Consider the following 88,859-nt stretch of genomic DNA (forward strand, 5'->3'; position numbering starts at 1 on the left):
GTTATACCAATTCGCTTAATTAAGTGGTCTATTTTGAGGCAAGAAAACCTCGTTGATAACAAGGCAAAAATTTCGTTATTTAGTTGTGCTCGGCAATTGCTCCTGCATTGCTCTACCTTCTGCATCCATGCAGTCGTAAATCAGAAATTTTTAACGCGGGTAGCGACAGGTTTAATCCCTCAAAATGACTAAGTATTATTGCGGATTGGTATTATATACCGTGAGGAGCCTTAATGAGAACTGCTGAATTTGATACTGAATTTGTACTACGCCAAGCAATGCATGCTTTTATGCAATATGGCTATGCGAAGACCAGTATGCAAAAATTAAAAGAAGTGACTCACCTTCATCCGGGCTCTATTTACGCGGCTTATGGCAACAAAAAAGGCTTATTCTTAGCCGCTACCGAGCAATATCAAAAAGACAGAAACCAACAATTTACTGACCTTTTTAATGACCAACAATCAATTTTATCGACCCTCAAACATTACTTAACAGTGATTGTTGATGAATGTATTGAAGGTGAAGTTGCCAAGGTGTGCTTACTTACAAAGAGTATTTCTGAGGTTGAAGGCAATGACCCACAAATTTGTACTGTGCTACGTGGTAACCTTAATGCCTACGAGCATGCCCTCGCTGAGCAGCTTCAAAAAGCCCTTGATAACCACGAATTTAAAAGTAGCAAGTCAGCTCAACAGTTGGCGCGCTTTTTAGTGATGGGCATATACGGTATTCGTACCTATGCACTCACAAATCAAGATCCAAAATCTCTGCAACAACTTGCTGACGATCTATTCGCTGCATTAGTAAATTAATTTAGCTATTAACTTTACTTGTCATATTTATTTATCACCTTATGATTAAGGTGTAGCTGTGTATAACTAAAAGAGTGAGCCTATCATGAATAATGCAACTGCTAAACGTGTTGAAACTGAATTTGATACTGTTCTTGCCTTAGGGGCAAAGAAACGACTCGCTTATATGTTTGAAACGGTTCAAGAGTTTAAACAAGTGTGGATCCTCAATGACGAACATGGCTGTGTCATGCTCTCTAACGAAGACGACGACTGTGTACCTGTGTGGCCTAGCCGCGAATTTGCACAAAGCTGGGCAACCGGCGAATGGCAAGACTGCACACCAAAAGCCATTCCTGTAAAAGATTGGTTAAGCCGCTGGACACCTGGCCTTGAGCAAGATGATTTACTCATTGCGGTGTTCCCAACAGATCAAGACGACGGCACCATTTTATTCCCCGACGAGTTTGACTCACAGCTGAGAATGCCAAAGAAACGATTTTAAATATAAGGGAGCCATGTGCTCCCATTTTTTATGCGATTTGTTGTAACCGCAGTGCTGAAATATCTTTTATCGGTGACTTACCAAAAAAGCGAGTGTATTCACGACTAAACTGCGATGGGCTTTCATAACCCACTTTTAAGGCTGCAGAGCCTACATCAATTCGCTCATTCAGCATTAATTGTCTTGCCGCCTGCAAGCGCAGATTTTTTACATATTGCAACGGGCTCATTTTTACTACATCACGAAAATGCAGCCTGAATGTCGAGGGGCTCATGTGTGCATCACGGGCCAAATCATCAATTGAAAATTGACTAGTGTAGTTTTCTTTTAACCAACATAAGGTCTTGGCGATTTTTTGATGGGCTGAGCCAGACATTACAATCTGCCTTAAATAAGGGCTATGCGGACTATTTAACAAGCGCAATATGATTTCTTTTTTAATAAGTGGCGCAAGATTAGCTTTTAAGTGTGGCTCATTGTCGAGTTGAATAAGCCTCAGTAAAGCATCAAGTAAGCCGTTATCAGTATCAACCACCGACATAGCTTGGTGCTTAGGAAACTTGTCTTGCCCTGCAAACTCCATTTCAGCAACAATGTGGCTGATTTCATGAGTATCTAAACGCAAGTAAAGTCCATAAAATGGCTGCTCTTTACTGGCACGAGTAATATGCGACGCAACAGGCACATCGACTGAGGTAACCAGAGATTGGCCGTCAGTGTAATCATAACTATGCTCACCCAGCACAACTCGCTTTGCACCTTGCAAGCTAATGCCCAGTCCTAATTCATACACGCAGGCCATCGGCAATGAGACTTCGCTTCGTCTGAATACCAATAACTCAGGTATAGCTGTTTCAAAACTACCATCTGCAATCGCTATTGCTTTCACTGCTTCTATTAATGCCTGACGCATTTAGATTACCTCACATAAATACTCAATTAAGTGTATCACCGTAATTTAAGGTTAGGACCATTAAAGGTAACAGTTCGTTGTTTTAGGCAAAAATTAAATCATTTATGGCAAGCAGAAACGGCCATTATCGACCATAATGTATTTTCATTTTTTCGATTGCATGCTCTATGCAATCAGCCACTGCTACAAAACCTCAATACATTCAATACCTAAAATCAAAAGAGAAATTATGAGCCATAACAACACGGATTTATTTGTGTTTGTCGCGATCGCTGCTTTGGTCACCGTTCATGACAAGCCTTTGTTAAAACGAGCATGTCAGCACGCATTGAATGATGGCGTTTCAATGCAAGAGTTGTGTGATATTTTACCGCATATTAGTGTGTATTCTGGGGTGCCAAAAGCATTGCTGGCGCTAGAGATTTTAAACTCACTTGATGATATTCAAGGTTCAAATACATTGCTTATCAAGCGCACAGAGCAGCAGCTAAAAACTGCACTCACATTTGGTCAGCTGCCGTTTGGCATAGAGCAGCAGAACAACACTGTATTTGAGCTTGCCTCTTTAGGCGCTTTATTTGCATTAGACGATGCCAGCAGCTTAGTTAGCGAACAACTTAAACGCTGTGTATTACTTGGTTATAGCCGTGACCAACTTGAATTACTAGTGATAGAACTTGCAAGGAAAGTCAGCAGTCACATAGCCATGCGTGCTAAATGTAATCTTGAAAAGCACTTTGCTATGGTGGGGTAAAATTAAGAAATGGCGGTGACGGAGAGATTCGAACTCTCGATACGTTGCCGTATACACACTTTCCAGGCGTGCTCCTTCAGCCACTCGGACACGTCACCTAAGGCGCTAACTAAGATTTTAGCGAGGCGCTATAGTATGAAAACAACCCTACCGACGCAAGGGCTTTTTAAAATAGTGCAGTTAAGTGATTAGTAATCAAACAAAAAAGGCAAGGTGAACACCTTGCCTTTTGTATAAACATTAACGCTGAAGCGATGCTGAGAACTCTAACATACGGTTAAGCGACTTTAATGCGCCTTCGCGTAAGTCCATATCAACAAACACTTCTTTACCTTCAGGGTCTGTCAGTGCTTCTTCAATCGCTTTTAAGCCATTCATTGCCATCCACGGGCAATGTGCACAGCTTTTACAGGTTGCGCCTTCACCTGCTGTTGGTGCTTCAAAGAATTCTTTCTCTGGGCATAACTGCTGCATTTTGTAGAAAATGCCACGGTCAGTCGCAACGATGAACTTTTTGTTGTCCATGGTTTGCGCTGCTTTGATTAGTTGGCTTGTTGAACCAACTGCATCAGCTAAGGCTACAATCTCCGCAGGAGACTCTGGGTGAACCAATACAGCCGCATCTGGGTGTAAGGCTTTCATATCCTTAAGTGCTTTGGTTTTAAACTCGTCATGAACGATACAGGCGCCATTCCACATGATCATGTCTGCACCTGTGTTCTTTTGAATGTAAGAACCTAAGTGTTTATCTGGACCCCAAATGATTTTTTCGCCTTGCTCATCAAGGTGCTCAACGATCTCAAGCGCACATGAAGAAGTCACAATCCAATCTGCACGCGCTTTAACAGCGGTTGATGTATTTGCATACACCACTACCTTGCGATCAGGATGCTGATCACAAAACGCTGAGAATTCTTCAATTGGGCAACCTACGTCTAATGAACAGGTTGCAGCAAGCGTTGGCATAACAACGGTTTTATTTGGCGTAAGGATTTTTGCTGTTTCGCCCATAAAGCGAACACCGGCTACCACAATTACATCTGCGTCGTGCTTAGCGCCAAAACGCGCCATTTCTAGCGAGTCGGCAACACAACCACCTGTTTCTTCAGCAAGTGCTTGAATTTCAGGATCAGTGTAATAATGGGCAACAAGAACGGCGTTCTTATCTTTTAATAATTGTTTGATACGTGCCTTGTACTCAGCTTGCTCGTCTTTTGATAACGGAGCTGGCTTTGGAGGGAAGATATAATCTTCAGGCATAATTTGTTCAGCTAGACTCATTTCTCGACCACTTAGTCCACAGTGCATTCATGGCGCGAATTATACGAGAATATGACGCTAAAGAACAGTATTGCTGTGCGCTGTTAAGATAAATAAAAGATAACTTAGAAAGAAATGATAAATAAGAAATGGTGGGTCATGATGGACTTGAACCATCGACCAATGGATTAAAAGTCCACTGCTCTACCAACTGAGCTAATGACCCGCTCTGAATATTTAGATGCGTAAATCCGCCGATGTGAGATACCATTTTAGAAATGGTGGGTCATGATGGACTTGAACCATCGACCAATGGATTAAAAGTCCACTGCTCTACCAACTGAGCTAATGACCCGCTCTGGATATTAAGATGCGTCAATCCGCCGATATACAATACCATTAAAATGGTGGGTCATGATGGACTTGAACCATCGACCAATGGATTAAAAGTCCACTGCTCTACCAACTGAGCTAATGACCCGCTCTGGTATTAAATGCGTTAATCCGCCGATATAAGACCATTCAAAGAATGGTGGGTCATGATGGACTTGAACCATCGACCAATGGATTAAAAGTCCACTGCTCTACCAACTGAGCTAATGACCCGCTCTGCTGCTTATTAAAAGCTACGTAAATCCGTCGATTTGAATAATACCATAAAATGGTGGGTCATGATGGACTTGAACCATCGACCAATGGATTAAAAGTCCACTGCTCTACCAACTGAGCTAATGACCCGCTCTGGTATTAATTGCGTTAATCCGCCGATATAAGACCATTCGAAGAATGGTGGGTCATGATGGACTTGAACCATCGACCAATGGATTAAAAGTCCACTGCTCTACCAACTGAGCTAATGACCCGCTCTGCTGCTTATTAAAAGCTACGTAAATCCGCCGATATAGAACCATTCAAAGAATGGTGGGTCATGATGGACTTGAACCATCGACCAATGGATTAAAAGTCCACTGCTCTACCAACTGAGCTAATGACCCGCTCTGATGCTTATAAAAGCTATACGTAAATCCGCCGATTAAAGATTACCATTCTAATAGAATGGTGGGTCATGATGGACTTGAACCATCGACCAATGGATTAAAAGTCCACTGCTCTACCAACTGAGCTAATGACCCGCTCTTTTTTCCGCAATTCGGCTGTTGTTACCAATCGCCTGCTGCGGGCGCTTATAATACTTATTTAAATGCTGAGTGCAACAGAAAATATCTCTTTTTTTAAGTTTTTATGTCTAGATGCCTAATTTTAGACCGCTTAAGTCAAAAAGCAGTCTAATCAGGTCAAATCTACATTTGAGACAAACGTTCTGTGGCTAATTTTGCAGCGGTTGTACTTGGGTACTGATTTATTAAATCATTAAAGGTTTTAAGGGCTTGTTCGCCTAAACCTTGATCCGCTAATAAGTTTCCTAATTTTAACATCGCATCAGGGCGCTTGTTAGAATTTGGGTATTCATTCACAACTACTTTAAAGTGCTCAGTCGCACCTGCTGGATCGTTTTGAATTGTTAATAGCTGGCCTAACCAATAATGTGCATTCGATGCATACACTGAATTAGGGTAAGTCGTTAAGAATGTTTGAAACTCAGGAATTGCTTGCTCATAACGTTTATCTTTCATGATTAACGCCACTGCACGCTCATAGGCTTCGTTTTCAGATAAATCTGAACTAATTGCCTGTGATGGACCCACATCCGTATAAGTGTTCGTAGGTTGAGTTTGTGTTGCAGCAGGCTGGCTATACGCTTGGCTGACACGGTTCTCAATCTCTTGATAAAGCTCACGCTGACGCTGAAGTACTTTTTCAAGCTTATAGCTTTGCTCTTCAGTAATACCACGTACTTGGCTTACTTCGTCTTGTAAAATATTAAGCTGCTGCTGAAGCTCAGCTTGCAATAAATTACGTGACTTCATCATGTTTTCTAAAGCGACTAAACGCTTCTCAATGCTCGATTGCGAGCTTGCAGCTTCTGAAACAGGAGCGGGAGCAGCCCATAACTGGGTGCTCCCGCTTAAGATCATTGCTGCCAAAATAATTTTCGGCTTCATAATGACTCTTTATTAGTAAACTAATACTGCGCGACGGTTCTTCGCGAACGCTTCTTCAGTGCGAGACTTAACCATTGGCTTCTCTTCACCATAGCTCACAACTGACATTTGGCTAGCAGAAACACCTAAACTTTGTAGGTATTTTTCTACTGCTTGACCACGGTGCTCACCTAGTGCGATGTTGTACTCAGGTGTACCGCGCTCATCTGCGTGACCTTCGATTAGTACTTTAACTGAAGGGTTTTGTACTAAGAACTCAGCGTGTGCTTGTAAAAGCTCAGCATATTGGCTTTGGATTTTTGCGTTATCAAAACCAAAGTAAATGATTTGCTCTTGACGTAACGCTTCGTATTTTTCACGAAGTGCTTCTTCAGCTTGTTGCTCTGGAGTAAGTGTTGCAACTTCAACAGTATCAGTGTTGTTTGATTGCTCAACCATACCTTGGTTAGATTGGTTTGCAGAACCTTCATCAACACCTGAAGAAGAGCTACACGCCGCTAATGTCATCACTGGCACAGCAATAAGCAGGCCTTTTAAAGTTTTATTAAGTTGCATTTAATTGATTCCTATATTGAGTAAACCAGTAAAATTACTGTAAATAAGGCGACCAAGCTGGTGCCTTTACTTGTCCGTTTAGCACAGGTAAGCGTGCTTTAAAGCGACCGTCCATAGAAACTAACGCCAACACCTGTTTATTATTATGAAGCGTGCTGTAGATAATCATCGAGCCGTTTGGAGCGATACTCGGTGATTCATCTAGGCGAGTTCGTGTTAACACTTGGAACGCGCCTGTAGCTAGCTCTTTCTTAGCAAGATGGTATTGACCGTTGGTACGATTCACCATCACTAATTCTTTCCCGTCTGGAGAAATCGAACCTGCAAGGTTCATATCTCCGTCAAACGTCATGCGTTTTGACCTGCCAGTTTGCAAATTTAACTTATAAATCTGAGCATTACCACCCCTTTCAGACGTAAACACAATATCTTCACCATTAGGGAACCACGATGGTTCAGTATCTATACTACGGTGGTTTGTAAGACGTCTTTCTTTGCGAGTTGCAAGGTCTAAAACATACACTTCTGTTGCACCATTGCGGTCTTTAGAAAGCACTAAAAGTAACTTTTTACCGTCTGGTGAAAACTGTGGTGCACCATTAATACCCGGATGGCTTGTGATTAGCTCACGTTTACCCGTGTATAAGTCTTGGATGTAAATTTGGCTTTGACGATTTTCAAATGTTACATAAGCAAGCTTAGTACCATCAGGTGACCAGGCTGGTGACATTAACGGTTCTTTAGAACGAAGTAACACTTGCTCATTAAAACCATCATAGTCAGCAACAACTAGTTGATAAGGCTTTGGCTCTTCTTCACGTACAATCACATAAGCAATCTTTGTTAAAAACGCACCTTTTTCACCTGTTAATGCTTCATAAACCACATCGCTAATGCGGTGCGCGTAACGGCGAAAGCCATTTTCTGCAATAACACTTTCACGAGCATCTAAGATATGGTCTTGGCTTTTAACAAGTTGGCCATTGCTCATCATTTGAGTTTGGCCACCGGTAATTTGGCCACGGATCACATCGATGAGCTCATACTTTACTAAGTAACGACCACCCGATTGTTGTTCAACTTTACCAACAAGGATTGCTTCAACACCTTTATTTACCCACGCACCGTAATCAACGTCAGTGTCAGCAGCAGGAAGTTGCGGCATCGTGTTCACATCAATTGGCTTAAACTTACCACTGCGCATTAAGTCAGCTGCAATTACTGAACTTAGTTTTTCAGGGATCGTTCCCACACCTTGATATTGAAATGGCACAACCGCTATTGGGCGTGCACCATCAATACCATCGGTGATCACAATTTCTAGTGCAGCACTGGCAATGCCATGAAAGCCCAGTAATACAATAAAACATGCTGTTTTTATCTGGTTAAACATATCATTCCTTTAAAATTGAGGCGCTATAGTTAAATTAATGTTTTTAAGTTGCTCAAATACTTCACGGTCTGGTGATACTGGTAATGTATCTGCCATACGCACTGCGCGCATTGCCGCTTCACATACCAAGGTATCGCCGCCCAGTGATTTTACTTGAGTCACTAAGCCATTGAAACCAAGACGAATATTAAGACGACATTCTTTGCCTTTCATCTTCTCATCTTTTAAGAAGTTTTGCTGAATGCGCGCCATAATTAACGCTTTATATTTTTCAACTTCGCCCACTACTTGTTGCTGGCGCACTTTATTACGTGCAGCCTGCTCAGCAGCTAATTGTTCTTGCAGCATTTGCTCTTGCAATGCTTGCTGACGTTTACGTTCGGCTTCTTCTTCTTTGCGTTTACGTTCAGCTTCTGCTTCCGCCGCTTTACGCTTGCGTTCTTCTTCCGCTTTCTTTAACGCTTCTTCTTCAGCTTTACGTTTTTCAGCGGCCTCTTTAGCAGCGGCTTCGGCTTCTTGCTTTTGCTTTTCTGCTTGCTGCGCTTTAGCACGTTCTTTCTCTTGAATTTCACGTGCTTTTTTCGCTTGTGCTTCTGCTTCTGCTTTTTCTTTCTCTTTTGCGCGGCGCTGCTGTTCTAGCTTTTTAAGACGACGGTCTTCAGCTTCACGTTGCTTACGTGCATCGTTTGCACGGCGCTCAAGGTCACGAATACGTTTTGCTTCGGCTTGTTTTTTTGCTTCTTCTTGCTTTTTAAGCTCGGCAATTTTCTGCTCAACCTTTTGCTGATCAACAGTTACCGCAGCAACCGCTTTTTCAGGTTCCGGCAAAGCAGGATTCAGCGTCACTTCCATCACCTTAGGTGCTGGCATGTGAAAACTCGCTGTTGCTACTAATAAACCAGCTATAGCAAGATGCAAAAGAACTGACTTTACTACTGATGCACCCATACTAGCCTTTCGTCCCCTCAAATGATTCGGTCATAAGACCCACTGAAGGCACACCGGCATTTTTCAAAAAGTCCATAAGCAGCAGCACTTCTTGATAAGAAACACGGCCTGAACCTTTGATCATCACAGGTGTATCGGGATTCTTTTGCAATTGAAGTTTAATCACCGCCGCAACATCCAAGGCTTCCATTGGCGCTTCAGGATCAGTACCAATACTTACATAGTACTTACCCTCAGCATCAATTGATGCAATGATCGGTGGTGTATCTTTAGTATCAACTAAATCCGATTCTTCCATTTTCGGCAAATCTACTTTTACGCCATGAGTAATAAGCGGTGCCGTTGCCATAAATATGATTAGCAGTACCAACATTACATCAATGTAAGGTACTACGTTTATCTCCCCTACAGGGCGACGTTTCTTACGCTGATACATTCGCTTTAGCCTCTATTTGCGCAGCTGCTTGGCGGTGTAAAATATTGGCGAACTCTTCCATGAAGTTAATGTAATTACCTTCAAGCTTTTCTACTTTGTTAGCAAAACGGTTGTAAGCAATTACCGCAGGGATTGCAGCAAATAAACCCATTGCTGTTGCAATCAATGCTTCGGCAATACCCGGTGCAACCATTTGTAAAGTAGCTTGTTTAACTTCACCTAATGCGATAAATGCGTTCATGATACCCCAAACCGTACCAAACAGACCGATATAAGGGCTAATTGAACCCACTGTTGCTAAAAACGATAAACTAGACTCAAGCTTTTCAACTTCACGTGATAACGCAACACGCATTGAACGGTGTGTGCCTTCCATAACAATGCTTGCACTTTGAAATGTATTTTTCTTATGACGTGCAAACTCTTTAAAACCAGCAACGAATAATGCTTCAACACCTGATGCACCACCAGGACGAGCTGATACTTCGTTATATAATTTACTTAGGTCAATACCTGACCAAAATTTTTGCTCAAAACGCTTTGCGCCATTAAGTGCATCAGAAATCGCTTTTTTACGTTGAAAAATAATTGCCCATGACATTACCGACATACCGACTAATGCCAACATTACTAGCTGGACAAGTACACTGGCTTCTAGAATAAGATCTAAAAAGTTAAGCCCTGATCCCACGTTAAACTCCTAAAATAGATTTCTATGTAATTTGTTATATTTTTTACACTTGCATTTATTGACCACAAAGGTGGCCAAAAGTTACATCTAGTGTATCTAGTCAGTTATGAACTGACAACGCTCTTGCTGTGAATTAGCGGCAAATAACGGTAAAAAGCAATTTGCTTAGTTATTTTTTAGCCATATTAGCTTTTATCAACACTTTTATGCATATTTTCACCTTAATAATAAGTCATTACAGTGACACTAAAAAGCAACCAAAACACTCAAAAACACGGCGTTTATTCATAAATAACGCATAAACACCCAAAAGCACTTTTGCAAATCTACTACATAATACTTAAACTAATCCTGAATAAAGATCACAAAATTTATAAAAAGCCTTTTATTCAGTGATTTAAAACATAAACAGACAAAAAGTGAACAAAAAGAAAACAATTTGATTTTTTGCTCACATTAGTTTTTTTTATCTGAAAATAAAATTTTTCTAGTTTGAAGAAAAATCCACCATTGCGTATTATTTACCTATACCGAGCTAGCAACCTCATGAAAGTTTCTTTCATTAAGCTCCGTTTTTAGCAATATGAAGTTTCGTATTGCTCAGGTTTGCTTAAATCTGGATAAAACCTTATTTAAGTAGACCGTAGTTCCCTGGATTACTTCCTTCAACTTGTTGTTTGCCCGCATTCTTATGCGGGCTTTTTTTTGCCTATTCAAACGTCAACGAGAATACCTACCGATAACTTAACAGCATGTGAATTACAGATGTTAAAATGAGACAACAATCCAGTGGTAAGCGGTAAGCGGTAAGCGGTAAGCGGTAAGCGGTAAGCGGTAAAAATCTACATACCCGTTGGATACAAGCAATTTATCTCGATAAAAAACAGCCCTTTCGAGCTGCTTGATACTTATAGCTTAAAGCTTCTAACTAACCGCGGGGTTTTTAGTTATTTCTCTGGCGTTAGCCCAAAGTGTAAATAAGCGATGTCTGAAACAAGTCGTCCACGTGGGGTGCGTTGTATAAAGCCTTGTTGTATTAAAAACGGCTCTATTACATCTTCAATGGTTTCTTTTTCTTCGCCAATCGCAGCCGCGAGGTTATCAAGGCCAACGGGGCCGCCCATAAATTTTTCGATGATAGCAAGCAGGTATTTTCTATCCATGTAGTCAAAACCGCTTTTATCGACATCAATCATATCGAGGGCTTGCTCTGCAACTGTAGCATTCACTTTACCGTCTGATTTCACTTGGGTGTAATCACGAACGCGGCGTAATAAACGGTTCGCTATTCGCGGCGTACCACGTGAGCGCTTAGCGATTTCGGTTGCCCCTTCATCGCACATCGTTAATTCTAAAAAGCGTGCTGAACGGGCAACAATTTTTGATAAGTCTTCAACAGAATAAAACTCTAATCGTTGAACAATACCAAAGCGGTCTCTAAGAGGTGAAGTGAGTGATCCTGCACGCGTTGTCGCGCCTATTAGAGTAAATGGTGGTAAATCGAGCTTTATTGAGCGTGCTGCAGGGCCTTCACCTATCATTATATCCAGCTGATAATCTTCCATCGCAGGATACAAAATCTCTTCGACTTGCGGGCTCAAACGATGTATTTCATCAATAAACAGTACGTCACCTTCTTCAAGATTCGTTAAAAGCGCGGCTAAATCGCCTGCTTTTTCCAGTACTGGCCCCGACGTCGTTTTAATATTAACGTTAAGCTCGTTGGCTACAATGTTTGCAAGTGTAGTTTTACCAAGACCCGGTGGACCAAATATTAATAAGTGATCCAGCGCTTCGCCACGATGGCGAGCTGCCTCAATAAAAATTTCCATTTGCTGCTTAACATGCGGCTGGCCTGTGTAATCGGTTAACAGTTTTGGTCGTATGGCACGATCAACACTGTCTTCGTTACTTTGTTCACTCGCATCTATTAAGCGATCTGCTTCAATCATGGTTTACTCACAACATTGATTTTAGAGCTTCTTTAATTAGAACCTCGGTCGTCATATCTGGTTTGTTCACTGTTTTAACCGCTTTTTGTGCTTGCGGTAGCTTATAGCCTAATGCCACAAGTGCCGATACAGCATCATCGGCAGCATTGTTTGCCACAAGGGTATCATTACTTGATGGCTCAATTACGGCATTATCGCTAAATGGCGTAAATAAGTCATTACCCCAATTTTTAAGCCTGTCTTTCATTTCGAGTACTAAACGCTCAGCCGTTTTTTTACCAACACCCGGCAGTTTAACCAGTGTGGTCGCATCTTCATTATTAACACAACTTACAAATTGCTGCGCCGACATACCCGATAAAATAGCAAGACCAAGTTTTGGCCCTACACCATTGGCTTTTAAAAGCTCTCTAAATAAAGTGCGCTCGGTTTTGTTGTTAAAGCCAAATAATAGCTGGGCATCTTCACGTACCACAAAATGGGTATAAATAATCGCTTGCTCACCCACTGCTGGTAAATCATAAAAGCAAGTCATGGGCATTTGTACTTCGTAGCCTACACCACTTACTTCGATAAGAATTTCTGGTGGCTGCTTTTCAACAAGTAAGCCATTTAATCGACCAATCATATTACTTCCTTAATCGTCCTCTTACGGTTTTGCTCGCACTGCCCGCAAGTTTTATTAAATTTTGTTCTGAGTGTGCATGACAAATAGCGATTGCTAAAGCATCTGCGGCATCGGCTTGAGGGGTACCAGGCAGCTTTAAAATGTTTTTAACCATATGCTGTACTTGGGACTTATCGGCTCCGCCATTACCTACAACGGCCTGCTTAATTTGCCTAGCTGAATATTCATAAACTGGCAGCTCTGCCATTGAAGCACCAACAATCGCTGCACCACGTGCTTGGCCTAGTTTAAGTGCCGAGTCGGGGTTATGCGCCATAAACACTTTTTCGATAGCAAAACTGTCTGGGGAGAATTGCTCTACCAATTGACTGATCCCTTGGTAAATCATTTTTAAGCGTACAGGAAAATCATGATCGGCCAGTTTAATGCAGCCACTGCCTAAATAAGTGAACTTAGCACCTTGGTGAGCAATCACGCCGTACCCTGTTAATCGTGAACCAGGATCAATCCCTAAAATAATCGCCAACTAACTGACCCGTCTATTATCATTATTATCTGCGGTTAATAATGCCAGAGCACTGTATAAATTACCAGTAACCAATTGCAATTCATAAAAAATGCCCGCAATTGCGAGCATTTTATAGTCAACCTTTAAGTAAGACATTTACGCGAGCGAGCGTAATAAGCCTTGGGTATTTTTTCGCATTGTGCGGGCTATCATCAAATAGCCCAAACATGCCACGAATAAGCCACCGACTGCTGGGCCAATCACCCAAATATGAGGGTGGAACTTACCTGCTAAATCGAACATCTGTTTTTGCACTATCAACAGGGCAATATCACTGACAATGGCAGCCACTAAGCCTGCGGTAACGCCTAATAATAAAAACTCATATAAGGTGGCATTTTTAATTAAGCGCCCTTTGGCACCTAAGGTTCGCAAAATAACAATCTCTTGCATTCGCTCGCCTAAACTTGCTTGCACTTGCGAAATAAGCACTAAAGCGCCACAGGCAACCACAATCGCGAGTACAAAGCCAATCGCTAACGATACTTGCTCTATGGTTGAGCGAATTTGTTTAATGAAACTCTCAACATCTATCACGTTAACCGTGGGGTATTGACGCATTAGCTCATTAAACTCTCGTTTTTTCTCTGCTTTTACATTCACTGATGAAATATAAGTAGCAGGAAAACTCGCTAGCACATCAGGGCTTAAAATAATAAAGAAGTTAGGTTTAAGCGTTGTCCAATTAACCTTGCGCACACTGGTAATTTTTGCATCGAATGATTGTGCACCAATTAAGAAGGTAAGCGTATCGCCAATTTTAACATCAAGGCGTTCAAGCATCGACTCTTCGACCGATGCCTCGGCAACAGAGTTTTCACTAAACCATGCACCGTCGATAAGCTCGTTTTGATTAGGTAAGTCTTTACGCCAAGTTAGGTTTAACTCACGGCCAATACCAGAGCGGGCTTCTTCGTCTTTCTTTTCGTTGTCTTCTTGCGATACTTCGCGGGCAACCAACTCACCATTAACGGCATTTACGCGACCACGCACAACCGGATAGAAATCAGACGTGGGCATATCGTTTTGTGCTAAGAAGCTCGTAATAGGCTCTAACTCTTGCTCAGTAATGTTCACTAAAAATGAATTAGGTGCATTTTCAGGAAGCTGAGACTGCCAGTCCGAAATCATGTCGTTCTTAAGTACAATTAAAAACAGTAATAGCTTGATAGCCAAAGCAAAGCTAATTAATTGTACCGCATTCACATTGGCACGCTTTTGAATTGACGCAATCGCCAATGACCAACTATTGCCCGGACTCAAGCCAAGTTTGCGGCCACCACCAAAAATAACCTTTGATAGACCAAATAACACAGCAATTAAAAATGCCGTCGAAAGGAACAAAATTGCACTTATTTTGATGTTATTACTAAATAACCACATCAATAAAAACACAGTAAGTGCCGACATAGCCAAGTGCACTTTACTTACCAATAAACGGTCACCTAAGTTACGGCGAAGTACACGCAGCGGCGGAATATCAAATAAATCGAGTAGCGGTTTAATCGAAAACATTACCGCACAAATCACGCCTGTGCTAATTGCAATGATCCAAGGTTTTGCCGATGCACTAGGCAGTGCTGAACCCATGGTTTGTGCTAAATAATCAGTGGCAATCGCTTGTAAACCATAACCAATCAGTAAACCCACAATCACCGACATTGAACATACAAGGCTTAAGTGCAGTAAATAGATTTTACGGATCATAGCGCGACTTCCGCCAAGCGTTTTCATCATCGCAACTGGGTCGTACTGACGTTCACAATACCGTTTTGCCGATACCGCGATAGCAACAGCAGCTAAAATAATGCCAAGCAAACCTGCTAGCAATAAGTAACTCTCAGCGCGATTTAAACTATTAGAAATTGGTGACTGGCGGTCTTTAACACCATACCAATTTTGGTTTTCTTTCATTTGTGGTTTTAACCACGCATAAAAGGCATCTAAATTGTCTTTGTCGCCAGCATAAAGTTGACGGTAAAATACCCGACTCCCCGGCTGAATTACCTCTGTAACAGCAATGTCTGCTTCATTGATTAAGATCCGCTGGCTGCTTGAAAACACATTAAACGGCGCATCTGGCTCTTCAGCTACAACATGACTAGCCGTAAACGTAGCTGCGCCAAGCTCTACTTTATCGCCCACGTTAATATTCAGCGCATAAAACACCGATTCACTTAACCATACTTCACCACGGCTTGGGATCTCGGTTGTTACTTCTGCTTGGCCAGTCATGCTAGTTTTTACTTTTAACTCACCTTTTAACGGATAGGTGTTTGATACCGCTTTAACCGAACCAAGCTGCATTTCGTCACCTGCAAATAACATGGTGTCGAAGTAGGTTATTTTTGCGGTGCGTAAGTTATCTTGGTTGGCTTTTTCTAAAAACTCGGCAGGTAAAACATGGTTACTTGCTAAAACGCGATCAGCAGCAATAAAAGCACTGCTTTTTTCTTCAATACTTTGGCCAATACGGTCGGTAACCATGGACAGAGTTAAAACAGTGAGAACAGCTAAGGCTATTGCAGCACTGATCACTGTTAATTCGCCACGCTTAAACTCACGTGAAAACAGTTTTAGTGCTAATTTAGCCCACATTCGCTTGCACTCCTTCGCTTTCTTTTACAGTAACTAACTGCCCTGCTTCAATATGTAAAATTTGCTGACACTTTTGTGCAAGCTGCTCATCATGGGTTACTAAAATGAGTGTCGTGCCGTGCTCTTTATTTAGTTCAAATAATAAAGACTCAATTAACTTACCGTTTTTGCTATCAAGGTTCGCTGATGGTTCATCGGCAAATAAGATTTTCGGTGTGCCAATAAATGCACGCGCAATTGCTACACGTTGCTGCTCACCACCAGATAATTGCGACGGGTAATGGCCAACACGATGGCTTAAGCCTACCTTATCAAGTAACTCAAGTGCTTGCTGCTTAGCGTCTTTGCTTCCTGCAAGTTCTGCCGGAAGCATTACATTTTCAAGAGCTGTTAAGCTTTGTACAAGCATAAAAGACTGAAATACAAATCCTACTTTTTCAGCGCGAAGTGCTGCGCGTGCTTCTTCATCTAATTCATGTAATGCGGCTCCGTCTAAATGGATACTACCGCCGGTTGATTGGTCAAGGCCTGCTAATAAACTTAATAAAGTAGACTTACCCGAACCAGAGGTGCCCACCACAGCAACTGAGTCGCCCGACTTGACATTAAAGCTGATGTCACTGAGGATGGTCAGGTCGCCCTCAACCGTGGTGACCGTTTTAGAAAGTCCTTTAACTTGAATGATGTTTAATTGAGAAAGCGCTGACATATGATGCATCCAATCCTACGTTTTATATTCGTTTTACTGTTAGTAATCAAACCACTTACGGCAGCAGCTGACAACACAATTTTAATTCTAGGTGACAGTTTAAGCGCCGCTTACGGACTTAAACAAGAGCAAGGCTGGGTTAAATTGTTACAAGATAAGTACGATGAAAAAGACCAATCTGTATACCTAGTAAACGCCAGTATTAGCGGTGAAACCACAGGCGGTGCCCTAAGACGACTCGACGCGTTACTAAGCGAATTTGAACCCACTCATGTACTCATTGAGCTTGGCGGAAACGATGGTTTACGAGGTTTCCCTATTAAACGCCTGCAAGCTAACTTACGTGATTTAATTGCAAAAAGCCAAAAAATTGGGGCAAAAACCGCCGTAATGGAAGTACAAATTCCCCCAAACTATGGCCCGCGTTATACCAAACTTTTCACCGATAGCTTTAAAACCATTGCCGACGAAACAGATTCTGAACTCATGCCCTTTTTCATGCTTAGCATTGCTGGTCGCCCAGAACTTATGCAAAACGATAACCTGCACCCTAATGCCGATGCTCAACCATTAATACGCAACTTTATGTACAAAACGATCAACGATTGGCTAGATTAACCTCTAGCCCATTGATTTAATGTGGATTACCTGAACAATAAACAAGCAATCGAACTGCGGGGATATTGATTTTTATAAAAAAAGCCGTACTATGGCTTGCAACGTCGGCATATAGCGCAGCTTGGTAGCGCACTGTCATGGGGTGTCAGGGGTCGCAGGTTCAAATCCTGCTATGCCGACCATTTTTCCTTATCCCTATCAAAAACTTACATACTATTCTTAGTTTCTATAAAATCTAAAACGTTAATAACGTTGAAAAGCTATACACTAATTTACCATCAACAGCCTCATGATCTTTAGCTACAAATTGTGCCGTCCAACCTTTTTTATCACTTGATGCTAAACCTGAAGAATTCAACTGACAAAAGAGTTGCTCTAAAAATAATGATTGGTAACTAATTAAGAGATCTTCCAACTCTGATTTACTTTTTGAAACTGGAATTTTTATTTTTGCGTTGTAGATAGCGTTAATGGGTTTTGGTTTATAAGCATTGAATTTAGTATATAAATCAATATTCTGATCGATAAATGAATCGAGTTCATCTCGCTCTGCTTGTTGCAAATGATAAACAAATGCTGAATCACAGCATTCTGTTGCAAAGGATCGCTTATAAGCGTCGTTTACAAAGCGTGAAGAGAAAACAACAGTTCTAGGTTTGTTAGTTTGACTTTGAATATCAAAATCATTGAGTTCTAGAATTCGATGAACTCTCCATATCCCTGAACCATAGCTTCTGACCCAGTCTCCGACCTTCATATTATCGCCCATACTTTCCTTGATGCCTAACGCAGTGATAAACGGAACAAAATAGCAGGCTACAATTTAGAGCGTACACGGCCTGATGTTTTCTGTTCGATTTAATTACCTTGTTAAGGTTATAAAGCACCTTTTTTGATTGAGTGTGCTTCAAGTTCTTTTGCTATTAAATCTCGATCTATATCTTTCGGTAATAAAAATGTAATTTCACTATCATCCGTAAACTTAAAACTATGCCGTCAACAATAAACGTATACGAAGATATCAGCTCCCAAGGTATCGAAGTTATATTATCTGCTTTGATTCTAATAATACCTTTGGGGCCGGAATCAATTTTAACTGGTGACAGCCACCTGATCGTATACATGCCCCAAGCTAAAATGAAACCTCCTGCAGGCGCAATCCAAATTGTTTTAACCAGATGATTGATAAAGTCATCTTTAGTCAACAGACTTACAACTGCCAAAAAAACGAAAAACAACGTCCAAATGAGGCAGCTGATTAACACCCCTTTTGAAATGAGGCTATATCTTTCTTGATTTTGGATTGATTTAACCCAAGGTTCAGTCCACTTCATTGTCTGATTGTAACCCTAACGCCACATAGAGGGCGGATAAAGCTTGGCTAAAATTATCGACGAAGGAGCGCAAGCCAAGCGTTTTGCGTCCTTTTCATAATTACTTAATTAGGTTTTGCTTAGCGCATTTCCGTAATTTATACCAAGTAAGACTTTGTTAACTGTATCTTGAAACGAGCCACCGAAATATAATTGCTCATCTGGATCTGTAAAGATATAAAAGTTATTAAATTCATCAACAACTATTTGCATGTGATCTCGATGAGCTGCGGCAACAGAGAAGAGGCTATTTATGTTAGTCCAATATTTATCAAACTCTTTGCCTAAATCAAAAGTTTTAGAGTAAAAACAAATTTCACTCGCTGAAAAGTCTCGACCTGGAGCGACTTCACCTACGGTTAGACCTCCGTATTCTTTTAGAACTCTTATTGCGTTTTTGTATGCTGGCTTAAATAAATCCAAAACATTAGTTTGTACTTTTACATTTCTTCCTTCATACCAACCAGAGTCGTCAAACAATTTCTGAATATATTGCTCGGTGTCCATTAAAAACCTAACATGTTTATAGCGAGCAAATCGAGTGTTTTTCTACCACAGTATCGCTCGCTTTTCTGAATGACTCATTTGTAACAAACTTCTTAAGTAATTGCCAATACTACTAAAATGCAGGAGCTTTAGCTTTTTCTTAGGACAAGAACGAGCTATAGGATCGTTTTCCTGACTATAAAAGCTATATTCTTTGACGAAATAGAAAAGCAATTGTGAACAGACGAAGGACGGCTCTATAAAAGAAAGGCCTTGGTAACACCCAGTTAGGGGCTGATTAATGTTTGGCTAAAATGCAAAGGTAGCGAAATCGAACCAAGCTTTAGCAGTCCCATGCTTAAACAGCTTGTTAGGTTTTCTTATACACATAGAACCTAAATATCATTGCTTGGGACAATGCAGTCAGCGCAAATAATACAGAATCCTGACTTTGAACAAAATACAACGTTAAGCTTACTAGAATACTAACTACCATATAGATCTTGAAGGAAGCATTTGCATATTTACAAATTACCCAATGAACAGGAAAGCCGACACATAGCCACCCGACCAACGATACAAGTAAATAGACACCTAGAAAAAGTAAACTTGATACAAATAAGTCAGCAATATCACTAGCGGTTGTAGGTAGTGAAGCCATAACCGAAGTTATTACGATTATTCCTAAGGCTACCCATGACAGGCTTTTGATAATTGCGCTATCCCAGTTTCCTAAGTCCACCACTCCTCCATTAAAACATAACAATAAGCTCTGCTGCGTCGTTGCTTGAGTGCCTTGTTATGTGTTAGTTATTCGATTCTCTGCAATTACCATAATAATCGAATTGCATAGGTGAAGCTTCTTTTGATTTTCCATCAATACGGACTAATTCAGCTTTACAGTATGAGTCATAAGCACCTAACTTACCCGACACGTTTATTTCATAATTCTGCTCTGCTTTTGGCTTGAATGAAGCGTAAGTTGTACAATTGCTCATGCCTGCAACAGACATAATCATGAAGGTGTATTTTTTATCAGCAACAAGATTTACGCCATCTGGATTTAATGGCGAAATTAAAGGATTACTGTCATCCAAAATAACTAATTGAGCTGCACTTTCCGCACCAAACGATTTTCCACATGATTCCTCTTCAGAGTGAACATTTACAAATGTAGAGTAACCAAGAAAAGGCGCATTGAAATCATGATTTATTTTTAGTGTCGCTGTAGGCTGGTTTGCTAGAGGAGCTTTATACTTAGGTAAGCCTGCACAACCACTTACAATTAACGGTATTAATAAAAAGCCAACTCTCATAATAAATCCTTTCCTAAAATATTCGGGTAACAGCAACGCTTGCCTAACCGCCGCAAAATAGCAGGCTAAAATTAGCGTCAGCCAAGCTTTTGGCGTCCACCCTTAGTGCGATTGTTATATTGCATTGTAAACCATTGGCTCACAAGGCTTTGGTTTATATTCACAATACCGATATTCAATGGTTACAATTTGAGCGACAGCTTGCTCTTTAGATACTTGAGTAAATAAACCATTCTTTAATACATAAAATAGCTCATTTTTATTAGCTGCTACTTTAAGTTGATTCCATTGACCAGCATCAACCAAGTTTGAATGGTGATTGAAGCGATATTGTATAGTTGCATCTTCGGCTAATGTAATTGAACTGTAGGCTCCAAAATATAGCTTACTATTAATGCCGTTAACTTTTACTTGTTGGTACGCACTCGGTTCTTGGTATGCAACCGGAGATATTAGATATACGATTGTACTTTCGGTACTAGGCAGAATAGGAAATTTATACTCAGCTGATTTGGATTTTAAAATTTCAGCAGGAATTCCAACGCAAGATATTAGTGCCGAAGCGACTAAAATAATGATTAGATTACGCATAGCTCCCCTTGCAATATAACGCTTGCCGTAAACGGCACAAAATAGCAGGCTAAAATTGGCGACGAAGAAGCACAAGCCTGCTGTTTTGCGTCCTTTGGTTTGGGCACTTGTTATGTGTTTTTATTCAGGTTTTAAACCTGACAACTTAACGCTTTCACCTTTTGAAATTGACTTTGCTTGGTCTAAAGTAAACTGAAACCAAAATTCAGTGCGATTCTCATCGAAATAACTAAAGCAAAACTCCACTTCATCAGCGTCAAAGCCACCAACAAACGATGGAGACTGAAACATATCGCTCGACTCTATTTCAAGCCATTGATGAGTTGAGTAGTCTTGGTTAACTATCTCAATACAAATAGATTTTAATTCATCTTCAATTGGTATATCCATCACCGACCTATTAGAGCCAAAGCCCGCATAATGAGCGGATTAAGCTTGCTAAAATTAGCGAGGAATGAGCGCTAGCCAAGCTTTAGACGTCCATTCATTGATGCGTTTTTATGTGCTTTATTTATACCTACATACTTGAGTAGCACTAATTTTATGACTTGCCACTTGGGATGAATCATTCACTGCAAAGCGCAAAAACAAACTGGTATAGCAATTAGGGACTATCTTGCTTTTTAATCTCTCTAATTCGGCTGAATTTGAATCACCACCAAAGTTTTTTTGCATATCATTTTTCATAGCATGAGCATTTAGCCAAACTTCTAAATCAGAATAGTCAGTAGATGCTTGAAGTTGGGCGCCAATTTTTACATTCCACGCGTCTTTCGCCTCTTTGATTGCTTGAATATCAATATTTTGTTGCTCTGAGCATCCGAAAAGAATAATCAACATCAAAAGCAAAGCGACACGCAACGGAAACCTCCTAGCACATAACAATTTTATAGTGCGCTCGTCCCGTATCTTTCTGCCGATGTTACGCGCATGTATAAATAAGTCTATTAGTAACAAATAACTTAAAGCATCGCCAACTCTAATTTTTCTATTAGTACTTAAAGATATTCAGAAAATGCGCTCGTCGTTCATCCTGGGGCAAAAATAAGTTACCCCAAACTCCTTTCAATTATTTATCCATCTGTACTTCAAACTCCTTTCAATTATTTATCCATCTGTACTTCAAACTCCTTAAAAATACTGTTCACATTCACTTTTGCGCCTAGCTTTACGGCGATTAAAAACAGGCCTGCTAGTTTTCTGTGAACGAACAAGGCATCTACCGGTGGTGCGTGCCAATGCTCTGAAGCGGTGCTCATTTTAAGGCCAAGTTCCTTAATGCGTTTTGGTAAGTCGCTATTTGCAAAGTCATACTCACCTTGGTGGCGCAGTGGCTCGCAGGCGAATAGAAATATATCAACGACATTATCTATATTCTTGAGCAAGTCCTTGTTGAAAATAGCCAATGTGCTGCTCTACTGTTGCAATACATGCACTGTATTATTGAGTTTCATTGCCTAATAATCTGAATTTAGTTAAATATTTTCAGTTACTTCAATTACCTGTTTACTTTAGATGTTTGTAGTGGAAATATGGGAACAGCTTAATAAAAATTAATTTTCCAGTAACAAACAATAAACTTAAGCCTTTGACGTACAGCTTATTAAAAGGAGTTATTTTGAAAGTATATTTACTATTTTTTATTGTTTTTCTGTGTGGTTGTAATTCTACTCCCGAGCAAGACTTATCAACAAAACCGCTGCAAACCACAGAAGTACCTAAGTCTCAAAAGATTTATTTCTTTCAACATAAAATTCTCCCCGAATGGACTTTTACAACAGAGGGGAAATTTTATGATGACCTGTTAAAAGGTGACTTGAGTCATTTAAAAACAGTAGCAACAGATATTATCTCGATTGAATATGCAAACGGCATTAGTAGTGAAGTGTTAGAAGACGCTGTGTTAATTAAATTCCCAAAACCAATTGCCATGGCAAACTGTTTTTTTGTTTTAATATTAAAATCTAACGATGGGTTTAAGTTTTATACTTACGAGAAGACAATGAGCTTTGGCGACGATGATCCTGTCATTGGTGTTGTTGGTAGCTGGTCACCCGAAGGTAGCCACGGAAACTTGGGTGGTAGAACATATAGCGAGGCAGCAAAATTTGTCTCTGATGTACTCGAAAATGCACATTTTTAAAAACTTATAATAAAGAAAACTATGGATACTCACTTACCCAAACGCCTTATAATTTCGTTCTCACTTATTCAAAGTATAGTTCTTACGTTGCTTTATCGTAGTGCTGAAAATGAATTTTGGCCCGGAACAAGCCCTGTTTGGTTATTTTCATTAGTAACTTTTTTTATAAGCTTTCCTCTTTTAGTTTCTCTATGTATTACCAAGACAAATTTAAAAGATACAATAAAATTTTTACTGCCATTCTCAATTACTTTATCCCTTTTAGGTGCTTATGTAGGCTTTCAACAAGAACCAAAAGCATTTATAAACAATAGCAATATTATTTCAGTGTTTATTTTTACAGCTTTAATTGCCTGTTTTAAAGTACTTATGTATGTACAACAATACATCGATAATAAGAAATTTAGTTACAGCTCGTTAGTTGAGCTCTCTTGGCAAAACTTCATTGTTTTCTCTTTTAGCTGCCTATTCATTGGAGCACTTTGGGGAATTTTAAATTTAGGTGCTAGTTTATTTGCGGTGCTTGAAATTAATTTTTTCAAGGAGCTTTTAGAAAAAGATTGGTTTGTCATTCCTGTACTTAATATTGCATTTGGCTTTGCGGTCTTCATTTTTAGAAAAATAATACATACCGTCGAAACTGTTTCTACGATGCTACAAACTTTACTTAACTTTATGCTGCCTACGCTTACAGTTATCTCTTTAGGGTTTTTAGTTACCCTGCCTTTTACTGGATTGAGTTCTTTATGGAAAACCGGTTCTGGTAGTTTATTGATTTTGTGGTTACAAGCGCTTACTCTTTTCTGCGTAAATGCGGTATATCAGTACGGATCAGGGCATAAGCCCTATAGTCTACTTATTCACCGCCTTATTTTTATAGGTGTTGCGCTACTACCCATTTACAGTCTAATTTCTGCTTACGGACTTTGGCTTAGAATCGAACAATATGGCTTAACTGTTGATAGATGTTGGGCTATTTTAGTCTGGTCTGTTCTTACTAGCTTCTCCTTTGGTTACTTGATAGGCATTATAAAAAAAAGAGACGCATGGTTAGAAACTCTAGGCTCAGTAAACATTGCAATGGGCTTTATTGTTCTCACTCTTATGCTATTAGTAAACTCCCCTGTTTTAAATTTTCAGCAAATCTCTGCGAATAGCCAAATCGCTCGTTTAGATGAAGGTAAAGTCAATTTCGAAGAGTTTGATTATTATTATTTTGGGTATGCACTAGGTCGTCAGGGCTACTTAAAACTGCAAACACTCATTAATGAATCAAAGACTCTACCTAAAGAGCACATTGCAATTATTGAACGTATGTATATAAATCATAAACTTGCCAACAAAAACAGATCATTTACCAACTTTGAAAGTTTGATAACTTACTGGCCAAGCAAGGAAAGTATACCTGCCGATCTCGTAAAGAGTTTTTACGAAAGAGAAACACAATATGAGTGGTCTATTTATCAAACGAAAGATTATTACTTAATTGCAATAGATTTAGATGATGATACCAAGCCTGAGTTTATTGCAATTGAAGAGAGTAACGAATTAACAAATGCAGATATGTGGGTGATAGAACATGGACAATGGGTTGCAAAATACATGACTACATCTAACTCTGGTAAAGATAACTACATCAAAGAATTAATCAAAAGTGGTCAAATCGAAACGGTTAAACCCAAGTGGAAGAATATAAAGATTGGAAATTTAGAATTAAAATCACCAAACGATTAGTTAAAACCTATTTCAAATTCTTTTAGTTGTACTAGTTCAAAAATAAAAAAGCCGCATAGTTGTATATTAGCTTCCCTATGCGGCTTTGATTAAATTAAAACTCAATAAATCGTTTTAGTGAGTGTTACTGCTTACCAGACATCAACTGTTCCATTAACTGACTAAAGTCGAAGCTAGCCGCTTTTTGTAGTGGTGGATATTTTGATAATGACTGAATATGCTCACCAAGTAAGTGTTGCACAGGCTCATTTAGCCATTGCTTAGCTTGCACTATGTCGGAACGGTCAGTTAAGCCATCAAAGCTTTCAAACGGGTCCATGCGTAAGTTATAGATAATCGGGAACTTTTGTTTTTCGTACTGAGCGTAATAGTTTTCGCTTGTTTCGAAATGAAGTTTCCACTGTTTGTAACGCACAGCTTTAATGCTCGATTCGTAATAATACAGAAAACTATCACGCGCACTCTCGTCCGTTTTACCTAACCAGTAATCTAAGTTGTTTACGCCATCAATCGGTTGCTTGTGTTCTTTAAGCGCTTTTTTCACGATATTTGGTTCACCCGCTGCTGCTGCAAGGGTTGTATAAATATCCATGTGTGACTGAATGCCATTTAATACGGTATTTGCTGGAACTTTACCTGGCCAGCGAACAATCATAGGAACGCGTACACCGCCTTCGTAAGTTGTCATTTTTTCACCGCGGAACGGTGTTGTACCGCCATGTAATCGTGCACTGTGCTCAGGGCCATTATCAGTAGAATAAATCACAATGGTGTTATCTAGGGCACCCATCTCTTCGAGCGCAGCCATTAACTCACCCACTTGTTGATCATGCTCAATCAAGCCACTGCCGTATAAATCATGCTCTGTAGTGTAGTCTGCTGCCAAATAACGGCTTTCATCACTTAAACGCGTGTACATATGCATACGGCTTGGGTTAAACCAAACGAAGAAAGGTTTATCAGCTTTTTGCGCTCGTTTAATAAAGTCTATGCTTGCGTCCATAAACTCTTTATCGACATTTTTCATTCGCTCACGAGAGAGTTGGCCAGTATCTTTAATTTTTTGCTTACCTACTTTACCAAAACGTGGGTCCACTGTTTTGTCATCTACATTTGTGGCGTAAGTATGTAAAACGCCTCGGGTGCCATACTTTTTGAAAAACTCAGGATCTTTTGGGTAATCACGTTGCTCAAACTCTTCTTGAGTATTTAAGTGATATAAATTTCCGAAAAATTCATCAAAGCCATGAACTGTAGGTAGGTGCTCGTTGCGATCACCTAAGTGGTTTTTACCAAATTGTCCTGTTGCATAACCCTGCTCTTTTAAAACCTCAGCAAGCGTATAAGAGCCCGCTTTTAAACCAAGCTCTGCGCCAGGTCGGCCTACCGTTGTCATGCCACTACGAATTGGATATTGACCGGTAATAAGGGCTGCGCGCCCAGCTGTGCAAGATGGCTGCGCATAATGATCGGTAAACATTGCGCCTTCGTGAGCGAGTTTATCGATGTTTGGCGTTTTGTAACCCATGGTACCAAGTCCATAAGCACTAACGTTTTGCCAGCCAACATCGTCGGGGAATATGATTAAAATATTAGGTTTGTCTTTAGCAAAAGCGACCGAGCTTGCTAAATACAAAGCAGCGGATGCTACGGCGAGTAGTTTTTTCATAACAGCAGTCCTTCGTGTATTGTGAGTGAGTACTAATAAAATTTATTGTACGTTTTTCAGTCTACTAAAATTACTGTATACCGCAATTAATTATTATTGCTAGGCATAAAAAAACCGTATTTGCTTACACAAATACGGTTTTTAAACGTTATGAACTTAAATGTTATTTAATAACTTCTAAGCCACCCATGTAAGGGCGTAATACTTCTGGTACAACAATTGAGCCGTCAGCTTGTTGGTAGTTCTCTAAGATTGCTACCAGTGTACGACCAACCGCTAAACCTGAACCATTTAGTGTATGAAGTAGCTCTGGCTTTTTCTCGCCTTGACGACGGAAACGCGCTTGCATACGACGTGCTTGGAAATCAACCATGTTAGAACATGATGAGATTTCACGATAAGTGTTTTGTGCAGGTAACCATACTTCTAAATCGTAAGTTTTTGCTGCACCAAAGCCCATATCACCCGTACATAAAATCACTTTACGGTATGGAAGTTCTAATGCTTGTAAGATTTGCTCAGCGTGACCTGTTAGCTCTTCTAGCGCTTGCATTGAATCTTCTGGTTTTACTAGTTGTACTAATTCAACTTTGTCGAATTGGTGCTGACGAATAAGACCACGTGTATCACGGCCATAGCTACCTGCTTCACTACGGAAACAAGGCGTATGCGCAGTTAAACGAATTGGTAAGTCGCTTTCGTCGTAAATTTCGTCACGAGCACTGTTCGTAAGTGGTACTTCAGCTGTAGGAATTAAGCTAAAACCTGGTTGTTGCTGACCGTCGTCATCCACTAAACCTAAGGTGTGGAATAAGTCACCAGCAAACTTAGGTAATTGACTTGTGCCGTATAAGCTTGCGCTATTAACTAGGTAAGGCACATACATTTCTGTGTAGCCGTTTTGCTCTGTGTGCGTATCAAGCATAAACTGCGTAAGAGCACGGTGCATACGTGCAACTTGACCACGCATAACAGTAAAACGTGCGCCACTGATTTTAACACCCATTTCAAAGTCTAGGCCGTTTACGTCTTGACCAACATCAACGTGATCTTTTACTTCAAAGTCATATGACTTAGGCGTACCCCAGGTTGAAATTTCAACGTTTTGATCTTCGTCTTCACCTACTGGTACTGACTCATCAGGTAAGTTTGGAATAGCAAGTGCAATTTGCTTAAGCTCTTCAAGTACTGCGTCTTGCTCAGCTTTAACGCTGTCTAGTTGATCACCAAGGTTACTTACTGAATCAAGCAGCTGTTGTGCTTTTTCGTGCTCGCCTTTCGCTTTTGCTTGGCCGATAGCTTTGGAACTTGCATTACGCTCGCTTTGAAGTTCTTGCGTTTGTACTTGTAATGTTTTGCGTTTTTCTTCAAGTGCAGTTACCGCTGCAATATCAAGTTCGAAACCGCGTGTTGCTAAACGTGCAGCCGCTTGTTCGATATCTTGACGTAAATATTTAGAATCTAACATGTTTGATTTTTAACCTTTTTGCATTACCAGCTGAAGGCCCAGCCAAGCCATAAATATACACACCACCACGTTTAGGGTGATATTGAGGGCCATTTTAAAAAAGTGACCTTGTTGCAAGAGCAACAACGAATCCATTGAGAATGTTGAAAAGGTGGTCAATGCACCTAAAAAGCCAATACCAATTAAGGTTTTAGCGGGGCTAACAGCGATTATTTCTTTTTCAATCAAGCCGTATAAAATGCCCATTAACAATGAACCAAGAATATTAACTGTCAACGTGCCAAAAGGGAATCCCCTACCGAGCAGTTTTAACATGGTTTCGCTAAGAAAATAGCGTAAACACGCCCCTGAAGCGCCCCCCATTGCAATCATCATATAAAGTTTCAAGCTATTCATAGCGTTTAATATCACTTTGCTCGTTGCGCTGGCTTAAATAGTCCAGCTTTTGTTTTATTTTTTGTTCAAGCCCACGGTCAGTTGGGAAGTAATACTGGCGATCATTAATTGCCTCAGGGAAATACTTTTCGCCAGCAGCAAATGCCCCTTCTTCATTGTGCGCATAACGATATTCAGCGCCATAACCCAAGTCTTTCATTAAGTTGGTTGGCGCATTACGTAAATGCTCAGGCACCGGATAACTCGGCTCATTTTTAGCATCTTGCAGCGCTTGATTAAACGCCATATACACGGCATTACTTTTCGGGGCACTGGCTAAGTAAATGGTGGCTTGTGCGATAGCACGCTCACCTTCGCTTGGGCCAACACGTTGAAAAATATCCCACGCGTTGAGTGCCACTTCCATTGCTCGCGGATCAGCATTGCCAATATCTTCAGTAGCAATCGCTAATAAACGCCGAGCCACATAAAGTGGGTCGCCACCCCCTGCTAAAATACGGCAATACCAATATAAAGCGCCATCAGGTGAACTTCCTCGCACTGACTTATGAAACGCTGAAATCAAGTCATAAAACTCATCACCACCTTTGTCGTACTTGGCTAAGTGAGTTGGTAAAACTTGGCTTAAAACATGTTGATCAACAAGGTATTTTCCCTGCTGCTCAGTGGTTAAATCAACCGCTTGTTCTAACAGGTTAAGCACTTTACGTGCATCGCCATCACTTGCTTGGCAAAGCGCTTGTTTAGCGTTATCGGCAATGTCTATGTGTTTTTGGCTAAGTTCTACGTCTTCACGTAAGGCGCGTTCAATGACGGTAAATAAGTCGGCTTGTTCAAGCGCTTTTAAAACATACACACGAGCACGAGACAGAATCGCATTATTAAGTGCGAATGATGGGTTTTCGGTGGTTGCGCCTACGAAAATAAAGGTGCCATCTTCAATATGCGGTAAAAATGCATCTTGCTGAGATTTATTAAAGCGGTGCACTTCGTCAACAAACAATAAGGTGCGTTGCCCTCGCCCGGCAAGGTTTGTTTTTGCTTCGCTTACTGCCTCACGAATGTCTTTAACACCCGCTGTGACCGCCGACATTTGAATAAGGCTGGCATCGGCATGGTTTGCAATAATTTGCGCTAATGTAGTTTTACCAACGCCTGGCGGCCCCCACAAAATAAGGCTGTGGCATCGGCCTGCAAGAATCGCTTGGTAAAGAGGTTTATCGGGGCTTAAAAGGTGCTGCTGACCAATGTAGTCATTAAGTGTTTCAGGTCGCATGCGCGCCGCTAGTGGGCGCACATCAGGACCAAAATTAAATCCGAGGTTACTCAAGCCTTAATCACCTTGGCTTTGGTCGTCAACTTCAACGCCCTCAGGAATAGTAAATTCAAAGGTTTGAGCCGCCAGAGCTTCGTTTACCTTGGCATCTTTAAAGGTAAATAAAGACTGCTGACCTGAGGTATCTAATACCGTTAGTGATGCGAGGCCTTGCTCTTTAGCATTAAAGCGAATGTCTAGCTTTTCAACTTGGCTCTCAACGCCTTTGTTTGGCGTGACACTAAAGCCAGCATCGGTTGCCACAACTTGGTATTTAGCCCACTGTTCTGGATCTTTTGAAGTCAGCAATACAAACGGTGTTGAATCAATTAGGCTGTGGGTATTCATAATCGTTACTTGCTCAGCAAAGCTGTCGAAGTAATACGTTTTGTCGCCATTAGATACAAACAAGGTATCGTCTGGGCTTTGCTGTTGCCAGCGGATCATCATAGGCTGCTGAAGGGCAATATTCCCCTCACCTTGCATGATAGCTTCGCCTTGCGAATCGGTCACTTGCTGTGAGAACTGTGCTTTAAAACTTTTAATCGCAGCCAGTTGTTGTTGCAACGCTTCGCTGTCGTCTGCAAAACTTTGACCGCTTAATAAACAACCCACAATTAGGGCTAGGTATTTAATTTTTTTCATTAATTTGCTCCACCATTTGGCACTAAGACTTCGCGGGCACCGTTGTGACCTGGTGCGCTAACAATGCCTGATGTTTCCATTTGTTCAACTAAGCGTGCTGCGCGGTTATAACCTACACGAAGCTTACGCTGTACACTCGATACCGACACTTTGCCAGTTTCAATTACAAATGATACTGCTTCATCGTAAAGCGGATCTGACTCTTCATCACCGTCTTCACTGGTTTCTCCTGGTAGTAAAATTTCTTCTGTGGCATCGCCACTTAAAATTTCATCAATATAATTTGGTTTGCCGCGTTTTTTCCAATCGTCTACAACCGCATGAACTTCGTGGTCGTCAACAAACGCGCCATGCACACGCACGGGTACACTGGTACCCGGCGGTAAGTAAAGCATGTCACCCATACCAAGTAAGTTTTCAGCGCCTTGCTGATCTAAAATGGTACGCGAGTCAATTTTACTTGAAACTTGGAACGCCATACGGGTTGGAATATTCGCTTTAATCAAACCAGTAATTACGTCAACCGATGGGCGCTGTGTTGCTAGCACTAAGTGAATACCTGCTGCACGGGCTTTTTGCGCGATGCGTGCAATAAGCTCTTCCACTTTTTTACCCACGATCATCATCATGTCGGCAAATTCGTCAATGACCACCACAATACTTGGTAGTTTATCTAGCTCTGCTGGGCCATCGGCCATGCCGTCGGTATCTTTAAACAGTGGATCTAGAATCGGTTGACCCGCTTCTTTGGCATCCAGCACTTTTTGGTTGTAACCTTTTAAGTTACGCACACCAAGTGCCGACATCAGCTTATAACGACGCTCCATTTCGCCTACACACCAACGCAATGCATTGGCTGCTTCTTTCATGTCGGTAACAACTTCACATAATAAATGTGGGATGCCTTCGTACACAGAAAGTTCAAGCATTTTCGGGTCGATCATGATCATACGAACATCATCAGGGCCCGATTTGTACAGTAAGCTTAATATCATTACATTAACGCCCACTGACTTACCTGAACCTGTGGTACCCGCAACAAGTAAATGTGGCATTTTGCCAAGGTCAGCACATACTGGCTCGCCAGCAATGTCTTTACCTAACACCATAGTCAGTGGTGATGGGTTTGATTCAAACTTAGGCGCGTTAATAACTTCACTTAAACGCACGATTTCACGGTGTTTGTTTGGTAGTTCTATACCTACATAGGTTTTACCCGGAATAACTTCTACCACACGGACACTCACCGCAGACAGTGAACGCGCTAAATCTTTTGATAAACCTGTGATTTTGGCCACTTTAATACCCGGCGCTAAATCAAGTTCAAAACGCGTTACAACCGGACCCGGGTAAACCCCAACCACCGCAGCTTGAATATTAAAATCAAGTAGTTTTGTTTCAACTAAACGCGAAATACCATCAAGCTCTTCTTGTGATAACGGGTTTTTCGCTTTGTCAGGGCGATCGAGTAAATCAAGCGACGGCAACGGATTTGCTGGCGGTTGCTCTTCAAGCAAGGCTTCAAACTTTTCTTTTGCCGTTGGCGGTGGCTGATACGCTGGTTTTGGTTTAGGCATTGGGCGCGCAGGCGAAACAACCGTTGTAACTGGTTTTTCTGGTTCTAAAACGGGGCTTTGATCAAGCGCATTAAGTGCTGATACTGTATCGAAAGATTCATCATCAAGGGCACTAAAACCAATTTCTTGGTCAAGAATATCGTCTAGTTCATCAAAACCTTGGAAATCATCATTGGCTTTTTCCGCTGGCTTCTGCTGTGCTTTAGTCTGCTTTGGCTCATCTTTTTCGGCATCTTTAAAACCAATTGCAGGTTCGTTTTCTGGCTCGACAAAGTTTGCATCAGGTTCTGTAGTCGTAACGTCTTTAACGGCTTCTTTCTCACGGTGCATCCAAGCAGAAAATTGTTCACGCAAAAAGTAGAATGTTTTCATCACCCATTTGCCAACAAAATCGACAAATTGTACCCACGAAATACCGGTTAATAAGGTTAAACCTGCAAAGAAAAAGCACAGTAATAAAATAGAGGTACCGGTAAAATTAAAGGTCGGCATCATGGCTGTAGCGATGACATCTCCCACTACCCCACCGGATGAAAAATTATAAATATCATCAAAATTAATGCTGCTGATGGCAGTCGCTGAAGTAATAAACAACGCAAAGCCAATTACACGTAAAGCAAGTGTGGTGTAATCAAGCTGAAAAATACGGTGTGGCTGTTTAAACAATAAATAACCAAACAACTGAATAGCAACAGGCACTAAATAAGCAAGCCAGCCAAAAGTGAGTAATAGGATATCTGCAACCCAAGCTCCCGCTGTGCCGGTAATATTCTTAACATTAACAAATTCACCGGTTTGCGACCATGAAGGGTCCGCAGGATCAAAACTGATTAATGCACATAAAATAAATACTGCAGCAAAGGTGCTGATGATTAGCCCCGTTTCTAACAGTCTTTGAACACCATTTAGGCGCATAGCTCCCTATTCCTTATTATTCTTTACTTATCGATTAGCAGTGAAATACCTTAGCAGGAAATGCCGTTTGATGCACTTTATCTTAACCTTGATGGACTGATAATGAACAAGTTTTTGTTACTCAATGTGTATTTTAACAGTTTAGGCGATATATGGGCGAATAATGACCCCTTGTTCACCTTTTACTTCTTCCATTACCACATAAGTTCGGCTTTCACTGACGTTGGGTAGTTTTAGCAGAATATCACCCAGTACATTGCGATATTCAGACATATCATTTACCCGCGTTTTTAATAAAAAGTCGAAATTTCCCGACACTAAGTGACATTCGATTATTTCGTCGTGTTTTTTAACTGCAGCGTTAAACTCTTCGAACACATCAGGTGAGGTTTTCGTGATAGTGACTTCTACATACACGGATAATCCTTGACCGAGCTTAGCAGGGTCTACTACCGCTTTGTATCCAAGTATATAACCTTCTCTTTCAAGCTTTTTAACCCGCTCTAAACATGGGGTGGCGCTTAGGCCTACACGCCGCGCGAGCTCTACATTAGAGATCCGACCATCGAGCTGTAATTCCATTAAAATTTTACGGTCTATCCTGTCGAGTAATTGGTGCATATGGCAAACCAGAGTTTTAAACTGTTATATATTAATTTTCAGAGTATATCACTAGAATACCACTTAAAAAAGGTGAGACACACTGGCAGGTCATGAATATAATAGTCAAAAATTTTACCCCGTTCTATTAAGGCGAAAAACTATGATTATTGGTGTACCTAAAGAAATTAAAAACCATGAATACCGTGTAGGTATGGTTCCTGCGAGTGTTCGTGAACTAGTAAACCATGGCCACCAAGTATTTGTTGAAACTGATGCTGGTATGGGCATTGGCTTCACAAACGAAGATTATGTAGCAGCAGGTGCTGAAATTTTATCAACAGCGGCAGAAGTTTTTGCTAAAGCTGAAATGATCGTAAAAGTGAAAGAGCCACAAGCTGTTGAGCGTGCAATGTTACGCGAAGACCAAATTCTATTTACTTACCTTCACTTAGCACCGGATCTTCCACAAACTGAAGACCTAGTGAAAAGTGGCGCTATCTGTATCGCTTACGAAACAGTAACTGATGCACGTGGCGGTTTACCTCTTCTTGCTCCTATGAGTGAAGTTGCTGGTCGTATGTCTATTCAAGCTGGTGCACAAGCATTAGAAAAATCTAACCACGGCCGTGGTATGTTACTTGGTGGTGTACCAGGTGTTGAGCCAGCTAAAGTTGTTGTTATCGGCGGCGGCATGGTTGGTCGTAGCGCAGCGCAAATGGCTGTTGGCCTAGGCGCAGACGTTGTTGTTCTTGATCGTAACATCGATGTATTACGTGCTTTAGACGCACAGTTTGGTAATAAAGTTAAAGCACTTTACTCAACTGCTGACGCGTTAGAAAAACACGTACTAGAAGCTGACCTTGTGATCGGTGGCGTACTAATCCCAGGTGCTGCAGCGCCTAAACTAGTAACTGCTGAGCACATCAAAGCAATGAAACCTGGTTCTGCAATCGTTGACGTTGCAATCGACCAAGGTGGTTGTATCGCAACTTCTAAAGCGACTACTCATGCTGATCCAACTTACATCGTTGATGACGTTGTTCACTACTGTGTTGCTAACATGCCAGGTGCTGTTCCACGTACTTCTACGTTCGCACTTAACAACGCAACGTTACCGTTTATCATCAACCTTGCTAACAAAGGCTACAAGAAAGCGCTTCTTGACGATGCACATTTCTTAAAAGGCTTAAACGTGATTAAAGGCCAAGTTACTTATAAAGAAGTAGCTGAAGCTTTCAACATGGAATATGTTGACCCACGTACAGCGGTTGAAAATGCTTAATTAGCATTGTGAATCGAAATAAAAAAAGCAGCGATATCGCTGCTTTTTTTTATGCCTGTTTGCAAGTGAAGAGCTTTACCTGCAAACAAGTTTGAATATAGTTTTTAACGACGCTTAGTTTGTTTAGCGCGTTGATTGTGCTTTTTAACCGCTTTACGGATTTGGTTAATTTTAGCACGTTTGTCTTTACGCTTTTCAGGAATAACCGACAGCTTAGTTTGCGTTTCGCGGCCAAGTTGTACTGTTTTACGTAAATAGTTAACCGTGTCTAAATCAAGCTCAGCCCAACCACCTTGTGGCAAACGCTTATCAAGCTCTAGCTTACCGTAACGAATACGGATAAGACGCGATACTTCAACATCTTGTGATTGCCATAAACGACGAACTTCGCGGTTACGACCTTCTGTTAAAGTCACATTAAACCAACGGTTGATACCTTCACCACCCATAGGTTTGATGTTTAAGAATTTCGCAGGACCATCATCAAGCTCAACACCTTTTGTTAAAGTGCGCAGCGTTTCGTTTGTCACTTCACCAAACACGCGAGCAGAGTACTCACGCTCTACTTCGTAGCTTGGGTGCATTAAACGGTTAGCAAGTTCACCATCGTTAGTAAACAGCATTAAACCAGCGGTATTAATATCTAGTCGGCCAACTGCAATCCAACGTTCGCCATCAACACGTGGTAAACGGTCAAATACAGTACGACGACCTTCAGGGTCTTTACGTGTACATAACTCGCCTTCTGGTTTGTTATACATAAGTACACGACAAATTCGGTCGGCTTTGTCTTCGATTTTCACCACGTGACCATCAACACGAATTACATCGGTTGCTTCTACGCGGTCGCCTAAACGGGCCACTTTACCATTCACGCTCACGCGATTGGCATCGATGTATTTTTCCATTTCACGACGTGAACCCACGCCAGCACGGGCTAATACTTTTTGTAACTTTTCAGTTTCTACATTACTCATTCAGATAGTTCTCTCACAGAAGGATCGCTCAATAACTGGTTGATTTTACTCTCCTGAAGTTCAGGTAACGGCGGTAATTCATCTAAACCAGCTAATGAAAAATAATCTAAGAAAGCGGATGTGGTAGCATACAACGCTGGGCGCCCTGGCACTTCTTTGTGGCCAACAACCCGAATCCACTCTCTTTCTAATAAGGTTTTAATAATTCCTGAGCCAACGGTCACACCCCGTACTTGTTCAATTTCACCACGGGTAATAGGTTGTCTGTAGGCAATCAAGGATAAAGTTTCTAGTAGTGCTCTTGAGTATTTAGGTGCGCGTTCTTGCCATAAGTTTGCCAGCCAAGGGGCTAAACTGGCACAGGCCTGAAACCTGTAACCGCTGCCAACTGCAACAAGCTTGATGCCTCGGGTTTGATAATGCGTTTGAATCTGTTCGATTGCATTATTAATGCGTGGCATAGATACGCTTAAATCAGCTAATACTGTCTCTTTTAAATGACGTTTAGACACAGGTTTTCCAGCAACAAAAATCGCGGCTTCTATGATTTCGACTAACTGTTCATCACTGATACGTTTTGTGGCCATTGCTACTAAAGGTCATTTTAAATCACTAACGCACTATTATGACAGAAGTCAGCCAAGGTTGGAAAAATTATTGTAAAAAAGCCAGTGTAAAACACTGGCTTTGGGGGATTTTTATGAATAAATATTGAAATTAGCTTTTTTTGACCATTTCAAGGGCATCATCTTCTGCCACATCGCTGCCATATTTGCTAATGTAGCTAATGAACTCGGTGCGACTTACACGCTTATCTTTGTTGCTATCCATGTAGCCAAAATGATTTGCGATGTCGTCGTCATCCGCTTCTTCAATAGAGATGTAACCATTTTTATCGTTGTCTAACGATTTAAAGTCACTTTCGATCGGGTCAAACTTAGCGATTTCTGCTTTAAATGCTGATTCAGACACCTCGCTATCTGTTGCCACTTTGCCTGTATTTAACTGCATGTAGGCGTTAAATTCTGTACGGCTAATTTGCTCATCCATGTTGGTATCGATGTTTGAGAAATGCTCCCAAATTGCATCGTCATCTGCTTCTACTTTCGAGATATAACCATCATGGTCGTTATCTAGGCTGCCAAAATCGCTGTCGATTTTTGCTAAAGAGTTACTTGCAGAACATGCTGATAGGCTTAATGCTGCTAAAATTGTTGATGCTAAAGTTAACTTGTTCATAAGACATTTCCTTGTAGTCGATTAGATTCAGTTAGACTATTTCAAGTTGAATGCCAAAATGCCTTATTGACTAAAATCAAGCACTTACAACTAAGTTAAGTTTTGGTTAAGCCTATGATTTAGAAAGCTTTTCATGGATTGCTGTAATTTTTTCATAAAAAAAGCGCTCCGATGAGCGCTTTTTACAAATCGCTAAAATGTCGCGATTAGATAGCTGCGTTTTGGTAACGCTTAACGAAATCTGTTACTGCTTCGCCATTACATTTTAAGGTATTTAAGTTACCAATTTTTTCACGCACAGGTGTTAAACCTTGCTTAAGTGCAGTAATACAAAGCTGAGTTTCTTTTTGCTCATTTTTAGCAAACACTTCAACAGCTGCTTTTGTTGCTGCTTCTTGTGATTGTGCTTTTTTAGCAATTTCACGGATATCTGTGCCGTTACATAAAATGCTTTGTGAAAAACGTGACATTGAAATGCCGTGTTTTGCTGCTTCTTTACGTGCAGCGGTAAACCCTTCGTTCGCACTTAAGCTACATAACTTTGATTCGATACGGTTATCAGCTGAAAAGTAGTGCGGGTTGCTTGCTAATGAGCCAAATGAGATACATGCAAGAGAAAGCATCACTAATTGTTTTTTCATGGTTTACCTTTAAATAGTACATAATATGAACGGGTGGTTTGCGCGCATTATATAAACAAAAATCAGTAGATCAACTGAATTATTTATTTAATTTAATAATTAATAATGAGTTAACAATGTCTTTAAAATAAGCAGCAATTGATCAACATTTACTCAATTTGATTTTCGTAATTTGCTCATGAATAAGCCCTAGTTTGATGATAGAATTGCGCTAAACGAATAATCAAAAATACAGATAGGTAAACCATGAAGGTAATCTCATTTAACATTAACGGGCTGCGCGCTCGTTTACACCAATTGCAGGCCGTAATTGATAAACATCAACCAGATATCATCGGCTTACAAGAAATCAAAGTGCACGATGAGGCCTTCCCTCTCGAAGACGTACAAAAAATGGGCTATCACGTTTATTTTCATGGTCAAAAAGCACATTACGGTGTGGCAATGTTATGTAAGCAAGAACCTAAATCTGTAGTAAAAGGTTTTGCAACCGATACCGACGAATCACAGCGCCGTATGATCAGCGTAACAGTGACACAAGAAAATGGTCGCGACTTAACGGTAATGAATGGCTACTTCCCGCAAGGTGACAACATTGCCCATGAAACAAAGTTTCCTTATAAGCGTCAATTCTATAAAGATTTAATGACCCATCTAGAAGATAACCACACGCCTGATCAAGATGTTATCGTGATGGGTGACATTAATATTTCGCCAACTGATCTCGACATTGGTATTGGTGAACCAAACCGTAAACGCTGGTTAAAAACAGGTAAGTGTTCTTTCCAACCTGAAGAGCGTGAATGGTTAAGCACGTTATTAAACTGGGGCTTTAAAGATACCTTCCGTGAACTTTATCCAGAAAAAACAGAACAATATTCGTGGTTTGATTACCGCTCAAAAGGGTTTGATGACAACCGCGGTCTGCGTATTGATGTGATCTTAGCAACCCCTGCTCTTGCTGAGCGTTGTGTTGAGTCTGGTATTGATTACGAGTTGCGCGGTATCGAAAAACCATCTGATCATGCGCCAATTTGGTCAACATTTAACGCATGATAGACACACTGCAATGGCAGCTCCCATTGTGGAGCTGTGTGGCTATAATAATTTGGCTCAGCTTTGATAAGCAAAGCGCATCACATTTGCTGGCAACACCGATAAGACAAGTGGGTGTACTCGCATGTGCCCTTGTACTTGCGGTACTGTGGCGTATTAAAGCAGGCATATTACCTGGCCTCGAATTGCATATTTTGGGGGTCACCGCAGTGACCCTAATTTTAGGTTGGCGACTGGCTATTTTTGCAAGTACCTTGGCGAGTTTGTTGTTAGTGCTGGTTGCACAATTGCCAATCAGTTTATTGCCTGTGCATTTGTTATTTACAGCGTTCATTCCAATTACGTTGAGCTATCTGTGCTTTGTAATTTGTTATACCTATTTACCAAGACACTTTTTTATTTATATCTTTTTATGCGCGTTTTTAACCGCAGCTGTTATCGCCTGTATTAAAATACTCACCAGTGGTGTGCTTTATTACTTGCTTGGTGATTACAGTTTTATTGAGATTTCAGAAAACTATTTGATCCTGTGTGCCATAATTTGGTTTCCTGAAGCGATGCTCAATGGCATGGCAATCACCTTGTTGATCACCTATCGCCCTTACTGGGTAAAAACCTTTTATGATAAGGACTACTTAGACTCATGAGTCTTCACTATCACTGCCCGCTTTGCAAACTTGAACTGACGCTCACCGATAAAACGTACCGCTGTGACAATAATCACAGTTTTGATATCGCCAAAGAGGGTTATGTCAATTTACTTCCCGTGCAAAATAAAAAGTCGAAACAACCGGGCGATAACCTTGAAATGGTGCAAGCACGCCGCGTATTTTTAAGTGCCGGGCACTATTTGTTTTTACAGCACGCTATAGCTGAATTAGTAGCATCTCTCGCTCCAAGTTCAGTGATTGATTTAGGCTGTGGTGAAGGTTTTTACACTCAAGCAATTGCAGCACAATCAAGTGCCGATGTTTATGGTGTTGATATTTCGAAGCCGGCGGTAAAATACGCCGCTAAGCGGTATGAAAATGCGCATTTTAGTGTCGCGTCGATTAGCCAAGCCCCTTTTGCAGATGCCAAAGCGGATGTACTTGTTAGTGTGTTTGCCCCTTTATTTGCACAAGAACTTGCCCGCCTTGCCAAACCGCAAGCTAGTTTAATTGTTGCAAGCCCTGGCCCTTGGCATCTTAAAGAGTTAAAAGCGTTTATTTATGCCGATGTTAAACCGCATACAGAGATAGAACCACCAGCAGGCTTCAGCAACGAGTCAACAACATTATTAGAGCAACAGGTGCTGTTGTCTGTTGATGAGATTAAACATTTAATTATGATGACGCCGTTTGCGTGGAAATTCCGCCCAGAGCATTGGCAGCAGATTGAGCAGCAAGGCCCACAAAAAGTAACGTTATCGTTTTATGTGAGCCAGTTTATTCGTGATTAGAAGTGTTCTTTAGTAAAGGCTTTATCCATTTTTTCGAACATATCTTTTAATAGTTGAGCTAAATCTGAATAGCGTGGTTTTTCAGTCGTTAATTGTGACTGATAACCATGCGCTTTCATTTTACTGTGCAGCTCTGTGTACCAACTAAGCATTGCTGGTTCTAAGCGAGTTTCTGCACGGCGGCCTAGCCACAACAAACCTTGCAGCGGTAGTGATAAAAAGAAAAGCGCGATAGTGATTGCTTGTGGAAAATAATCACTACCTAAATAATTAACTTGCATGAATACAGTCAGCATTGCCAATATTGGCATCACTGTAATAGCCAGATCTGTGGCCTTGATCACTCTAAATTCGGCAAACAATGGAGCGAGCTCTTGTCGCATCGGCCATTTTTTAGCGTATTGACGACCTGTTTGCACTTGTGACATGACACCTTTTTGCATCATCACTCCTAGGGTCTTCATCTTGTTTCACAATCGAGTGTAACACACTCCCGGATACAATCCCTGCAAAACCTGTCCTAGTTTTAATACCAAATTAATGGTAATGAGACTAACGTTTAATGTCTAAATGAGATAAAATGTTATCGGCTTAAGTCAACCAGACTTTAGTATAATTACAGCCTAGCTTTGTTAAGTGTAGCAACAAAATACTTATTTACTATACTGGCAAAGAATTCTAATTATCAAGCCTTAATATACACTGACTGATATCGTATTTTTAGGACCTAGCTATGTCGACGCACCTTTGCTCACCACAACATGTTTTAGTACTGAACTGTGGTAGTTCAAGTTTAAAATTTGCCATTTTAGATGCCACTACTTCTGACGAAGTTATTTCTGGTTTAGCTGAGCGCCTTGGCTCAGACACGCCTTCAATCAAATATAAATATAATGGTGAAAAACAACTTATTGAACTTGCAAAGGGCCAAGCCCATGATGCAGCCATTGCTGAGCTTGTGAAGCTAGTTAATGAGTTAGGTCTGGCAGATAACTTAATTGCGGTGGGTCATCGTGTTGTGCACGGTGGTGAGCATTTCACTGAGTCTGTGCTTATCGACGATAATGTACTTACAGCTATCGAAAAAACAGCGGCACTTGCTCCACTTCATAACCCTGCAAATTTATTGGGCATTCGCACTGCACAGCAAGCGTTCTCAACGCTACCGCAAATTGCTGTATTTGATACGGCATTTCACCAAAGCATGCCAAATATTGCATACTTATACGCCCTACCTTACTCGCTTTATAAAGAGCACGGGGTGAGACGTTATGGTTTTCATGGTACAAGCCATTATTATGTTGCTGGAGAAGCGGCAAAATTGCTAGGTAAAGAGCGTGAGCAAACCAATGTGATCAGTGCGCATTTAGGTAATGGTTGTTCAGTGTGTGCGATTAAAGATGGTAAGAGCGTTGATACCAGCATGGGTCTGACACCGCTTGAAGGCTTAGTGATGGGCACGCGCAGTGGTAGCATCGACCCGGGTTTATTCACGTTTTTAACTCAGCAACTTAATTATTCAGTGCAAGAAATTGATGACTTACTTAATAAGCAAAGTGGCCTGTTAGGTATTAGTGAATTATCAAATGACTGTCGCACTATTGAAGAAGCCGCTGTTGAAGGTCACCCGCAAGCAAACCTTGCACTCGATATTTTCTGCTACCGTTTAGCAAAACAAATCGCCGCATTCTTAGTGCCTGTACAACGCCTTGATGCACTTATTTTCACCGGTGGTATCGGTGAAAACTCAGATATCATTCGTGACAAAGTGATCACCCAATTAGGCTTTTTAGGCCTTGAGTGTGACGAAGCTGCAAACTTAGCTGCTCGCTTTGGTAAAGAAGGCTTAATCTCAAAAGGCCAAGCCCACGCGAAAGCGTTTGTGATCCCGACCAACGAAGAATGGGTTATTGCTAACGACGCAGCCCGCATTGCAAAGGAGGGTTAATTAATGGCACGTAGAATTATGTTGATCCCTATTTCAACTGGGGTTGGTTTAACATCTGTTTCTGTTGGTTTAGTGCGTGCACTTGAGCAAAAAGCGCTTAAAGTGAACTTTTTCAAACCAATTGCACAGCCGCGTTCTGGCGATACAGGCCCTGAAAAGTCGACGCAGATTGTTACTCATGGCTCGCCAATTAATCCGCCTACTCCCTTCGATTTGAGCTATGCAGAACAAATGATTGGTGATGGTAAAGGCGACGACTTACTTGAAGAAATCGTCGAGCGCTTTGAAAACACCATTAAAGAAGACGAAATTGCAATTATCGAAGGTATGGTGCCAACACGTCGTCAGCCTTACGCAGGCCGTGTAAACCGTGAAATCGCGCAAACTCTGGGTGCTGATATTGTTTTTGTTTTAACGCCTAGTAACGATAGCAACGACCAAATTGAAGACCGTTTAGAAATCGCCTCAGGCAACTATGGCGGTGTTAACCACCCTCGCGTGTTAGGCTGTATTTTCAATAAAGTTAATGCACCTTTAGATGACGAAGGTCGTGCCCGTGCTGATCTAGTTGAAGCTCATGAGCCAGAGCAACTTGAAAACGAATTAAACCGTTTAGCATCGCTGCCTATTTTCAGAAAGCACCCATTTAAATTATTAGGTTCAATCCCGTGGGATTTCGACCTCGTTGCACCGCGTGTGCGTGATTTATGTGAATACTTAAAGGCCGAAGTTATTAACGAAGGCGACATGGCTCACCGACGTTTACGTCGCGTTACTTTCTGTGCCCGTACCGTATCGAATATTTTAAGCCACTTTACCCCAGGTGCATTACTGGTCACTCCGGGCGATCGCTCTGATGTATTAGTTGCCGCTTGTTTATCAGCTATGAATGGCACCAAGCTTGGGGCTATTTTATTAACCGGTGGCTTTAAGCCGGAAGATCGCATCATGAAATTATGCGAACAAGCGATGGATACCGGCCTGCCAATTCTTGCAACACAAGAAGATACGTGGCGCACGTCTTTATTACTGCACAACTTCAATATGGAAGTACCGTGTGATGATGATCAGCGTATCGATAAAGTAAAAGATCACAACGCCAGCCACATTGACTCTGATTGGTTAGACAGCCTAGCGCAAAGTGTTGGTCGTACTCGTAAAATGTCTCCGCCAGCGTTTCGTTTCTTACTGACAGACAAAGCTCGTCAAGCGAATAAAACAGTTGTTTTACCAGAAGGTAATGAGCCACGCACAATTAAAGCTGCGGCAATTTGTGGCCAACGTGGCATTGCAAAAACAATCTTACTTGGTGACAAAGAAGAGATTTTACGTATTGCTGAGCAACAAGGTGTTGAGCTTAACGATAACGTAACTATTGTTGAGCCAGCGGATGTGATCAACGATTACGTTGCGCCTATGGTTGAAATTCGTAAAAACAAAGGCTTAACAGAAGTGGTTGCCCAAGAGCAATTACTTGATAACGTGGTGCTCGGCACCATGATGCTTGAACAAGGTAAAGTAGATGGTCTAGTGTCGGGTGCGGTTAACACCACAGCGAATACGATTCGCCCCCCGCTACAGTTAATTAAAACTGCACCGGGTTCATCGTTGGTATCGTCAGTGTTCTTTATGTTATTACCTGATCAAGTTCTGGTTTACGGTGACTGTGCAATCAACCCTGACCCAACAGCAGAGCAACTGGCCGATATCGCGATCCAGTCAGCTGATTCAGCGGCTGCGTTTGGTATTGAACCTCGTGTTGCAATGATCAGCTACAGTACGGGTACTTCGGGTTCAGGTGCTGACGTAGAAAAAGTGCGTGAAGCCACTAAACTTGCCCAGCAAAAGCGCCCTGATTTAGTGATTGATGGCCCGCTTCAGTACGACGCTGCAATTATGGAAAACGTAGCAATTAAGAAAGCACCAGACAGCCCGGTTGCAGGTAAAGCAACGGTGTTTGTATTCCCAGATTTAAATACGGGTAATACAACCTATAAAGCCGTTCAACGGAGTGCCGATTTAATTAGTATTGGCCCAATGCTGCAAGGTATGCGTAAGCCGGTAAATGACTTGAGTCGTGGTGCATTAGTAGACGATATTGTTTACACCATTGCCCTTACAGCGATTCAAGCTAAGCAAGTTGAAAGCTTAGAAAATTAACCCTTCAAAATTTAGGCTAATTTATAAAACCCTTATAAATTAGCCTATTACCTTCTTTATACTGACCTATTCCCATATTTATCCACAGAATCTGTGGACAACCTCAACAGCGATATTGAGTAAAACCTCAGCAATCAAAATTATTGCGCTTTATCTTAACTTTGTTTACCTATACTATAAATTCAAAGGCTTCAAAGATAGGATCGCAGATGTCAAAACAAACGTTACAACTTCATAGTGAAGAACTTACCATTCATAGTTTAGATGTCGATGCAACGATTGACCCTGCCTTACTCCAACAAGCTATTTTCTTTATTGCAAAAACGGCTGATGAGCTGTCTATTGTCTGCCCAAGTAGTTTCCAGCTCGACAGTCTGGACCAAGAAACCGACTGGCAAGCACTGGAAGTCATTGGCCCACTTGGTTTTTCGTTGACTGGTATTATGGCGAACATTTCTGGCGTGCTAGCAAAAGCGTCGATTTCGATTTTTGCTTTATCTACTTACGATACCGATTATGTATTAGTGAAAAAGCAAAGTATGGCCAAAGCCATTACAGCTCTGAAAAAAGACGGTTACCATGTGCTAGGTGATGTTAAATAAGCCATGACTAACGAAGTTCAATACTTACCCGAACGCAGCCTCAGAAAAGCGCGCTGCATGGCCATTAAAAGCCCATTTAGTGGGCGTGTAAAAAGCATTAACGAGCACCCTGAGCCATTTTTTCGTTTTGCCACCCTTGGCCCAGGGATTAGTGTTGAACTAACCAGCCACAACATCATTGCGCCATTCGATGGCACCCTATTACAAGTTAAAAATGCTGGTAAAGAATACATTTTACAAGCAAAAAACGGTTTAAAAGTTTTATTAAACTTATCGTTTTCATCGGTTGAAGAACATATCAACCACACCAATATCGCTAAATTAAACGGCAGTAAAATTAGCCAAGGTGAACGATTAGCCTATTTTGATTTACGCGAGTTGAGCAGCCCTATGCTTGGTACGCTTTGCGTTCTCAATAGCCAACACCTTGGACCCCTTTATTATTCACTATCTCAGGTCACCGCTGGGGTAGACACATTACTCACTGTAACTAAAAAGTAGAATTTATGACTATCATGTACGGTATCAGCAATTGCGATACAATTAAAAAAGCCAAGAAATATTTAACTGATAACAATCAAGAATTTACTTTCCATGATTACCGTAAAGACGGCATTAGTGCTGAGCTAGTTAATGAGTTAGCAGCGCATATTGATTGGCAAGATTTAGTTAATAAACGCGGCACAACTTATCGCCAATTATCTGATGAGCAAAAGCAAAACCTAGATAAAGAATCTGCATTAGCATTACTTGTTGAGCAACCTGCGATGATCAAGCGCCCGGTACTTGTGCATAATGGCCAATACCACTTAGGTTTTAAAGCCGCTCAATACGATGAGATTTTTGCCTAATGACTCACCCTGTTATTGAACTTGCTCAAGCGCTTATCCAGCGTGAATCAGTGACGCCTGAAGATGCTGGTTGCCAAGCGTTAATGAACGAACGCCTTGAAAAACTTGGCTTTAATATTGAATCACTGTTTTTCACCGATACGCTAAATACTTGGGCTCGTAAGGGCGATACGTCACCGCATTTTTGTTTTGCTGGTCACACTGATGTTGTACCAACAGGTCCTGAAAAAAATTGGCAGCACCCGCCTTTTTCTGCACTGGTAAAAGACGGTATGTTACATGGTCGCGGCGCAGCCGATATGAAAGGTTCACTGGCTGCTATGGTGGTTGCCACTGAGCGTTTTGTGGCTAAGCACCCAGATCACAAAGGTTCAATTTCGTTTTTAATTACGTCTGATGAAGAAGGCCCGTTTATCAACGGCACAACCCGTGTTATCGATACCCTCGAAGCACGAGGCGAAAAGATTGATTTGTGCCTAGTTGGCGAACCCTCTTCACGAGATGTGCTTGGCGATGTGGTAAAAAATGGTCGTCGCGGTTCATTAACTGGCTTTTTAACCGTGAAAGGTGTGCAAGGCCATGTTGCTTACCCGCATCTAGCGCAAAACCCAATTCATTTAGCTGCTCCTGCGTTAACTGAACTGAGTCAAACCGAGTGGGATCAAGGTAACGAATTTTTCCCTGCAACGAGTTTTCAGGTTTCGAATATTAACGGCGGTACCGGTGCCGGAAATGTGATCCCAGGTGAACTTGAGATTCAATTTAACTTTCGCTTTAGTACTGAAGTAACTCACCAACAGCTACAGCAGCGAGTGGTTGATATTGTTGAGAAACACAACCTCAATTACGAGCTAAATTGGATTGTCAATGGGCTGCCTTTTTTAACCGATCATGGCCCGTTAGTTGATGCTACCGTGCACGCTATTAAGCAGGTGACTGGACGCGACACCGTGCTTGAAACCACCGGTGGTACTTCTGATGGCCGCTTTATCGCGCAAACGGGCGCCAAAGTCATTGAGCTTGGTCCGCGTAATGAAACCATTCACAAAGTAGATGAATGTGTTAGCACCGATGATTTAATTCAACTAGCTGATATTTACGAAGTGATTTTAGAGCAACTGCTTACATGAACCCAACCGAGCTTAAGCAATGCGCCACGGGGTTAAGTAGCTCACATTTAGTTGAGCTACAAAACCATCGCTTGCATCGTGATATTGTCGATGATTTTTTAGCTCTGCAGCAAGGAGCAAAAGAAGCTGGTATTGATCTGACAATTGCCTCAAGCTTTCGTGATTTTCATCGTCAAAGTGCTATTTGGAATGCTAAATTTCAGGGCCTTCGACCGGTTTACACCCTTGAGCAACAAACGGTAGATTTAGAAAATCTAAGTGATACTGAAAAGTGCCACGCTATTATGCTTTACTCAGCACTGCCTGGGGCAAGTAGGCACCACTTTGGTACCGACCTCGACATTTACGATACCCGCCCTATTGACGATGATTACCAGCTGCAATTAACCCCTGATGAGTATTCGCCCACAGGGCCCTTTGCCAAGCTTGCTGCATGGCTTGACGATAACCTAGAAAAATATGGTTTTTATCGCCCTTATCAGGAGTACAAAGGTGGGGTTGCTCCTGAGCCTTGGCATATCAGTCATATTGGTGTGTCTGCTAAGATGATGGCGTTTTTGTCAGTTACAACATTACAGCAATGTATTGCACAAAGTGAGCTGAGCGGCAAACAAGCGATACTAGCCGAACTTAACACCCTGTATGAACGCTACGTATTAAATATTAATACGCCCTAATCTAGACACTGCGCTTTTTAGCCATCAAAAACACCAGTACAGCGCCAAGAATTAAGGCGCTGGCTACAACTAAACGCGCTGTTAATTGCTCATCTAAAACCACCACCCCAGCTAATGTGGCAAGTACAGGCACGGTTAGCTGCACCACACCTGCTTGGCTACTTTTAAGCCTAGGTAGTGCAATGTACCAAATGCTATAGCCAAGCCCGGATGCAAGCGCTCCTGAAGCTATCGCCAAATAAACCCCACTGGCAGTAATATCTTGCCAATCAACCACGGCTAGAAACACTAAAATTGGCACGAGTATTAAACTTCTTAGAAAGTTAAAGCTGGTTGCTTGCAAAGGTGAGCTGCATGATTTTCCGCGAATACTGTAAACACCCCACGCCACACCACTTAACGCCATGAGCATTGCAGGCATCAAAGAAGGCACCGTGGCTGAGGGCAGCATTAAGTATATAAAGCCCGCAAAAGCGACAAACAAAGCCCCCCACTGCACTTTACTGAGTGGTTCTTTATTTAAAACACTATGGCCTATCATGGTTAACTGTACTGCTGAAAATAAGATAAGTGCGCCTGTGCCTGTGTTTAAATCAACATAGGCAACTGAAAAGCACAGCGCGTAAACAAATAAGCTAAGCGCACTGATATTGCTACCTTTATCGGTTAAAGGTTGAGCTGATTGTGATTTTGATCTCAATAACGTTGTTTGCCATATAAGTATACCAAGCAACATCAACGCCCCACTTGCTAAGCGAATGGCTGTAAAACTTAACGGATCAATATCACCACTTTGTAATGCCATCCGGCACAGCAAAGAGTTAGCTGCAAACGCACAAAGTGCAATCAAGGTATACAGTATGGTGCTCAACAAATGAGTTATCCTTTTGGTTTTAAAAAAGATAAGACCTAAAATTAGACAATTAACTTACGATTTTTTACATAATTTATCATAGAAGGTTAAGCCGCGTATGCTAATCTCAGTACATTGTTTAAAAGGAGTGTTCAGTGCATCGACGTTTATTTATTGGAGCTGCTCTACTGTTATCTGGTTGCAGTACCATAGGTATTACTGATCTATTCCAAGATTATGCGACGCAGCTAAGACCTGTGCGCCAAGCTGTTTCTCAGAATAACATAGCAAGTGCGCAGCAACTTTTGCCAAGTAACAGCCGAGGCCATAGTAACTATTTGTTAAATCAGCTTGAAACGGCCCGTCTTGAGTTTTTGGCTAAACAAAATTCTCAGGCCAATGAGACCTTTGAAGCTGTTTATCAAAATATGGAAAAAAAGCGTCAAGCAGCCAAAGTACAGCTAAGTGCAGGCCTTGAGCAAACAAATTCATTATTAACCAATGACTCAGTGATTGGTTATGAGCCAGCAGCCTATGAAATGACCATGCTGCATAGCTACAAAGCACTGAGTTATGTATTTGATAAACAACTTGAATCTGCATTAGTTGAAGTTAGACGTGCAAATAAAGTGCAAGAAGATGCACTTAAAGACAATCAAGCTGAACTTGATCAACAAGCAGAACAGGCAGCCGAAGGCTACCCTGATATGGCCGAGCTAATTGGTAATGTCAAAAATGGCTTTCAAAATGCCTTTACGTTTTATTTGTCTGGCCTACTTTATGAGGCAGATAAACAGTTTGATGATGCCTATATCGATTATAAGAAAGCACTCGAAATAAATAGCGAAAATAGCTACTTACAGCAAACAGTGTTACGCCTTGCCAAAAAACAAGGGTTTGATCAGGATTTTGAAGAATTTAGCAAACGCTTTGGCAAGTTAAAGCAGACTCAAACAAACACGGGACAAGTAATTGTAATTGCAGAGCAAGGTTTGATACCAGCAAGGCAAGAGTTTCATTTACGATTACCCATTTATACCTCCCGGGGTGATGCACGCTTTTACAGTATTGCCATGCCAGTTTATCGCGATGCGCCCTATGCGGGCAGTAATAAAACAGTGACTCTTGATGGCGAAAATTTGCCACTGACGCCCATTGTTAGGCTTGAAGCACTGGCAGCAAAAACTTTGAAAGATCAAAGTGCTGGCAGAATAACCCGTCAAGTAATGCGTTTGGTAGCAAAAGAAAAGATGCGCGCAGAATTGGCAAGAAGCGGCGGCGATGTCGGTAATATTTTAGCGAATATTTATAACATAGCATCAGAGCAAGCTGATACGCGAAGCTGGTCGACTTTACCAAGTCAACTGAGTATTGCACAGCACGCGATGTCAGCAGGTCAGCACGCTTTAAGCGTGCCGGGACATGGCGAAATAGACTTTACGGTTAGTAAGCAAGGGTTAACCTTGATTTTCCTAACCTCTATAAATAACTACTACGACACACATGTTGTACAACTCTAGGAGCAATGATGAAATACTTAGTGCCACTATTAACCATTTTACTTGTTGCGGCTTGCTCCTCACGCCCTACCACTTCTGGCATTGGTGTTGAGCAGGCATCACAACAGTATAACCAACAACTGATTGTTAATAACCCTGAACTTGGCAAGAAATTAGCCATTACAGATGTAAAAACACGCCAAACAAATGGCTTAACCGATGTTGTTGTGACACTGGCAAGCCAGTATAAAAAGTCTCAATACTTACAATATCAATTTACTTGGTATGACGCTGATGGCTTTGTTATTCGCGGCAACCATTCACCTTGGCAACCCATTACATTATTTGGATTTGCTAAGACCCAATTACCGGGCCTAGCCCCGACAGCAAATGCTGTCACCTTCTCGCTTGCAGTGCGTGAAGTGTCAACAGAAGCACAAGAATTTGAAGATTAAGGATACTACAATGAAATTACTTTCTGTTAAGTCGGCTGCGGCCGTTGCAATGACAAGCGCTTTGTTGCTGTCTGGTTGTGCTAATAAAGCCGTTGTTAGCTATGGTGATGCGCAAGCTGTTGAAACCACAGATATCAATTTTGGCTCAACGGATCTACAAAAAGTAGCAAGCCAAATGACAGACTCGTTACTTGCTTCACCTGTGGTTGGCACCATGACAGCAAATACTCGCCCTATCGTGTTTGTTGAGCGTATTAAAAACAAAACGAGCGAGCACATTGATACTGAATCAATCACCGATTCGATCTCAACACAGTTATTACGCAGTGGTAAGTTCCGCTTTGTTGATATGACCCGTGTTGAAGCTGTGCGCGAACAACTTAATTTCCAAAACGTCGATCCACTAGTTGATCCAAATACCGCTATCGCTTTTGGCCAGCAAGTTGGTGCGCAATATATGTTATACGGCAACTTATCGAGCATTGTTAAATCAAATGCTGACAAGGCTGATGTGTATTACAAATTCACCATGCGTTTAATGGATTTAAAAAGCGGCCTAGTTGAATGGGCTGATGAAACTGAAATCCGCAAAACACGTGAGAAATCAACCTTTGGCTGGTAGTCAGGAGGGGTTATGAAATACCTAGTAGCAATCCTAGCAAGCTGTTTATTACTGAGCTCGCCTAGTTATGCTGACTATCAGCGTAACAAAGCTGTACCAGTACAACAGGTGTTATTTGGCTCAGTACAATCAGTACGAACCATTACCGAACAAGAACTGGTCAGAGACAGAACCAATGGCTGGGAAACGTTTGGTGGTGCGCTTATTGGCGGTGTTATCGGTAATCAGTTTGGTGGCGGCAGTGGCCGCACTGTAGCAACCATTTTAGGTTCGATGATTGGTGGCTCTGTTGCTCACAACCGCCAACAAAACAGTCGCGTCATACAATATCAGCTCGTTGAATTGATGATCAAAGTAGAAAGCGGCGAACAGTTTATGGTTGTGCAAGACAAAGATAACCAAATGCTGTTTAACCAAGGCGATAAAGTACGTCTGGTGTACCTCACCGATAACACGGTACGTGTTGATAAAGCTTATTAAAAAAGCGAGCCTTGGCTCGCTTTTTTTAACTTTGTCGATAATCAGCGAAGAATCGCTGCATCTTACTCATGGCTTCTGTTAAATCATCTTTGTTAGGTAAAAATACCAATCTGAAATGATCCGGATCAGGCCAATTAAATGCGCGACCATGCACTAATAAGATTTTCTCAGCTTTGAGTAAATCTAAAATCATGCGCTCATCGTTTTTAATATTAAAGTGCGCCGTATCCACCTTCGCAAATGCGTAAAGTGCCCCTTTAGGCTTTTTACAGCTAATACCATCAATGGCATTTAAACCACGCCATGCAATATCACGCTGCACATACAATCGACCACCAGGGTTTATCAAGTTATCGATTGACTGCACACCGCCTAAAGCTTGTTGAATGGCATACTGAGCAGGCACATTGGCACATAAGCGCATGGATGCCAGCATATCTAGGCCACGACTTAAATCTTCCATCATGCTAGTACGACCGCTTAACACCATCCAGCCCATACGCAATCCTGCCGCGCGGTACGTTTTTGCTAGGCCATTAAAGGTGATAATTGGCACATCATCACACAGCGCACCAATCGAGCTGTGGCTGACACCGTCATACAAGATTTTCTCGTAAATCTCATCGCTCAGTAACAATAACTTGTGCTCGCGAGCAATATTGATAAGTTCCATCAACAGATCATCGCTATACACCGCACCAGTTGGGTTATTCGGATTTATAAGCACCAACGCTTTAGTCTTTGACGTGATCTTCGATTTAATATCAGCAATATCAGGAAACCAATCTTGTTCTTCATCACATAGATAATGCACAGGGTTACCCCCTGCTAATTTTACCGAAGCTGTCCATAGCGGATAATCCGGTGCTGGAATAAGCACTTCGTCGTCATTATCAAGTAATGCTTGTGTGGTCATTTGAATTAATTCGCTGACCCCATTGCCAATATAAATATTATCGACATCAAGATTAAATAAACCGCGTTGCTGATAGTGTTGATAGACAGCCACACGGGCTGAGTAGAGGCCTTTAGAGTCACAGTAGCCTTGGGCTGAATATAAGTTACGAATGATATCTTTGTGCATATCTTCAGGCATATCAAAGCCAAAGGCAGCAGGATTGCCAATGTTTAGCTTTAATACTTTTTGCCCTTCGTCTTCCATTTTTCGAGCTTGTGCAAGCACAGGCCCACGTATGTCATAACAGACACCGTCTAGTTTGTGACTCTTTTTGATTTGTGACATGGTTACCTCTACTAATTAGCCTTAAGACTAACCCAGTACGGGGCCACCACGCCAGAGGATTTTTGCGGTTATAACTGAAATAAATTCAAGTTTTTAGCGGCCAGCAAGCCATACTTGTAATTTTTCGACTGAACCTGAAACTTGTTCATCAAGAGTTTGTGATTTTTCTTGTGCTGTTGCGACATCGCCTTGGTTCAAAGTCAGTTCAATTTCTTGCGCAAGTGCTGATAAACTCATGGCACCAAATTGGGCGGCATTTGATTTTAAACTGTGTGCATGCCTTGCTGCTGCTTCATTATCTGAACCAAGATTTGCAAGTACTTCAGAGCCTAAACGCTGAAATTCACTACAACAAAAGGTTAAGGTGTCGGCAAATTGGTCACCTAAAAGTGATTCCATTCCTTCAAGTGCACTCTCATCAATTGTGATTGTCGTCATCTTTATCCCTTAATTAAAAACGTAATTATATAAATCGCAACTTTAGCGGTTCATAGCCAAAAAGCAAACCTGCTTTGCGAGTTAAGCTCATGTATACTAGGCATAGTTTTGATTTACACCTGAGTTTGTATGGCTAGAGAATTGTGCTCACATTGTGGCTTTTCAGTTAAAACCTGTTTATGTGATTCAATAAGCATAATCAATAATAAACTAAAAATCATTATATTACGCCACCCTAGTGAGGAAAAAGTTACTAAGAACACCGCTAATTTGCTGAATTTAGGCTTAGAAAATTGCCAGATCTTTGCTGGTGAGTCAGAACAAGACTTTTTACAGCTTGCAACATTGCCAAAAGCAACAACCGCGGTACTTTATCCTGCTGATGATGCATTATGCTTAGATGAGCACACAGCCACTTCAAATGCTTTCAAACAGTCTTTGAGCCATTTAATCGTGATTGATGGTACGTGGAAAAAAGCTTACAAAATATTGCAATTAACTCCTAGCCTTCAAGGCTTTCAAGCTGTGAGTTTTAAACAACTACCCCAAAACAAATACGTCATTCGTAAAGCACCACGCGCAGATAGTTTATCTACTTTAGAAGCTGTTGCTCATAGCCTAAAACTGATTGAAGGCCTTGATGTAACACCGCTATACAGATTATTAGCGGCACTGGTCGATAAGCAAACCCAACATATGCCAGATGATGTTAAGGCGCGCTATTTATAATGCGTGTATCAAAACGACTTAGCGCAGGTTTTCATCGTCAAGGTCCAGATTACCGCTTTGATGATCAAGTTGATTTTGACGATATTCGCGACACCTTTGGTTTTCGTACCATGGTGGTTGGCAATTGGGTTAATAAGCAAGAGCGGCTTTTAGCAGCAAATTTAATTTACGATGCCTTAGCTGATCTTGCACAAATTCTGACTTTGCCACCAACAGCGATTGGCCTTAGGGGTAAGCTTAATTTTGCCTTTGGTCATGGTGGCCAAAAAGGTGTGCAGGCTCATTACAATGCCCACAGCCAAACTCTTGCGCTAGCTAAAAATGCTGGCGGTGGCGCTCTCGCCCACGAATGGTTTCATGCGTTTGATCACCATATTTGTCAGCATTTATTTAAGAGCAGAAAGAGCATGCAATTTTGCTCAGCGCTGTGGCTCGAACAGTCACCAAATTTAAGCCATCCACTAAATCAGCGTTTAAATGAATTTTACCATCAGGTTTTTTTAGATACCTCAGGTGCAAATCCAAATGAGTTCGTTAAGCAATCTATCGCTTTTGATAAGCAGGTAAAACAACTATATATGAGTATGCCTGAGGAGCTAGCTGCCCGCTGTTTTGAAAAGTGCATTACCATGCACCCTGATATAAAAAATAGCTTTTTAGTGAGTGGGTTATCGACAAGTGGCTTAATCTACCCAGATGAACAGCATACAATGCGCTGCTTTTCTGCACTGCTGAATTACTTTAATCAATTAGGTTTGCTGTTGCATCAAGGCTAATTTCAACTTTCTGCACATCGCTTATCCAAGCTAAGTAGTCATCTGCACAAAGCGGTTTTGAAAAATAATACCCTTGTCCAAACTCGCAGCCATAACTTTGCAGCATTGCTAAGCTTTGTTCGTCTTCAATACCTTCAGCAACCACCTGCGCGCCCAGAGTGGCAGCAATGTCGCAGGTTGCTCGACAGATACTCTGATCATTTACTGAAAACGGCAGATTTAGCACAAATTGCTTATCTATTTTCACTTCGTCAAAGCCAAGTTGACTTAAATAAGCAAGTGAAGAATAGCCAGTACCAAAATCATCAATCGCGAGTTTTAAGCCTATTAAACGGTAGTCATCAAGTGTGGCTTTAATCTTTTTACTTTCTTCCAAAGTGGCTGATTCAGTCAGCTCTAACATCACGGATTCGGCACGCACTTTTTGCTCATTTAAAATGGTGATTAACAGCACAGGTAGGTCTTTATTTAATAGATCTTTTGCTGAAATATTAATAGAAATAACGTGATCGGGTATCAGTTTGCAAAACTTCGCTTGCCACTGGATACCATTTTCAACCACCCACTCTGTGAGTTGATTGATCACCCCTGCTGATTCTGCAATTGGAATAAACACATCAGGGCTCACCGCACCAAATACAGGATGATGCCATCGCAGCAATGCTTCACAGCCCACTACTTTGCCTGTTTTCAAACAAATCTGTGGCTGAAAATGTAAGCTTAACTGGTTTTCATCTATCGCCATTTTAAGCGCCGCAGCAATGGATAATCTTTGTTCAGAAAGCCGCGCACTCTCTGAGTCGAACATGCGCCATCGCTCACCTTGTAGGCGTTTTTCGGTCATTGCTTGTATTGCACATTGCAATATTTGCTTTGCGGTATTGCCATGCATCGGGTAATAAGCAACACCAATATCAACACTATCGACTAAGTTAATATCTTCATGGGTGAGCCCTTCTTCAAAGACCCCATGGATCAAACATGCAAACTGCTCTATATGACTGAGCTCTAATTCACCAATAACTAAGCAACCAAATGTACTGTCATCAACGTGAGCAAGCCATGCGCTCCTGCTGGCTTGAATTTCAAGCTTTAATGCATTCATGGTCTGTAGCTGAGTATTTAAGATACTTAACCTTTCATTTATACAAATATTGGCTTGCTCAAAACCAAATGTAGAACGCGCGTTTGAAAGTACATGAGGTTTAAATAACAAAACTGAAAAGTGTTGTTTCTGCGATACTTTCTTCACCATTTGCGCGAGTAAAAATTGCTTATTTGGCAGTTTAGTGTCTGCATCATGCAGCATAGAATAACTAAATGCAGAAATTTGCTGACGATCTTTTAACAACAGCACAGAACATATCGCCAGTGATGTGATAAGCAAAATGGTGTTGTGAACTCCATGATAACCAATACCAAAGCCATTCCAAATAAATAGACTAAATACCTGAGTCACAATTGTCAGAAGCATAAAACAACGCAGATGAGTGCGGCTATTTTTACGCTGCATTAAACGCAAAAATACAGCAGCTGCAAAACTTAAAAACCCGATGCATGAAACTATAAATAACCATTGGCGATTAAATTGAGGCAGTAGTGATGACAACACGGCTGCACTGAGTAAACAAACCATCATAGCTTGCCACGCTTTTTTAAAGCGAGGTTTATAGGTATGGATTGCTAGAAAGTGATATAAAAAGTAGCTCGCAAAACATAATGCAAACTCATTAACGGGCCATTTTGCTTCCCAATCTAAACCATTAACGAGATAGTTTATTAACCCGTTATCAATCAAAAATCCGATACAAACCAACACGAAGTACGCATTCAGCACCAAGTATTTTGGTTGCTGCGATACAAAAAAATAAACAGCGCACACAAACATACATAAAATTAAGACGCCTAAGATTGCGCCATAGCTTAATATGATTTGATGGAGGTTTATTTCGAACGCTTTTGCAGCAACAACCCCAACTTCTAAAGTCAGTGCCCTATCGTGCTCAAAGTTAACCAATGCCCAGCGATGTCCTTGACTATGCTCTATTAACCAATGTGGTCGCACATTTGATAAGTTTTCGAGTGAGGCGAGCCGCTGATCATCAGTCGCCTGATAACTTTCATCTAACAGATAAAACTTTGCCCAGGTTAAGTTAGGCTCACCAAGATAGACAACGTAATTTTTATTGTCGGGTAGTTGGAATAAATCGATTATTAACCAGTGGGATGTTTGCGGGGCAAGACGAATAGAACTGCTTTCGAGTGCATTCAGCTGTTTAGCATTTTGTAGTGATTCTTGCAGGGTTCCACTTAATTTGGCAAGTGGCTCGGGGGAGTCAAGCAGCCAAACCGAGGCATTATCACTGGCAGCAAAAGTGCTAACGCTGTGTAAAAATACACAACACATTATTATGGGCAGCGTTCTAACAACCCGATGGATGTGCTTGCCAATAAAATGCATTTTAGCTCCGTGCTTTAAACACCAGCTAAAAGTATGGGAGGAATACGCTTAAATTGCCAATTATGCAGGATTTAATTAGGTAAAAAGTTCAGTAACAAAATGTTATGTGGCCCGAAAGCCACACAAACTCTAATTATTTATTATCATCACTGATACGACTTGCAACCGCCGTATTTTGATCTTTATATTTTGCGTCTTTACGCGTGTTATACGGATTTTCTGCAGGACTTGTCATGGTTTCAAAGCTCATGGCACCAATTTTCATCATTGGGCGAAGCGCCAATGGCAATTTACCTGAGTTATAAAACTCTAACACGATATTACCAGACCAGCCTGGATCAATACGATGTGCTGTAACATGTACCATCAAACCAAGGCGAGCTAACGATGAACGACCGTCTAACCAACCAACAATATCTGCTGGTAATGTGACTTTTTCATGGGTAATTGCCAGTGCCAGTTCACCTGGGTGCAGGAAAAATGCTTCTTCATCAGCAAGCACAATTTCGTCACTCATGATTGATTCCATCGCCTTATTTAACTGATCTTTTGGACCACTTAAGTCAACATAGGCTGCGGTATGATCTTGGAAAACTCGAAACTTGTTGCCCAAACGCAAGTCTACCGTCACACCTGAAATCATTTCTTTACTCGGTGTTGGCTCAATAACAATGCGGCCTTCGTCAATATACTGCTGAATATGGGTATCTGATAATCTCATTTATTATTCTACCTAATACAACTTAAACATATGATTTTAAGTTGAAAAAACACGCTAAGCTTTAAACTAAACACACCAAAAATCGAGTGTGTATCAGCAAAGCCAAATGGGGTGGCTATAGTGTGCCATATATTACACAAATCATCAGCGTGTTGCGCGAATAATTCTCAACTAAATAAGATAAGCCATCTCAGGTAATAAGATCAGCTCTTTCTGATTTATCTGAAGTACTGAGTTTTGTTTTAATGCCCCGATTATAAGGAGAATGAGGATAAGTTGTTATGGATTACGTCATTTTATCCGTAATAACATTGCCAGCATGCGTTGCCGCTATTTTAATTGCCAAACATTACGCTAAAAAGCATGATTTATGGCATGGCTTTCTCGTTTTTATCGGTTCATTACTATTAACTAGCTGGTCGGTGGTTGGCTTAGTTGCAAACGAAACATTCTTTTTCCCACTGCCTTCATTACTCACTATTGTCTTTTACTTCTATTGTTTTGGTGAAACCGATATTGTGTTTATGCCTAATTTATTAATTAATCCTGGCATTGCCTTTTTTTGCTATTTTTCGAGTTACTTCTTTTATCGCAAGAAACCTTTCTAAACCCGTGTTATTAATTGTCACTTTTTGAAAATCACGTTTTTAATAAAAAAAGCCGCTCATTGAGCGGCTTTTGTTCCTTTGGGGATCACATATTAAAAGCTATAACGGGCACCGATTGTGTAACGCGGTCCGTACTGGCGAGCAAATAAGAACTGCTCTTCGTAACGACCGTAGCCACGCTCAGTTTCGTTGTTAAGGTTTATACCTTCAAAGAAAACGGTCATGTTTTCGTTAATGTCGTAGTTAACGCTTAAGTCCCATTGACCGTAGGTATCGCCAAATTGTGGCGGCGCATCAGATGAGCCTTGCGATTGACCTACACCAATTAAGTACGAATCACGCCATGCGTAAGTTACTTTTACTGATAAGCCATCTTTATCATAGAAGGCTTGGAAGTTCGCTGAATCACTTAAGCCAGATAAAGGAGCTTGCTGAGTTAAACTTGCTACATCAAATTCAACATCACCATCAACAAACGTGGCATTAACCCCTAAACCAAAGCCGCTTTCACCAAACAAGTGTTGTACAGCAACTTCAAAGCCATCAACTGATTTACTATCTGTATTTTGTGGCTGAGAAATATTCCAAACCATCAATGGATCAGAACTCGTTGGCTCAATGGCACCATCCGCATTACCATAACCTAATGCCAACATTTCATTGAAAACAGCGTCACTCGTAGCCTGCTCGCCACGCGCTTCAACAGATGCAACAGCTTCAAGGTAACGTGGACCATTTAAGATATCGTATAAACCATCAATGGTTGTTTCAGTGATTTGCGTTTGAATAAAGTTATCTACGTCTTTTTTGAAGTAGCCGACCGATGCATAGCTGCCTTCACCGTAGTAGTACTCAAGCGATAAATCGAGGTTTGTTGATTCAAATGGCAACAAATTAGTATTACCTTGGCTACCTGTCCGAGCACCCGGTTTAGGGCTACCCGTTAAGCTACGGCCACCAGCCAAATTACCCAGCGGCGCACGTGCCATGGTTTTACCCCACGAAACACGACCAACTAACTCGTCTGTAATTTCAACTTTTACGTCAATGTTCGGCAACCAAATATCGTAGTTACCTTCTTCTTGATAAAAGTTATCTGTGCCACCAGTTTCGTACTGCATGATCCACTCAGAGGCACTTACCCAGTTCACTTGGCTTTCAACACGTTGACGAACCGTACTGGTTACATCAGTATCTTCGTAGCGAAGACCTGCATTAATTTGGACAAAGTAATTTGCAACTTCAAATTCCCATAAACTGTTCACATAGAAGCTTTGCGTTTTTTCTTCTACGTAGCTTTCACTGTCGATACCATCATAGAAAGGGTCAATTGAATATTGGTTATCGCCCAATAAGTCTTCATTTAAATAAGCAAGTTGACGCGCTAACGCTTCTTCAAAGCTATAGGTGTAGTAATAATTAGGCTCAAGCGCACTACCACCACCAGAGAACTGATCTAACATGTCGCCAGTATCATTATAAGTGAACATGCCGTCTGGGAAGATTTCAGTGAATGATGGGTTAAAGCCCGGACCACCACGCAGACCACTCCAAGCGGTAAAACCACCCATCGTTTGCTTGGTGTGAGCCGCACCAAATTTCACTTTAACAAGCGGAATTTCAAAGCGCTCATTAAACCACGTTGTGTGAAGCTGAGCTTGCTCTACCTTAGACTCACCTGGTGAGTAGCTAAACTGGCTGAAGTTTGAATCAATTTCACTTGGATCTAGCACCGTTGTGCCGTTGTTCCAGTTAACGTAGGCGTGTGGAATTTCTCCAGTGCGGTAATCATACACTTTACTCTTTAACTGATCTGAGCCAAGAATGATTTGCCCTGTTGAACCTAAACCATCATCTGCACCATTATCTGTTTCGTTTTTCGAATCATGATAATCGAACTCAACTTCCCACTCATCGTTAATTTGCCACTCTAGGTTTAAACCAATTGAGCGCGCTTTAACTTCAGTGGTGCCTCGGCTAGCTGTAAATGAGCCATCGTTACCACTGATGTCGGCATAAATCGCTGTACCATTTTCATCAAGCTCATAGCCATTGATATTACTACCAAACTCATTCCAAATACCCCAACCCACGGTATTTACACCGGTAATTGCACGGCTTGCGGTGTAATCAACCGTCGCTGTAAAGTTTTCAACAGGTGAGTACTGTAACGTTACTTGGCCATTCGTTCTTTCACGTTCAACATCAGCAATGCTGTAGTTCATGTCTTTCGGGAAGAAGTAATTACCTGTTGGGTTACCGTCGCTATCAACTGGGCGAGCATCAATGTAATCGCCTTCATCGAGTGTTGGTAAATCAACATTGGCCTGCCAACCTTGGATATTGGCATTTTGTTGTTGGAAGTCACGCTCTTGGTGCGAGAAAGACACCGCAAAACCAAATGTATCATCAGCATAGGTGTTACTGTACATCGCTGAAAACTCAGGCGTTACATCATCACCCGCTTCATTAGATGAATCGTGAATCGCTTTAATTGATGAGCTAAATTTTTCACCTGGGCTATTTAACGGGCGCGTAGTAATAATATTTACCGTAGCACCTAGACCACCACTTGGTACATCTGCTTGCCCCGATTTTGCAACTTCAAGTGCACTAACACCATCAGCGGCAATGTTCTCAAGGGCGTAAGAACGCGTATAACCCGTACCCGGCATTTGACGACCATTTAGGGTGATAAGGTTAAACTCAGGACCAAAACCACGTACTGTAATTTCACTCCCTTCACCGTTAGAACGACTCACCGATACACCGGTAATACGTTGTAATGATTCAGCCAAGTTAGTATCTGGGAACTTACCCATTTCTTCGGCTGAAATCGCATCTACAACACCTGTTGCATCGCGTTTCATATCCATGGCGCGGATCATACTGCCACGAATACCTTTAATTTCGATAACTTCGATTTCGTTATCAGCCTTCTCTTGCTCATCCTGTGCGTAAGCAGACATAGTGCCTAGCCCTGCGGTTAAGATCATCGCAACTGACGCTGCAAGAGGTGTTTTAATAAATTTTGTGCTTTTCATGATTTACCTGCTTTTGCAATATATTGTCATGGATACTGGGTGCCGTATTCAGCACCCATCACTTGTTGCCAATGTTAATTACGGGTTTGCAATTACTGCATTATCGATACGGTAAACCGCACCTTCACCCATCCCCCATGACGGGAACACCATGACAACATCGATTGCACTAATATCAAGACCTGCACTGAGTAAGTCTGCAAGTGTATACGTATAGGTTTGCCACTCACCCACCACAGGCTCGACACCTTCTTGGCTTGCACTTAACGCAAGCTCCACAGCTTGACCTGCATCGTTTGATTCAATTTTGAATAACCACTGTGCATCTTGGTTACTGGCATTTGACACAATTTTCATCTCAAAACGAACCACACCTTCAGATAACAAGTGCGATGCATCAAAGCTCACGCCATCATCAGCTAGGAACCCCATTACCGTAGCGGTAGAACCAATTTGAAATTCTGCCACTGAGCCATGGGTTTCGTCATCCGTTTCGACTGTTGGTGTACTCCCTGCACAACAATCCCAAATGCTCCACAGATCTGCCACGTTTTCAGCAAATAGCGTTAGCTCTGATGCTGTAGATTCTTGCTCTGGAGCATAGATACGTGCATTGTCAACACGGTAAACAGCACCGTCACCTTGACCCCATGCAGGGAAAATCATGATGACATCAATCGCACTTACATCTAAACCAGCGTTTAATAAAGTACTGATTGGGAATGTATAGGTTTGCCATTCACCCGCTACAGGGTCAACGCCTTCTGTGCTTGTGTTTAGGTTAACTTCAACCGCTGTTGCACCTTCATTTGACTCAACTTTTAACAGCCAAGGCGCATCTGGCGTTGATGATAAAGAGGTGATCTTCATCTCAAATTGCAACATGCCATCATCAACCAGTGCTGATGCATCAAACTGCGTACCACTACCACCTGATGAAGTACGGTTGATAAAGCCCATTACGGTAGGTGTTGCACCAATCGAGAATTCAGCAGTCACACCATGTTCTTCGTCGTCGACTACTTCAACAGGTGTTGAACCACCACAACAATCCCACAGCGGCCAATCAAGATTCGTTTCATCGGTGAATAAGGTTAATGAAGGCAATGTTGTTGTGCCGCCATTGGTAATTTCAACATTATCAACACGGTATACTGCACCTTCACCTTGACCCCACGCAGGGAAAATCATGATCACATCAATCAGTGATACATTTAAACCCGCATCAGCTAATGTTTGCAGTGGGAAAGTATAAGTTTGCCATTCACCAGCAACTGGGCTAACACCTTCAGTACTTGCACTTAGGTTTAGCTCAACAGCTGTCGCACCTTCATCACTTTCGATTTTGAATAACCACGGTGCGTCAGGCGTTGATGGTAAAGACGTTACTTGCATATCAAACGTTACATAGCCGTCTTCTAACATCGCACTGGCATCATAAGGCGAGGCTTCACCGTTTTCATCGGTAATAAAGGCATCACGGCTGATAAAACCATTTACCGTAGCCGTTGCACCCACACTAAACTCAACCACATTGCCACGGTCGGCATCTTCAACTAACCCTGGCGTTGTGCCACCACAACAGTCCCATGCAGGCCAGTTAGGGTTAAAACTGCTATCAAAAATAGTCAGCGGCGTAACAGTACCATCACTTGGTGGTGTTGGCGCCGGCGCTGCACCTTGTACAAGTGCATCTTCTAAATCGTCGTAGCCAGGGCGGACGGTTTCACAACCTTTACCTGTGTCTGGGTTTTGCGAACACTCATAAACACGTACATAGTCAACTTCAAAAGTTTGACCGTTTTCGAATGCACTTGCATCAACACCAAGGGCATTAACGTTTTCAGGCCAATCACCACCTACCGCAAAGTTTAAAATTAAATAAAACTCTTGGTTAAATGGTGCAGCGTCCCAAAAAGTCGTTAACTCACCAGTTGTTTGATCATAATACTCTGTGTACCAACCCTTATGTTTAAGAGCCAGCGCTTCACCGCTTGCGTTGTAAAGCAATTCTGATTGGCGCTGCGTTGCGTATAAATAGTTATCTACATACCAACGAATTTCGCCTTCTTGCCATTCAATCGCATAAGTATGAAAGTCATCTGCCGGATTTGAATCTTGCGCGAAGGTGTATGCTTGACCACTACTATCATTATTTGGCCACGCTTGACCATAATGTAACGTGCCGTAGATATTTGACTCTAAGCCATCATCATTTTCGACTTTTAAATTCACTGATTCTAAAATGTCGATTTCACCTGAACGAGGCCACTCACCGTATACTTCGTCGGTTGGCATCATCCAAAACGCAGGCCAAGAACCTTGACCGCTTGGTAGTTTTGCTCTTACTTCAAAGCGGCCATATTTAAAATCGGCTTTGTAGCGAGTATTGATACGTGCAGATGTATAAGGCTTTGCAGCACCGTCTTCTGCAGGCAATGCAACGATATTAAGAATACCATCTGCAACAAAGGCGTTTTCTTCACTGTCGGTATAACATTGTTTTTCGTTATTACCGCCACCTGCACAGTCTATTTCGAAACTCCATTTATTTTCATCAATGGCATCACCATCAAAGTTATCTTCCCAAACCATGACCCAGTCTGAAACGGGTTCAGTTGTATCAATTGTATCAATTTTTGTATCTGTGGCAGAGCCACCGCAGCCAGCTAATGTCGCTACTGAAAGCGCCATTGCAAGTTGTGTTAAGTGTGTTTTGAATTTGTTCATTGCATTGAACCCTAACATTATGTGTTTGTTAGTACTCAACTGATCTATATGAATATTATTTTAATCAGTCAATTGTAAGCGCTTACATGAGAAGGCAAATAAAAAGGCCCAACAATGTAAGCGCTTTCATTAGAGTATGTCACGGTTATTAAAACGTCAATAAAATATTAACATTTACTGCGAATTTGTTTTTAGACATGTTTAACGAAAATACAGGCTTTATACGGCTAAAAATGGGGTTTGAGAGTGAATTTAATACAAAAGAAGCAATCAAGATCTTGTTAATAAGAAAAACCCATTAACAAGATCTTTGCAACAATTAATCTTCAGTAATGACAATTTCAACTGCGCTTGTGTGCGCCTGTTGATAATACAAGCTACTAGCAAGCACACGAGCCGCGGTTTTGTAGGTTTCACTTAATTTCGCCGTATTATCTTTGGCAATTAAGTCACCCTGCTCCGAGCTTTCACGAATTTCAATGGCCAGCGGAATATTCGCTAGTACAGGCACACCATGACGATGCGCTAATTTTACAGCGCCATCTTTACCAAATACATGATTGGGCTCACCACAATGGCCACACAAGAAGTAGCTCATGTTTTCAATTAAGCCAAGCACAGGGACGTTCACTTTATTGAACATAGCAATGCCCTTTTGTGCATCGGCTAGGGCTAAATCTTGAGGCGTGGTGATGATCACCGCACCACTTGCTGGCACTTTTTGGCTCATGGTTAACTGAATATCGCCCGTACCTGGAGGCATATCAACAATAAGATAATCAAGCTCTCCCCAAGCGGTTTCGTTCATTAACTGATTGAGTGCTCCCGATGCCATTGGGCCGCGCCAAACGGTTGCGTCATCACTTGGCACTAAAAAGCCGATCGATTGCGCCTTGAGGTTATGCGCTTCAAAAGGAAGTAAATTTTTATTATCTGCCGTTTTCGGCTCTGCCCCTTGTAGACCCAGAAGCAATGGAATAGACGGGCCATAAATATCGGCATCGAGAATACCCACTTTGGCACCCTCTTGCTCTAAAGCCGAGGCAAGATTCACTGCTGTGGTTGACTTTCCAACGCCGCCTTTACCCGAAGCAACGAGTACAATATGTTTTATTTGCTTAAAGCTATATAGGCTAGGTAATTTCACTTTAGCGCTAATTGACACAGGCACTGATAGTTTATCGGTGACAAATTTTTCAATGTCGTTTATTTCACTCAAGCCTGCAAAAGGGAGGTTTAATTTGACTTGCCAGCTTTTATCGCTGTTTTGATTAAGCTCTTCGAGCCAGTCTTGCTCAATGCCAATGGCAAATGCGTTACTACGATAGGCGGCTAAGGCATCAATGATAGGCGCTTTTTCAGCCGATTTACTTGAGAATAGTTTTGACAGTCCAAACATAGCAATAAATTAGCGTTTCTTTGATGAAAAGTGCTGCGGAATTATGTAACATTCAAGGCATTAAAACCAGACAATTAGATAATATCATTGCTTTGAGTTGTCTATGAGCAACTTACAATGTATTAAATAATGATATTCGAGCATATTTGCATCGAACTAATCTCAATTCGGAATGATTATGGCACAGCGAAAGATCCTGATTACTAGCGCATTACCTTATGCCAATGGCCCGACTCACTTAGGCCATTTACTAGAATATATCCAAACAGATATTTGGGCGCGTTTCCAAAAACAACAAGGTCATGAAACCTATTACGTTTGCGCGGATGATGCTCACGGCACACCAATTATGCTTAATGCGCAAAAGCAAGGGATCACGCCAGAAGAGATGGTTAAAAACGTCAGTGTTGAACGTCAACGCGACTTTGCTGATTTCAACATTGAATTTGATAACTATCACAGCACGCACAGTGAAGAAAACCGTCATTTCAGCGAGTTAATCTACAACCGTTTGAATGAAGCGGGTCACATTAAAAAGCATACTATTTCTCAACTTTTCGACCCAGAGAAAGGTATCTTCTTACCAGATCGCTTTGTAACGGGTACTTGCCCAACGTGTAAGTCAGAGGATCAAAACGGTGACAGCTGTGATTCTTGTGGTGCTACATACAGCCCAACTGAACTTATTAACCCACGCTCTGTAATGTCGGGAGCTGAGCCAATCTTAAAAGATTCGGAGCACTACTTCTTCGACCTACCTGCTTTTGAAGACATGCTAAAAGAGTGGTTACACTCAGGTACGATTCAACAAGAAATGGCGAACAAGCTTGATGAATGGTTTGCAGATGGCCTACAGCAGTGGGATATCAGCCGTGATGCACCTTACTTTGGTTTTGAAATCCCTGGTGCACCGGGTAAATACTTCTACGTGTGGCTCGATGCGCCTATCGGCTACATGGCGAGCTTTAAAAACCTGTGCGACAAAAAAGGGATTGATTTTGATGCATTCTGGCGCGAAGACTCAGATGCAGAGCTTTACCACTTCATTGGTAAAGACATCATCTATTTCCACAGCCTATTCTGGCCGGCAATGTTAGACGGTGCAAAGTTCAGAAAACCTACCAACGTTTTTGCACACGGTTTTGTAACTGTAAATGGCTCAAAGATGTCTAAATCAAAAGGGACCTTTGTTAAAGCGCGTACTTACCTTGATAACTTAGATCCTGAGTATCTTCGTTATTACTACGCAGCAAAACTAAACAACGGCATCACTGACCTTGATTTAAACCTTGAAGACTTTGCACTACGTGTAAACTCTGACTTAGTAGGTAAAGTGGTTAATATCGCAAGTCGCTGTGCAAGTTTCATCACTAAGAAATTTGACGGCAAGCTTAGCGACACCGTAATGGATGAAGCACTATTAGGTGAGTTCCAAGCGGCTTCTGCAAGCATTGCAAATCACTATGAAAACCGTGATTACAGCCGTGCAATTCGCGAAATCATGGCGCTTGCTGACAAAGCAAACCAATTCATCGACGCAAAAGCGCCGTGGGTGTTAATTAAAGACGAAACAAAACAACAAGAAGCACACGATGTATGTTCACTTGGTTTGAATATGTTCCGTGTACTTATCACTTACTTAAAACCTGTTCTACCAGGTATGGCTACAAACGTTGAAGCCTTCTTAAACGACGGTTTAACATGGCAAGGCGCGCAAACAGCGCTGGTTGGTCACGCAATCAATAAATTCAAACCGTTAATGCAACGTGTTGAAATGGATAAAGTAAACAAAATGATTGAAGAGTCAAAAGAAAGTCTAGTTGCTGAGAAAGATAAAGTTGATCCAAACAGCCCACTAGCTAAAGAGCCAATCAGCCCTGAAATCGAATTTGACGACTTTGCTAAAGTTGATTTACGTGTAGCAAAAATTGCTAAAGCAGAACACGTAGAAGGTGCTGAGAAACTACTTAAACTTACCCTAGATTTAGGCGGCGAAACGCGCCAAGTATTTGCAGGCATTAAATCTGCGTATGCACCAGAAGATATCGAAGGTAAGCTAACGGTTATGGTAGCAAACCTTAAGCCTCGTAAGATGCGTTTTGGTATGTCTGAAGGCATGGTATTAGCAGCCGGCCCTGGCGGTAAAGAAATTTATATTCTTAACCCAGATGAAGGCTCAGAGCCTGGCATGCGTGTAATGTAATTACACAATTACTAGCTACTATAAAAAACCGTTGTGTTTAGGCACAACGTTTTTTTTGTGTTTAATGCGTGCTTCACATCGATGTAGTTAGTTTATGAACTTGGACATGCAGGGTGCTCAGCAAGCACTTGGGTAATTATTTGCCCAAACTGCTGGTGTTGTTGCTCGCTAATAGCAAAAGCGGCATTGTAAGCAAGGGTATCGGCAAGCTCACCCGTTATGACCTCATAAAAAGTCATCGCGGTCAGTAAGTGCCCTGCGTTTGATGCATGATTACCATCTGCACTGTAAAAATTAAGTTCAGGTAATGCGGCAATTGCTTTATCCCAAACTAAACCGATTGGGGCAACACAGCTTGCCTCTTTTTCACTAATCGACAAATGCAATTGATAGACAAGCTCCCCTTCTTTGCTGTCACCTTGTTGAGGATGCTCAGGAAACAAAATAGGCGTTATTTTCAGCTCTTTTGCACTGGCAATTAATCGCTCAGCCTCATTCGTAGAATAATTAACAGAACCAGACTGAGAGTACTTCTGACCTTGAAAAATAGCATGAGTCCAATTGGCTTGCTGTAGCTTTTCAACATTGCCAGATGTGTTCACTATTTCATCTAAAAAGCGACCACTGACGGTAAGTGTTGAAACTTGAGCGTTGGTTAACTCACTGGAAATAAGCTGTTCAAGCAAATCACCTAATTTAGCACTATGGCTATTGCCATAAATAATAATTTGATAGTCAGCACTACCACTGTTATCAACAATGGCAGCGCCAGAATTTGGTATTGATGTATCTGGGACGGACGTCGAATTTTCTGTGTTAGAGCCAGAACCACAGGCCACCAAGCCTATACAACAGCTTAGTAATATATAAACTGTTAAAGGCCTAAACCGCTTGTTTTCAGTCATTTATCGTTCCATCTATTGGCTTATTATTTTTATGTCATCAATATTGAGACATAAAACGCTAAATTGCCAATATTTGGACGATATTTAGCTAAGGGGCTAAGTATAAATCATGTAAAACCCGTTCTTTTCGAGGTAAGTGATAATCATCATAATCGAGTGACACAAGCACCCTCTTAGCTTTGCCTAATAACTCACTGCGAGGCACTAGCCCAATCACTCGTGAGTCTGCACTATTATCGCGGTTATCGCCCATCGCTAAATACATATCGCTGGGAATAACGACAGGGGCAAAATGCTGCATCACCGAGGGCGTTTTGGATATCTGAATAGCGTGCTGAACACCTGCAAGGTTTTCAATGAGTGTTTGCTGCTCTTGTTTGTCATCTGTTAATGCGTAATCAAGCGCTTTACCGTTAATGATCAATTTATTATCTATTAAAGTCACTGTATCGCCCGGCACGCCAATAACACGCTTTATTAAGCGATTATTTGCAGCCTTAGAATCAAATACAATGATATCACCGGCTTTTGGCTCATCTGTGCGCATTAGCGAAATATGACTAAATGGCACACGCAGATCATAAGCCATTTTATCCGTTAAAATTCGGTCCCCTTCAACGATGGTCGGATTCATTGAGCCTGTTGGCACTTCATACCAATCAGCCACCGCACTTCTAAACACACTCATCAAACAGATGAATAAAATCAAAGAGCGGTTATTTTTCCATACCTTCAAAAGCCAGTTCATATTCGTTCCTTATTTGTTGTTTGTTTTCATAAGAGCTTGTGCGGTACAAATTAGTTCTCAACTAAATGTAACGAAATACGTCAATGATAAAAATACCATACATGATGTTAAAAATATTTGACACAGCAAACAATGAGTAGTTTACTTAACACCAAGTCAAATATTTTTTACATTGGATGATACGATGAGCTACAAAGAAATGACAATTTGGGGCACCTTGGTGGTAACCATAGGCCTGTTAAGCTATTACCTATTAGGCATTAATTCACTACAAGCTGCGGGTGATCTTAACCAAGATACCATGGTGTCTTATTTGTATAAGGTTGTTGTAGTTGCGGTGATCTTAGAGATCATTATGCAATCTGTGCTTGCTGGTATTAAACACAAAGAAGCAGACTTAGGGGATGATGAGCGCGACAAGCTCATTGAGCTAAAAAGCACCAAGCTTGGTCACTGGTTTTGCTCTGCAATTATCTTAATATGTGTATTTTTAGCAACGCAAATTGAGCGCGTATCTGGGCGTATGTTGTTACCTGAGGTCTCTGATCTATATAATATTATGCACTTTCTTATTATTGGTTTTTTAGTCAGTGAAATTATTACTATTGCCAGCAAAGTGTATTTATACCGAAGAGATAGCTAGATGACAAAACAGCTCAGTAATACCATTCGGGAACTTCGATTTCATCATAATGAAATGACTCAGCAAGCATTGGCAGAGGCAGTTGGCGTTTCAAGGCAAACCATAGTAGCAATTGAAAAAGGTAAATATTCACCCTCGCTCGAGGTGGCTTTTAAGATTGCTCAACTGTTTGATAAGAAACTAGACGACGTGTTTTCGTATCAGTAATTAACAAAAAAGGTTAGCCAAAGAGCTAACCTTTTTTAAATTCGTATCATTTAATTTTATGACTGCTGATTTTTGAACTGCGCTTTGGCTTGCTCAACTTCATCATCACTGATACCCACTGATTCAGCCGCTTCTTTAATAAGGTGTGGCTGCGTCATCACTAATGCCATCAATTGTTGAAGCTTTTCTGGTGGGATACCTAACTGTTGGACCAGACCCATTGCCATCATTGGGTTTTCCATAAACGCTTGAAACAGCTCACGCACTTTCTCGTCACTTACATTGTGCTCTTTGAGCATTGCAATAATAGGGTTCATATTAACCTTTACTTTTAACTACTAATAAAACCAATAATATGGGCAAATTGATGTTATTCAACTAACATCACCACTTTTCCCGAGTTTTCGTTGTTATCTAAAATACGGTGCGCCTCATTAGCCTCTTGCCAATTTAAGGTTTTGTAGATATTGCAATCGAACAGCCCGTTGGCCAAGTCATCATAAAATCGCGATATAAACTGCTCTTTTAAATCACGTTTAAATTCAATCGAACGGTTACGCAAGGTTGATGCATGAAATGATATGCGCTTACTAAGTAGCCTTGCAAAGTCAACCTCAGCAAAGCGTGCATCTAAAAAGGCTAACATTACAATTTGACAATCCATTGCTGCAACGGCAGCATTTTTATTTAAATAGCGTCCTGAGACAGGATCAACAATGGTATTAGCCTGTAAATTATTGGCTTTGAAGTACTCTACAAAGTCAGTGGTTTTATAATTAATGGTGTGGTCTGCACCAAGCTGTTTGGCATGTTCGCACTTTTCATCGCTACCTGCAGTGATCACCACTTGAGCACCTGCGCGTTTTGCCATTTGAATTGCCGCCCCACCGACACCACTGGCTCCCGCATGGATCAGTGCCGTTTGCCCCGCTTTAAGCTGACCAAATTGAAATAAGGCAGAAAAAGCCGTTAAGTATACTTCGCTGATAGCAGCGCCCTCTGCCATTGTCATTTCATCTGGTAACGGCATCACTTGTGCGGCATCAACGGCAACATATTCACTATAAGCACCACCCGCACACAAGGCAAAAACGCGCTTATTAAGCAGGTCACCCGATACTGCACTACCTTGCTCAACAATGGTACCGGCGCATTCTAACCCTAAAATTTCACTGTCACCTTTTGGGGCTGGGTATTTACCTTGCCGCTGTAAACAATCAGCGCGATTAACGCCGATTGCTGCAACAGCAATAAGAACTTCGTTATCTTTTAAAACTGGTTTATCTGTTTGCGCAAAATGTAACTGTGAATCTTCGTGCTTAATATAACGCATATCACCTTCTATTTAATTCGTTGCCAGATCTCAGCTTCGACTAATTTGCCATTTTCATACAAGGTGTGATGCCACAAGTCACCTTCTAGTTTGTAATCAAATGCCATGGTCTTACCAAGTAGTGAAGGTACATTACCATAGGAAAAAGTTTCGATAAATTGCTGGTCTTGCAAAACATATTTTCCGCCACCAGCATAATGAAAGTTGCCTTGCTTTTGGGTGATATAGCTAAAATGACTAGGTGTAATCAGTTTAACTGAAGTTATTTCTGGCGCTTTTGCCGTCACATAGCCGTCATTGGTTGCATATTTGCCTTCAACAAATTGCCAGCTACCTAATAACGGATTGGCGCTTACCATAGACGAAATAAATAAACTCGATAATAACAGTGTGTTTTTCATAGTGCGTTCCTTAGCTTTTTGAACAGCATACGCTAACACTATGTTCCTATTAAACGGTTATAGATTGAGATTTTTTCATTTGAGCTCTCATCGAAGAAAAGCGCCAAGACTGCTTATAAGGATAAACATCAAGCAATTGCCCATCGTTTATAGCTGTTTGTAGTTGCTGCCACATTGTGGCGGTAAAAATATCTTGATGCGCAGCATTAAAGTGATCAAACGCCCGCTTATTGGCGCTAAAAAAGATTTTAAACTGGCTCGGAAATACGTCGTTTTCTGCGATATCAAAGTAACTTTCGCTACTGAGTTCATCTAATGAATCCTCGGTTTTGGGCAGCTCTCTAAATTGGCACTCTGTCATAGGGCAAATTTCATCGTAGTCGTAGAACACCACTCTTCCCCAACGAGTTACACCAAAGTTTTTCATCAGCATATCACCGGGAAAGATATTAGCGCCCGCAAGCTCTTTTATTGCTTTACCGTAATCAACCATTACTTGCTGCAGTTTTCGCTCATCACAGTCGTTGATGTACAAATTAAGCGGTGTCATTTTGCGCTCTACATACACATGGCGCAAAATAAGTGCATTACCCGAAATCACAAGGCTGTCACCAATTTGCTGTTGCATTGTTTGTATGAGCTCTTCACTAAATCGGCTCAAATCAAACGCTAAATAGCGAAATTCATGGGTATCGACTAGCCGGCCAACTCGGTCAGCTTGTTTGACAAAATCGTATTTAGCCATCACCTGCTGTTTGGTAGCCGTTTTTGGCGCACTAAATTTATCTTTTATTACCTTGTACACATAATCTGAGCCTGGGGTGGTAAATACCAGCATCACCATACCCGGCGTCCCCGGCGCAAGTGTGTATTTATCGTCAACGGGGCTATTACGCGTAGTATCAACTTTGTAACGATAAAACTCGGTTTTAGCGTGTTTGATAAAGCCTATGGCATTGAACAATTCAAAGCGTTGCTTATGAGGCATTAAAACACTAAGGTAATCAACGTATCGGGCGGGTTGGTCAGTGTCGACCATAAAATAAGTACGCGCAAAGCCAAACAACAAGCTGAGTTGATCAGCTCCCATCATCACGGCATCAATGTGCAACCCTTTTTCACTGTTTAATAGCGCAATCGCAAATGGCATGTTATCGCCGTTTTTAGCAATACAGCGGCCTATGATGTAGCAGGCTTTATTTCTAAAAAACAATGAATTAGCGTATTCAATATAGCCATCGTTGAGAGCTAGCAGCTCATAAACTTGTGGGCATTGTTGTTTCGCTCCAGCAATCAAGGTGCGCTGTAACATGGCTACATCATCAGCAAAGTTAGCGTATTGTGAGCGAAACACATGGCGTTTAATCAAGCTGCTGATGGCACTTTCAAAGCCATTTTGCAGGGAAATGCGGCTAACCAGTGAATCAAAGGGCCTTGGCCCCAGTTGATAACGTGCTTTTAATACAAACAAGTGCACATTGCGGATTTTTCGTGAGTCCCAAATTGCGCCGAAGGTTGAATTAAAAAACGTATGAGCAATGGGCTGGTTTTCGTGGCTTTGCACCATTTCTGCGTATATTTGTTTGGCTAATAACCAAAGCGCTGGGTCGTCTACTTCGCTATAAGCAATAATTTTTACCGCTTGGCTTACCTTTTTGACTTGCCCTTCGTAAACTTGCAATCGCGATTTCATAGCCCCTTGAACTTGATGCCATTGGCGCTGCTCAAAGCGACTTTGTGCGCCGAGAGTTATATTTAAGAACTCTGAAAACATAGCTTCAAAACCGGCATACACCGCACGGGCAAGCTTAGTCGCTACGACCTGATTTAACTGTTCGCTGTGTGATTTAACAGCCAAATGTGAACTCTGCTGTGGCATTATTTTTATCGCTTATGCTGATTATTTTAGTCGCCTTGTTTACACACAATAGCAAGCGCGCTTTAATTTAGGTAATTAATAAAGATAATAAATAAGATTGATCAAATGAATATTAGGCATGTCGACCTCAACCTATTGGTGTATTTAAATGTCCTCATTGATGAACAAAGTGTGTCTAAAGCCGCCAATAAACTGGCTTTGACTCAACCTGCAATGAGTAACGCCCTTAAGCGTTTGCGAGATTTGTTTGATGATCCATTATTAGTGAGAGCCGCTGGCACAATGACGCCAACAGCAAAAGCGCTCAGCCTTAAACCTGAGATAGAATCACTGTTAAAAATGGCCGAAGAAATTACTCAGCCAAGTGAAATATTCGACCCGAGCACCGCGAATATAACGTTTCGGATCATGGCAAACGACTACCTTGAATCAACGCTTATAGCGCCGTTTATTACCCAGCAGCTAGCAAAAAACCCGGGGCTTAATTTTGATATTTTGAGCCCAAGCGATGTTAACCTTCAAGATATGGAAAAAGGCACCATCGACCTTGCCATTAACCGCTTTAATGGCCTGCCCCGCTCATTCCACCAAGCCAGTGTATGGCGCGACAATTACTGCTGCTTAACACACCCAGACAACCCTTACTTACAACAGCAAAACCTCGAAGGCTACCTTGCACAAGAGCACATTTGGGTGAATCGGGCTGGTTGGGGCGTAGAAGCGGCCGTAACGAATAAATCCGGCAGCCAAAAACTCGGCTGGGTCGACGAGGCATTATGGCAACTAGAACAAACCCGCAATATTCGTGTATTTACCCGCCATTACATGGTGGCAAGTTTACTCTGCCAATCACCAAAACTTATCGCTACATTACCTCGTCGCCAAGCGATGTTATTAGCAAAACACACTGATTTGGTAATAAGTCCAGTGCCATTTCAAATCGTACCTATTGAAGTAAAAATGTTATGGAGCCCTTTGCTACACCACGCAAACCCCCACCAATGGCTGCGCAGAGAGCTACTCGCCTTTGCCAGTACGGTGGCTGATCGCTAAAAACAACATAATATTGATTAAATCAATATCAGTTATTGAAAACAATAATTTCATAAATAATGAGTGAAGGGCTAGAGTGAAGTTAAGCACATAAACAAAGAGAAAATGATTATGGAAACTTCAGCGCAATTCACTCAACAGGACGGCCTTTACATCAATGGTCAATTACACTCATTCATCGAGCAGCAGCTTTGTAAAAAAAGCAATTTAGCTTGCGAAGAAATTTACCAAACGCTGGCAACAATGGTTGATGAGTTTGGCTGCCAATGCCGTAAAACCAAACATCAAGATGATGATGTTTTACAAGCAGACACGCTGTTAAAAGCATATAGCTCTGTACGCACTCATCCGCATTGTCATGTTGATGCACAAACAACAACCGCAGTACTTGATGAATACTGCTGCCAAGTTCCGGCTATTTTAGTGGTTGCGTTAATGGACACATTAACAGGCATGACAAGCAACGAACCTGGTGCAGAACACATTTATCAACGTGCAGCACAATTAACAGGCAAACCATGTGTCTACGCTGTTAAAAGCGCCAATGCCGCTTAATATGGTTAATTATTTGAGTTACTTATTCGAGCGATGATGCTTTTTGCAAAATCACTGCAACTAAGCATCGTCGCACCGGCTACTAGGTTAGCCAAATCAAACGTCATTTCATTTGCGCTAAGCGTCTGTTCTAGGGCTTTTTCTATTTTATTCGCCGCTTCGTGCCAGCCCATAAAACGTAGCATCATGACCGCACTTAAAATGCTGCTTGTTGGGTTTGCAGTGTCTTCCCCGGCAATGCGGTTAAATGTGCCATGAGTCGGTTCAAAAAAAGCCACTTCATTATTTAAGTTTGCCGCAGGCATTATACCTACCCCACCAACTTGTGCGGTTAGCATATCAGCTAAGTAATCGCCGTTTTGATTGGTTGTTACCACCACATCAAATTGCTCTGGGGTGAGCAGTGCTTGTTGTAACATGTTATCGGCAATGACTTCTTTGATGATTAAATCATCTTGATTGTCTCGTTTGATCACTAACCAACGACCATTTTCATGCGCTATAGCGTTAAACTCTTGCTCAGCAAGGGCAAATGCCCAGCGTTTAAAAGCGCCATCGGTAAATTTAAGTACATTGCCTTTGTGCACCACCGTCAGTGATTCACTGTGCTCTTTAAGGGCAAAGTTAAGGGCGTAACGCATTAGTCGCTCTGCCGCCTCTTTCGAGCTATTTTTTATGCCAATGCCACATTGGTTATCAAAACGAAGTCGAGTGACCCCCATTTCTTGGCACAGAAAATCAAGTATACGTTCGTTGTCAATACTGCCAGCCTGCCACTCAATGCCCGAGTAAACGTCTTCTGAGCTGTCGCGTATTACTGTGATTTGGGTTTTTTCAGGCTCTTTTAAGGGCGATGGTAAATGCGGATAACTGCGAATGGGCCGCATGTTAACGAATAAATCCATCTCATGACGAAGAGCCACATTTAAAGAGCGAAAACCACCGCCGAGGGGGGTTGTTAACGGCCCTTTTATGGCAATTTTATACTGTCTAACGGCATGTAGGGTTTCTTGCGGGAACCAGTCACCATCGTAAAGCGCTGCTGCTTTTTCGCCATTGAATACTTCCATCCAATGTATTTGTTTATCACCTTGATAAGCATGTTTCACCGCAGCGTCGACAATATCACGCATCACCGGGCTTATATCTTGACCCACACCATCGCCTTCAATGTAAGCTATAACCGGGTTATCAGGAATATGCCATTGGCCCTTACTATTAATCGTAATTTGCGCGCCATTCGAGGGTACTGAAATATGTTGATACTGCATCATGCCTTCCCAGCAAGGTGTTTTAACAATATTAATATCAAGAAATAGCGAATTTGTCTGTGCTTACAAAGAAATAGCCGCTATTCAAGCAATCAATGCGTTACCTTGGTTATTTCGTCTTGCATAGCACAAAATAAGGAAGCAATAAGCTGCGTATCGAGCGTGACGGTATCTTTTTTAAGCGCAGTATCTACTGCAACGGCTTTAACATAGAGCATTTCACACTCAAACATATTCGCAGCACCTTTGAGCATATGAACATTTCTGCTTAAGCCATCTATATCCATATTTTTGTATTGCTCGCGCATTTCTCGATACTGTTCTTCAAGACCTTTTATATAGTCATCTTTAAGCGCCTGAAACTCTTTTTCAGGTAACTTGATATCGGCCAACTCATCACAATCTAAGTAACTGGCAATTTTATGACTAAAGCCATTGCGATCAATTGGTTTGGCTATTAAATCATTAAAGCCTTGCTTCATATAACGGGCAATTTCATGCTTCATGGTATTCGCTGTCAATGCAATAATTGGCGCGCTAACCCCGGTTGCTTGCATCATTTTTAATGCCTCTTGACCGTCCATAATCGGCATTTGAATATCGAGCAAAATAAGGTCAAAGCTGTCTTCGAGGGTTGCTTGCACTGCGTCTTTACCATTTTCAACAGTGGTCACTGTCAGTCCCATCCGCTCTAATATTCGCGCAATTAAACGTCGGTTGTCTGGATGGTCTTCGGCAAGTAATACCCGTCCCTTCAAATTTTGTGGTGCATCAAGCTTACTAAACGGTGAGGTTTCAATAAGCTTCACTTCGCTCATGTCATTGAGCCAACGTGTATTATCTGTGGTGTACACCGACATGGTGAAAATAAATTCACTGCCAGAGCCGACATTACTTTTAACGCTGATATCCCCATCCAATTTTTGCGCAAGGCTCTTTGAAATGTTAAGGCCAAGCCCGGTACCGCCATACTGGCGAGAAATACTAGAATCCGCTTGATAAAAAGCACTGAACAAAGCTTGTTGCTCTTTGTCTGTCATGCCAATACCGGTGTCTTTTACGCTTATCGACAACTTATCGTTATGACAGCTCACCGTTAAGGTTATACGCCCCACTTGAGTGAACTTAAGGGCATTAGTGGTCAAGTTTAATAAGATTTGCCTTAAACGACTCGGATCGGTGATCAAGTAGTCTGGCAAAGGGAACTGATAATCAACACTGAACTTTAAGCCCTTATCGCGAATTTGCTTGCCAATAAGTGACTCAATATTGGCAATCGTGGCAAACAAGTCTGTTTCGACTAAATCAATCTCTAGCTTATTGGCTTCAATTTTCGACATATCAAGTATATCGTTTATTAAGCCAAGAACATGACGGCTATTTTGCAAAATAACCCCAATCCCATGGTTGCGCTCATGAGGCTTAATATCCCCGAGCATAATGCCATCTGCATAGCCAATGATTGATGTCATTGGGGTACGAATTTCATGACTGATATTCGCTAAAAAACGACTTTTAGCTTCATTCGCATCGCGAAGCTCTGAGGCGAGTTCTTCAAGCTCCAACGTTCTTAAATGGACTTTTTCTTCAAGGTTTTTGTTGAGCTCTACGTTGTCATCGTGAAGCAACCTAAACTTATCGGCAACAGCAAAAGCCAGCAACATGGCGTCCATGGCTGTGCCTATCAAACCCAATAAATATAAATTAATGGAGGTAGCAGGCAGCAAGCCTAAATTAGTTAAATTTCCGACCATATTCGGTAGCATCATGGCAATGTAAGCAAGCACAAAATAGCGTGCTGGCTTAAAGCCAATGAGCATACAGCGTATACCTATGTATAAGCCTAAACATAAAGCGACACCGGTGACTAACGTTGACCAATAAAAACCAAAGCTTGGCCATAAAATACAAAACGGAATACCCAGAGTAGCGATTACACCCACCGTCAGGGATAATTGCGCCAGTTTGGGAAATGTCTCTTTAAGTTTGAGTAAGTTGTTGTAAAACAGAATATTGGTTAAGGGTGTGAGGGCAAAGCCGAGCCAATGAAGATGAGGATTATAGTAACCAAACAGCTGATCCGAAATATGGAAAAAATGGCTCCAAGCAAACACCCAGGATGCAGTAAATAGCGCGTAGTAAAGGTGTGTGACATCACGAGAAACCAAGTATATTAATAAGTTATATAAACCAAGTGCAATACCCACCCCAAAGCAAAGCATCATGATCATATTTTCAATGGTTATGTTTTGAAAATAATCTTGATAAGGTGTTAATACCAGCTTTGCGGGAGTATAAAAGTAGTCACTCTCAAAATAAGTGATAAGCGTATAGTGCTTACCTTTTTCAAGAGATAAACGATTACCATAGTGAAAAGCAAATTGATTCGGCTCGACCCCACCGGTTACAAAGTGCTGTATCGGGGCAGTTGGATCAGTAATATCGTAAATGCGGCTTTCTATTTTCGATACCAAGGTGTTATACGGATAAAGCACTAAATCTTCGATATCACTTAGATTTTCAATTTCAACAATTAACCAATAACTACCGCCAACCGAGCTTATTCGAGATTGCGGTTTTTTGCTTGCTCGCCAAGCATCAATCGCAGCCACCGATTGCGGAAACATATTATCGTTTGCCGTAAACACTTCACCAACATCATGAAGGTTTTGATCAGCCACAGCATCAGTGTAGACAAACGTCTGTTGTGCATTAGCCGAAACACTCAATAGCAATAAAAACAGCAGAGTACTTAAATACAGCTTTAACCGCATTCACAAAACCCCTGTACCATTTTGGAGATGACAACGACTAGAATTGCAGTGAAACATCAAAGCCATAGCGACGCCCTTCCCCTTTAAAGTCTTCAAGCATGCCTAGGAACGAGCTTAAATCGAACTTTAACTGACTGTATTCAGTATCAAATAAATTTTTGCCCCATAAAATAAATGACCAATTATCAACATCATATTTTAGATGCGCATTAACAATGCTAAAGCCGTCTTGGCGGGCATATGGGTTCATGTTCTGGTCAAAATAAAACTCAGACTGATAATCGTAAATAATGTTGGCCGATAACGGATACGACGCCAAGCTGGTATCGTATTTTAATCCCGCTGATACATTCCATTTAGAGGTAAATGGCAGTTGGTTATCGGTAATACTGTTGCCAAGTGGGTCAACGTATTCTTCAAATTCAGCATGGGGGATATAGCCTATTGAAAGTAGCATGGCTAATTGCTTAGTTGCTTGGTAATTAATTTCAGTTTCAAGGCCATAAATAGTTGAATCAGCGACATTTTCAAGTAATTGCACTGGGGGCATTTGCGGTGTTTCTGAGGCTTGATTCATAAACACTTGTTGGTCGTTATAGTCATAGTAAAACGCCGCCCAATTCATTCTAAGTTGCTTCCCAGGCCAGAACGACTTTAAGCCGACTTCATGGGCATTCAAGCGCTCTTTGCCGTAGTTTGCTAAGATTGCTTGTTCTTCAGATGACAAAAAGCCGCCGTTATAACCGCCACTTTTACTACCATTAGCAAAACGATAATAAAGATTGCTTGCATCTGAATAGCGATAATTAACGGCAAATTGACCAGTAAAGCCATTGTCTGATTGCTCATCGGTAACGCGATAAAATGGTACAAGCACTCCGTCTAAGTCATTCACATCAACCACCGCATTTAACGTGGCGATTGAGTCATACTCAAGTGACTCATAGTCATATCTAAGACCGGCTGTGATCATCCATCTATCTGCGACTGGTACTTCAATTTGGCTAAATACAGCCAAATTTTGCATCTTGATTTCGTTATCGTAAATAAAGGTCGCGGTTAAGTTTGTCGGTAAAATACCCCGGAAATCACGCAAAATATCATTTAAATTATCTTGCTCAATCGTCTCATCGGCAAAATAAACACCACTGGTTAGTGTGTAATCAGCAAGTTCGTTTAATAACCTGAATTCTTGGCTGAATAGTTGGGTATCTAGCCCTAATACTCCTTCGCACAAACGAGCTGGCGAGCCATCGCAGTTAAAAGCGTGGCTTCTTTCTAAATCGTTAAAGCTCGAAAGTGAGGTAAATGTACTTCGCTCGTTTAAATGCCAATTCACTTCGGCGATAAAACCGTAGCCATCAGATTTATGAGGTGAGTCGTTATTGACACTCACAGCAAAAAAATCATCACTGCCATCATTAAAACCAAAGTTATCAAAACAGCGTATTGAGCCCGCATCTGCTGGTGAACACAGCTCACCCGTTAAAGGGTTCGCGACAATACCAATACTACCAACTGGCTGGGCAATACCATCCCAATCTTCAATATGCGCTTGCAGGTAAAGATCAACATCATCCCACTCGGACAAAAAAGACACACGGGCATTTTTTTGCTCCATGCCTGCTGTTGGTGAGTCTGCATAAGTATTTTTTGTTGAATATTCATAGTCTTGATAGTTAACCGCAATACGCATTGCGCTGGAGTCTGAGAGTTGCTGGTTCCACACACCATCGATGCTGGTGGCGTTGTTATTGGCAGCACCTAATGTTAGCGAGCCATAGCTATCAAACTCAGGGCGATTTGAGCGTATTAGTATTGCACCACCGGTAGAATTACGACCAAACAAGGTACCCTGCGGGCCGCGTAAAATATCGAGTTGTTCAATATCGTACAAGTTAACAATTTGATTATTGGCAGACCCCACCGCAACACCATCAATATACATGGCAACAGGTGAGGTATTCGCCGTATTATAATCAAGTAACCCCACCCCACGGATACTCACAGCGGGAGGCGTCCCTTCTGCGGCGTTTTGGGTGATTTTAACGTTTGGCGCAAACAAACCAATTTCAGTTGAATCTTTAAAATGCTGAGCTTTTAAAATTTCGCCATTCACTTGGCTTACCGCCACACTCACGTCTTCAATTGCTTGCGGACGCTTTTGTGCATAAACGCTAATAACTTCCATGTCTTTTTCAGTCTCAGCTCCTTGTGCAACAGCGCTTGCCATTACACATGCCGCCAAGCTTGAGCTCGACAACATCATAAACTTTGGATCTTTAAGAAAAGGACGCTTCATTGGCTTTTAGACCTTAAAAGAGGGAAACTTGTTAAATTGTTGTAATTTAGTGGTAAGTATAGACCAAACAATAGATTAAAGTCGCATATAAATCATGAAAATTCATGACTTATACGCATACTTATTTACAACTTTGCTCACACTATCCTTTTTCGAATGCATGCTCTCCGCTGATTTCGTTTGGCCAACCACATAGTGCCCGGGCTGTTTGCATACCGGCCATCACAGCAGCCTCAACGCAGCCCGCATTAACCCCTGTTTTTATCCAGTCGCCAGTGATGCGCAAATTGACAAACTGACTGCCATCTGTAGCAAGGCGGTATTTACTCGAATCAACCACAGATAGGACATAGCGCTCACTGGGATCGACATTTACGCGCCAATATTGCTGCTCTAGTACAGGTAAAATGCTATGCGGATCACTGTAAAAAACCTGCCAATCAAACTTGTTATCAGTATAGGCTTCAGGCCAAAGTGGCCGCATATCTGAGCTAAACAAATTATGCATATTCAATTTTACTTCGGCTTTCATTTGCTCTGGGAATTGATGTGCACTGGCAGGTGGGTAGTTTTCGCAGCTAAACGCACTGCAAAAATAGGCAACATTAACTGGTGAGTTGTCACTTGGCCAATCTTCTTTATCGAGCAAGTTGCCCATTGCAGCCCAAGTATCAAACGGCTCTACAAAGCCACTTAAAATAGGCCCTTCATGAGCAGCATTAGTTTGTGTAAAGCCAAGTTGTGCGTCGGTTTTATTCAACCATACTTGGCAAGCCTGAGTCGCCACACTTTGCACTTTTGTTGCTTGTTGAGAAAGCGCGTAATCTACAGCTAAAAGTTCAGAGGCAACGTGTTCAAGAGAGGCAACCGACACACCTAAAATCAGTGTATCAAAATCAATACCATAGCGAAGCGTCACTGTTGGCAATGGGGTACTAAAGTGTTCTTGATACACCTCTGGCCAATTACTCCAAAATGACTCTAAATTAATTTGATATTCTTGCAATAAGTGCGCTTGTTCAGGGCTGATTTGCTCATACAGTGGCTCACTTGGCCAGCATGGCAGCTGTTTTACATCAATGAGCGGTTGATAATCTTGGCCAACTAAACTCACCTGTTGGCAAAGCTCAATTTCACTCACCAGCGGCTCACCTTGGGCAGTTTGCCCAGCAGATAAGTTAGTTAACTGATGGAAAAACTTAAACTTAACACCGCGCTGCTTTAAAAGTTCATAAATTGGTGCGAAAATAACATCGCCCATGCCTGCTTGCATTTTCCACATTACGCCGCCTTTATAGCAAAGACCTATACGTAACATAGCAAGGGCGGCAACGCCGGCTTCAACATTGGGTTTACTAAAGTCACCTTTAGGATAAGCGAACACCAAATCATAAAAGCCGCGCACTGGCGCTGAATCGACACTGTAAGTTTTATTCGCACCATTTTTTTCGAGCCACTGACGAAAATCGTAGCAATTAATGACACCAAAACCGTCGCGATATACTTTGTCTTTAATCAGTCCGGTGAGCATTGCAATCGCAAGATCAGCACAAATATAAAGTCTGCGCAGCTCCGGGTTGTCATCGAGTAAATCAATAACTTGGTCTTTAAACCAACGTTTTAACTTTCTGACGATATACCAGATCACCAGCCGATCGGCCTGTTTATCTGTATGGGTGGCCTGCTTTTCGGTGAACTGCAGCAAATGAGTTATCAGTGTTCGTGGGTTCGAGGCAATTTCTGCCGCACCTGCTTCAATATCATCAATAAACTGCTTTGCGCCATTTAAATGGGTATCAATGTCTGCTTTGATCTCTTGATACATGTGTTTGAGTAACGATTGATCCCGTGATTTTTTAGTCACTAAAATGGTTTTAGCATCTTGCTGCTGACAAACATGCTCAATGCCTTCGGTCCATTTTTTTAGCCATGCTAATGTCATGGTGACAAAGTCCCACACTGTTATATCTAGACTGCCATCAGCGGGGTTCCCTTCAACGGTAGGAAAATCTATCGGCCAAGTTTGCCATTCGTTATCAATAAACTCTTGTAAGGCAATAAAACTGTGTGGTTTAAATGCCTGCTGCCAAGTAGCCAATGAACAACTAGCAGGTCGATTGAGTGAGTTATACACCCCTTCTAAGGTGCGAAAGCTATTCACGTAGGCGCCAAACCAAACATGCAAACCATGCTCTTCGATTCGCTGTCCAAAATGGGCGTTTCGGCCACTCGCCCCTTTACCGCCAAGGCGCCAACCCTGTTGATAAACGGTAATCTCGCGCTGGCTTTGCCAATTAGCTTGCTCGGTTAGGTACACTGCCGCAGTCATCGCTGCAACACCGCCACCTACAATGGTGATTTTTTCTTTTTCCATGGTTACCCCTGTACTGGTAACAGTTGTGTTGCGCCAAGCTGATCAAAGTCCATATTGACGTAAAAAGGTAAATGAACCGCTTGTTTGCCAAGTGCAATGCCAAACATGTCATTCAGAGGAAAGCTCGCAAGAGCTTTTACATCCAAACTAAAATCATTGTGTAAAAGTTTTAATTGGTGAATTTTTTTGATTAACGATGGTGAGTGAACCACGCTTTGATAAACGGCTTTATCTCCTTGGCCATCGGGAAATTGTTTAAACAAAATCTGATCCATCTGCGGATGAATAAACCCGTCTAACAATTGTTTAAGAAGCGATAAATCAATGCCTTTAATTTGCGCATCAAACAAATCGGTAACGTGTTTAGAAAAATGCGATAAGTTATCGAGTAGGTTTTCCTTGGTACTTGCCTGTGTTTGCTCAATGGTTAATAGCTCATGCATTGCTAATTTAGAGTCTGGGTTAAACACATCAAAACATTCTAAAGAAATACTAAAGGCGCCCGCATCACTCACAGTCGCAGGCATTTGATATTCACACAGGTATTTATTGTAGCCCCAGGCTTCTCGGCCATTAATCAAAGCATAAATGTTATTGACGCTAATAAATGCCGGATACCAATATAAATGACTAATATCTCCACCTTGCATTTTTGCTACTGGGAGCCAAATAATAATATCAGTTTCTTGCATCCAGCCATGCTCTGAAAACGGTGGCGTTAACGAAGAAATGTTTTCGATATCAGTGAAGGTAAGTAAACACGTGCTCCCTAACACATTAAACGAGGTTGATTCGGTTGCTAATAAATTTAAAGTTGCATCAACATACTGCTGCATTTTTTGCTCACACCCAGCAACAAAAAATCCGTACATTTGCGCATTGATCATTCGACAAGGTGGTTTAGCAACCGGGTTAGATAAGAAGTGGCTGTAATTTGATTGGTCCGTCATAGTCATTACTTATATTATTGTTTAGTAATGACTATAGACTAGTTTTTAATGGTTGGTGGCAACTTCTAGATGACAACTTTCTTTTAACAGTTGTTCTGTAAATTGCTGATAGCCAAGCTGATTAAAATTTTCAGATAATGGATTCATAAAACCATGTCCAAAGTCGGCTATTTCACAGCTCACCTTCGCTTTACTTTTTAATGTTGCAATCACAGGCTTTATATCAAAATGTTCTTCACTGTGAGGAAAAATAAATCGGCAAGGGACTTTGGCTTCAAGCTCAAGATGATGCCTGACTTGGGATGGATAAAAGGCAATAATTTTTTTAATGAATGAATTTTTTAACTCTGCTTGAGCTCGCCAAACAGCCGCTGCGCCTGCACTAAATGCAATAATGGTGGTTGGCTGACGAATAGCGGCCATTTTGACATGCACCCGTTCAAAATAACTATCATGACCGCAATGAGTAATAAAATGCTGATATTGAAACTGCTCGTTTATAGGGAGCTGAATTTCTCCTAAATAGGGATCGCAAAGACTCACTTTACCGCGAAGCTGCTGAGCAAGCAGCGATAAATGCGCTGTTTTACCAAATATATCTGACACCAAAAGGTAATTCATAAGCATACTTCTTATTGTTATTTTGTGCCTAATCACAATACGCCTGTTTCTGTTAAACATCCAGAAATTATTTTTGATGTTTAAAAAATAAACCTTGCGCTTAGTTAATTCTTACAGTAATCTACTTGTCTGGTTCTTAGAAACCACGCGGTTAACCCCTTACCTTGATCCAGTAATTCCCGCATATTCGTATAAATACTTGCAGCTTGTTTGCTGAATGACATTTCGATGAATTTTCAAATCATCACCAAACTGTCACAAACTTAGTCAACACTGTTAGCAAGACAACAAATGTCGGTCTGTATTTTTAAATGCCTTTTAAAGCTCTACAGACACTGACAAAAGAAAGAGTGAGTTTTATTATGTCATATAAATACAACGGATCTTTGATCCAGATCGCACATCCAGTGCAATCAATCTCGGTAAATAAACAGCGTGTAATTTTTAGTGACACGCAGGGCTTAAAAAATGCCATCTTCCAAAAGGCCAGTGATGCACGCCAATTTGTGAAGTGGTTAAAAGCCAACTAAACCCTACCGATAAACGCCAGCCAACAAGCTGGCGTTTTAGTTTTCACCACCAGCCTGCATATAGCTAAATTCCTGCTACACTTATATTTTTAGCCCATAAATAGGTAGTAAAAATGCGTTGTGTGTGGTCTATTTTACTATTACTTTTTTGCCTGCCCGTTGCTGCAACCAAGCAACCGAAGACCATTGAGTGGATCATGGTCGATTTTGCCCCCTACTACATCATGAATGATAAGTACGAAGGCACAGGTCGTGATGAAAGTGTGATCAAATTACTAGAAAAAGCACTCCCTGAAGTGTCATTTAAACGCACTTTATTGCCGGCTAGTCGTGCCGTGCATGAACTATCAAACCCGCACAACAATTACTGTATGCTGTCGTTGTATCAAAACGAACACCGTAAGCAGCATATTCAGTTTACGAAACACTCATCAACAGTGGGTTTATCACCCTCTATTGCCATACGTAAAGAGTTAGCCGCAAAACTTGAGTTAGACGTCACAAAACCAGTGTCCTTAAAATCGTTATTAGACGATAAACACTTGGCATTAGGGGTATCAATGAGCCGCTCTTTTGGCGCCCATATTGATAGCGTGATTAACGAAAGCCATGATTCAAATATCATCTCACGCCCTGGTAGAGACACCCTCGCAAGCTTGACTTATATGCTACAAAAAAAGCGTATTGATATATTACTTGGCTACCCAAGCGAGCATTACTATTTGGCGCATTCTATGGGCTTTGAAGATGAATTGACCCAACTGTCACTCACTGAAGCACCTGCATTAAGTGTTGGTTACATAGGTTGTACAAACAACGAACAAGGTAAAGAAACAGCAAAATTATTAGATGAAACCCTTGAAAAAATAGCGCATACAGATGCTTTTCATGACGTTTTAGTACGCTGGCTACCCGATAATTTGCAACCAATTTTAGAAAAGAGGTTAAAAGATAGAAACGAAAGTGCCGCTCATTGAGCGGCACTTTTATATTGACCAATCCGAGAGTAAAGCGAATTGGTGGTCGTATGAATGGTGCTTACTTACGCACACCTTCAATAAATAAACCAATATCAACATGCGTAGAAGCAGGGCCAAGATTGTAGTCGATACCAAAGTCAGCTAGTTTTAGGCTTGTTTCACCTTCAAAACCAACACGGTAACCACCCCATGGATCTTTACCTTCACCAATTTTATCAATTTCAAAAGTAATGGTTTTAGTCACACCATTTAAGGTAAATTCACCTGTTACATCTGCTTCATCACCCTCTTCATCAAATTTGATTGAGGTACTTTTAAATGTTGCAGTTGGGTATTTATCAACATTTAAGAAATCTTTGCTGCGTAAGTGCTTGTCACGCTCAGCATGGTTTGAGTCGATGCTTTTAGTTTCAATCGTTACATTAATTTTAGACGCATTTGGCGCTTTATCGTCATAGCTAAAATCACCTGAGAAAGTATTAAAACGACCATGTAACCAGCTGTAACCTAAGTGCTTAATTTTAAATGTAACAAATGCGTGGGCACCGTCTGTATCAATAACGTAGTCAGCTGCATTTGCGTTTGCTGTTGAGAAAAGTGCAGCACTTAGTGCTGTGCCTAATAGTAATTTTTTCATGTTAATCATCCTTCAATGGTTTGATCATTCTAATTAAGGTTTTATCTTTATCGATAAAATGATGTTTTAGTGCCCCTAAAGCATGTAAAACAACCACAGCTATTAGCCCATACGCGGCATAAAAGTGAATTTTACCTGCAATATCTTCTTGGTTCGCCACCGACTCTGGTAATGCCGGCACAGCAAATAAATTAAATACTTCAATTGCACGGCCATCAGCCGTAGAGATTAAATAGCCAGATGTCACAATGACGATTAAAGCTAAATAAATTAGTTTATGGACTGAGTGAGCAACATGATTCATTGCTTTTGAGCTACCTGCAACAGGCTCAGGTTGAGTACCTAATAAGCGCCAACCAAATCGAAACAACAACAATGCCGCTAAGGTAATACCCACGCTTTTATGCAAGTCCAAAGAGCCTTTGTACCAAGCGTCGTAATAAGTTAGCTCAACCATATAAACGCCTAAGCCAAACAAACCAAACACCCCAAGTGCCATTAACCAGTGCACTAAGATGGCCACCCAGCCATAACTTGACTTTGAATTCTTTAACATACTCATTTCCCATGAGAATCGTGAAACTAGATACATCTTAAATGACGGCTTATATAATTAAAATAGCGTAAAACGAACAGCTTCTGTGCGTATATGCACACCCAGGGAAAGAGGAAAGTTGTAAGGGGAAAGGAAAAAGAAGGTGCTAGGTGCTAGGTGCTAGGTGCTAGGTGCTAGGTGCTAGGTGCTAGGTGCTAGGTGCTAGCAGTAGTATGAATCCTCGTTAATAAAAGCGTCTAATTCATAAACTGATAAATTT

General features: G+C 41.5%; 86 protein-coding genes and 10 tRNA genes. 32 read left to right on the forward strand and 64 right to left on the reverse strand.

What is annotated here, in order from left to right; genetic code table 11:
- The first annotated feature begins 233 nt into the window (after nt 1-233).
- Complete coding sequence (locus CWC28_RS18695) at nt 234-815, forward strand: TetR/AcrR family transcriptional regulator (RefSeq protein ID WP_138625608.1); 582 nt, start codon at nt 234-236, stop codon at nt 813-815.
- Between the two features lie 85 nt (nt 816-900).
- Nucleotides 901-1,299 carry a DUF2750 domain-containing protein gene (locus CWC28_RS18700; RefSeq protein ID WP_063704751.1) on the forward strand — a complete coding sequence of 133 codons (399 nt, stop codon included), beginning with the start codon at nt 901-903 and terminating at the stop codon, nt 1,297-1,299.
- A 28-nt stretch (nt 1,300-1,327) separates the two neighbouring features.
- Here the strand turns inward: CWC28_RS18700 and CWC28_RS18705 are convergent, their stop codons facing one another.
- A complete protein-coding gene (locus CWC28_RS18705) occupies nt 1,328-2,212 on the reverse strand; it encodes an AraC family transcriptional regulator (protein WP_063704748.1) in 885 nt (294 codons plus the stop codon).
- A gap of 229 nt (nt 2,213-2,441) precedes the next feature.
- Between CWC28_RS18705 and CWC28_RS18710 the strand changes: the two genes are divergently transcribed.
- Nucleotides 2,442-2,966: a carboxymuconolactone decarboxylase family protein gene (locus CWC28_RS18710; protein ID WP_063704746.1), complete on the forward strand. Its 525-nt coding sequence runs from the start codon at nt 2,442-2,444 to the stop codon at nt 2,964-2,966.
- 10 nt (nt 2,967-2,976) lie between these two features.
- Here CWC28_RS18710 and CWC28_RS18715 read toward each other — a convergent pair.
- The 21 genes from CWC28_RS18715 to CWC28_RS18815 form a co-directional block, all read right to left on the reverse strand.
- A tRNA-Ser gene (locus CWC28_RS18715) sits at nt 2,977-3,064 on the reverse strand.
- Nucleotides 3,065-3,206: 142 nt separating this feature from the next.
- On the reverse strand, nt 3,207-4,247 hold the full coding sequence (nadA, locus tag CWC28_RS18720; RefSeq protein WP_063704744.1) for a quinolinate synthase NadA: 1,041 nt from the start codon (nt 4,245-4,247) through the stop codon (nt 3,207-3,209).
- Between the two features lie 129 nt (nt 4,248-4,376).
- A tRNA-Lys gene (locus CWC28_RS18725) sits at nt 4,377-4,452 on the reverse strand.
- A 53-nt stretch (nt 4,453-4,505) separates the two neighbouring features.
- Nucleotides 4,506-4,581, reverse strand: a tRNA-Lys gene (locus CWC28_RS18730).
- A gap of 50 nt (nt 4,582-4,631) precedes the next feature.
- Nucleotides 4,632-4,707 (reverse strand) — tRNA-Lys (locus tag CWC28_RS18735).
- 49 nt (nt 4,708-4,756) lie between these two features.
- A tRNA-Lys gene (locus CWC28_RS18740) sits at nt 4,757-4,832 on the reverse strand.
- A 56-nt stretch (nt 4,833-4,888) separates the two neighbouring features.
- Nucleotides 4,889-4,964 (reverse strand) — tRNA-Lys (locus tag CWC28_RS18745).
- A 49-nt stretch (nt 4,965-5,013) separates the two neighbouring features.
- Nucleotides 5,014-5,089, reverse strand: a tRNA-Lys gene (locus CWC28_RS18750).
- A gap of 56 nt (nt 5,090-5,145) precedes the next feature.
- Nucleotides 5,146-5,221: transfer RNA gene (locus tag CWC28_RS18755), tRNA-Lys, on the reverse strand.
- A 62-nt stretch (nt 5,222-5,283) separates the two neighbouring features.
- Nucleotides 5,284-5,359: transfer RNA gene (locus CWC28_RS18760), tRNA-Lys, on the reverse strand.
- A 168-nt stretch (nt 5,360-5,527) separates the two neighbouring features.
- Nucleotides 5,528-6,289, reverse strand: a complete 762-nt coding sequence (gene ybgF, locus CWC28_RS18765; protein ID WP_063704742.1) for a tol-pal system protein YbgF — start codon at nt 6,287-6,289, stop codon at nt 5,528-5,530.
- A gap of 12 nt (nt 6,290-6,301) precedes the next feature.
- Nucleotides 6,302-6,844, reverse strand: coding sequence for a peptidoglycan-associated lipoprotein Pal (gene pal / locus CWC28_RS18770; RefSeq protein ID WP_063704740.1), 543 nt, complete (start codon nt 6,842-6,844; stop codon nt 6,302-6,304).
- 34 nt (nt 6,845-6,878) lie between these two features.
- Entirely contained in the window at nt 6,879-8,237 is a 1,359-nt protein-coding gene (tolB, locus tag CWC28_RS18775; protein WP_063704738.1) for a Tol-Pal system beta propeller repeat protein TolB, read from the reverse strand.
- Between the two features lie 9 nt (nt 8,238-8,246).
- Entirely contained in the window at nt 8,247-9,185 is a 939-nt protein-coding gene (gene tolA, locus CWC28_RS18780; RefSeq protein WP_063704736.1) for a cell envelope integrity protein TolA, read from the reverse strand.
- 1 nt (nt 9,186) lies between these two features.
- On the reverse strand, nt 9,187-9,621 hold the full coding sequence (gene tolR / locus CWC28_RS18785; protein ID WP_054561289.1) for a protein TolR: 435 nt from the start codon (nt 9,619-9,621) through the stop codon (nt 9,187-9,189).
- The gene (gene tolQ / locus CWC28_RS18790; RefSeq protein WP_063704733.1) at nt 9,608-10,312 is read right to left on the reverse strand and encodes a protein TolQ; all 705 of its coding nucleotides are present in this window, start codon (nt 10,310-10,312) and stop codon (nt 9,608-9,610) included. Before tolQ ends, tolR begins: the two co-directional genes overlap by 14 nt.
- 947 nt (nt 10,313-11,259) lie before the next feature.
- Nucleotides 11,260-12,264: a Holliday junction branch migration DNA helicase RuvB gene (gene ruvB / locus CWC28_RS18795; RefSeq protein ID WP_063704731.1), complete on the reverse strand. Its 1,005-nt coding sequence runs from the start codon at nt 12,262-12,264 to the stop codon at nt 11,260-11,262.
- 7 nt (nt 12,265-12,271) lie between these two features.
- The gene (gene ruvA / locus CWC28_RS18800; RefSeq protein ID WP_063704728.1) at nt 12,272-12,892 is read right to left on the reverse strand and encodes a Holliday junction branch migration protein RuvA; all 621 of its coding nucleotides are present in this window, start codon (nt 12,890-12,892) and stop codon (nt 12,272-12,274) included.
- 1 nt (nt 12,893) lies between these two features.
- A complete protein-coding gene (gene ruvC, locus CWC28_RS18805) occupies nt 12,894-13,418 on the reverse strand; it encodes a crossover junction endodeoxyribonuclease RuvC (protein WP_054561285.1) in 525 nt (174 codons plus the stop codon).
- A gap of 138 nt (nt 13,419-13,556) precedes the next feature.
- Nucleotides 13,557-16,058: an ABC transporter permease gene (locus CWC28_RS18810; protein ID WP_138625609.1), complete on the reverse strand. Its 2,502-nt coding sequence runs from the start codon at nt 16,056-16,058 to the stop codon at nt 13,557-13,559.
- Nucleotides 16,048-16,767, reverse strand: coding sequence for an ABC transporter ATP-binding protein (locus CWC28_RS18815; protein ID WP_105180961.1), 720 nt, complete (start codon nt 16,765-16,767; stop codon nt 16,048-16,050). The genes CWC28_RS18810 and CWC28_RS18815 overlap by 11 nt, the downstream gene beginning before the upstream one ends.
- On the opposite strand from CWC28_RS18815, the gene CWC28_RS18820 reads away from it, so the two are divergent.
- The gene (locus tag CWC28_RS18820) at nt 16,768-17,385 is read left to right on the forward strand and encodes an arylesterase (RefSeq protein ID WP_138625610.1); all 618 of its coding nucleotides are present in this window, start codon (nt 16,768-16,770) and stop codon (nt 17,383-17,385) included. It abuts the gene before it with no gap.
- Nucleotides 17,386-17,490: 105 nt separating this feature from the next.
- Nucleotides 17,491-17,567, forward strand: a tRNA-Pro gene (locus CWC28_RS18825).
- Nucleotides 17,568-17,620: 53 nt separating this feature from the next.
- Here the strand turns inward: CWC28_RS18825 and CWC28_RS18830 are convergent.
- The 8 genes from CWC28_RS18830 to CWC28_RS18870 form a co-directional block, all read right to left on the reverse strand.
- Nucleotides 17,621-18,154, reverse strand: a complete 534-nt coding sequence (locus CWC28_RS18830; protein ID WP_138625611.1) for a hypothetical protein — start codon at nt 18,152-18,154, stop codon at nt 17,621-17,623.
- Nucleotides 18,155-18,320: 166 nt separating this feature from the next.
- On the reverse strand, nt 18,321-18,719 hold the full coding sequence (locus tag CWC28_RS18835; RefSeq protein ID WP_138625612.1) for a hypothetical protein: 399 nt from the start codon (nt 18,717-18,719) through the stop codon (nt 18,321-18,323).
- A 108-nt stretch (nt 18,720-18,827) separates the two neighbouring features.
- Nucleotides 18,828-19,265 carry an SUKH-3 domain-containing protein gene (locus CWC28_RS18840; RefSeq protein WP_138625613.1) on the reverse strand — a complete coding sequence of 146 codons (438 nt, stop codon included), beginning with the start codon at nt 19,263-19,265 and terminating at the stop codon, nt 18,828-18,830.
- Nucleotides 19,266-20,050: 785 nt separating this feature from the next.
- Nucleotides 20,051-20,560, reverse strand: a complete 510-nt coding sequence (locus CWC28_RS18850; protein ID WP_063704672.1) for a hypothetical protein — start codon at nt 20,558-20,560, stop codon at nt 20,051-20,053.
- A gap of 114 nt (nt 20,561-20,674) precedes the next feature.
- The gene (locus tag CWC28_RS18855; RefSeq protein ID WP_063704670.1) at nt 20,675-21,151 is read right to left on the reverse strand and encodes a hypothetical protein; all 477 of its coding nucleotides are present in this window, start codon (nt 21,149-21,151) and stop codon (nt 20,675-20,677) included.
- Nucleotides 21,152-21,271: 120 nt separating this feature from the next.
- On the reverse strand, nt 21,272-21,541 hold the full coding sequence (locus CWC28_RS18860; protein WP_054552978.1) for a hypothetical protein: 270 nt from the start codon (nt 21,539-21,541) through the stop codon (nt 21,272-21,274).
- 117 nt (nt 21,542-21,658) lie between these two features.
- A complete protein-coding gene (locus tag CWC28_RS18865; RefSeq protein ID WP_138625615.1) occupies nt 21,659-22,012 on the reverse strand; it encodes a hypothetical protein in 354 nt (117 codons plus the stop codon).
- Nucleotides 22,013-22,254: 242 nt separating this feature from the next.
- Entirely contained in the window at nt 22,255-22,557 is a 303-nt protein-coding gene (locus CWC28_RS18870) for a hypothetical protein (RefSeq protein ID WP_063704666.1), read from the reverse strand.
- Nucleotides 22,558-22,769: 212 nt separating this feature from the next.
- Here CWC28_RS18870 and CWC28_RS18875 point away from each other — a divergent pair, with 212 nt between their 5' ends.
- Both CWC28_RS18875 and CWC28_RS18880 read left to right on the forward strand, forming a co-directional pair.
- Nucleotides 22,770-23,294, forward strand: a complete 525-nt coding sequence (locus tag CWC28_RS18875; RefSeq protein ID WP_063704664.1) for a hypothetical protein — start codon at nt 22,770-22,772, stop codon at nt 23,292-23,294.
- Between the two features lie 21 nt (nt 23,295-23,315).
- Nucleotides 23,316-25,028, forward strand: a complete 1,713-nt coding sequence (locus CWC28_RS18880; protein ID WP_138625616.1) for a DUF4153 domain-containing protein — start codon at nt 23,316-23,318, stop codon at nt 25,026-25,028.
- Nucleotides 25,029-25,152: 124 nt separating this feature from the next.
- On the opposite strand, the gene CWC28_RS18885 is transcribed toward CWC28_RS18880, so the two are convergent.
- The 7 genes from CWC28_RS18885 to lrp all read right to left on the reverse strand — a co-directional run bounded on the left by CWC28_RS18885 (nt 25,153) and on the right by lrp (nt 33,634).
- Entirely contained in the window at nt 25,153-26,697 is a 1,545-nt protein-coding gene (locus tag CWC28_RS18885; protein ID WP_138625617.1) for an arylsulfatase, read from the reverse strand.
- Nucleotides 26,698-26,860: 163 nt separating this feature from the next.
- Complete coding sequence (serS, locus tag CWC28_RS18890) at nt 26,861-28,165, reverse strand: serine--tRNA ligase (protein WP_063704658.1); 1,305 nt, start codon at nt 28,163-28,165, stop codon at nt 26,861-26,863.
- Between the two features lie 9 nt (nt 28,166-28,174).
- Nucleotides 28,175-28,561 carry a fluoride efflux transporter CrcB gene (gene crcB / locus CWC28_RS18895; RefSeq protein WP_082389253.1) on the reverse strand — a complete coding sequence of 129 codons (387 nt, stop codon included), beginning with the start codon at nt 28,559-28,561 and terminating at the stop codon, nt 28,175-28,177.
- Entirely contained in the window at nt 28,554-29,891 is a 1,338-nt protein-coding gene (locus tag CWC28_RS18900) for a replication-associated recombination protein A (protein WP_063704656.1), read from the reverse strand. Before CWC28_RS18900 ends, crcB begins: the two co-directional genes overlap by 8 nt.
- Before the next feature lie 3 nt (nt 29,892-29,894).
- On the reverse strand, nt 29,895-30,521 hold the full coding sequence (gene lolA / locus CWC28_RS18905; RefSeq protein ID WP_063704654.1) for an outer membrane lipoprotein periplasmic chaperone LolA: 627 nt from the start codon (nt 30,519-30,521) through the stop codon (nt 29,895-29,897).
- On the reverse strand, nt 30,521-33,013 hold the full coding sequence (locus CWC28_RS18910; RefSeq protein WP_063704652.1) for a DNA translocase FtsK: 2,493 nt from the start codon (nt 33,011-33,013) through the stop codon (nt 30,521-30,523). Before CWC28_RS18910 ends, lolA begins: the two co-directional genes overlap by 1 nt.
- Nucleotides 33,014-33,154: 141 nt before the next feature.
- A complete protein-coding gene (gene lrp / locus CWC28_RS18915) occupies nt 33,155-33,634 on the reverse strand; it encodes a leucine-responsive transcriptional regulator Lrp (RefSeq protein WP_063704651.1) in 480 nt (159 codons plus the stop codon).
- A gap of 142 nt (nt 33,635-33,776) precedes the next feature.
- Between lrp and ald the strand changes: the two genes are divergently transcribed.
- Nucleotides 33,777-34,898, forward strand: a complete 1,122-nt coding sequence (gene ald, locus CWC28_RS18920) for an alanine dehydrogenase (protein WP_063704649.1) — start codon at nt 33,777-33,779, stop codon at nt 34,896-34,898.
- A 104-nt stretch (nt 34,899-35,002) separates the two neighbouring features.
- On the opposite strand, the gene rluB is transcribed toward ald, so the two are convergent.
- The 4 genes from rluB to CWC28_RS18940 form a co-directional block, all read right to left on the reverse strand.
- Nucleotides 35,003-35,875 carry a 23S rRNA pseudouridine(2605) synthase RluB gene (rluB, locus tag CWC28_RS18925; RefSeq protein WP_063704647.1) on the reverse strand — a complete coding sequence of 291 codons (873 nt, stop codon included), beginning with the start codon at nt 35,873-35,875 and terminating at the stop codon, nt 35,003-35,005.
- Nucleotides 35,872-36,462 (reverse strand): SMC-Scp complex subunit ScpB, encoded by a 591-nt coding sequence (gene scpB / locus CWC28_RS18930; protein ID WP_063704645.1) that lies wholly within the window; start codon nt 36,460-36,462, stop codon nt 35,872-35,874. Before scpB ends, rluB begins: the two co-directional genes overlap by 4 nt.
- A gap of 130 nt (nt 36,463-36,592) precedes the next feature.
- Nucleotides 36,593-37,114, reverse strand: coding sequence for an EF-hand domain-containing protein (locus tag CWC28_RS18935; RefSeq protein ID WP_063704643.1), 522 nt, complete (start codon nt 37,112-37,114; stop codon nt 36,593-36,595).
- A 206-nt stretch (nt 37,115-37,320) separates the two neighbouring features.
- Entirely contained in the window at nt 37,321-37,755 is a 435-nt protein-coding gene (locus CWC28_RS18940) for a hypothetical protein (RefSeq protein ID WP_063704641.1), read from the reverse strand.
- A 246-nt stretch (nt 37,756-38,001) separates the two neighbouring features.
- Between CWC28_RS18940 and xthA the strand changes: the two genes are divergently transcribed.
- The 3 genes from xthA to CWC28_RS18955 are packed head-to-tail and all read left to right on the forward strand — an operon-like array spanning nt 38,002 to nt 40,252.
- On the forward strand, nt 38,002-38,811 hold the full coding sequence (gene xthA / locus CWC28_RS18945) for an exodeoxyribonuclease III (RefSeq protein ID WP_063704639.1): 810 nt from the start codon (nt 38,002-38,004) through the stop codon (nt 38,809-38,811).
- Nucleotides 38,808-39,458, forward strand: coding sequence for an energy-coupling factor ABC transporter permease (locus CWC28_RS18950; protein ID WP_105174308.1), 651 nt, complete (start codon nt 38,808-38,810; stop codon nt 39,456-39,458). Before xthA ends, CWC28_RS18950 begins: the two co-directional genes overlap by 4 nt.
- Nucleotides 39,455-40,252 carry a putative RNA methyltransferase gene (locus tag CWC28_RS18955; protein WP_105180784.1) on the forward strand — a complete coding sequence of 266 codons (798 nt, stop codon included), beginning with the start codon at nt 39,455-39,457 and terminating at the stop codon, nt 40,250-40,252. Before CWC28_RS18950 ends, CWC28_RS18955 begins: the two co-directional genes overlap by 4 nt.
- Here CWC28_RS18955 and yfbV read toward each other — a convergent pair.
- Nucleotides 40,249-40,695 (reverse strand): terminus macrodomain insulation protein YfbV, encoded by a 447-nt coding sequence (yfbV, locus tag CWC28_RS18960; RefSeq protein WP_063704635.1) that lies wholly within the window; start codon nt 40,693-40,695, stop codon nt 40,249-40,251. The two genes, CWC28_RS18955 and yfbV, sit on opposite strands and share 4 nt — an antisense overlap.
- Before the next feature lie 290 nt (nt 40,696-40,985).
- Here yfbV and CWC28_RS18965 point away from each other — a divergent pair, with 290 nt between their 5' ends.
- From CWC28_RS18965 to CWC28_RS18995, 7 genes are all read left to right on the forward strand, one after another.
- The gene (locus CWC28_RS18965) at nt 40,986-42,200 is read left to right on the forward strand and encodes an acetate kinase (RefSeq protein ID WP_063704633.1); all 1,215 of its coding nucleotides are present in this window, start codon (nt 40,986-40,988) and stop codon (nt 42,198-42,200) included.
- 3 nt (nt 42,201-42,203) lie between these two features.
- Nucleotides 42,204-44,360: a phosphate acetyltransferase gene (gene pta, locus CWC28_RS18970; RefSeq protein WP_105180785.1), complete on the forward strand. Its 2,157-nt coding sequence runs from the start codon at nt 42,204-42,206 to the stop codon at nt 44,358-44,360.
- Between the two features lie 209 nt (nt 44,361-44,569).
- Nucleotides 44,570-44,962, forward strand: coding sequence for an ACT domain-containing protein (locus tag CWC28_RS18975; protein WP_054552960.1), 393 nt, complete (start codon nt 44,570-44,572; stop codon nt 44,960-44,962).
- A gap of 3 nt (nt 44,963-44,965) precedes the next feature.
- Entirely contained in the window at nt 44,966-45,463 is a 498-nt protein-coding gene (locus tag CWC28_RS18980) for a PTS glucose transporter subunit IIA (protein ID WP_063704631.1), read from the forward strand.
- Between the two features lie 5 nt (nt 45,464-45,468).
- Nucleotides 45,469-45,813 (forward strand): ArsC family reductase, encoded by a 345-nt coding sequence (locus CWC28_RS18985; protein ID WP_063704630.1) that lies wholly within the window; start codon nt 45,469-45,471, stop codon nt 45,811-45,813.
- Nucleotides 45,813-46,943, forward strand: a complete 1,131-nt coding sequence (gene dapE, locus CWC28_RS18990; protein ID WP_138625618.1) for a succinyl-diaminopimelate desuccinylase — start codon at nt 45,813-45,815, stop codon at nt 46,941-46,943. The genes CWC28_RS18985 and dapE overlap by 1 nt, the downstream gene beginning before the upstream one ends.
- Nucleotides 46,940-47,620, forward strand: a complete 681-nt coding sequence (locus CWC28_RS18995) for a M15 family metallopeptidase (RefSeq protein ID WP_063704628.1) — start codon at nt 46,940-46,942, stop codon at nt 47,618-47,620. The genes dapE and CWC28_RS18995 overlap by 4 nt, the downstream gene beginning before the upstream one ends.
- A gap of 1 nt (nt 47,621) precedes the next feature.
- Here CWC28_RS18995 and CWC28_RS19000 read toward each other — a convergent pair whose 3' ends face one another.
- Nucleotides 47,622-48,491, reverse strand: coding sequence for a DMT family transporter (locus tag CWC28_RS19000; protein ID WP_138625619.1), 870 nt, complete (start codon nt 48,489-48,491; stop codon nt 47,622-47,624).
- A 137-nt stretch (nt 48,492-48,628) separates the two neighbouring features.
- Here CWC28_RS19000 and CWC28_RS19005 point away from each other — a divergent pair, with 137 nt between their 5' ends.
- Genes CWC28_RS19005 through CWC28_RS19020 form a run of 4 tightly spaced genes read left to right on the forward strand, consistent with a single transcriptional unit; the run spans nt 48,629 to nt 51,529 of the window.
- Nucleotides 48,629-49,993 carry a COG3014 family protein gene (locus CWC28_RS19005; protein ID WP_063704627.1) on the forward strand — a complete coding sequence of 455 codons (1,365 nt, stop codon included), beginning with the start codon at nt 48,629-48,631 and terminating at the stop codon, nt 49,991-49,993.
- An 8-nt stretch (nt 49,994-50,001) separates the two neighbouring features.
- A complete protein-coding gene (locus CWC28_RS19010; protein WP_054552954.1) occupies nt 50,002-50,427 on the forward strand; it encodes a YcfL family putative periplasmic lipoprotein in 426 nt (141 codons plus the stop codon).
- A gap of 10 nt (nt 50,428-50,437) precedes the next feature.
- Entirely contained in the window at nt 50,438-51,049 is a 612-nt protein-coding gene (lpoB, locus tag CWC28_RS19015) for a penicillin-binding protein activator LpoB (protein WP_054552953.1), read from the forward strand.
- 12 nt (nt 51,050-51,061) lie between these two features.
- Nucleotides 51,062-51,529: an outer membrane lipoprotein gene (locus CWC28_RS19020; RefSeq protein WP_063704626.1), complete on the forward strand. Its 468-nt coding sequence runs from the start codon at nt 51,062-51,064 to the stop codon at nt 51,527-51,529.
- A 25-nt stretch (nt 51,530-51,554) separates the two neighbouring features.
- Here CWC28_RS19020 and CWC28_RS19025 read toward each other — a convergent pair whose 3' ends face one another.
- Together CWC28_RS19025 and CWC28_RS19030 are read right to left on the reverse strand one after the other, a co-directional pair.
- Nucleotides 51,555-52,772, reverse strand: coding sequence for a pyridoxal phosphate-dependent aminotransferase (locus CWC28_RS19025; RefSeq protein WP_063704625.1), 1,218 nt, complete (start codon nt 52,770-52,772; stop codon nt 51,555-51,557).
- 93 nt (nt 52,773-52,865) lie between these two features.
- The gene (locus CWC28_RS19030; RefSeq protein WP_063704624.1) at nt 52,866-53,210 is read right to left on the reverse strand and encodes an Hpt domain-containing protein; all 345 of its coding nucleotides are present in this window, start codon (nt 53,208-53,210) and stop codon (nt 52,866-52,868) included.
- Between the two features lie 129 nt (nt 53,211-53,339).
- Here CWC28_RS19030 and CWC28_RS19035 point away from each other — a divergent pair, with 129 nt between their 5' ends.
- Nucleotides 53,340-53,939, forward strand: coding sequence for a tRNA-uridine aminocarboxypropyltransferase (locus CWC28_RS19035; protein ID WP_138625620.1), 600 nt, complete (start codon nt 53,340-53,342; stop codon nt 53,937-53,939).
- Nucleotides 53,939-54,715 carry a CLCA_X family protein gene (locus CWC28_RS19040; protein WP_105174316.1) on the forward strand — a complete coding sequence of 259 codons (777 nt, stop codon included), beginning with the start codon at nt 53,939-53,941 and terminating at the stop codon, nt 54,713-54,715. The genes CWC28_RS19035 and CWC28_RS19040 overlap by 1 nt, the downstream gene beginning before the upstream one ends.
- On the opposite strand, the gene CWC28_RS19045 is transcribed toward CWC28_RS19040, so the two are convergent.
- Nucleotides 54,681-57,176 (reverse strand): EAL domain-containing protein, encoded by a 2,496-nt coding sequence (locus CWC28_RS19045; protein WP_105180789.1) that lies wholly within the window; start codon nt 57,174-57,176, stop codon nt 54,681-54,683. The two genes, CWC28_RS19040 and CWC28_RS19045, sit on opposite strands and share 35 nt — an antisense overlap.
- Before the next feature lie 133 nt (nt 57,177-57,309).
- A complete protein-coding gene (gene dcd / locus CWC28_RS19050; protein ID WP_063704618.1) occupies nt 57,310-57,897 on the reverse strand; it encodes a dCTP deaminase in 588 nt (195 codons plus the stop codon).
- Nucleotides 57,898-58,178: 281 nt separating this feature from the next.
- Here dcd and CWC28_RS19055 point away from each other — a divergent pair, with 281 nt between their 5' ends.
- Nucleotides 58,179-58,505, forward strand: a complete 327-nt coding sequence (locus CWC28_RS19055; protein WP_063704615.1) for a hypothetical protein — start codon at nt 58,179-58,181, stop codon at nt 58,503-58,505.
- A 92-nt stretch (nt 58,506-58,597) separates the two neighbouring features.
- Here CWC28_RS19055 and CWC28_RS19060 read toward each other — a convergent pair whose 3' ends face one another.
- The 3 genes from CWC28_RS19060 to apbC form a co-directional block, all read right to left on the reverse strand.
- Entirely contained in the window at nt 58,598-61,549 is a 2,952-nt protein-coding gene (locus CWC28_RS19060) for a TonB-dependent receptor (RefSeq protein WP_063704613.1), read from the reverse strand.
- 78 nt (nt 61,550-61,627) lie between these two features.
- Entirely contained in the window at nt 61,628-64,279 is a 2,652-nt protein-coding gene (locus CWC28_RS19065; RefSeq protein ID WP_105174318.1) for a glycoside hydrolase family 16 protein, read from the reverse strand.
- 319 nt (nt 64,280-64,598) lie between these two features.
- Entirely contained in the window at nt 64,599-65,678 is a 1,080-nt protein-coding gene (gene apbC / locus CWC28_RS19070) for an iron-sulfur cluster carrier protein ApbC (RefSeq protein WP_063704612.1), read from the reverse strand.
- Between the two features lie 178 nt (nt 65,679-65,856).
- Here apbC and metG point away from each other — a divergent pair, with 178 nt between their 5' ends.
- Complete coding sequence (metG, locus tag CWC28_RS19075) at nt 65,857-67,881, forward strand: methionine--tRNA ligase (protein WP_105174320.1); 2,025 nt, start codon at nt 65,857-65,859, stop codon at nt 67,879-67,881.
- A 92-nt stretch (nt 67,882-67,973) separates the two neighbouring features.
- On the opposite strand, the gene CWC28_RS19080 is transcribed toward metG, so the two are convergent.
- Nucleotides 67,974-68,786 (reverse strand): hypothetical protein, encoded by an 813-nt coding sequence (locus CWC28_RS19080; RefSeq protein WP_063704608.1) that lies wholly within the window; start codon nt 68,784-68,786, stop codon nt 67,974-67,976.
- 88 nt (nt 68,787-68,874) lie between these two features.
- Nucleotides 68,875-69,534 carry a signal peptidase I gene (gene lepB, locus CWC28_RS19085; protein WP_063704606.1) on the reverse strand — a complete coding sequence of 220 codons (660 nt, stop codon included), beginning with the start codon at nt 69,532-69,534 and terminating at the stop codon, nt 68,875-68,877.
- Between the two features lie 184 nt (nt 69,535-69,718).
- Between lepB and CWC28_RS19090 the strand changes: the two genes are divergently transcribed.
- Both CWC28_RS19090 and CWC28_RS19095 read left to right on the forward strand, forming a co-directional pair.
- A complete protein-coding gene (locus CWC28_RS19090) occupies nt 69,719-70,177 on the forward strand; it encodes a hypothetical protein (protein WP_105180793.1) in 459 nt (152 codons plus the stop codon).
- Nucleotides 70,178-70,384 carry a helix-turn-helix transcriptional regulator gene (locus tag CWC28_RS19095; RefSeq protein WP_054552938.1) on the forward strand — a complete coding sequence of 69 codons (207 nt, stop codon included), beginning with the start codon at nt 70,178-70,180 and terminating at the stop codon, nt 70,382-70,384. It abuts the gene before it with no gap.
- Between the two features lie 56 nt (nt 70,385-70,440).
- Here CWC28_RS19095 and CWC28_RS19100 read toward each other — a convergent pair whose 3' ends face one another.
- The 4 genes from CWC28_RS19100 to aceK are packed head-to-tail and all read right to left on the reverse strand — an operon-like array spanning nt 70,441 to nt 73,997.
- Nucleotides 70,441-70,701, reverse strand: a complete 261-nt coding sequence (locus tag CWC28_RS19100) for a DUF2999 family protein (protein ID WP_054561248.1) — start codon at nt 70,699-70,701, stop codon at nt 70,441-70,443.
- A gap of 53 nt (nt 70,702-70,754) precedes the next feature.
- Nucleotides 70,755-71,717 (reverse strand): zinc-binding dehydrogenase, encoded by a 963-nt coding sequence (locus CWC28_RS19105; RefSeq protein WP_138625621.1) that lies wholly within the window; start codon nt 71,715-71,717, stop codon nt 70,755-70,757.
- Between the two features lie 8 nt (nt 71,718-71,725).
- Entirely contained in the window at nt 71,726-72,118 is a 393-nt protein-coding gene (locus CWC28_RS19110) for a hypothetical protein (protein ID WP_063704600.1), read from the reverse strand.
- Nucleotides 72,119-72,167: 49 nt separating this feature from the next.
- A complete protein-coding gene (gene aceK, locus CWC28_RS19115) occupies nt 72,168-73,997 on the reverse strand; it encodes a bifunctional isocitrate dehydrogenase kinase/phosphatase (protein ID WP_138625622.1) in 1,830 nt (609 codons plus the stop codon).
- Between the two features lie 105 nt (nt 73,998-74,102).
- Here aceK and CWC28_RS19120 point away from each other — a divergent pair, with 105 nt between their 5' ends.
- Both CWC28_RS19120 and CWC28_RS19125 read left to right on the forward strand, forming a co-directional pair.
- Nucleotides 74,103-75,050, forward strand: a complete 948-nt coding sequence (locus CWC28_RS19120) for a LysR family transcriptional regulator (protein WP_138625623.1) — start codon at nt 74,103-74,105, stop codon at nt 75,048-75,050.
- A gap of 111 nt (nt 75,051-75,161) precedes the next feature.
- Nucleotides 75,162-75,605 (forward strand): hypothetical protein, encoded by a 444-nt coding sequence (locus tag CWC28_RS19125; protein ID WP_063704594.1) that lies wholly within the window; start codon nt 75,162-75,164, stop codon nt 75,603-75,605.
- 5 nt (nt 75,606-75,610) lie between these two features.
- On the opposite strand, the gene icd is transcribed toward CWC28_RS19125, so the two are convergent.
- The 6 genes from icd to CWC28_RS19155 form a co-directional block, all read right to left on the reverse strand.
- Nucleotides 75,611-76,876, reverse strand: a complete 1,266-nt coding sequence (gene icd / locus CWC28_RS19130) for an NADP-dependent isocitrate dehydrogenase (protein WP_138625628.1) — start codon at nt 76,874-76,876, stop codon at nt 75,611-75,613.
- A 92-nt stretch (nt 76,877-76,968) separates the two neighbouring features.
- Nucleotides 76,969-79,650 carry a 7TM diverse intracellular signaling domain-containing protein gene (locus tag CWC28_RS19135; RefSeq protein WP_138625624.1) on the reverse strand — a complete coding sequence of 894 codons (2,682 nt, stop codon included), beginning with the start codon at nt 79,648-79,650 and terminating at the stop codon, nt 76,969-76,971.
- Between the two features lie 37 nt (nt 79,651-79,687).
- Entirely contained in the window at nt 79,688-81,952 is a 2,265-nt protein-coding gene (locus CWC28_RS19140) for a TonB-dependent receptor (RefSeq protein ID WP_249324986.1), read from the reverse strand.
- Between the two features lie 142 nt (nt 81,953-82,094).
- Nucleotides 82,095-84,326, reverse strand: a complete 2,232-nt coding sequence (locus tag CWC28_RS19145) for an NAD(P)-binding protein (RefSeq protein ID WP_138625625.1) — start codon at nt 84,324-84,326, stop codon at nt 82,095-82,097.
- A gap of 2 nt (nt 84,327-84,328) precedes the next feature.
- A complete protein-coding gene (locus tag CWC28_RS19150) occupies nt 84,329-85,276 on the reverse strand; it encodes an acetoacetate decarboxylase (protein WP_138625626.1) in 948 nt (315 codons plus the stop codon).
- Between the two features lie 45 nt (nt 85,277-85,321).
- Nucleotides 85,322-85,897, reverse strand: coding sequence for a dienelactone hydrolase family protein (locus CWC28_RS19155; protein WP_063704584.1), 576 nt, complete (start codon nt 85,895-85,897; stop codon nt 85,322-85,324).
- A gap of 362 nt (nt 85,898-86,259) precedes the next feature.
- Between CWC28_RS19155 and CWC28_RS21965 the strand changes: the two genes are divergently transcribed.
- Together CWC28_RS21965 and CWC28_RS19160 are read left to right on the forward strand one after the other, a co-directional pair.
- A complete protein-coding gene (locus CWC28_RS21965; RefSeq protein WP_165381452.1) occupies nt 86,260-86,427 on the forward strand; it encodes a hypothetical protein in 168 nt (55 codons plus the stop codon).
- A 113-nt stretch (nt 86,428-86,540) separates the two neighbouring features.
- A complete protein-coding gene (locus tag CWC28_RS19160; RefSeq protein WP_138625627.1) occupies nt 86,541-87,404 on the forward strand; it encodes a TIGR02285 family protein in 864 nt (287 codons plus the stop codon).
- Between the two features lie 61 nt (nt 87,405-87,465).
- Here CWC28_RS19160 and CWC28_RS19165 read toward each other — a convergent pair whose 3' ends face one another.
- Both CWC28_RS19165 and CWC28_RS19170 read right to left on the reverse strand, forming a co-directional pair.
- Nucleotides 87,466-88,044 (reverse strand): YceI family protein, encoded by a 579-nt coding sequence (locus CWC28_RS19165; protein WP_063704580.1) that lies wholly within the window; start codon nt 88,042-88,044, stop codon nt 87,466-87,468.
- Between the two features lies 1 nt (nt 88,045).
- The gene (locus CWC28_RS19170; protein ID WP_063529650.1) at nt 88,046-88,600 is read right to left on the reverse strand and encodes a cytochrome b; all 555 of its coding nucleotides are present in this window, start codon (nt 88,598-88,600) and stop codon (nt 88,046-88,048) included.
- Nucleotides 88,601-88,859 lie beyond the last annotated feature (259 nt).

The sequence above is a fragment of the Pseudoalteromonas sp. S4492 genome (genome assembly GCF_005886115.1).
GTDB lineage: Bacteria > Pseudomonadota > Gammaproteobacteria > Enterobacterales > Alteromonadaceae > Pseudoalteromonas > Pseudoalteromonas gelatinilytica.

Coding starts and splice junctions, on each gene's coding strand:
- CWC28_RS18695 (WP_138625608.1), top strand. CDS start 234: ATGAGAACTGCTGAATTTGATACTGAATTTGTACTACGCCAAGCAATG.
- CWC28_RS18700 (WP_063704751.1), top strand. CDS start 901: ATGAATAATGCAACTGCTAAACGTGTTGAAACTGAATTTGATACTGTT.
- CWC28_RS18705 (WP_063704748.1), bottom strand. CDS start 2,212: ATGCGTCAGGCATTAATAGAAGCAGTGAAAGCAATAGCGATTGCAGAT.
- CWC28_RS18710 (WP_063704746.1), top strand. CDS start 2,442: ATGAGCCATAACAACACGGATTTATTTGTGTTTGTCGCGATCGCTGCT.
- nadA (WP_063704744.1), bottom strand. CDS start 4,247: ATGAGTCTAGCTGAACAAATTATGCCTGAAGATTATATCTTCCCTCCA.
- ybgF (WP_063704742.1), bottom strand. CDS start 6,289: ATGAAGCCGAAAATTATTTTGGCAGCAATGATCTTAAGCGGGAGCACC.
- pal (WP_063704740.1), bottom strand. CDS start 6,844: ATGCAACTTAATAAAACTTTAAAAGGCCTGCTTATTGCTGTGCCAGTG.
- tolB (WP_063704738.1), bottom strand. CDS start 8,237: ATGTTTAACCAGATAAAAACAGCATGTTTTATTGTATTACTGGGCTTT.
- tolA (WP_063704736.1), bottom strand. CDS start 9,185: ATGGGTGCATCAGTAGTAAAGTCAGTTCTTTTGCATCTTGCTATAGCT.
- tolR (WP_054561289.1), bottom strand. CDS start 9,621: ATGTATCAGCGTAAGAAACGTCGCCCTGTAGGGGAGATAAACGTAGTA.
- ruvB (WP_063704731.1), bottom strand. CDS start 12,264: ATGATTGAAGCAGATCGCTTAATAGATGCGAGTGAACAAAGTAACGAA.
- ruvA (WP_063704728.1), bottom strand. CDS start 12,892: ATGATTGGTCGATTAAATGGCTTACTTGTTGAAAAGCAGCCACCAGAA.
- CWC28_RS18810 (WP_138625609.1), bottom strand. CDS start 16,058: ATGTGGGCTAAATTAGCACTAAAACTGTTTTCACGTGAGTTTAAGCGT.
- CWC28_RS18815 (WP_105180961.1), bottom strand. CDS start 16,767: ATGTCAGCGCTTTCTCAATTAAACATCATTCAAGTTAAAGGACTTTCT.
- CWC28_RS18820 (WP_138625610.1), top strand. CDS start 16,768: ATGATGCATCCAATCCTACGTTTTATATTCGTTTTACTGTTAGTAATC.
- CWC28_RS18830 (WP_138625611.1), bottom strand. CDS start 18,154: ATGGGCGATAATATGAAGGTCGGAGACTGGGTCAGAAGCTATGGTTCA.
- CWC28_RS18835 (WP_138625612.1), bottom strand. CDS start 18,719: ATGAAGTGGACTGAACCTTGGGTTAAATCAATCCAAAATCAAGAAAGA.
- CWC28_RS18840 (WP_138625613.1), bottom strand. CDS start 19,265: ATGGACACCGAGCAATATATTCAGAAATTGTTTGACGACTCTGGTTGG.
- CWC28_RS18850 (WP_063704672.1), bottom strand. CDS start 20,560: ATGAGAGTTGGCTTTTTATTAATACCGTTAATTGTAAGTGGTTGTGCA.
- CWC28_RS18855 (WP_063704670.1), bottom strand. CDS start 21,151: ATGCGTAATCTAATCATTATTTTAGTCGCTTCGGCACTAATATCTTGC.
- CWC28_RS18860 (WP_054552978.1), bottom strand. CDS start 21,541: ATGGATATACCAATTGAAGATGAATTAAAATCTATTTGTATTGAGATA.
- CWC28_RS18880 (WP_138625616.1), top strand. CDS start 23,316: ATGGATACTCACTTACCCAAACGCCTTATAATTTCGTTCTCACTTATT.
- CWC28_RS18885 (WP_138625617.1), bottom strand. CDS start 26,697: ATGAAAAAACTACTCGCCGTAGCATCCGCTGCTTTGTATTTAGCAAGC.
- serS (WP_063704658.1), bottom strand. CDS start 28,165: ATGTTAGATTCTAAATATTTACGTCAAGATATCGAACAAGCGGCTGCA.
- crcB (WP_082389253.1), bottom strand. CDS start 28,561: ATGAATAGCTTGAAACTTTATATGATGATTGCAATGGGGGGCGCTTCA.
- lolA (WP_063704654.1), bottom strand. CDS start 30,521: ATGAAAAAAATTAAATACCTAGCCCTAATTGTGGGTTGTTTATTAAGC.
- CWC28_RS18910 (WP_063704652.1), bottom strand. CDS start 33,013: ATGCGCCTAAATGGTGTTCAAAGACTGTTAGAAACGGGGCTAATCATC.
- lrp (WP_063704651.1), bottom strand. CDS start 33,634: ATGCACCAATTACTCGACAGGATAGACCGTAAAATTTTAATGGAATTA.
- ald (WP_063704649.1), top strand. CDS start 33,777: ATGATTATTGGTGTACCTAAAGAAATTAAAAACCATGAATACCGTGTA.
- rluB (WP_063704647.1), bottom strand. CDS start 35,875: ATGAGTAATGTAGAAACTGAAAAGTTACAAAAAGTATTAGCCCGTGCT.
- scpB (WP_063704645.1), bottom strand. CDS start 36,462: ATGGCCACAAAACGTATCAGTGATGAACAGTTAGTCGAAATCATAGAA.
- CWC28_RS18935 (WP_063704643.1), bottom strand. CDS start 37,114: ATGAACAAGTTAACTTTAGCATCAACAATTTTAGCAGCATTAAGCCTA.
- CWC28_RS18940 (WP_063704641.1), bottom strand. CDS start 37,755: ATGAAAAAACAATTAGTGATGCTTTCTCTTGCATGTATCTCATTTGGC.
- xthA (WP_063704639.1), top strand. CDS start 38,002: ATGAAGGTAATCTCATTTAACATTAACGGGCTGCGCGCTCGTTTACAC.
- CWC28_RS18950 (WP_105174308.1), top strand. CDS start 38,808: ATGATAGACACACTGCAATGGCAGCTCCCATTGTGGAGCTGTGTGGCT.
- CWC28_RS18955 (WP_105180784.1), top strand. CDS start 39,455: ATGAGTCTTCACTATCACTGCCCGCTTTGCAAACTTGAACTGACGCTC.
- yfbV (WP_063704635.1), bottom strand. CDS start 40,695: ATGCAAAAAGGTGTCATGTCACAAGTGCAAACAGGTCGTCAATACGCT.
- CWC28_RS18965 (WP_063704633.1), top strand. CDS start 40,986: ATGTCGACGCACCTTTGCTCACCACAACATGTTTTAGTACTGAACTGT.
- pta (WP_105180785.1), top strand. CDS start 42,204: ATGGCACGTAGAATTATGTTGATCCCTATTTCAACTGGGGTTGGTTTA.
- CWC28_RS18975 (WP_054552960.1), top strand. CDS start 44,570: ATGTCAAAACAAACGTTACAACTTCATAGTGAAGAACTTACCATTCAT.
- CWC28_RS18980 (WP_063704631.1), top strand. CDS start 44,966: ATGACTAACGAAGTTCAATACTTACCCGAACGCAGCCTCAGAAAAGCG.
- CWC28_RS18985 (WP_063704630.1), top strand. CDS start 45,469: ATGACTATCATGTACGGTATCAGCAATTGCGATACAATTAAAAAAGCC.
- dapE (WP_138625618.1), top strand. CDS start 45,813: ATGACTCACCCTGTTATTGAACTTGCTCAAGCGCTTATCCAGCGTGAA.
- CWC28_RS18995 (WP_063704628.1), top strand. CDS start 46,940: ATGAACCCAACCGAGCTTAAGCAATGCGCCACGGGGTTAAGTAGCTCA.
- CWC28_RS19010 (WP_054552954.1), top strand. CDS start 50,002: ATGAAATACTTAGTGCCACTATTAACCATTTTACTTGTTGCGGCTTGC.
- lpoB (WP_054552953.1), top strand. CDS start 50,438: ATGAAATTACTTTCTGTTAAGTCGGCTGCGGCCGTTGCAATGACAAGC.
- CWC28_RS19020 (WP_063704626.1), top strand. CDS start 51,062: ATGAAATACCTAGTAGCAATCCTAGCAAGCTGTTTATTACTGAGCTCG.
- CWC28_RS19025 (WP_063704625.1), bottom strand. CDS start 52,772: ATGTCACAAATCAAAAAGAGTCACAAACTAGACGGTGTCTGTTATGAC.
- CWC28_RS19030 (WP_063704624.1), bottom strand. CDS start 53,210: ATGACGACAATCACAATTGATGAGAGTGCACTTGAAGGAATGGAATCA.
- CWC28_RS19035 (WP_138625620.1), top strand. CDS start 53,340: ATGGCTAGAGAATTGTGCTCACATTGTGGCTTTTCAGTTAAAACCTGT.
- CWC28_RS19040 (WP_105174316.1), top strand. CDS start 53,939: ATGCGTGTATCAAAACGACTTAGCGCAGGTTTTCATCGTCAAGGTCCA.
- CWC28_RS19045 (WP_105180789.1), bottom strand. CDS start 57,176: ATGCATTTTATTGGCAAGCACATCCATCGGGTTGTTAGAACGCTGCCC.
- dcd (WP_063704618.1), bottom strand. CDS start 57,897: ATGAGATTATCAGATACCCATATTCAGCAGTATATTGACGAAGGCCGC.
- CWC28_RS19055 (WP_063704615.1), top strand. CDS start 58,179: ATGGATTACGTCATTTTATCCGTAATAACATTGCCAGCATGCGTTGCC.
- CWC28_RS19060 (WP_063704613.1), bottom strand. CDS start 61,549: ATGAAAAGCACAAAATTTATTAAAACACCTCTTGCAGCGTCAGTTGCG.
- CWC28_RS19065 (WP_105174318.1), bottom strand. CDS start 64,279: ATGAACAAATTCAAAACACACTTAACACAACTTGCAATGGCGCTTTCA.
- apbC (WP_063704612.1), bottom strand. CDS start 65,678: ATGTTTGGACTGTCAAAACTATTCTCAAGTAAATCGGCTGAAAAAGCG.
- metG (WP_105174320.1), top strand. CDS start 65,857: ATGGCACAGCGAAAGATCCTGATTACTAGCGCATTACCTTATGCCAAT.
- CWC28_RS19080 (WP_063704608.1), bottom strand. CDS start 68,786: ATGACTGAAAACAAGCGGTTTAGGCCTTTAACAGTTTATATATTACTA.
- lepB (WP_063704606.1), bottom strand. CDS start 69,534: ATGAACTGGCTTTTGAAGGTATGGAAAAATAACCGCTCTTTGATTTTA.
- CWC28_RS19090 (WP_105180793.1), top strand. CDS start 69,719: ATGAGCTACAAAGAAATGACAATTTGGGGCACCTTGGTGGTAACCATA.
- CWC28_RS19095 (WP_054552938.1), top strand. CDS start 70,178: ATGACAAAACAGCTCAGTAATACCATTCGGGAACTTCGATTTCATCAT.
- CWC28_RS19100 (WP_054561248.1), bottom strand. CDS start 70,701: ATGAACCCTATTATTGCAATGCTCAAAGAGCACAATGTAAGTGACGAG.
- CWC28_RS19105 (WP_138625621.1), bottom strand. CDS start 71,717: ATGCGTTATATTAAGCACGAAGATTCACAGTTACATTTTGCGCAAACA.
- CWC28_RS19110 (WP_063704600.1), bottom strand. CDS start 72,118: ATGAAAAACACACTGTTATTATCGAGTTTATTTATTTCGTCTATGGTA.
- aceK (WP_138625622.1), bottom strand. CDS start 73,997: ATGCCACAGCAGAGTTCACATTTGGCTGTTAAATCACACAGCGAACAG.
- CWC28_RS19120 (WP_138625623.1), top strand. CDS start 74,103: ATGAATATTAGGCATGTCGACCTCAACCTATTGGTGTATTTAAATGTC.
- CWC28_RS19125 (WP_063704594.1), top strand. CDS start 75,162: ATGGAAACTTCAGCGCAATTCACTCAACAGGACGGCCTTTACATCAAT.
- icd (WP_138625628.1), bottom strand. CDS start 76,876: ATGCAGTATCAACATATTTCAGTACCCTCGAATGGCGCGCAAATTACG.
- CWC28_RS19135 (WP_138625624.1), bottom strand. CDS start 79,650: ATGCGGTTAAAGCTGTATTTAAGTACTCTGCTGTTTTTATTGCTATTG.
- CWC28_RS19140 (WP_249324986.1), bottom strand. CDS start 81,952: ATGAAGCGTCCTTTTCTTAAAGATCCAAAGTTTATGATGTTGTCGAGC.
- CWC28_RS19145 (WP_138625625.1), bottom strand. CDS start 84,326: ATGGAAAAAGAAAAAATCACCATTGTAGGTGGCGGTGTTGCAGCGATG.
- CWC28_RS19150 (WP_138625626.1), bottom strand. CDS start 85,276: ATGACGGACCAATCAAATTACAGCCACTTCTTATCTAACCCGGTTGCT.
- CWC28_RS19155 (WP_063704584.1), bottom strand. CDS start 85,897: ATGAATTACCTTTTGGTGTCAGATATATTTGGTAAAACAGCGCATTTA.
- CWC28_RS21965 (WP_165381452.1), top strand. CDS start 86,260: ATGTCATATAAATACAACGGATCTTTGATCCAGATCGCACATCCAGTG.
- CWC28_RS19160 (WP_138625627.1), top strand. CDS start 86,541: ATGCGTTGTGTGTGGTCTATTTTACTATTACTTTTTTGCCTGCCCGTT.
- CWC28_RS19165 (WP_063704580.1), bottom strand. CDS start 88,044: ATGAAAAAATTACTATTAGGCACAGCACTAAGTGCTGCACTTTTCTCA.
- CWC28_RS19170 (WP_063529650.1), bottom strand. CDS start 88,600: ATGTTAAAGAATTCAAAGTCAAGTTATGGCTGGGTGGCCATCTTAGTG.